Annotated in this window: 100 protein-coding genes and 1 pseudogene (2 of these 101 cut by a window edge); 67 read left to right on the forward strand and 34 right to left on the reverse strand. The window is 58.9% G+C overall.

Annotation, left to right across the window (positions count from 1 at the left end; all coding sequences use genetic code 11):
• The 13 genes from BJ928_RS16810 to BJ928_RS16875 form a co-directional block, all read left to right on the forward strand.
• On the forward strand, window positions 1-583 hold the end of the coding sequence (locus tag BJ928_RS16810) for an ABC transporter substrate-binding protein (protein WP_047631329.1). Its footprint begins 653 nt before the window's first position; 583 of the gene's 1,236 nt are visible here — the last part of the coding sequence; its start codon lies beyond the left edge, outside the window; it ends in the stop codon at window positions 581-583.
• Between the two features lie 67 nt (window positions 584-650).
• Window positions 651-1,595: a sugar ABC transporter permease gene (locus BJ928_RS16815; RefSeq protein WP_245432377.1), complete on the forward strand. Its 945-nt coding sequence runs from the start codon at window positions 651-653 to the stop codon at window positions 1,593-1,595.
• Window positions 1,592-2,464, forward strand: a complete 873-nt coding sequence (locus tag BJ928_RS16820; protein ID WP_052227659.1) for a carbohydrate ABC transporter permease — start codon at window positions 1,592-1,594, stop codon at window positions 2,462-2,464. The genes BJ928_RS16815 and BJ928_RS16820 overlap by 4 nt, the downstream gene beginning before the upstream one ends.
• 2 nt (window positions 2,465-2,466) lie before the next feature.
• Entirely contained in the window at window positions 2,467-3,537 is a 1,071-nt protein-coding gene (locus BJ928_RS16825; protein ID WP_047631327.1) for an ATP-binding cassette domain-containing protein, read from the forward strand.
• Between the two features lie 356 nt (window positions 3,538-3,893).
• On the forward strand, window positions 3,894-4,349 hold the full coding sequence (locus tag BJ928_RS16835; protein ID WP_047631322.1) for an ester cyclase: 456 nt from the start codon (window positions 3,894-3,896) through the stop codon (window positions 4,347-4,349).
• Window positions 4,350-4,541: 192 nt separating this feature from the next.
• A complete protein-coding gene (locus BJ928_RS16840) occupies window positions 4,542-4,991 on the forward strand; it encodes an adenylyltransferase/cytidyltransferase family protein (RefSeq protein ID WP_047631321.1) in 450 nt (149 codons plus the stop codon).
• A gap of 125 nt (window positions 4,992-5,116) precedes the next feature.
• On the forward strand, window positions 5,117-6,205 hold the full coding sequence (ada, locus tag BJ928_RS16845; protein ID WP_047631576.1) for a bifunctional DNA-binding transcriptional regulator/O6-methylguanine-DNA methyltransferase Ada: 1,089 nt from the start codon (window positions 5,117-5,119) through the stop codon (window positions 6,203-6,205).
• Window positions 6,206-6,328: 123 nt separating this feature from the next.
• Window positions 6,329-6,970 (forward strand): DNA-3-methyladenine glycosylase, encoded by a 642-nt coding sequence (locus BJ928_RS16850; protein ID WP_047631575.1) that lies wholly within the window; start codon window positions 6,329-6,331, stop codon window positions 6,968-6,970.
• Between the two features lie 120 nt (window positions 6,971-7,090).
• Window positions 7,091-7,717, forward strand: coding sequence for a hypothetical protein (locus BJ928_RS16855; protein ID WP_047631574.1), 627 nt, complete (start codon window positions 7,091-7,093; stop codon window positions 7,715-7,717).
• An 8-nt stretch (window positions 7,718-7,725) separates the two neighbouring features.
• Complete coding sequence (gene alkB / locus BJ928_RS16860) at window positions 7,726-8,376, forward strand: DNA oxidative demethylase AlkB (protein ID WP_047631319.1); 651 nt, start codon at window positions 7,726-7,728, stop codon at window positions 8,374-8,376.
• A 140-nt stretch (window positions 8,377-8,516) separates the two neighbouring features.
• The gene (locus BJ928_RS16865; RefSeq protein WP_047631317.1) at window positions 8,517-8,768 is read left to right on the forward strand and encodes a hypothetical protein; all 252 of its coding nucleotides are present in this window, start codon (window positions 8,517-8,519) and stop codon (window positions 8,766-8,768) included.
• 344 nt (window positions 8,769-9,112) lie between these two features.
• Window positions 9,113-9,679 (forward strand): methylated-DNA--[protein]-cysteine S-methyltransferase, encoded by a 567-nt coding sequence (locus BJ928_RS16870; protein ID WP_047631315.1) that lies wholly within the window; start codon window positions 9,113-9,115, stop codon window positions 9,677-9,679.
• Complete coding sequence (locus BJ928_RS16875; RefSeq protein ID WP_245432379.1) at window positions 9,676-10,428, forward strand: 2OG-Fe(II) oxygenase; 753 nt, start codon at window positions 9,676-9,678, stop codon at window positions 10,426-10,428. The genes BJ928_RS16870 and BJ928_RS16875 overlap by 4 nt, the downstream gene beginning before the upstream one ends.
• 926 nt (window positions 10,429-11,354) lie before the next feature.
• On the opposite strand, the gene BJ928_RS16885 is transcribed toward BJ928_RS16875, so the two are convergent.
• Together BJ928_RS16885 and BJ928_RS16890 are read right to left on the reverse strand one after the other, a co-directional pair.
• Window positions 11,355-11,939, reverse strand: coding sequence for a hypothetical protein (locus tag BJ928_RS16885; RefSeq protein ID WP_052227658.1), 585 nt, complete (start codon window positions 11,937-11,939; stop codon window positions 11,355-11,357).
• A 45-nt stretch (window positions 11,940-11,984) separates the two neighbouring features.
• Window positions 11,985-12,494 (reverse strand): methylated-DNA--[protein]-cysteine S-methyltransferase, encoded by a 510-nt coding sequence (locus BJ928_RS16890; protein WP_047631314.1) that lies wholly within the window; start codon window positions 12,492-12,494, stop codon window positions 11,985-11,987.
• 193 nt (window positions 12,495-12,687) lie between these two features.
• On the opposite strand from BJ928_RS16890, the gene BJ928_RS16895 reads away from it, so the two are divergent.
• A complete protein-coding gene (locus tag BJ928_RS16895) occupies window positions 12,688-13,074 on the forward strand; it encodes a hypothetical protein (RefSeq protein ID WP_047631311.1) in 387 nt (128 codons plus the stop codon).
• 36 nt (window positions 13,075-13,110) lie between these two features.
• Complete coding sequence (locus BJ928_RS16900) at window positions 13,111-13,353, forward strand: hypothetical protein (protein ID WP_047631310.1); 243 nt, start codon at window positions 13,111-13,113, stop codon at window positions 13,351-13,353.
• A 319-nt stretch (window positions 13,354-13,672) separates the two neighbouring features.
• Here the strand turns inward: BJ928_RS16900 and BJ928_RS16905 are convergent, their stop codons facing one another.
• The 5 genes from BJ928_RS16905 to BJ928_RS16925 all read right to left on the reverse strand — a co-directional run bounded on the left by BJ928_RS16905 (window position 13,673) and on the right by BJ928_RS16925 (window position 19,055).
• Entirely contained in the window at window positions 13,673-14,338 is a 666-nt protein-coding gene (locus tag BJ928_RS16905; protein ID WP_047631309.1) for a hypothetical protein, read from the reverse strand.
• Between the two features lie 102 nt (window positions 14,339-14,440).
• Window positions 14,441-15,106, reverse strand: coding sequence for a hypothetical protein (locus tag BJ928_RS16910; protein ID WP_047631308.1), 666 nt, complete (start codon window positions 15,104-15,106; stop codon window positions 14,441-14,443).
• A gap of 462 nt (window positions 15,107-15,568) precedes the next feature.
• Entirely contained in the window at window positions 15,569-16,528 is a 960-nt protein-coding gene (locus BJ928_RS16915; protein ID WP_052227657.1) for an ABC transporter substrate-binding protein, read from the reverse strand.
• Window positions 16,529-16,647: 119 nt separating this feature from the next.
• Window positions 16,648-17,985, reverse strand: a complete 1,338-nt coding sequence (gene dddP, locus BJ928_RS16920; protein WP_047631570.1) for a dimethylsulfonioproprionate lyase DddP — start codon at window positions 17,983-17,985, stop codon at window positions 16,648-16,650.
• A gap of 161 nt (window positions 17,986-18,146) precedes the next feature.
• Entirely contained in the window at window positions 18,147-19,055 is a 909-nt protein-coding gene (locus BJ928_RS16925) for a LysR family transcriptional regulator (RefSeq protein WP_082011847.1), read from the reverse strand.
• 590 nt (window positions 19,056-19,645) lie between these two features.
• On the opposite strand from BJ928_RS16925, the gene BJ928_RS16930 reads away from it, so the two are divergent.
• The 8 genes from BJ928_RS16930 (at window position 19,646) to BJ928_RS16965 (ending at window position 37,123) form a co-directional block, all read left to right on the forward strand.
• Entirely contained in the window at window positions 19,646-28,138 is an 8,493-nt protein-coding gene (locus tag BJ928_RS16930) for a glucoamylase family protein (RefSeq protein WP_047631305.1), read from the forward strand.
• Between the two features lie 506 nt (window positions 28,139-28,644).
• A complete protein-coding gene (locus tag BJ928_RS16935) occupies window positions 28,645-29,550 on the forward strand; it encodes a LysR family transcriptional regulator (RefSeq protein ID WP_047631303.1) in 906 nt (301 codons plus the stop codon).
• A 173-nt stretch (window positions 29,551-29,723) separates the two neighbouring features.
• Window positions 29,724-30,668 carry an ABC transporter permease gene (locus tag BJ928_RS16940; protein WP_047631301.1) on the forward strand — a complete coding sequence of 315 codons (945 nt, stop codon included), beginning with the start codon at window positions 29,724-29,726 and terminating at the stop codon, window positions 30,666-30,668.
• Window positions 30,665-31,483, forward strand: a complete 819-nt coding sequence (locus BJ928_RS16945; protein ID WP_047631299.1) for an ABC transporter permease — start codon at window positions 30,665-30,667, stop codon at window positions 31,481-31,483. The genes BJ928_RS16940 and BJ928_RS16945 overlap by 4 nt, the downstream gene beginning before the upstream one ends.
• Window positions 31,480-33,120 carry an ABC transporter ATP-binding protein gene (locus BJ928_RS16950; RefSeq protein WP_047631297.1) on the forward strand — a complete coding sequence of 547 codons (1,641 nt, stop codon included), beginning with the start codon at window positions 31,480-31,482 and terminating at the stop codon, window positions 33,118-33,120. The genes BJ928_RS16945 and BJ928_RS16950 overlap by 4 nt, the downstream gene beginning before the upstream one ends.
• A gap of 1 nt (window position 33,121) precedes the next feature.
• Entirely contained in the window at window positions 33,122-33,985 is an 864-nt protein-coding gene (locus tag BJ928_RS16955) for a serine hydrolase (RefSeq protein ID WP_047631296.1), read from the forward strand.
• 29 nt (window positions 33,986-34,014) lie between these two features.
• Window positions 34,015-35,556: an ABC transporter substrate-binding protein gene (locus BJ928_RS16960; protein WP_047631294.1), complete on the forward strand. Its 1,542-nt coding sequence runs from the start codon at window positions 34,015-34,017 to the stop codon at window positions 35,554-35,556.
• A gap of 124 nt (window positions 35,557-35,680) precedes the next feature.
• Window positions 35,681-37,123, forward strand: coding sequence for a M20 family metallopeptidase (locus tag BJ928_RS16965; protein WP_047631293.1), 1,443 nt, complete (start codon window positions 35,681-35,683; stop codon window positions 37,121-37,123).
• Window positions 37,124-37,160: 37 nt separating this feature from the next.
• Here the strand turns inward: BJ928_RS16965 and dxs are convergent, their stop codons facing one another.
• Window positions 37,161-39,095, reverse strand: a complete 1,935-nt coding sequence (gene dxs, locus BJ928_RS16970; protein WP_047631291.1) for a 1-deoxy-D-xylulose-5-phosphate synthase — start codon at window positions 39,093-39,095, stop codon at window positions 37,161-37,163.
• A 275-nt stretch (window positions 39,096-39,370) separates the two neighbouring features.
• On the opposite strand from dxs, the gene BJ928_RS16975 reads away from it, so the two are divergent.
• The gene (locus BJ928_RS16975; RefSeq protein ID WP_082011846.1) at window positions 39,371-39,973 is read left to right on the forward strand and encodes a TetR/AcrR family transcriptional regulator; all 603 of its coding nucleotides are present in this window, start codon (window positions 39,371-39,373) and stop codon (window positions 39,971-39,973) included.
• A gap of 103 nt (window positions 39,974-40,076) precedes the next feature.
• Entirely contained in the window at window positions 40,077-40,694 is a 618-nt protein-coding gene (gstA, locus tag BJ928_RS16980; protein WP_047631289.1) for a glutathione transferase GstA, read from the forward strand.
• A gap of 17 nt (window positions 40,695-40,711) precedes the next feature.
• On the opposite strand, the gene BJ928_RS16985 is transcribed toward gstA, so the two are convergent.
• On the reverse strand, window positions 40,712-41,629 hold the full coding sequence (locus BJ928_RS16985; RefSeq protein WP_047631287.1) for a LysR family transcriptional regulator: 918 nt from the start codon (window positions 41,627-41,629) through the stop codon (window positions 40,712-40,714).
• A gap of 416 nt (window positions 41,630-42,045) precedes the next feature.
• Between BJ928_RS16985 and BJ928_RS16990 the strand changes: the two genes are divergently transcribed.
• Both BJ928_RS16990 and pdhA read left to right on the forward strand, forming a co-directional pair.
• Window positions 42,046-42,363, forward strand: a complete 318-nt coding sequence (locus BJ928_RS16990; protein WP_047631285.1) for a multidrug efflux SMR transporter — start codon at window positions 42,046-42,048, stop codon at window positions 42,361-42,363.
• Window positions 42,364-42,403: 40 nt separating this feature from the next.
• Window positions 42,404-43,393: a pyruvate dehydrogenase (acetyl-transferring) E1 component subunit alpha gene (gene pdhA, locus BJ928_RS16995; RefSeq protein WP_047631284.1), complete on the forward strand. Its 990-nt coding sequence runs from the start codon at window positions 42,404-42,406 to the stop codon at window positions 43,391-43,393.
• Window positions 43,394-44,006: 613 nt separating this feature from the next.
• Here pdhA and BJ928_RS17000 read toward each other — a convergent pair.
• Window positions 44,007-44,900: a LysR family transcriptional regulator gene (locus BJ928_RS17000; RefSeq protein ID WP_047631282.1), complete on the reverse strand. Its 894-nt coding sequence runs from the start codon at window positions 44,898-44,900 to the stop codon at window positions 44,007-44,009.
• Window positions 44,901-45,056: 156 nt separating this feature from the next.
• Here BJ928_RS17000 and BJ928_RS17005 point away from each other — a divergent pair, with 156 nt between their 5' ends.
• On the forward strand, window positions 45,057-46,073 hold the full coding sequence (locus BJ928_RS17005; protein ID WP_047631280.1) for a zinc-dependent alcohol dehydrogenase family protein: 1,017 nt from the start codon (window positions 45,057-45,059) through the stop codon (window positions 46,071-46,073).
• Between the two features lie 165 nt (window positions 46,074-46,238).
• Window positions 46,239-47,414, forward strand: a complete 1,176-nt coding sequence (locus BJ928_RS17010; protein ID WP_047631278.1) for an MFS transporter — start codon at window positions 46,239-46,241, stop codon at window positions 47,412-47,414.
• Between the two features lie 150 nt (window positions 47,415-47,564).
• Here BJ928_RS17010 and BJ928_RS17015 read toward each other — a convergent pair whose 3' ends face one another.
• A complete protein-coding gene (locus BJ928_RS17015; RefSeq protein ID WP_047631277.1) occupies window positions 47,565-48,206 on the reverse strand; it encodes a GntR family transcriptional regulator in 642 nt (213 codons plus the stop codon).
• Between the two features lie 178 nt (window positions 48,207-48,384).
• On the opposite strand from BJ928_RS17015, the gene BJ928_RS17020 reads away from it, so the two are divergent.
• From BJ928_RS17020 to BJ928_RS17050, 7 genes are all read left to right on the forward strand, one after another.
• Complete coding sequence (locus tag BJ928_RS17020) at window positions 48,385-49,809, forward strand: M20 family metallopeptidase (protein ID WP_047631275.1); 1,425 nt, start codon at window positions 48,385-48,387, stop codon at window positions 49,807-49,809.
• Window positions 49,802-51,478, forward strand: a complete 1,677-nt coding sequence (locus tag BJ928_RS17025) for a M28 family peptidase (RefSeq protein WP_047631274.1) — start codon at window positions 49,802-49,804, stop codon at window positions 51,476-51,478. Before BJ928_RS17020 ends, BJ928_RS17025 begins: the two co-directional genes overlap by 8 nt.
• A 61-nt stretch (window positions 51,479-51,539) precedes the next feature.
• A complete protein-coding gene (locus BJ928_RS17030) occupies window positions 51,540-52,394 on the forward strand; it encodes a transporter substrate-binding domain-containing protein (RefSeq protein WP_047631272.1) in 855 nt (284 codons plus the stop codon).
• Between the two features lie 80 nt (window positions 52,395-52,474).
• Window positions 52,475-53,194, forward strand: a complete 720-nt coding sequence (locus BJ928_RS17035; RefSeq protein WP_047631270.1) for an ABC transporter permease subunit — start codon at window positions 52,475-52,477, stop codon at window positions 53,192-53,194.
• The gene (locus tag BJ928_RS17040) at window positions 53,194-53,934 is read left to right on the forward strand and encodes an ABC transporter permease (RefSeq protein WP_052227655.1); all 741 of its coding nucleotides are present in this window, start codon (window positions 53,194-53,196) and stop codon (window positions 53,932-53,934) included. Before BJ928_RS17035 ends, BJ928_RS17040 begins: the two co-directional genes overlap by 1 nt.
• Window positions 53,931-54,698 carry an ATP-binding cassette domain-containing protein gene (locus BJ928_RS17045; protein WP_047631268.1) on the forward strand — a complete coding sequence of 256 codons (768 nt, stop codon included), beginning with the start codon at window positions 53,931-53,933 and terminating at the stop codon, window positions 54,696-54,698. The genes BJ928_RS17040 and BJ928_RS17045 overlap by 4 nt, the downstream gene beginning before the upstream one ends.
• Window positions 54,699-54,730: 32 nt before the next feature.
• Window positions 54,731-55,588, forward strand: a complete 858-nt coding sequence (locus BJ928_RS17050) for a transporter substrate-binding domain-containing protein (protein WP_047631267.1) — start codon at window positions 54,731-54,733, stop codon at window positions 55,586-55,588.
• A 670-nt stretch (window positions 55,589-56,258) separates the two neighbouring features.
• On the opposite strand, the gene BJ928_RS17055 is transcribed toward BJ928_RS17050, so the two are convergent.
• The 5 genes from BJ928_RS17055 to bioB are packed head-to-tail and all read right to left on the reverse strand — an operon-like array spanning window position 56,259 to window position 61,231.
• Window positions 56,259-57,245, reverse strand: a complete 987-nt coding sequence (locus BJ928_RS17055) for a beta-ketoacyl-ACP synthase III (protein ID WP_120296583.1) — start codon at window positions 57,243-57,245, stop codon at window positions 56,259-56,261.
• A complete protein-coding gene (locus tag BJ928_RS17060) occupies window positions 57,242-58,513 on the reverse strand; it encodes an adenosylmethionine--8-amino-7-oxononanoate transaminase (protein ID WP_047631264.1) in 1,272 nt (423 codons plus the stop codon). The genes BJ928_RS17055 and BJ928_RS17060 overlap by 4 nt, the downstream gene beginning before the upstream one ends.
• The gene (gene bioD, locus BJ928_RS17065; protein ID WP_047631262.1) at window positions 58,510-59,148 is read right to left on the reverse strand and encodes a dethiobiotin synthase; all 639 of its coding nucleotides are present in this window, start codon (window positions 59,146-59,148) and stop codon (window positions 58,510-58,512) included. The genes BJ928_RS17060 and bioD overlap by 4 nt, the downstream gene beginning before the upstream one ends.
• Window positions 59,145-60,278 carry an 8-amino-7-oxononanoate synthase gene (locus BJ928_RS17070; RefSeq protein ID WP_047631567.1) on the reverse strand — a complete coding sequence of 378 codons (1,134 nt, stop codon included), beginning with the start codon at window positions 60,276-60,278 and terminating at the stop codon, window positions 59,145-59,147. Before BJ928_RS17070 ends, bioD begins: the two co-directional genes overlap by 4 nt.
• A 5-nt stretch (window positions 60,279-60,283) precedes the next feature.
• Window positions 60,284-61,231 (reverse strand): biotin synthase BioB, encoded by a 948-nt coding sequence (gene bioB / locus BJ928_RS17075; protein WP_052227654.1) that lies wholly within the window; start codon window positions 61,229-61,231, stop codon window positions 60,284-60,286.
• Window positions 61,232-62,670: 1,439 nt separating this feature from the next.
• On the opposite strand from bioB, the gene mgtA reads away from it, so the two are divergent.
• Both mgtA and BJ928_RS17085 read left to right on the forward strand, forming a co-directional pair.
• The gene (gene mgtA / locus BJ928_RS17080) at window positions 62,671-65,370 is read left to right on the forward strand and encodes a magnesium-translocating P-type ATPase (RefSeq protein ID WP_047631257.1); all 2,700 of its coding nucleotides are present in this window, start codon (window positions 62,671-62,673) and stop codon (window positions 65,368-65,370) included.
• 180 nt (window positions 65,371-65,550) lie between these two features.
• On the forward strand, window positions 65,551-66,180 hold the full coding sequence (locus BJ928_RS17085; protein WP_052227653.1) for an SLOG family protein: 630 nt from the start codon (window positions 65,551-65,553) through the stop codon (window positions 66,178-66,180).
• On the opposite strand, the gene BJ928_RS17090 is transcribed toward BJ928_RS17085, so the two are convergent.
• The 4 genes from BJ928_RS17090 to BJ928_RS17105 form a co-directional block, all read right to left on the reverse strand.
• Window positions 66,152-66,550, reverse strand: coding sequence for a DUF2493 domain-containing protein (locus BJ928_RS17090; protein ID WP_063769456.1), 399 nt, complete (start codon window positions 66,548-66,550; stop codon window positions 66,152-66,154). The genes BJ928_RS17085 and BJ928_RS17090 overlap by 29 nt on opposite strands.
• Before the next feature lie 5 nt (window positions 66,551-66,555).
• Window positions 66,556-66,696 (reverse strand): hypothetical protein, encoded by a 141-nt coding sequence (locus BJ928_RS38835; RefSeq protein ID WP_156151440.1) that lies wholly within the window; start codon window positions 66,694-66,696, stop codon window positions 66,556-66,558.
• 372 nt (window positions 66,697-67,068) lie between these two features.
• Entirely contained in the window at window positions 67,069-67,746 is a 678-nt protein-coding gene (locus BJ928_RS17100) for a phosphoribosylanthranilate isomerase (RefSeq protein WP_052227652.1), read from the reverse strand.
• 20 nt (window positions 67,747-67,766) lie between these two features.
• The gene (locus BJ928_RS17105) at window positions 67,767-68,621 is read right to left on the reverse strand and encodes a MurR/RpiR family transcriptional regulator (RefSeq protein WP_082011844.1); all 855 of its coding nucleotides are present in this window, start codon (window positions 68,619-68,621) and stop codon (window positions 67,767-67,769) included.
• Between the two features lie 147 nt (window positions 68,622-68,768).
• Between BJ928_RS17105 and BJ928_RS17110 the strand changes: the two genes are divergently transcribed.
• From BJ928_RS17110 to BJ928_RS17130, 5 genes are all read left to right on the forward strand, one after another.
• Complete coding sequence (locus BJ928_RS17110) at window positions 68,769-70,022, forward strand: extracellular solute-binding protein (RefSeq protein ID WP_245432382.1); 1,254 nt, start codon at window positions 68,769-68,771, stop codon at window positions 70,020-70,022.
• Window positions 70,023-70,098: 76 nt separating this feature from the next.
• Window positions 70,099-70,989 (forward strand): sugar ABC transporter permease, encoded by an 891-nt coding sequence (locus BJ928_RS17115; protein ID WP_047631254.1) that lies wholly within the window; start codon window positions 70,099-70,101, stop codon window positions 70,987-70,989.
• Complete coding sequence (locus BJ928_RS17120) at window positions 70,986-71,825, forward strand: carbohydrate ABC transporter permease (RefSeq protein WP_047631252.1); 840 nt, start codon at window positions 70,986-70,988, stop codon at window positions 71,823-71,825. The genes BJ928_RS17115 and BJ928_RS17120 overlap by 4 nt, the downstream gene beginning before the upstream one ends.
• A 32-nt stretch (window positions 71,826-71,857) precedes the next feature.
• Window positions 71,858-73,060 (forward strand): aminotransferase class I/II-fold pyridoxal phosphate-dependent enzyme, encoded by a 1,203-nt coding sequence (locus BJ928_RS17125; RefSeq protein WP_047631251.1) that lies wholly within the window; start codon window positions 71,858-71,860, stop codon window positions 73,058-73,060.
• Between the two features lie 10 nt (window positions 73,061-73,070).
• Complete coding sequence (locus BJ928_RS17130; RefSeq protein ID WP_047631250.1) at window positions 73,071-74,009, forward strand: carbohydrate kinase family protein; 939 nt, start codon at window positions 73,071-73,073, stop codon at window positions 74,007-74,009.
• Between the two features lie 232 nt (window positions 74,010-74,241).
• Here the strand turns inward: BJ928_RS17130 and BJ928_RS17135 are convergent, their stop codons facing one another.
• From BJ928_RS17135 to BJ928_RS17155, 5 genes are all read right to left on the reverse strand, one after another.
• The gene (locus tag BJ928_RS17135; RefSeq protein ID WP_047631248.1) at window positions 74,242-75,132 is read right to left on the reverse strand and encodes a MurR/RpiR family transcriptional regulator; all 891 of its coding nucleotides are present in this window, start codon (window positions 75,130-75,132) and stop codon (window positions 74,242-74,244) included.
• An 81-nt stretch (window positions 75,133-75,213) separates the two neighbouring features.
• Complete coding sequence (locus BJ928_RS17140) at window positions 75,214-76,182, reverse strand: ABC transporter substrate-binding protein (protein WP_047631562.1); 969 nt, start codon at window positions 76,180-76,182, stop codon at window positions 75,214-75,216.
• A gap of 8 nt (window positions 76,183-76,190) precedes the next feature.
• On the reverse strand, window positions 76,191-77,243 hold the full coding sequence (locus tag BJ928_RS17145; RefSeq protein WP_047631247.1) for an iron ABC transporter permease: 1,053 nt from the start codon (window positions 77,241-77,243) through the stop codon (window positions 76,191-76,193).
• Window positions 77,240-78,274, reverse strand: a complete 1,035-nt coding sequence (locus tag BJ928_RS17150) for an iron ABC transporter permease (RefSeq protein WP_047631245.1) — start codon at window positions 78,272-78,274, stop codon at window positions 77,240-77,242. Before BJ928_RS17150 ends, BJ928_RS17145 begins: the two co-directional genes overlap by 4 nt.
• On the reverse strand, window positions 78,271-79,116 hold the full coding sequence (locus BJ928_RS17155; RefSeq protein WP_047631244.1) for an ABC transporter ATP-binding protein: 846 nt from the start codon (window positions 79,114-79,116) through the stop codon (window positions 78,271-78,273). The genes BJ928_RS17150 and BJ928_RS17155 overlap by 4 nt, the downstream gene beginning before the upstream one ends.
• Before the next feature lie 381 nt (window positions 79,117-79,497).
• On the opposite strand from BJ928_RS17155, the gene BJ928_RS17160 reads away from it, so the two are divergent.
• Both BJ928_RS17160 and BJ928_RS17165 read left to right on the forward strand, forming a co-directional pair.
• On the forward strand, window positions 79,498-81,687 hold the full coding sequence (locus tag BJ928_RS17160; RefSeq protein ID WP_047631242.1) for a TonB-dependent siderophore receptor: 2,190 nt from the start codon (window positions 79,498-79,500) through the stop codon (window positions 81,685-81,687).
• Window positions 81,688-81,989: 302 nt separating this feature from the next.
• Window positions 81,990-82,394, forward strand: a pseudogene (locus BJ928_RS17165) (Lrp/AsnC ligand binding domain-containing protein); the annotation flags it as partial.
• 304 nt (window positions 82,395-82,698) lie between these two features.
• On the opposite strand, the gene BJ928_RS17170 reads toward BJ928_RS17165, so the two are convergent.
• A complete protein-coding gene (locus BJ928_RS17170; RefSeq protein WP_047631241.1) occupies window positions 82,699-83,607 on the reverse strand; it encodes a LysR family transcriptional regulator in 909 nt (302 codons plus the stop codon).
• 109 nt (window positions 83,608-83,716) lie between these two features.
• On the opposite strand from BJ928_RS17170, the gene BJ928_RS17175 reads away from it, so the two are divergent.
• The 5 genes from BJ928_RS17175 (at window position 83,717) to BJ928_RS38840 (ending at window position 88,518) form a co-directional block, all read left to right on the forward strand.
• Window positions 83,717-84,139: a DoxX family protein gene (locus BJ928_RS17175; protein ID WP_052227651.1), complete on the forward strand. Its 423-nt coding sequence runs from the start codon at window positions 83,717-83,719 to the stop codon at window positions 84,137-84,139.
• Window positions 84,140-84,209: 70 nt separating this feature from the next.
• The gene (locus BJ928_RS17180) at window positions 84,210-84,800 is read left to right on the forward strand and encodes an NAD(P)H-dependent oxidoreductase (protein ID WP_047631239.1); all 591 of its coding nucleotides are present in this window, start codon (window positions 84,210-84,212) and stop codon (window positions 84,798-84,800) included.
• Window positions 84,801-84,852: 52 nt separating this feature from the next.
• Window positions 84,853-85,701 carry a pirin family protein gene (locus BJ928_RS17185; protein ID WP_047631237.1) on the forward strand — a complete coding sequence of 283 codons (849 nt, stop codon included), beginning with the start codon at window positions 84,853-84,855 and terminating at the stop codon, window positions 85,699-85,701.
• Between the two features lie 1,143 nt (window positions 85,702-86,844).
• A complete protein-coding gene (locus tag BJ928_RS17195) occupies window positions 86,845-88,251 on the forward strand; it encodes a glycosyltransferase family 39 protein (RefSeq protein ID WP_047631235.1) in 1,407 nt (468 codons plus the stop codon).
• 96 nt (window positions 88,252-88,347) lie between these two features.
• Window positions 88,348-88,518 carry a hypothetical protein gene (locus tag BJ928_RS38840; RefSeq protein WP_156151439.1) on the forward strand — a complete coding sequence of 57 codons (171 nt, stop codon included), beginning with the start codon at window positions 88,348-88,350 and terminating at the stop codon, window positions 88,516-88,518.
• A 240-nt stretch (window positions 88,519-88,758) separates the two neighbouring features.
• On the opposite strand, the gene BJ928_RS17200 is transcribed toward BJ928_RS38840, so the two are convergent.
• Window positions 88,759-89,556 carry an aldolase/citrate lyase family protein gene (locus tag BJ928_RS17200; RefSeq protein WP_047631233.1) on the reverse strand — a complete coding sequence of 266 codons (798 nt, stop codon included), beginning with the start codon at window positions 89,554-89,556 and terminating at the stop codon, window positions 88,759-88,761.
• A 250-nt stretch (window positions 89,557-89,806) separates the two neighbouring features.
• Between BJ928_RS17200 and BJ928_RS17205 the strand changes: the two genes are divergently transcribed.
• The 3 genes from BJ928_RS17205 to BJ928_RS17215 all read left to right on the forward strand — a co-directional run bounded on the left by BJ928_RS17205 (window position 89,807) and on the right by BJ928_RS17215 (window position 92,236).
• Window positions 89,807-90,457, forward strand: a complete 651-nt coding sequence (locus BJ928_RS17205) for a flavin reductase family protein (protein WP_052227650.1) — start codon at window positions 89,807-89,809, stop codon at window positions 90,455-90,457.
• Between the two features lie 10 nt (window positions 90,458-90,467).
• Window positions 90,468-91,277, forward strand: a complete 810-nt coding sequence (locus BJ928_RS17210) for a hypothetical protein (protein WP_052227649.1) — start codon at window positions 90,468-90,470, stop codon at window positions 91,275-91,277.
• An 80-nt stretch (window positions 91,278-91,357) separates the two neighbouring features.
• Complete coding sequence (locus tag BJ928_RS17215) at window positions 91,358-92,236, forward strand: amidohydrolase family protein (RefSeq protein ID WP_052227648.1); 879 nt, start codon at window positions 91,358-91,360, stop codon at window positions 92,234-92,236.
• 12 nt (window positions 92,237-92,248) lie between these two features.
• On the opposite strand, the gene BJ928_RS17220 is transcribed toward BJ928_RS17215, so the two are convergent.
• Window positions 92,249-93,013, reverse strand: a complete 765-nt coding sequence (locus BJ928_RS17220; protein WP_047631231.1) for a DNA-binding transcriptional regulator — start codon at window positions 93,011-93,013, stop codon at window positions 92,249-92,251.
• 279 nt (window positions 93,014-93,292) lie between these two features.
• Between BJ928_RS17220 and BJ928_RS17225 the strand changes: the two genes are divergently transcribed.
• From BJ928_RS17225 to BJ928_RS17255, 6 genes are all read left to right on the forward strand, one after another.
• Complete coding sequence (locus BJ928_RS17225; protein WP_047631229.1) at window positions 93,293-94,762, forward strand: aromatic amino acid ammonia-lyase; 1,470 nt, start codon at window positions 93,293-93,295, stop codon at window positions 94,760-94,762.
• A 92-nt stretch (window positions 94,763-94,854) separates the two neighbouring features.
• A complete protein-coding gene (locus BJ928_RS17230) occupies window positions 94,855-95,895 on the forward strand; it encodes an ABC transporter substrate-binding protein (protein WP_047631227.1) in 1,041 nt (346 codons plus the stop codon).
• A 5-nt stretch (window positions 95,896-95,900) separates the two neighbouring features.
• Complete coding sequence (locus tag BJ928_RS17235) at window positions 95,901-96,785, forward strand: ABC transporter permease (RefSeq protein ID WP_197070128.1); 885 nt, start codon at window positions 95,901-95,903, stop codon at window positions 96,783-96,785.
• A 10-nt stretch (window positions 96,786-96,795) separates the two neighbouring features.
• Window positions 96,796-97,596 carry an ABC transporter permease gene (locus tag BJ928_RS17240; RefSeq protein WP_245432417.1) on the forward strand — a complete coding sequence of 267 codons (801 nt, stop codon included), beginning with the start codon at window positions 96,796-96,798 and terminating at the stop codon, window positions 97,594-97,596.
• Window positions 97,597-97,615: 19 nt separating this feature from the next.
• Window positions 97,616-98,653, forward strand: a complete 1,038-nt coding sequence (locus BJ928_RS17245) for an ABC transporter ATP-binding protein (protein WP_047631224.1) — start codon at window positions 97,616-97,618, stop codon at window positions 98,651-98,653.
• Between the two features lie 492 nt (window positions 98,654-99,145).
• Window positions 99,146-99,994: a sugar phosphate isomerase/epimerase family protein gene (locus tag BJ928_RS17255; RefSeq protein WP_245432386.1), complete on the forward strand. Its 849-nt coding sequence runs from the start codon at window positions 99,146-99,148 to the stop codon at window positions 99,992-99,994.
• A gap of 25 nt (window positions 99,995-100,019) precedes the next feature.
• On the opposite strand, the gene BJ928_RS17260 is transcribed toward BJ928_RS17255, so the two are convergent.
• A complete protein-coding gene (locus tag BJ928_RS17260) occupies window positions 100,020-100,907 on the reverse strand; it encodes a sugar phosphate isomerase/epimerase family protein (protein ID WP_082011843.1) in 888 nt (295 codons plus the stop codon).
• Between the two features lie 120 nt (window positions 100,908-101,027).
• Between BJ928_RS17260 and BJ928_RS17265 the strand changes: the two genes are divergently transcribed.
• Complete coding sequence (locus tag BJ928_RS17265; RefSeq protein ID WP_047631220.1) at window positions 101,028-102,515, forward strand: GMC oxidoreductase; 1,488 nt, start codon at window positions 101,028-101,030, stop codon at window positions 102,513-102,515.
• A 280-nt stretch (window positions 102,516-102,795) separates the two neighbouring features.
• Here BJ928_RS17265 and BJ928_RS17270 read toward each other — a convergent pair whose 3' ends face one another.
• From BJ928_RS17270 to BJ928_RS17285, 4 genes are all read right to left on the reverse strand, one after another.
• Complete coding sequence (locus BJ928_RS17270) at window positions 102,796-103,695, reverse strand: BadF/BadG/BcrA/BcrD ATPase family protein (RefSeq protein WP_052227688.1); 900 nt, start codon at window positions 103,693-103,695, stop codon at window positions 102,796-102,798.
• A gap of 14 nt (window positions 103,696-103,709) precedes the next feature.
• On the reverse strand, window positions 103,710-104,714 hold the full coding sequence (locus BJ928_RS17275) for a hypothetical protein (RefSeq protein WP_047631216.1): 1,005 nt from the start codon (window positions 104,712-104,714) through the stop codon (window positions 103,710-103,712).
• A gap of 126 nt (window positions 104,715-104,840) precedes the next feature.
• Window positions 104,841-105,608 (reverse strand): GntR family transcriptional regulator, encoded by a 768-nt coding sequence (locus tag BJ928_RS17280; protein ID WP_047631214.1) that lies wholly within the window; start codon window positions 105,606-105,608, stop codon window positions 104,841-104,843.
• Window positions 105,608-106,645 carry a Gfo/Idh/MocA family oxidoreductase gene (locus BJ928_RS17285; RefSeq protein WP_047631212.1) on the reverse strand — a complete coding sequence of 346 codons (1,038 nt, stop codon included), beginning with the start codon at window positions 106,643-106,645 and terminating at the stop codon, window positions 105,608-105,610. The genes BJ928_RS17280 and BJ928_RS17285 overlap by 1 nt, the downstream gene beginning before the upstream one ends.
• Window positions 106,646-106,824: 179 nt before the next feature.
• Here BJ928_RS17285 and BJ928_RS17290 point away from each other — a divergent pair, with 179 nt between their 5' ends.
• From BJ928_RS17290 to BJ928_RS17305, 4 genes are all read left to right on the forward strand, one after another.
• Window positions 106,825-108,090, forward strand: a complete 1,266-nt coding sequence (locus BJ928_RS17290) for an ABC transporter substrate-binding protein (RefSeq protein WP_047631210.1) — start codon at window positions 106,825-106,827, stop codon at window positions 108,088-108,090.
• 90 nt (window positions 108,091-108,180) lie between these two features.
• A complete protein-coding gene (locus tag BJ928_RS17295) occupies window positions 108,181-109,068 on the forward strand; it encodes a sugar ABC transporter permease (RefSeq protein ID WP_052227687.1) in 888 nt (295 codons plus the stop codon).
• A 12-nt stretch (window positions 109,069-109,080) separates the two neighbouring features.
• On the forward strand, window positions 109,081-109,965 hold the full coding sequence (locus BJ928_RS17300) for a carbohydrate ABC transporter permease (RefSeq protein ID WP_047631207.1): 885 nt from the start codon (window positions 109,081-109,083) through the stop codon (window positions 109,963-109,965).
• 42 nt (window positions 109,966-110,007) lie between these two features.
• Window positions 110,008-111,015, forward strand: a complete 1,008-nt coding sequence (locus tag BJ928_RS17305; RefSeq protein ID WP_047631206.1) for an ABC transporter ATP-binding protein — start codon at window positions 110,008-110,010, stop codon at window positions 111,013-111,015.
• A gap of 129 nt (window positions 111,016-111,144) precedes the next feature.
• Here BJ928_RS17305 and BJ928_RS17310 read toward each other — a convergent pair whose 3' ends face one another.
• On the reverse strand, window positions 111,145-112,434 hold the full coding sequence (locus BJ928_RS17310) for an ROK family transcriptional regulator (RefSeq protein ID WP_052227646.1): 1,290 nt from the start codon (window positions 112,432-112,434) through the stop codon (window positions 111,145-111,147).
• Window positions 112,435-113,007: 573 nt separating this feature from the next.
• Between BJ928_RS17310 and BJ928_RS17315 the strand changes: the two genes are divergently transcribed.
• The 3 genes in view from BJ928_RS17315 to BJ928_RS17325 are tightly spaced (at most 13 nt apart) and all read left to right on the forward strand, a layout consistent with a single transcriptional unit that may run on beyond the window.
• Window positions 113,008-114,009 carry an ABC transporter ATP-binding protein gene (locus BJ928_RS17315; protein WP_047631204.1) on the forward strand — a complete coding sequence of 334 codons (1,002 nt, stop codon included), beginning with the start codon at window positions 113,008-113,010 and terminating at the stop codon, window positions 114,007-114,009.
• A gap of 13 nt (window positions 114,010-114,022) precedes the next feature.
• Window positions 114,023-114,895, forward strand: a complete 873-nt coding sequence (locus BJ928_RS17320) for an ABC transporter permease (protein ID WP_052227645.1) — start codon at window positions 114,023-114,025, stop codon at window positions 114,893-114,895.
• A protein-coding gene (locus tag BJ928_RS17325) for an ABC transporter permease (protein WP_047631200.1) crosses the window boundary here: on the forward strand, window positions 114,892-115,343 show its 5' portion. It continues 358 nt past the right edge of the window; the window shows 452 of its 810 coding nt (coding positions 1-452); it begins with the start codon at window positions 114,892-114,894; the stop codon falls past the right edge of the window. The genes BJ928_RS17320 and BJ928_RS17325 overlap by 4 nt, the downstream gene beginning before the upstream one ends.

Here is a 115,343-nt window from a genome sequence, read left to right on the forward strand (position 1 = left end):
GAAATCGCCGATCCTGCCGAAGGCTTTCGATCTGTTCCGAAAGGTGTCGACCTATGCCGATCCGGCAAGTCCCGGCCGTTCGTGGAACGATACCACGAACATGGTGATCACCGGCAAGGCCGGCATGCAGTTCATGGGCGATTGGGCAAGGGGCGAATTTCTTGCCGCGGGTCAGGTTGCGGAAAAGGATTTCGGTTGTTTCCTGGCACCCAGTGACAAGCCTGCCTATGCCGTGATCGTCGATATCTTCGCCTTCCCCGTCAACAAGGAGGAAGACCGCGTCAAGGGGCAGACGATCCTTGCCGACACTGTTATGGACCCTGCGGTCGAAGCGAAGATCGCCGCCGTCAAGGGCTCGGTACCATCGCGGTCCGACGTCGATATCAGCAAGCTCGATGCCTGCGCTGTAAAGGGTGCCAAGCTGCTTGCCAATCCATCGACAGCCGTGTCCGCAGCCTATGATGCTCTTACCGGCGACTTGAACGGCCAGATGACCGACCTTGCGACACAGTTCTGGACCGATCCGTCCATGACGAGCGACGCCGCCGTGGAAAGCCTGACCAGCATTCTGAAGAGCAAGTGAAATCGATGTGCCGGGGCCGGCGGACCACCTGCCTCCTCGGCACCTGTTTCATCGGAGGAGCGACAGGATGAATGTTCACGCACGGCGCGGCACGGGAGCTGCGGTTGTAGCTGGCAGCGACCATGAGGGATCTGCAATGATGACATGGCTTAACCGGCAAGCCTTTCGGCCGGATATCACGGTTGTGATCTTCTTCGCCGTCGTGGCGCTTTTCTTTTACGGCTCGATCGCCTGGACCTTCTATATGTCGTTGACGCGCTCGACGCTGCTTCCGTCCTATGAGATCGTCGGCTTCGGGCAATATGTGCAGCTTTTTACAAATCAGCGCTGGCTCGTTTCGTGCCTCAACATGGTGATTTTCGGTGTGCTCTATATTGTGGGCACGCTTATCTTCGGGATGCTGCTGGCCGTCTTTGCCGATCGGCAGATCAAGGCGGATTCGCTCTTTCGCACCATCTTCCTCTATCCGCTTGCGGTTTCGCTGATCGTCACCGGTCTTTCCTGGCGGTGGCTTCTCGACCCGGTCAACGGTTTGCAGGCCCTGATGCATAGTTTCGGCTGGGAGAGTTTCGTCTTCGACTGGCTGACAAGGCCGGATCGCGCCATCTATACGCTCGTCATCGCCAGTATCTGGCATTCGGCCGGGCTCGTCATGGTGATCGTGCTTGCCGGCCTGCGCGGGATCGATAACGACCTCTGGAAAGCCATCCGCATGGAGGGCATCCCGATCTGGCGCGCCTACCTCCAGGTGATCTTTCCCGGCATGCGCCCGGTCATTGCCTCCTGCGTCGTATTGCTGATGTCCGAAGTCATCCGCGGCTACGATCTGATCATCGCCATGACAAAAGGCGGCCCGGGAATTTCGACGGAAATGCCCGCCAAATTCGCCGTCGACTTCTACTTTGCCCGCGTCAATCTCGGCCTCGCCTCGGCCGCGTCGATCATGATGCTGGTGCTGTCTCTCGTCTTGCTGACGCCCTATTTCCTGAGCGAATTCCGGAGGCGCACATGATATCCGCCGCGCAAAAGCCACCCTTTGGTCCCGCACGCATCGGCCTCTATGCCTTCCTCGTCATGTCAGCGATTTTCTTCCTGTTGCCGCTGCTGGTGGTGATCATGAATTCGCTGAAGCCGATGGAGGAAATCCGGCAGGGCAATCTGCTTGCCTTTCCCGTCAATCCGAATTTCGATGCCTGGGTTGCGGCCTGGAAGACGGCCTGCACGGGTCTTGAATGTGCCGGCGTTCGCCCGGGTCTCTGGAATTCGATCAAGATCACCGTACCCGCCGTCGTCATTTCGACGCTTGCGGGCGCTCTCAATGGCTATGCCCTGGCGCAATGGAAGTCGCGCCACGCCAACATGACAATGTTCCTGATCACGGTCGGGCTGTTCATCCCATATCAGGCGATGCTTTATCCGACGGTCAAGATCCTCAGCAATGTCGGGCTTTTCCGTACCTATCTCGGTATCGTCTTCGTCCACGTCATCTACGGGCTGCCCTACACGACGCTTCTGTTCCGAAACTTTTACGTCGGCGTCCCCGACGAGATAAGTCGGGCAGCCCGCATGGAAGGCGCAAGCTTCCTGCGCACTTTCTGGTCGATCATCCTGCCGATTTCGACCAACATCCTCGTGGTCGTGGCGATCCTGCAGTTTACGGGCATATGGAACGACTACCTGCTCGGTCTGATCTTCGCCGGCAACGACAATCTGCCGATGACCGTGCAGCTCACCAACATCGTCAACAACACCCGCGGCGCTGCCAATCCGAACATCAACATGGCCGCAGCGCTGATCACCGCGATCCCGACACTCGTCGTCTATTTCCTCTCCGGCCGCTATTTCGTCCGCGGCATCGCCGCCGGCGCCGTCAAGGGTTGAACATGTCCAGTATCTCTCTTCGCCAGATCAAGAAATCCTTCGCTGCCCTCACCATCCTGCAGTCGGTCGACATGGAGATCGAGAAGGGCGAGTTCATCGTCATCCTCGGCCCGTCGGGCTGCGGCAAGTCCACCTTGCTCAACGTCATTGCCGGTCTCGACGATTGCGATGCCGGAAAAATCGTGATTGACGGCAAGGACGTAAGCGGGCTGGAGCCCAGCCAACGCGGGCTTGCAATGGTATTTCAATCCTACGCGCTGTTTCCGGCCATGACCGTGCGGCGCAACCTGTCCTTCGGCATGGAAATCGCCGGCACGCCGAAGCAGACGATTGCCGAGAAGGTTGCCTGGGTCGCAAAGCTCCTGCAGATCGAGGCGCTTCTCGACCGCAAGCCCAGCCAGTTGTCCGGTGGCCAGCGCCAACGTGTCGCGATCGGCCGTGCCCTCGTGCGCTCCTCCAGCATCTGCCTGTTCGACGAGCCGCTGTCGAACCTCGATGCGAAGCTGCGTGCCGAAACCCGGGTCGAGCTCAAGCAGCTTCATGAGACGCTTCAATCCACGATGATCTATGTCACGCACGATCAGATCGAGGCGATGACCATGGCCGATCGGGTTGCCGTCATGCACAAGGGCAAGGTCGAGCAATTTGCGCACCCACAGCTTGTCTATGAAAAGCCGGCAAGCCTGTTCGTGGCCGGATTCGTCGGGTCGCCGGCCATGAACTTCCTGGAGGGCAGGCTTGACGGGAACGGGCGTTTCGTGAGCGGCGATACCTCTATCGATGTGTCCGCCTACAAATTTGAGAAGCCACGACAGGAAGGCGAGGTTGTCCTGGGCATTCGCTGCGAAGATGTCTCGGTAACTTCGACCGGAGCTCCCAATTCCATAGCCGCCAGGCTTGCCTTCACGGAACTGCTGGGGGCAGACGCCTTGGGCTGGTTCGATTGCCTAGATAAGCGTTTCAGTGTCCGCCTTAGCATCGAAGGCGCTCGCTCTGCGAACAAGGATGTCGGGCTTAGCTTCAACATCGGCAAAGCGTCGATCTTCTCTAAGAGCAGTGGGCTGCGGCTTTGAGCTGAGTGTCAATCAGCGCCGAACATTTGCCCCTTTGTGGAGTGCGGCCCTGGTGTGGGACTGATAATCTGCCAGATGCGTTGATCCTCGAACATTTGGGGATCATCTGCCGCCGATCCTTTCGGGACGATCGATAGCCTTCGCCCCCGCGGCATTCTCGATGATGACATGGAACGGCTCGGTGAACTCGTTGAGGCCGCAACCATATGTGATACGATCATAGCATAGCGGTTGGCGGACATTCTCATTCGAGGACAAGAATCGGAGTTTGGCACCACGGACAAGCACCTATCCCTTTCGTCAGGTCATCGAGCGTTTTCGATGATCCTTCAAAGTCGATGAAAGGATCTACCGCCATGAGCAAAGAAGATGATAACAAGGCCGTCGTCGGCCGCTGGTTTACCGAGTTCTGGGGCAAGGATGTCAATCTTGCGGTCATCGATGAGATCGCAGCTCCCGACATGTTGCTGAAGTATTCCCTGCATGAACCTCGCCGCGGCCGCGACGATATCAAGGCCTTCATGACAGACTTCCGGGCAGCGTTTCCCGATCTCAATTTCTGGGGCACCGCTGATTTGATCGCCGAAGGCGACTATGTGGTTGGTCAATGGGAAGGCGGCGGCACTCATACCGGCACAGCTTGGGACGATGTTCTGCCCGACTATGAAGGCCTTCCCGCTGCAACCGGTCGCAAGATGCGCTTTACGGGCACGACTGTCCTCAAGGTCATCGATGGAAAGATCGTTGAAGAGATCGGTCTGGACGACGGGCTCACCGCGATGACGCAGCTCGGCCTCGTCAAGGCGGCGTGATCTGCCAAGGGTAGAAACGTCCCTCCAGGAATTGAGGCCCGCCCGCTTGCCGTGCGGGCCTCTTATTTGCGGCGTGCCGCCGAATTACGCCCCTTGAATCGCAGATTCAAGAATAGGAAACGGAGCGTCGAACCGCATAGAGCGCGGTAGCTTCTCCCATCAAATCAACTGGTGAGAACTGGATACACAGCCATGACATGCATCGGTTACGCTCCCGGCGCCTTCGACCTGTTTCATATCGGCCATCTCAATCTACTGCGCCGGGCGAGGGAGCATTGCGATTATCTGATTGCCGGCGTTGTCGCAGATGAGGTTCTCATGACCCATAAAGGCGTTGTCCCTGTCATTCCGCTCGTGGAGCGGTTGGAGATCGTACGCAATGTTCGCTTTGTCGATGCCGCATACGTTGCAACGACCAATAACAAAGTCGAGATTTGGAAGAGCCTCAAATTCAATATTCTGTTCAAGGGAAATGACTGGCAGGGAACCGAAAGGGGTACCCGACTCGAACAGGATTTCGCGGCATTGGGCGTTGACGTGATTTATTTCCCTTACACGCCGTCGACGTCGAGCAGCGCATTGCGCAAAGCCCTGCGAAGCATCGATCTCATCGCGACCCGTCGAGTGTTGCATGCCGGTTGAATTCACACCGGTCGCAAGAACCGGGTGGTCGGGGAACCGATTTGAGAGCAAGGATCGGAGTGTGATCGACTTGGATTGAGGCCATGGTCACGCTGCAACGATATGGGAATACGGTAGTGACGATCATGACTAAGACCAAGATTTCTTCCCGTTCCCCTATGCTCCCGGTGACGGATGATCCACGCTGGGCGCGCGTTTTGGCACGCGACAAGACGGCGGATGGCGAGCTTTGGTACTCAGTTTCGACAACGGGCGTTTATTGCCGTCCGTCATGCGCGTCCCGTACCGCCAATCCAAAGAATGTCGCGCTGCACGATACTCTGGAGAGCGCGCGTGCGACTGGCTTCCGGCCATGCAAGCGCTGCAATCCCGATGGTCTTTCGCTTGAATGCGAAAATGCGGCGCTCGTCGCCAGAGCCTGCCGTCTGATCGAGATGAGCGAAGAGGAACCTTCGCTCGAAGAGCTCGCCGGGGCCGTCGATCGCAGTCCCAGCTATTTTCATCGCCTGTTCAAATCGACAACGGGTCTCACACCAAAGGACTATGCTGCGGCTGACCGGGCCAAGAAGGTACGCGAGGGTCTCGAAACCGGCAATAGCGTCACTGAGGCGATTTATGACGCGGGCTTCAATTCGAGCGGGCGCTTCTACGAGAAGTCGACAGGTATCCTTGGCATGACGCCGACCCAATATCGAAGCGGTGGCGCCAATGAGGAGATCAAGTTCGCAGTGGGACAAACCTCGCTCGGCGCGATCCTCGTCGCCTCGAGCACCAAGGGTGTTGCGTCGATCCTGCTCGGAGATGATCCGGACAAGCTTGTCCGGGATTTGCAGGACCGTTTCCCGAAGGCATATCTCATAGGTGCCGATCGGGAATATGAAGCGCTGATCGCGCGGGTCGTGGGATTTGTCGAAAACCCGCATGTCGGCCTGGATCTTCCCCTCGATGTCAGAGGAACGGTCTTTCAGAGGCGAGTTTGGCAGGCATTGCAGGAAATCCCATCCGGTCAAAGGGTATCCTACGCCGAAATCGCGCGCCGAATAGGCTCGCCGAGCTCGGTACGGGCTGTTGCTGGCGCCTGTGCTGCGAATAATCTTGCGGTGGCGATACCTTGCCATCGAGTGGTGCGAAATGATGGCGCCCTTTCGGGGTATGCCTGGGGCGTCGATCGGAAACGCGCACTCCTTGAGAGGGAGGCGTCTGCAAGTGTGTGAAGTCGTTCTCGGCGTCGTGACAGAAAGCATGCGCTTGTCGCCGGCAGTGCTCGGCGAATACCTCGTTCCTACTATCGGCAACCGGCTGCACTTTGCAATTGCCGACGAATGCAAGGCATCTATATGAACCTGTCTTCTCGTTATGACGAATCCGTCTCCTTCCTTTCGAGCATCGATGACGATTGGGCCAGGCTCATTGAGCTGGTGGGGTCGTGCCGACACGATCCGAAGGCTGCTCGTGAACCCTACGAAGCGCTCGTCCGTGCAATTGCCTATCTGCAACTGACGGCCAAGGCGGGCGATGCGATCCTTGGACGCCTCAAAGCTCTGTTCGAAGGTCGCGATTTCCCTCATCCGGAACAGTTGATCACCGCCGACTTCGACGCAATGCGAGCCTGCGGCTTTTCCGCCAGCAAGATTGCGACGATCAAGGCGATTGCCGAGGGCGCGCTGACGGGAGTTGTTCCCAGTCGCGAAAATGCGGTCATAATGGACGACGAGACGCTGATTGCCCGGATGGTCACCATCAAGGGAGTGGGGCGTTGGACTGTCGAGATGCTTCTGATGTACTCGCTGGAGCGGATGGATGTGCTACCTGTCGACGATTTCGGTGTGCGCGAGGGGTATCGCGCCCTAAAGTCGCTGGCGGAACAACCGAAACCCAGGGAGCTGCGCCAGCTTTCCCAAGCCTGGTCGCCACATCGCACGGTTGCGGCATGGTATTTATGGCGCATGCCCCGTGAGCGCGGAAACGTACTGACATAAGTGATGCGTCCAATTGCGGGTTTGATCGCAAGACTTGGAGTGTAGCCGCCTTCTGTTTGGTGCAAGATGGTGGCAAACCTCAATTGCACCAACTTGTATGCCGGGCAGAGGATGAAAGCCATGCATCTGCAAAACCGCGTCACTCCGTTTGGCAATATCGTTGCGATTTCGCAGCGCGGCATGTTCACAGGTAATCGCGGCATTATCCACAACCCGTCGACCAAAACACTGCTTAGGAAGCGCTGGACGTCGAAGGCGTGGCTGATCTGCAATTGCAGCTACAAGGGACAGCGTCGCAACGTCATGGCGACGCGGAGCTGGACAGAACTGTTCTTCCTCGACGAGGCGATTGCACTGGCGGCCGGCCATAGGCCTTGTTTTCTTTGCAGGCGCACGGCTGCCGAGCACTACCGGAACTGTTGGGGCGGCGGTCATGGCGAAGCACTTCCATCTGCCGTCACCATAGATGCCGTGCTGCACGCCGAGCGGCTCGAGCGCGGTCGCAAGCGGCTGCATCCTCTGGCACAGGGACTGGGTGATTTGCCTGACGGCGCCATGGTAGCGCGAGGTGATGATGCATTCACGCTGCGAGGAGGCTTGGCATACCGCTGGACGAATGACGGTTATGCCCCACCGCAAATGCTCGACAATGCCGACTGGCTATTGACGCCGCCTTCCAGCGTTATGGCGCTTAGAGCAGGCTATGCGCCGATCTTTCATCCGACGATCAACATCAATGTCCATTAGGCGGCGCCATGTCCGATTTGTTTGATAATATTATCCCCCTTGATCCACCCTTCGAGCCTATGGCGCAAGGCGCTGTGCTACTGCGCGGGGCGGCTCTCCCTTTTGAGAAGGATGTTCTTGCGGCACTTAATAGGATTGTCGCACAGTCGCCGTTTCGGCATATGGTGACGCCTGGTGGCTTCACGATGTCGGTGGCTATGACGAACTGCGGTGCGGCAGGCTGGGTGACCGATCGCAGCGGTTATCGCTACGACCGCGACGACCCGGAGACTGGACGTCCATGGCCGGCGATGCCGGAATCTTTTCATGAGCTCGCACTGAGCGCCGCATCTCTTGCTGGTTACCCCGGGTTTCGCCCTGACGCCTGCCTTATCAATCGCTACGAGCCGGGCGCGCGTCTTTCGCTTCACCAGGACAAGAATGAACGGGACTTGACCAATCCGATTGTTTCGGTGTCGCTGGGCTTGCCGGCAATCTTCCAGTTCGGTGGCCTCAAGCGCAATGATCCGATCAGAAAGTTTGCGCTCCGCCATGGTGATGTCGCCGTCTGGGGCGGTCCTTCTAGGCTGTTTTATCACGGAGTGCCCGAATTGAAGGAGGGCATGCACGAGACGGTCGGACGCATGCGCATCAATCTGACGTTCCGCGGCGCACTCTAGCGGCCCGAATTATTTCGGTTTGATAACAATAGTCGGAGTGACGACGGGCAGGCCCTTCGACCAATATTGACAAGATTGACATCGCTGCCGGGCGAGTTTCAAGGCCTCCAGACGACCGTGGCGACAAGGACGCCCACATCATGCTCTTTCGTGGCGACATCGACGCAGAGAATGGCCGGCACGCGCGAGCGGAAACGGAAGAGGCCTTTGACGCCATCGCGGCGTTCGCAGCCAGCGACCCTGATAAAGCACTCGTACTATGTTATGTTGCGCGGCTCGTCGCCGATGGGTTCGCAGTCTGGGATATCTTTGAAAATGGAGAAATCGAGGTCCGTTTCAACTCGGGTGAAATGTTCATATTCGCCGAAACAACGGTCTTGCGTCTCGCCTGATCAGCTGAACAGCGGCCCCAATCGCTAACCGGATGCCGGCCGACTTCAAAGGCAGGATTCGGAGTGTCAGCAGATGCGAGCCGGATTAAGCGATCCGGGTCGCGCCGTCTCCGATATGCCGAGCAAGGGCGAACAGCAAGATGCCGACCACGGCCCGATCCTTCACGACCCCACCTGATGTCATGCGCGGGCGCTGTTTCAGCTGATCTGCCATGGGCCGGGGAGGGGTGTCCCGGCTCTCCATTGCCCGGACCGATTTCTCGATTTGATAGCAAGGATCGGAGTTTGGGGTTGCCGGCGGAAAGGTAGGTTTGACCATGCAAATTTAGCAAGGAGTTACAGCCATGGATCTCATGATCGACAACAATGTCAGGCGGCCTGTGCCGCGGGCGACACATCTCTCAGTGCCTACTGATGTCTTGTCCTATGCGATTGCGCAATGTGAACTGGGTATGGTGCTCGTGGCACGCAGCGGCAAGGGCGTCTGCTCGATTCTGCTTGGTGACAGCATGGATGAGTTGAAAGCCGATCTCGCGAGCCGCTTTCCTCAATCGACAATCAGGGAAGATGAAAGCTCAGTCCACGCCGATATGGCGAAGGTGCTTCGTTACATCAAAAAGCCCACCGTCGGACTGCATCTGACGCTCGATATGCGTGGCACGCCCTTCCAGCGTCGTGTGTGGGAGAAGCTGAAAGCGATCTCGGCTGGCAGGACAGTGAGCTATACGGAACTCGGTCACTGGATCAGCCCGCTCGCCCATCCGCGTGCAATCGCACGGGCTTGCGCGGCGAATCCAATTGCGCTTGCGGTGCCCTGTCATCGCGTCGTGCGCAGTAATGGCGATATGGCCGGCTATCGTTGGGATGTCGAGCGCAAACGTGAATTGCTGCGCAAGGAGGCAATGGCATGAAGCAGATCCGCGCGGACACCATGGAACTTGCGTCTGAGGCATTATCCGCTGGGGGCAAGGTCGGCGCCTATGACTGGGATGCGCTTGCAACAGACCTCAACAGTTTCGGCTGCGCGGTGCTGCCGAAGCTGCTCACTGCCGAGGAATGCAAGGCTCTGGCTGGCCTCTACACGGACGAAACCCATTTCCGCAGCCATATCATTATGGCGCGCCATGGGTTCGGCAAGGGTGAGTATCGTTACTTCAAATATCCACTGCCTGATCCGCTAACCGGGCTTCGCACGGCCCTTTATCCGTGGCTGGCGGCGGTTGCCAATGGTTGGAACGAGCGCATGGGGCTCGACGAGCGGTTCCCGCATGATCACGCCACCTTCCTGCAGCGTTGTCATGACGCAGGTCAGACCAGACCCACGCCATTGCTGCTGCAATATGTTCCCGGGGATTTCAATTGCCTCCACCAGGATCTCTACGGTGACATCGCTTTTCCGATTCAGGTTGCGATCCTGCTTTCCGAACCAGGACGAGATTTCACGGGCGGCGAATTCGCGTTGACCGAACAGCGGCCACGCATGCAAAGCCGTGTTGAGGTAGTGCCTCTTCGCCAGGGAGATGCGGTGGCCTTTGCGGTACACAATCGCCCCGTTCATGGCGCGAAGGGGAACTATCGCGTCAACCTTCGTCACGGTGTCAGCCGTGTTCGGTCTGGCATGCGTCATACGGTCGGAATCATCTTCCACGATGCGCGCTGATGGTCCTGGATTGGCGTCGGGACATGCAGCGCTCGCTCCAGGGGCAATATCAAGACAAACGACAAGAGGCTCCGGCGGATCATCCGCCGGAGCCTCTTCCTCTTTCGTGCCCCTCACGACACAGTTCGCGCTTGCCGCTTAAGGCTGCGCTAAGTCGTCAATTCGGTAGGGTTGCCCGCGACGGTGCTGCTGGGTGACGAATTCTCGGTGGCACGCGGCAATTCATCCTGCATATTGTGCCTGTCGGGATCATGCGCCCAACCGCTTCGTGCATCCCTTGCGAGGTTGCTCAAGGCGCAAAATCACTCAACGAATGGCAATTCACGACCGGGCATTTGCCACTGGCGGAAGGAATGGAGACGCGAACCCCATATAAGCCAGGGCCGCATTGCGCAGGATTGATCACATAGCGATCATACACCATTGCCCGGCCATCGCGCGATGGGTAGCGCAGAATGGCCTGCCTATCACGTGCGAGAAGAGTCTGAACCTCCTGGCAGCTCCGCGATTGTGTGTCATATCGTTCGATCGCCATTGCGGGCGCGGCAAGACCAATGCTCATCGTTACAGACAATATCGCTTTCCACATCCGTTCGGCGCTCCTCGACACTTCGTATGTTCGACGCCACCCTCGATCTGAGGTCGATCGGCGCCGGAGGCCAAACCACTGCGGAGGCCTCTCGTTTAGCTGGTATGCCCTTACCAAAGGGAGCAGCGTTGCGCCCGTCGGAGGACCTGCATCGCCAATGCCTGCCGACGAAAAACTGGCAGCCGGCAAATCATGTGATAGCTCCGCCCTCAGACTAATAAGGTCGCACGCATCGTTCAACGCTCCGTTTCTTGCCCTCTAATCCAACAAGCCATTGAATTCTCCCGTAGATGGGATGAACGGGGCGCTCAATCTGCCCTGTTGTCGATTGCCGCGCCTACCAGCCCGGATACAACGCGAAGAGACGGACCCAGTCTTCCAGGGTGGACGCGTGCTTCATACAGGCGAGCGCGTCGGCCGCGTGCCAGGTGCATGGCACACGACGCAGCCATACATTGTCCTTTCCCGCGCGATAGAACCAGATGATCGAAGCCGCCATCATCTGCCGGTCGTCCGGCATGCTTCGATAGTCTGCCCGCCACTGTTCCATACCGGTCGGAATGACCTGATCCCGATGGAAATCGTAGCCCGTGGGTCTTATGGCGTGGTGATAAGGTGCATGACCATCGTCGCGAAAAAGCGCCTCAAGCTCATAGTGATCGATGACGAATCGGAGGTGATGATCAAACGGTCTTGGTGTTGCCCGGACCGATTGCAGCAGCGAACCGCCGAACATGATTGCAAGCTGCGCAATGTCTGTGTCGTCGAGCTCAAGCCGCGCGCCTATCAATCGTGTAAGTCGGTAGTCTGGAAACTGTCGTTTGGCCCTGCCGGTAGACTGCAGGGCCAATGCGATGACGCGGAGCGGCTCGGGAAGCCGATCGTCCATTTCCGGCAATGGATTGGTAGTGTGTGGCGCCATGAGGCAACTCTCCGGTCAGTCTCGGTTGCGGGTACGAGCGATATTTCAGCATCCCATCAGACGCTGCTCGCGTTCGAGAAGCGCCCGCTTGCGCCGAACACCCCAACGATAACCGGAAATCGAACCGTCCTTCTTGATGACGCGATGGCACGGCACGATGACGGCGATCGGATTATTGGCAATTGCTGCCGTGACCTCTCTTGCGTCACGCGTACCGAATTTGGCGGCGAGGGCGCCATAACTTGTCGTCTGGCCGGCAGGGATGTCCCGTAGCAGGCTCCAGATCCTTATCTCGTCCGGTGTCCCGCGCAGGTCAAGCGGCAAGTTGCAACCGGCGGCGGGCTTCTCGATCGCGCCGCCGGTTGCCTCGACCACACTCTTGAGATCCTCTTGATGCCGCTCCAGATCCGCATCCGCAAAGCGGATACGCAGCGCATCTTCCATCGCGCCGCGCATCTCGCTGAATGCGAGGGCCACGATGCCCTTTTCTGAGGTTGCCACCACAAACTTGCCGAGGGAGCTGGCTCCCCACGCAAAGCGAATAAGTTCACGCATCGTCTTTACCTTTCATGTTCGCTGTTGTCTGAACATAGAAGGCGGCGTGCTGCGACTCTCCCCGGTCCTTGCTTTCAAATCGAATGTTTGTTCTGGACCAGCGACTTTCGATTTGAAGGCAAGATTCAGATCGCTCCTTGCGACCGGCCCTCATACATCTGTTCCAATATTGTAAATCAACAGGGGTGGCATCATGGATGCGGATGCATTCGAATCGACTGATCTCGAAAAGCGCGATCGCCCGTCCATTGCTCGCCGCAGGCGGGAAAGCGAACGTTTGTCCCTGCTCGCAAAACTCGTCGATGCAGAGCGACGGGTCGACGAATTGAGACGTTGGATCGGCGCCTGCGACAGGATGGCTGCCGAGGGCGAGCACCCGGAATTGCGGCGCATGCTCGCGTGGGCCGAGCTGCGGCTAGCTGAATTGGATTCGTCACGGGATACAGAGCAATTGTCCAAGATGCTGCGAGAGCGCGATCTTTTTCCGGTGTTCGACCCTCTTGGCGATCCGGACGGTGAGCTTATCGACTACCGGGCGCGGGCCGGCTGCTGGTCGCTCAGGCATGTGAACGTGGTCTAGCGCAACGCCTGGCTATTTTCGAAGGAGGCCGCCACCATGATGACAATGCTATACGGTTTACATTCGATCGCTGCTCAGCGCGGTGATGGGCTGCGCTCGGAGTTTCTCGAGGTGGCCTGGTTGGTGTCAGCAAGGCCTGTCGACCACCCAAAACTCGAGATGGCCTCTTCCAGTGGCGAGAACGCTAAACTGAGCCACGAGCAGAGCGACTTTTCAGCTGCAGCCGAAAGAGGGGGTGCCGCTTATTTGCGCCTGGTGCCCCCATTGTCAAAAGGCTGAAGATCCGAAGCATCAAATGCGTCACCGCAAAGAGGGATATTGCAACGGCCCAGTGAACCGGTCTGCACCGCTTGGTCGGTCCAGGCGTTCACGGAGTGCGATTCAATAATCGGACGCCCAAGGCTGCCTTGAGTTGTGGAAGATGGCTGTTGCCGGTTTTGCACATTTCGATGTCCTCGCGAGGGGCATCCGCTTCATCCGTGCCTAGCGGCATGCAGCACCGCAGGCAATTTTAGCGTGGCCTTGAATCTTGCTAATTGAGCGAAGCTGGGGCTGATCGGATAGGCTGATTGGCCCCTTCTAGCAGCATTTGAGGCCGTCAAATCATGAAGCTGCGGCTGTTGCTCTCAGACGTGTAATAGGTTGCGCCCTGGGGAGTATAGCCATCAGGATGGTTTTGCTTCCATTCCTCCGCCATTTGCCGAAGCAATTGGATAAAGCCGGGAAATCCCTCTTCGGACGTTGTCTCTTCTGAGTTTGCCTGACCCTTGGCAATCACTTGTTGAATGGCGAGCTTATGCTCGTCGGTTAGCCCGAGCGCTTGTCTGACTTCAGGCTCCAGCTGGTCATAGAGCGTCAAGACCTCTTTAAATGGCGCAAGAGTGTCCCCCAAACGTGAGGCAGCGAACGAAGGTGCCAAAGCCGCTTGCAATTGCCCACTCAGGTAGCCGCCAGCTTGCGCAACTTCCAGATCGGTGAACAGTTTGTTCTTGTTCAAGGCGATGGCCGCCACGGCTCGATCCGATAAAGAAGACAGATCCAGTGGGACTCCCGGCTTGGAGCTGTCGAAAGCGATGTTCTTGCCGTTCTTTTGGGCGTCCTGATATTGAGCGTCGAGAACGGCACGAGCGTCCTCCGCAACGAGAGAGAAATCACGGATACCCGCAGGTGTTGTCGAATCTGCCTGAGAAGCCGCTGTCCGTTTGCTGCCCGAAGCAATGGGAGAAGAGTAGATTGTCGATACAGCGCTGAAGCCAGTGATCACTTTCGCTCTCCTTCGGCGTAGGGATTGACGACTGGGCCGGCGGGATCGAAAGGAGCAAGGGTTAATCGAGCGGCACGATTGGCCCTTACCCTTTTGAAACCGTCAAATCGTGAAGCTGCGGCTATTACTCACGGAGGTATAATAGCTTGCACCCTGGGCATTGTAGCCATCGGGATGGCTTTGCTTCCATTCCTCTGCCATTTGCCGAAGCAATTGGATGAAGCCGGGGAACCCCTCTTCGGGACTAAGTTTCCCATATTGCTTTTCCTGGTCTCTCAAGATGCTCTCCGCCGCTAGCCGCTGCTCATCGGTCATTCCGAGCGCCTGCTTTACTTCCGGGTCAAGCTGGTCGAAGAGGTTGAGATACTCAGTAGCAACGGGCCGTAAGTCACCTCCATTGGAGGCCTTGAAAGAAGGTGCGAGCACCGCTTGCAATTGCCCGCTCAGGTAGCCGCCAGCTTGCGCAACTTCCAGATCGGTGAACAATCCGTCCTTGTTCAAGGCGATGGCCGCGACAGCTCGATCCGACAGTGAAGATAGATCGAGTGGAACTCCCGGCTTGGAGCTATCGAAGGTGATGTTCTTGCCGTTCTTTTGGGCGTCCTGATATTGAGCGTCGAGAACCGCACGGGCGTCCTCCGCAACGAGAGAAAAATCACGGGTACCCGCAGGCGTCGTCGAACTTGCCTGAGAAGCCGCTGTCCCTTTGCTGCTTGAAGCAATGAGAGAAGAGTAGATGGTCGATACGGCGCCGAAGCCAGTGATCATGTTCGTTCTCCTCAGGTGCCGGTGCTGATCATCCACGCCGCAGCACGGGAAGATTGTGGATTTCTATCGGATACTACCTATGGAGACTTGCGCGTAGGTTGCGCTTCATTTTACGGCAATCAAGAAGGGAGGTCGTGATGGCAGAGAGCAATGTATGCATCTCGTGCGTAGCCATCAAAATCGCGCTTGCTCTTTCAAAATGGCGGCCTTCGTCATTTTGAAAGAGCGAGGAAACGCAGGCGGTCTTGTTGAGGGGCGTATTGCTATCGGAGTTATCGAGAGTCTGCCGCAGCTACGCTGATCTCCACTGGCACCCGGAAGCAGTCGTCTATCCCGCGGTTGCATTCTGCACGTAGGGATAGGCCGCCGGGCGCCATTGGGGAGGTCCGCCTGAATGTATCGGCGTTGAATGATCGGGATGGAGACATGCAATTGTCTCGGCCCACCATCAAGGGCAGCCGCTTACAGTGCTGCTTTGACTTTCTGTGCGACGTCGGGTGAGACCCATTTCGTCCACATGTCGCTATAGTGCTGCAAAAAGAAGCGTGCGCCGTCTTCGTTATTGCCCTGGTTCGCATCCATCCATGCCAGGACCTTGCCAACAGTCTTATTGTCCCATTTTCTGGTCTTGAGGTAGTCGAGCGCAACGCCGGCCTTCTGGGCGAATTGCTTGGTCACGACCGTCAGGACGATCGATACCGGATATTCGTTGACCTTGGGATCGGGGCAGTCGGCAACTGCCGTGCAGCGATCCCATTCAGCCTTGTCGTTCGGGACGCCAAAACCCAGTTTGACCATATCGTATTTCCCCATGATGGCCGTTGGGGTCCAATAGTAGCCGAGCCAGCCGGTTTGCTTCTCGAAGGCATTCGCAATCGAGCCGTTGAGGGCCGCAGCCGATCCCGTCTCGACGAGGTCGAAGCCCTTTTCCTTTGCTCCCAGCGCCTTGTAGAGATTGTTGGTGACGATCTCGCAGTTCCATCCCGACGGACAGTTCATGATTGCGCCATGCGCCGGATTTTCAGGTGCGGGAAAGAGTTCAGGATGTTTCAGGGCCTCCTGCACCGTCGTGATATCGGGATGTGCGTCGGCGATGAATTTCGGAATCCACCATCCTTCGACGCCGCCGTCGCTGAGAAGCGGCGCAAGCTCAATTAGACGACCTTCCTTGACAGCGGCATCGAGCGGCGTCCGGACGGCATTGATCCACATTTCCGGAGCAACATCGGGTTCTGCCTTTTCATTCATCGAGGTGAAGGTCGGCATCGTGTCTCCGGTGACGAGTGTCACGTGGCAGCCGTAGCCGTTCTCTAGAATGATCTTGTCGACATGGGCTGCGACGCCTGCCGATCCCCAGTTCATCTCCGCGATCGATACATCGCCGCAATCGGCTGCGTGGCTGGACCAGGCCGTCATCAACATGCCGGCCGCCGTCAAAATGAAAATAAAAAATCTTCTCACGGTCTGGGACCTCCTGTTTCTGTTTTTGGGGAATGAATGCGCACAGAGCGATAGCCGAGGGCGGCGTCGCGCGCGGCGATCTAGGACAGCAGGCGGCTATCAAACGGATAGCGCGTCAAATTCTCGTAACCCGTTTCGGTAATCAGCACCTGATCTTCGAGCTTGATGGAGAAATCGCCATTTTCCGGGCTGACCAAGGCCTCGACGCAGAGCGTCATCCCGGGTTCGAGTGCGACATCGAAAGCGCCTTCGACCCAAGCGTCGGAATAGGGCACGAACGGCCATTCGTCGCAGAGGCCGACACCGTGCATCTTGCAGGAATATTTCTGCTTCCAGTACCGGTCCTCAAGCTTATGGCCGCCATGGGTCAATTCCTTGACGGTTACGCCCGGCTTCAGCATCTCCATGTTCACCCGAATATGTTCCATGGCATGTTGCATCGCCGAGATCATGCTGGTGTCAGGTCGCGTATCTCCGACCCACCATGTTCGCGAGATATCGACGCACATTCCGTAACAGCCGACCAGATCGGTATCGAAAGCGACGATCTCGTTGTTGCTGACGATACGCGGTCCGCATTCCTGGAACCAGGGATTGGTGCGTGGTCCCGAAGACAGAAGCCGCGTTTCGATCCACTCGCCACCACGACGGATGTTGCCCTTGTGCAGCTCCGCCCAGATATCATCCTCGCTGACGTTGCCGACAGGAACGTTTTCCCGTGCAAACGCCTCCATCTCGGAGAGCGCGTTTTCGCAGGCGAGATGGGCGCAGCGCATGGCGAGCACCTCATCCGGTCCCTTGATGGAGCGCGCCCGTTCTGTCAGCACTTCCCCCTCGAGGACGTCGAAGCTTCGGCGTTCCAGTGCACGCAAGCCATGAACCATGATCTTGTCGACGGCGATGCGTCGGTTGGAGCCGGCGTGAAGCCGCATGACGTCGTCGACCTGTGCTGCGAATGACCGGGCGTCAAACTCCGTCGCATCGCCACTAACATTGTAGAAGAACGATGCGCCATGCCTCAGCTCCTTGACGAGTGGATTGAACGTGACAAGGAAGGGAGCCTGCTTATATTCCCACACGACCATGTGGCCGTCGGCGCATATGAGACAGGCGCGGAACGGATTGTGGCTGTTCCATAGCTGCATGTTCGTCGTATCGGTGGCATAGCGGATGTTCAGGGGATCGAACATCAGCAGGCCGCCCACGTCTCTCGTGACAAGCTGGTCTACCAGACGCCGCCAGCGGAATTCGCGCATCTGCTGCAGATTGGGTGGCCTCAGACCGGCGGCTTCCCATTCCCTGAACGCAAGCTGCGTAGGTCCGATCTCAATGCGATCATTGTCGTTCGGGCTGCCATCTGCCAGCCGCTCGTCGCGCCATGGATCGATCTTGCGACGATCGCGAAAGTAAGTGTCCATCTGCATTCCCCTCTTGCGGAGCCGCGTCATGGCGACATCTCGTTGCTGGGGATGATTACGCAGAGGAGACTGGGCGACAAACGGTGATTTCTCGGCCTATGCATGCGTTTTATGAATGCATGATCGTGACAAGGGCAGCGGCAAATATCGGCCCCGCCTTTCTATCCCTCGTTGAACTGCGCCGTCTTCCGGATCATGAAGTCGACGAAGGCGGATCGAACCTCCGAGCCCTGCTCGTCGTCACGCGCCTTGATGAAGTAGCCTCGGTCGTAGCTGACGGTGATGGGGAACGGCGAGATCAGAAGGCCGGCCAGCAGATCTTCGCGGATATAGGCGTGGTCTCCGATACCGATACCCGCGCCCTGTTTTGCTGCGTTCAGGACCAGGTCGGCGGTTTCGAACACCAGCCCGCGCTCGAAGGGTACGCCCGGATAGCCTGCAGCCGCTAGCCAGTTCTTCCAATCGCCATACCGATCGGCCCATTGCTGGACATGCAGGAGGGTGGCGGATCGAAGCATTTGCTCGGGCCCGCCATCAGCAATTTCGGCGGCATAGGCGGGGGAGCAGATCGGCATGAGCCGTTCTGCAAACAGAAGTCTGGCCCCGCGACGGCGCCGTTTCGAATAGGTAAACTCTATCGCGACATCGACCTGTCCGCCGTCGAGCGCTACTCCGTCGCTGTCGACTCGCAGCCTGATTTCCGTCGAGGGATGTAATCTCTGGAATTCTATGATGCATGTCGTTCCCCACCGGACCGAGAAGGTCGGCGGCATCGCAACAGTCATGATCGGGTGTTCCGCAAACGATGAGGCTTCTCTCACGCCTTTCTCGATCTCCAGGAATGCCGTCCTCCAATGCGAAAGGAGAATGCGCCCCTGTGGGGTGAGTTCTAGTCGTCGCGTAAAGCGCTCAAACAGTGGGAAGCCGAGCTGGTCTTCGAGTGCTTGAACCTGGCGGCTTACCGCGCTCTGGGTAACATGCAGATCTTTCGCCGCCTTGGTGAAGCTCAGATATTCGCCGGCGACCACGAAGCATCGAGCGGCATTTAAAGAAGGAATTCGCCAACCCATGGCACGCCCTTCACGTTAACATTCCTGACGATCATTCATAGGAGATGAATATCCGAGCTGTCCATTGGGGCAGATTCGGTGAAAAGCCGAATGGCTGTTGCGCCGAACATGTCCTCCCCGCCGGAACAGCCGGCACTTGAAGGAAGAGCTGGTTTCCAAGCCGTCGATGGAAATGTTGCTTGCTCGATAAGATCACCGAAGGCCGATGTGGTGCCTTCGTTTGTGCGAGCAGCGATGGGGCCAGCTGCGAATTCGTCGATATGGTATTGTGCGGCCGGCCGCTGTTTCTGCTATGTTCGATATCGCGTTTGAGTCAACAGTAAGATGAAGAAAGTGATTGTGCGCCAACGCTAGTCGTCCTTGCCGGAAGATTTGGCCGCTAGCCGCCCGCAAGGGGGATGGAAAAGGGTGCGGTGGAGTTGCCGAACGCGGAAATGATTAATCGTGCGTTCAGGGTGTTACAGCTAGTTAAGCGGAAACGATCGCCCCGGTTGCTGTCAAGTGGGGTGCTGCAACAAAGATTTCAGGCTCCTGGTTCTCGTTTCTCGAACCTCGCATGAGAGAAACGAAGCGACAAAAGCGAAAGACACATGTCGTCTAAAGATACTGTCAACGATTCTGCTTCAATTTCCCAGATGGTTCATTCGGATCGCGAATTTGGAATCCGTGCCGCTCTTCTATCAAACGAGCAGTTGAGGGTGCGGGCTGCAAAATTTGCCGAGAGCCATACGCTGGATCTCGTTCAGTTCAGAGATTTCGATTTTTATCTGCGGCATAAAGAGAACGAGACCGAGATTCTCAGGGTCTATCGCGCCGCTGCCATGGATGTCGACGCCGGCGAGAGCATCACGCCGGCCGCCGAGTGGCTGCTCGACAATCATTACATCGTCGAAGAAGCGATCCAGGAAGTTCGTCGCGATTTTCCGAAAAAGTTCTATCGCGAACTGCGCAAGATCAAGCTTGACGGCACGGAGGTGCCACGCACTCTCGCACTCGCCTGGCTTTACATGGCGCATGCGCACAGCAATATCAGCAATGCCGGTATGACGGCCGTCACGGAAGGGTTCCAGGATCGCGAGACCTTGCGGATCGGCGAACTCTGGGCGTTGCCCTCGCTCGTGCGCTACGTACTGATCGACAATCTTCGCCGGGTGGCATCGCAAATCGACAAGAGCCGTGAAATGCGCGCGGCCGCGAATGCGGCGGCCACAGAGGTGATTTCGCTCGGCGATGCTGGCGCAGCGCAATATCTGGAGACGTTGGCCGCCAACGTCGACGACACGACCTTCGTCACGCAGTTGCATTATCGTCTTCGCAATGCGCTCGAGCCAACGGAAGCTGCGTTGAACTGGCTTGAAGGCAAGCTCTCCGCCAAGGGAACGGATGCGGAAGCCGTCATGACGGCCGAGCAGACCCGTCTTGGCGCAGCCAATGCGCTGATGGGCAGCATCATCAAGAGCCTGCGCGAAATCAACGACACCGACTGGTCCGAATGGGTCGAGGAGGTCAGCACCATCGACAAGCTGCTCTGGCAGCAGACGGATTATGCCGAGCTCGATTCCGGATCTCGCAACAGCTACCGCCGCCAGATCGAAAAGCTCGCAAAGCGCTCCGATAAGACGGAAATGGATATCGCCGAGGCTGCCGTCCGGCTGACCGACCGTGCAAAAAGTGAGAGCAGGGGCGGATCTGCGAGCAATGTCGGCTACTATTTCGTCGGCAGTGGGCGTCCGGCGCTGGAGGCGGAGATCGGTTTTAGGCCGACGCTCGGCCTGCGGTTCATGCGGATGGTGCGCAAGCTAAACTGGCTATCGATCGCCGTTCCCGTACTTCTCCTGACACTGCTGGCGCTGATTCTGGTCGAATGGGTGTTCGTCGACACAGGCATGCCGCTCTTTGCGACCATTGCTCTGCTGCTGATGTTCGCCCTTCCGGCATCAGAGGGCGCAACCGGCCTCTTCAATTTCTTTGCGACGTTCTTCATCACGCCGGATCGTCTCGTCGGCTATGAGTTCAAGAAGGGATTGCCTGCGGACGCGCGCACGCTTGTTACCATCCCCTCCTTGATCGGCAAGCGTGAGCATGTCGATGAACTCGTTCGCAATCTTGAGGTGCATTATCTCGCCAATGCCCGCGGTGAAATCTATTACGCGCTCCTGACCGACTGGCCGGATGCCGAAGAAGAACAGACCGCGCGCGATCTCGAAGTTCTCGATTACGCGCGCAGCAAGATCGCCGAACTGGAATCTCGCTATTCGGAAGAGGGCAAGCAGCGCTTCTATCTCCTCCATCGCCGCCGACAGCATAACCCGGCCGAAGGCGTCTGGATGGGTTGGGAGCGCAAGCGCGGCAAGCTGCATGAACTCAACATGCTGTTGCGCGGCAGCCCGGATACGAGCTTTATTGCGGGCTTCGATGTGGTTCCGGCCGACGTCAAGTATGTCATGACGCTGGACAGCGATACGCGCATTGTCCGCGATACCGTCACGAAGCTTGTCGGCAAGATGCACCATCCGATCAATCGCCCGGTTTTCGACGACAAGAAACAGCGCGTCGTGGATGGCTACGGCGTGCTGCAGCCGCGGGTGACGCCGTCGCTGACGACGGGCAAGGACGCATCCGCCTTCCAGCGCGTCTTCTCGGTCAATCGCGGTCTCGACCCTTACGTCTTCGCGGTCTCCGACGTTTATCAGGACATCACCGGCGAAGGTAGCTTCACCGGTAAGGGCCTTTATCACGTCGATGCCTTCGAAGCCTCGCTGAAGGGCCGGATCAGCGAAAACTCCATCTTGAGCCACGACCTGCTCGAAGGTTCGATGGCACGGTGCGGACTGGTGACCGACTGTGAGCTCGTCGAGGATTTCCCGATCCGCTACGAAGTCGAAGTCTCGCGTCAGCATCGCTGGGCACGCGGCGACTGGCAGCTTATTCCCTACATTTTCGACGACCGCCGCGGCATCACCGCGCTCGGCTGCTGGAAGATGCTCGACAATTTGCGCCGCTCGCTGACCCCGATCGCATGGCTCCTGGCGTCCGTGCTCGGCTGGTACTGGATGGATCCTCTCGGCGCGCTCGTCTGGCAGATTCTGCTGATCTTCAGCCTTTTCGTCGCTCCGACGCTGTCGCTGATCAACGGTATCATTCCGCGAACCAGCGACATCATCCTGCAGGCGCATCTCCATACTGTCTGGAAAGACATCGAGAATGCCAATGCCCAGGTGGCGCTGCGCATCATCTTCATTGCCGATATCGCATGTGTCATGGCCGATGCGATCGTCCGTTCGCTCTACCGCATGTTCGTCAGCCGCAAACTGATGCTGCAGTGGCGTACTGCGGCAAGCGCGCAGGCCATGGCCCAGACCACGATCCTCGGCCACTACAAGGTCATGTGGCGCGCGCCGCTTTTGGCCATTCTGGCGCTGATCTTCGCCGCCTCTTCCGGCGACATTGCCTGGCTGGTAGGGCTTCCTTTCGTCGTTCTCTGGGCGCTGTCGCCAGCCATCGCCTGGCTCGTCAGCCAGACGGCGGAAACGGAAGACCGTCTCGTCGTTCCCGATCAGGTTCGCAACGAGTTGCGCAAGATCGCAAGACGCACTTGGCGCTATTTCGACCACTTCGTCGTTCCCGATCAGCATTTCCTGCCACCCGACAACGTTCAGCAGACGCCGCATGCCGTCGTCGCCATGCGTACATCCCCGACCAATATCGGCGTCTATCTGCTGTCGGTCATTTCGGCGCGTCGCTTCGGCTGGATCTCGTTCGTGGAAGCGGTCGAGCGCATCGAGCAGACGATCGAGACGGTTGAAAAGCTCGAGAAATATCGCGGGCACCTGTTTAACTGGTATCATACCGACACGCTGAAGCCGCTCGGCCGCAGATATGTGTCGTCGGTCGACAGCGGCAATTTTGCCGGTCACCTGATTGCCGTTTCATCGGCGTGCCGCATCTGGGCCCAGTCTCCTCTTGCCCATATCCATACCGATCTGGACGGCATCGGCGATGTCGCAGCAATTCTGCGCGAAGTACTTTCCGAGCTCGATGACGATACCCGCTCGAACCGATCGCTTCACGACCGCCTTGACGGCCGTATCGCCGAGCTTGAAGCGGCGGTTGCGACCGGCAAGGGCGAGAAGGAGTTCTCCTCCGGTCTCATTGAACGCTTCGCCGGGCAGGCGCGGGAAATCCGCGAGCTTGCCGGAAGCCTCGATAGGGAAGTCAAGACCACGCGGAGCGACGAGGTCGTCCATTGGGCGGAAAAGCTGGTCGAAACCTGCGAACTTCACCAGGTCGACAAGGCTTTCGATCCCACGCAGGCGCCTGACATCAGCGAAAGGTTGACCCGGATTGGCAATCGCGCCCGCGAAATCGCCTTCGACATGGATTTCAGCTTCCTCTACCGTCCGGAGCGCCGGCTGCTGTCGATCGGCTTCCGCGTCGAGACGGAAGAAGTGGATGCTGCCTGCTACGATCTGCTCGCCTCGGAAGCGCGTCTGACGAGCCTGTTTTCGGTCGCAAAGGGTGATCTGCCGACCGAGCACTGGTACAAGCTCGGCCGCCATGTCGTGCCCGTCGGCACCCGCGGTGCGCTGGTCTCCTGGTCGGGCTCGATGTTCGAATATCTGATGCCGCCCCTCGTCATGCAGGAGCGCAGCGGCGGGATTCTCAACCAGACCAACAATCTGATCGTTCTCGAACAGATGAACTATGCGCGCAAGCTTGGCACGCCGTGGGGCATCTCGGAAGCGGCCTTCAACGCCCGCGATCACCAGATGAACTATCAGTACAGCAATTTCGGGGTGCCGACGCTCGGCCTGAAGCGGGGTCTCGGACAGAACGCCGTCATCGCTCCCTATGCCTCGCTGCTGGCTAGCCAGTACAATCCGGTCGCGGCCCTCGAAAACCTCAACCGGTTGCGGGCCGTCGGCGCGCTCGGCATGTATGGTTTCCATGATGCCGTCGACTTCACGGCAAGCCGCGTGCCCGAAGGCAAGCAATGCGCGGTGGTCTACAATTACTATGCGCACCATCATGGCATGTCGATTGCCGCCGTTGCCAACGTGGCTTTCGACGGCATGCTGCGAGAGCTGTTCCATGCCGATCCCGTGATCGAGGCTGCAGAACTGCTGCTGCAGGAAAAGGCGCCGCGCGACATTCCCGTCATGGCCGCCAAGCACGAAACCGATGCGCCCGCGACAATTCAGGGCGATCTGATGCGTCCCGAAGTGCGCCGCCTCGAAGACCCGGCATCGCGCGAGCGCGAGTTGCTGCTGTTGTCGAACGGCCGTTACTCGACCATGCTGACGGCGACCGGTTCGGGCTACAGCCGCTGGAAAAACCTCTCCGTCAATCGCTGGCGCGCCGATCCGACCGAGGATCGCTGGGGGTCGTTCGTCTTCATGCGCGATACGGCAGCGAACGAATGGTGGTCCGCCACGGCAGAGCCGCGTTCGATCGCCAACGAGCACGTTCGGGTAAGCTTCAGCGACGACAAGGCGGAGTTCATCAAGACCGTCGGCGAGCTGACGAGCGAAATGGAAGTCTTCGTTGCCAGCAATCACGATGCCGAAGGCCGCCGCCTGACGATCAGCAATACCGGCACGGAAGACCGGCTTATCGAAGTCACGTCCTACATGGAGCCCGTGGCAACGCTCGATGCCGTCGATACCGGTCACCCGGTCTTCGCCCGCATGTTCCTCAAGACCGAAATCGCCGCTTCCGGCGATGCGATCTTCGTAGAGCGCCAGAAGCGCGGTGTGACGGACCCCGAAATCGCGATTGCCCATCTGATCGTCGATACCTCGGGCGAAGATTTGCCGACTCATTATGAGACGGACCGCATGCGCTTCCTTGGACGCGGCCGCACGCTGACGGAAGCTGCGGCCTTCGACGCCGGCGCGGAACTTTCCAATTCCAGCGGCTTCACGATGGATACCTGCCTGTCGCTCCGCCGGACGCTTCGCGTGCCGGCCGGTGAGAAGGTCAGCGTAACCTTCTGGACCATTGCTGCGGCCGAACGCGCCGAACTTGAAGCGGCGGTTGAGCACTATCGCCAGCCGGAAAGCTTTGCTCAAGGGCTCGTTCAGGCGTGGACGAGAACGCAGAGCCAGCTGCGCCAGATCGGCGTCAATTCCAAGGAGGCGGCCGCCTACCAGCGCTTCGCCCGCTACATCATCTATCCGGATATGGCGTTGCGTGCCGACAACAAGGCGGTCCGCGAGGGGCTCAATTCGCAGTCCGTCCTCTGGGGCGCGACATTGTCCGGCGATGCGCCGCTGATGACCTTGCGCATTACCGACGAACTTGGCACGGATCTCGTCAAGGAATTGCTGCGTGCACAGGGCCTCTTGCAATCACGCGGGGTCGAGGTCGATCTCGTTATCTTCAACGAGCGCGCCGGTGAGGCGGCTGCCGAAATGCAGCGCACCATCGACCAGCTCTGTGACGCGGCACGTCACGCCAGCGAAGTCGCCGGCATCCAGCGCAACATCTATGTCCTGCGCAAGGATCTGACCACTCCGGAAGCCTATGACGCCATCATCGCCGCCTCGCGCGTCGTGATGCGTGGTCGTGACGGTAGCCTCATCGACCAGGTGCAAAAGGCCCGTTCCGTTTCCGGTTCGCCTGCGCTGCTTGGTCAGTGGGGCGATTCCACTCTGGTGCCGCGCATGGTGCGCGATGTTGCCGGAGCATTGCCCGTCGACGGCAGCGATCTGGCCTTCTGGAACGGCTATGGCGGCTTTGCGGCCGATGGTAGCGAATATGTCGTGCGCCTGTCCGGCGGCGAGCAGACGCCGCATCCGTGGGTCAACATCATCGCCAATGAGAGTTTCGGCTTCCATGTTTCGGCGGAGGGTGCCGCCTTCACCTGGAGCCAGAACTCCCGCGACCATCAGCTGACGCCCTGGACCAACGACATGGTGACCAACCGGCCGGGCGAGGCCTTCTATTTGAAGGATCTCGACCGTGGCTCCGTCATCGTGCCGTACGCCTCGCTGGCGCAGCGCGCAGATACGCGTTTCGAAGCCCGTCACGGGCTTGGTTACTCGGTCTTCTCGACGGTCCAGGACGAAATTTCCCTCGAGGTCACCCAGACGCTCGACATGGAAAAGCCCGTCAAGCTGACGCAGCTGCGCATCCGCAATGATGCGGGTGAAGCACGCAAGCTGCGTCTCTACGGCTATGCCGAATGGATTCTCGGCAATAACCCGACCAAGAGCAAGCCCTTCATCATATCGAGCTTCGACAGTGCGAGTGGAGCGGTCTTTGCGAAAAATCCGTTCAGCGTAAGCTTCGGGACGCGTGTTGCGGCATTTGCGGCAAGTGAAACACCGTCGAGCGTCTCCACCAGCCGCCGTGAATTCATCGGCCGGCACGGAACGATCCAGCAACCGCGCACGGTCTCGGCCGGCTCGCGGCTATCCAACGCCGTCGATCTCGATGGCGATCCGGCAGCCGCCATGGCGTTCGATCTGACGATCGAGCCGGGGGAAGAACGCGATATCTGCTTCTATATGGGTGACGCCGCCTCGCAGGAAGAAGCCGCCGCGCTGATCGCCAACATCCGCTCCGTCGGCTTCGGCGACGTTCTTGAGAAGACGCGCGAGTTCTGGAAGACCTTCACCGGCAAGACGCGTGTCTCGACTCCGGATCAGCGGCTCGACTTCATGGTCAACAGCTGGCTGCCCTACCAGACCTATAGCTGCCGCATCATGGCCCGCACCGCCTTCTACCAGTCGAGCGGTGCGTGGAACCTGCGCGACCAGCTGCAGGATTCGCTGGCCTTCCTGCTGCATTCGCCTGAAATCGCACGCAAGCAGATCCTCAATACCGGCCGTCGTCAGTTCGCGGAAGGCGACTTCCAGCACTGGTGGCTGGCAGATAGCGGTGCGGGCGTTCGCACGAACATCTCCGACGATCCGGTGTGGCTCGCCTACGCCGTCGACCAATATTGCACGGCGACCGGTGACAGCTCGATCATGGACGAGATGCTGCCTTTCGTAGAAGGTGCGCAACTCAGCCCCGGCCAGTACGATGCCTTCCTGCAGCCGCGTGTTTCCGATGAGACCGCATCGCTCTACGAGCATGCCGCCCTCGGCCTCGATCTTGCAATCAAGCGCACGGGCGTCAACGGCCTGCCGCTGATGATGAGCGGTGACTGGTGCGACAAGATGGATCGCGTCGGCATCGCTGGCCGCGGTGAGAGCGTCTGGCTCGCCTGGTTCCTCGCGGGCGCTCTGCGTCGCTTCATCGCCTATGCCGAAACGCGCGGCGACAAGCAACGCGCCGGCCGCTGGTCGGATCATCTGGCAAAGCTAAAGGCCGCGATCGAAACGGCCGGTTGGGATGGTGAATATTATCGCCGAGGCTATTACGACAACGGCGCGCCTCTTGGATCTAGCCAGTCGGCAGAAGACAAGATCGACTCGATTGCTCAATCCTGGAGCGTGCTCTCTGGCGAGGGCGATGCCGACCGCAGCAGCATGGCCATGAACGCTGTCCTCGACAAGCTGGTCGATGACGAGGGTAAGCTCATCCGCCTGCTGACGCCGCCCTTCGTCAAGCCGGTCAATGATCCCGGTGTGATCAAGGCCTACCCGCCGGGCGTGCGCGAAAACGGCGGCCAGTATACCCATGCCGCCATGTGGACGGCCCTTGCGCTTGCCCGGATGGGCCGAGGCGAAGACGCTTGGCGCGCTGTCGACATGTTGAACCCCATCAACCACGCGCTCGATAAATCCTCTGCGGAAACCTATCGCGTCGAGCCCTATGTGATCGCCGGCGATGTTTATGGCGAAGGCGACCTTAAAGGCCGTGGTGGCTGGAGCTGGTATACCGGCTCGGCTGGATGGTTCTATCGAACCGCGATCGAGGGCATCCTCGGCATCCGCACAGAGAACGGTCGGCTGCACGTCAAGCCTGTCCTGCCGGCGGGCTGGGACGGCTTCTCGGCCGGGCTGGAACTTCCCAGCGGTAGATACGAAATCTCGGTTTCGAAAGTGGATGCGACGGGCGGATATTCGGTCGCGATCAACGGGACCGTAATCGACGACCTGCAGGAGGGATATTCGCTCACGTCCTCGTGAGCGAAATCTCGGGTAATGTCGCGTTGCTCGCAGCTTAAGGGTTGCGAACAACGGGCTTGAAGTGACCAATCCGAGTGACAGCGACAAGGACCATCGCTTTCCAGCGCGGATCATTGGCGATGTCGTCTGGCTATATTCAGGTTCGCTTTGAGCTTGCGACCGATCTGGGAAATGCCGTGGTAACGCGGCATTGTCGTGTCTTATGAAACGTTCCGGCAATGAGGCCGCAAAATCGGCCTTGTTTACGCCAAGCAGCCACGCAGAAAACAACTGAGTTCGAGAAGAAGTATCTCGTCCTGCGCGCCGGTGAGACAACACGACATCGGCGCCGGCGTGATTGCGATCAACCGGAAGTCTCTCAGACCTCAATGATGACCCCGATTATGATGATCGCCGGAACCAGGGCGGCAATCACTGAGTAGATCCATGAATGGCCGCAGGATTTGTAGACACCTTCTTTCCTAATTATGAGGTAAGGAGGTCTTAATTGGCTGTTGGGGGGATCGATGAATATCAAGCAATTGGAGGTGCTGCGCACACTTCTTGCGACCGGTTCCACCATCGCGACGGCCAAGGCCATGGGGTTCAGTCAGTCCGGCGTAAGCCGCATGCTGCAGCAACTTGAAAGCGATCTGGCCATCACGCTCTTCGTCCGTGACAAGGGGAGATTGATCGCGACGCCGGAGGCGATGGTTCTCGCGCGCGATGCCGAAAACATCCTCCTCGCCGTCGAGCGCATGTCCGGTCATGCCGAGGATCTGCGCAACGGCGCCTCGGGGCCGGATATTGTTCGCATCGGGCTTCCGAGCAGCATGTGGGAAAATTTCGCGCCCGCGATGCTGATCGACTACGTGCGTGATTTTCCCGGCGTTCGCATCGAAACATTCTTCGATTCAACCATGGCCATCAGCAAGCTGGTCGAGGAGCGGGTGATCGATCTTGGTTTCCTGAGGATGGAAGGCGAGATCGGACCGGGCATCGAAATCGAAAAGGTCGCAAGCGGTGAAAGCGTCTGCGTCGTTCCGAAGGATCACCCACTCGCCGCGCTCGATGAAATCACCGTCAAGAACCTGCGCAACATACCCCTTGTCCTGATCGGGCGGCAGAGGCCGAACCGCATGGCGCTCGATCAGGCCTTCACACGCGCTGGGGTGAAGCCGATGATCAAGATAGAAACCCACACCAATAGCTCCGCTTGTTCCTACGTGGCGCATGGCCTGGGTGTGACCATCATCAGCAGCTTCTACGCCAATCTCTACCGCCACCTTCCCGTCGTTCATCGTCCCTTTGTGCCGCGCTCCACACAGGCGTTCGGGCTCGCCAAGGCTGCCGGCGTTCCGCTCTCCATTGCCGCCCAGGCGCTGAGCGACGCATTGAAGAGGCAGATCCAGCTTTCTCAAGAGAACGGATAGGAATTCCCTCGGCCCCATATGGCGTCGAAAATCGAATGGGAAAACGCGTCAGACTCTGCATAAGACTATGACAAAACTGCATAATATTGCGCCTGTTTCTGCAATCCGTCATAGTTCCTCGCAATGAAGTCGATGGCGGTCGAAGAAAAGCGGCATCCAATCGTGGGGAAAGAATGCTGAGATTTATCTTAAGCCGTCTGGTGATGGCGGTTCCGACGATCGTGCTCGTCTCCGTTACCGTATTTGCACTGATCCGTTTGATCCCGGGCGATCCGGCCGCGCTGATGCTCGGCGATATGGCGCAACCCGATCAGATCGCCGCGATGCGCACCGAACTCGGTCTCGACCAGTCGATGCCGCAGCAGTTCATCATCTGGGCCGGCAATGTGCTGCAGGGCGATTTCGGCAAATCGATCGTCAACGGCGAGGCCGTGTTGCCGCTTGTCGCATCGCGCTTTCTCGTCAGTGCCGAGATCGTGGTCATTGCCGTTTTGTTGGCGAGCCTGATCGCCGTGCCGGCGGGCGTGATCGCGGCATGGCGCCAGAACAGTCTGACGGATCTGGCCCTCATCGGAACCGCGACGGTGGTGCTTTCCATTCCGACGTTCTGGCTGGGATTGCTACTCCTCCTCTTCTTCGGTCTTAAGCTCGGCTGGTTGCCGGTTCTGGGTTATGTGTCGATCGGCGATAATGTCGTCGGCGGCCTGCTCTATCTCGTCCTGCCGATCATGACGCTTGTCATTCATGAGATGGGCGTATTGATCCGCATGGCCCGTGCCTCGACATTGGAAGTGCTGCGTCTCGATTACATCACCCACGCCCGGGCAAAGGGACTTTCCGAAAGCGCTGTCCTCTGGCGCCATGCCTTCAAGAATGCTTTCGGTCCCACCTGGACGATGATCGGCCTGATCCTCGGCAACCTGCTCGGCGGCATTGCCGTGATCGAGACGGTGTTCACCATACCCGGTCTCGGACGTCTGATGGTCGACAGCATTTTCGCGCGTGACTACCCGGTCATTCAGGGCTGCCTGCTGTTCGTCGCGTTGTCTTACGTTCTCGTCAATGTCGTCGTCGACCTTCTCTATCCCCTCTTTGATCCGCGTGTGGTTGCCGAATGAAGAAGCTTACTATCAACGGCCTGGTTGGCGGCATCCTCGTTGCCATCCTGCTGATTACCGCCGCGGTCGGGCTGTTCTGGACGCCCTTTGACCCGACAAAACTTTCGTTTACGGCGCGGCTTGCCGCACCGAGCGCCGCCCATCCTCTCGGAACCGACGAATTCGGCCGGGACGTGTTGAGCCGCCTGATGGTCGGCGCGCGCGCAAGCGTCTGGATCGGCGCGCTCACGGTCTTTCTGGCAACCGTCTGCGGCACCCTGATCGGACTTGTCAGCGGCTATGCCCGCGGCTGGGTGGACGGTGTGATTATGGCGATCAACAACGCGCTGCTCGCCTTCCCTGGCATTCTCCTGGCGCTCGGACTGCTCGCCGTCTTCGGAGCCAATCAATACGGCATTATCTTCGCGCTCGGCATTGCCTATACGCCGTCGATGGCGCGTGTCGTTCGCGGCGCGGTTCTTTCCCTGCGCGAGCGCGAGTTCATCGAAGCCTCGCGGGTGATGGGCAATGGCGAACTTTATACGATGTTCCGCCACGTCCTGCCGAATTGCCTGGCACCGATAACGGTGCTGGCGACGTCCATGTTCGGTTGGGCCATTCTGTCGGAAAGCGCGCTGTCGTTCCTGGGCCTCGGCGTGCCGCCGCCGGCTCCCACCTGGGGCAACATGCTGGCAGCCGGCCGCCCACTTATCCAGCAGGCCGTCTGGCTTGGTCTCTTCCCCGGCCTTTGCATCGCGTTGACGCTGCTCGGCGTCAATCTCCTGGGCGATGCCCTCCGTGACAAGCTCGATCCGCGCATGAGGGGGCTGAAATGACATCTGAAACGACAGGGGACACGCTTCTCAGTGTTCGCGGCCTTTCGCTCGAGGTCGCAAGATCAGGCCACAGGGTCGTCAAGGACGTCAGTTTCGATATCGCGGCTGGCGAGATCTTCGGCATTGTCGGCGAGAGCGGATCCGGCAAGACGCTCGCGACCCGTGCACTGATATCGCTCTTGCCGCAGGCGATCGGCGTCGTCGGCGGCTCCGTGATCTACAAAGGACGCGACGTACTGGCGATGAAGAACGGGGAGCTCCGCAATCTCCGCGGTGCGGAGATCGGGGTCGTTTTCCAGGAGCCGATGACATCGCTCAACCCATCCATGACGGTCGGGCGGCAGTTGGAGGAGGGGCTCGTTCTCCACACCAGGCTCTCGCCCGATGAGCGCCGCATACGCATTCTCGACATGTTGAAGCGTGTCGGAATCCGCGATCCGGAGGGCGCGCTCACCTCCTATCCGCATGAGTTTTCCGGCGGCATGCGTCAGCGCATCATGCTTGCTTCCGTCATGCTCCTGAAGCCGGCGCTTCTGATTGCGGACGAGCCGACCACGGCGCTCGACGCCGTCATCCAGCGCGACGTGATGGAACTGATGGTCGAATTGACGCGGGCCGAAGGGACGGCCGTTCTTTTGATCAGTCACGATTTGCCGATGGTGGCGCGCTATACGAACCGCATCGTTGTGATGGAGAAGGGCGCAGTTGTCGAGCAGGAGCGCACGGAGGATCTCCTCGATGCGCCAAAGCATGCCTATACCAGGAAGCTCCTGTCTTCTCTGCCGTTCCGCAGCGAAACGCGAGATATCGATGCTTCGCAGACGCCGATGGTTTCCGCGCGCAATGTCGTGGTCGATTATGCCGGCCGCAAATCGCTGCTCAAGACGGGCAAGCCGAAGCGCGCGCTGCATGGCGTCAGCGTCGATATCCATGAGGGCGAAGTCGTCGCGCTCGTCGGCGGATCAGGGTCCGGCAAGACAACGCTTGGCCGGACGATTGCCGGTCTGGTCAAGGAGAGTGACGGCGAGATCCTTTTCCAGGGGCGGTCGCGCGATAAGGATTGGCGCGACTATCGCCTGAACTGCCAGATGGTCTTCCAGGATCCCTATTCGTCGCTCGATCCGCGCATGACGATCCTGGCATTGGTCGAAGAGGCACTCAGGCTCGTGCCGGATCTCGACAGCAGCGCCAAGCGAAAGCGGGCACTGGAAACGCTGGAGGAGGTCGGACTTGGCGGCGACTATGCAAACCGCTATCCGCATGAACTGTCCGGCGGCCAGCGCCAACGCGTTGCAATTGCCCGCGCCATCGCCAGACGGCCGCGCTTCCTGATCGCCGACGAGCCGGTTTCCGCGCTCGATGTCACGGTCAGGGCTCAGGTGCTGGATCTCTTCTCCAATCTACAGAAGCGCTACGGCTTCTCGTGCCTGTTCATCAGCCACGACCTCGGCGTCGTCGAACAGGTCGCCGACCGGGTCGTCGTCATGCAGGACGGGCGGATCATCGAAGAAGGTGACCGCGATGCGATTTTCGATCACCCGAAGGAAGCCTATACGCGCCGGCTCCTTTCGGCCATTCCCGCTCTCGATCAGAATGACAAGGGCGGCGTGACACTCAAATGGCGCCTGGAGAATTGATGTGAGCACTCCCTCCAACTTCGCTTCGGTTGCCGAACGGCTCGCGGAAATCTGCGATGCGCAGCCCTTTGTTACCCGCTTTGCGATCTGCAATCTTCTGACCGGCGAGACGATCGAGCGTGGTGCGGACGATGAAACCCCTTCGGCAAGCACCCGCAAGACCTCGATCATGATGGCGGCGCTGAAGGCGGCGCAGGAAGGACGTCTCGATCTTGACGAGCCGATCACCTATGAAGCGCGCTTTGCCGAGGAAGTAGCCTCGGGAATGTTCCGCTACCTGACGCCCGGCATCGTCATCTCGCTGCGCGATGCCATCACCGGTATGATGGTGTTGAGCGACAATGTCTGCACCAAGATGGTGTTCGAACGGCTGATGCTCGAAGAAGTAGATGGCTATTGCAAGTCGATCGGCCTAGCCGGCACGCATCACCGTTTCCTGATCCCGCCGCTTGCGCTATCGCCGGATCATGCGCTGAAATCGGTAACGACAACAACCGCGCGCGACCAGGCCGTGCTCCTGCAGATGATCCTCGATGCGCAGACGTCATCGACTGTCCGGGAAAAGCTCGGCGTCTCTGCCGAACTTTGCGCCTATGCGCTGCAGACACTGAAGAACCAGATTCTCCGTTATGCCATTCCATCGCGCCTGCCGTTTGGCACTGTCGTTGCCCACAAGGGCGGCACCGGCAAGCGTGGCCGCATGAATGCGGGCATCGTCTATCGCGACGGTGCGCCGTCTTACATCATCTCCGCCTATACGGATGAGGTGCCGCTTGTCATGCCGGATGGCACACCGGGATATACGATGGCGCTGGAGACCATCGGCAGGCTGTCCCGCGCCTGTTGGGACGGGTTTGCACCATGACGAAGAACGACAGAAAAGAGGGTAGAACAATGAAAAAGCTTCTTCTCGCAGGCACGGCCGTGCTCGCATTGGCACATGTCGCAGCGGCGCGCGATATCACTGTTGCGCAGAGTTCCGACCTTCGCAGCAACAATCCGGGCGTGAACCGCGACGGCAATACCGACGGTGTCATTCTGCATATCGTCGAGGGGCTCGTCGGCTACAACAATGGCGGCGAAGTCAAGCCGCTGCTTGCCAAGAGCTTCGAGACCTCCGCCGACGGGCTTACCTATACGTTCAAGCTCAGGACCGATGTCAAATTTCACAATGGCAAGCTGCTGACGGCGGATGATGTGGTCTGGAACTGGACGCGCTACCTGAAGCCCGAGACGAAATGGACCTGCCTCTCGGATTTTGCCCAAGGCGGCGCCGCGCATGTGACAGGCGTCAAAGCAGTCGATGCATCAACCGTCGAAATCACGCTCGAAAAGCCGTCGGCCGTTTTCTTAGGCCTGATGTCACGTCCTGAGTGCGGCTATACCGGCATGATCTCGCCGGATTCCGTCGCTGCGGACGGCAGTTTCATCAAGCCGATCGGCACCGGCCCCTTCATGTGGGATGAATGGAAGAAGGGCGAGTATATTCACCTGAAGAAATTCGCCGATTACGTTTCGCCGCCAAACGACGGCAAGCCGGACGGCATGGTCGGCTCCAAGCGGCCGCTTGCCGACGGCATCAAGTTCATGGTCATCCCCGATCCTTCGACTGTAAAGGCCGGCCTGGAGTCGGGCGTGCTCGACACGGCCGAACTCTCGCCGGATCTCATTCCCGAATTCAAGACAAATCCGAAGATGCAGCTCATCGTGGCGCGCAACAACGGCAAGAACCTCTTCTACATCCAGACGCGGGACAAGGTGCTCGGCAAGCCGGGCGTGCGTCGCGCCATGGCCATGGCGCTCGATCTCGATGAGCTCGTCGCCGCCGCATCGAACGGGACCGGCGAGGCAAATGGCTCGATGGTGTCGCAAGATTCAGTCTATTTCGACGCGACGCAGAAGAAGCGTCTGCCCTATGACCTAGAGGCAGCAAAGAAAGAGCTCGATGCCGCGGGTTATAAGGGCGAACCGATTTCGATTATCGCCAACAAGCGCGGCAACGTGCCGAGCTTTCCGGTCGCTGTTATGGCGCAGGCCATGCTGCAGCAGATTGGTCTAAACGTGCAGATCGAGGTGCTCGACTACGCGACCCAGGTCGATCGCCGTCGTTCCGGCAACTATCAGATCATTTCGCAGTCGGTGGCGCCGCGTCTCGATCCGGCGCTGATGTACTCCTTCTACGTCGGCGACAAGGACAAGAATGCCTCGCTGATGTGGGATAACCCGAAGGCGATCGAGTTGATGAAGGCCGCCTACGTCGAGGCCGATCAGGCAAAGCGACAAAAGATCTTCGACGAATTCCACGAGCTGATGCTGAAGGATGTACCGGGCATCTTCCTCTACGACATGGTCGATGTATGGGGTGCTACCAAAAAGCTGAAGGGTCAGCCGGTCTGGCAGTCGAACGCGCGCCTTTGGGAAGTCTCGGTCGACTGACGGTCCGCCTGCCTCTTCCGCAGCCAGCGCGGAAAGCCATTCTCTAGAGCATTGTCCGGCGCCCGATCGCCGGGCGATGCGCCACGCCTTGCCGAAAGGGTGAATTGCAATGCGAGGACATGCCATGAATCATGAGGCCGTGATGGCGATCGCCGAAGCGATCGAGGTGATGAAGCCGGATTTCACGAAGCTCAGCGACAGCATCTGGGATTTTGCCGAACTGAAATTCGAGGAGACGCGTTCGTCGGAAGTTCTCGCAAGGGCGCTTGAAGACAATGGTTTCTCCGTGCGGCGCGGAGTTGCGGGCATGGATACGGCCTTCGTCGGCGATTTTGGTGCCGGTAAGCCCGTCATCGCCTTCCTGGGGGAATTCGACGCGCTGGCCGGCATGAGCCAGGTCGCAAATGTAGCTGCGCATGAAGCCATGATCGACGGTGCCACAGGACATGGCTGCGGCCACAACCTGCTTGGCGTCGGTTCGCTGATGGCGGCGATCGCCCTTGCCAAGTATATGAAGGCGAACAATCTTCCAGGAACCGTTCGCTATTATGGCTGCCCTGGCGAGGAGGGTGGCTCTGGCAAAACCTTCATGGTGCGTGCCGGCCTGTTCGACGATGTCGATACCGCGCTGACCTGGCACCCGGCGCCTTTCAACGGTGTCCGCTCAACCAATAACCTTGCCGTCCTCGAATATTACTATCGCTTCAAGGGTATTGCCGCTCATGCGTCGAACGCCGCCCATCTCGGGCGATCGGCGCTCGATGCGGTCGAGCTGATGAATGTCGGTGTCAACTTCCTGCGCGAGCACATGCCGCAGGATTGCCGTGTGCATTATGCGATCACCGATGCGGGTGGCAAGGCTGCAAACGTCGTTCAAGCCAGGGCCGAAGTTCTCTATCTGATCCGAGCTCCGGAAATGCCGCAGGCCCTCGATCTTGCCAGACGCGTGGAGAAGGTCGCGCGCGGTGCAGCCATGATGACGGAGACAGAGGTTGAGGTTGCCTTCGATACAGCCTCTACGAGTCTTCTGCCCAACATTACCCTCGAGACCGCCATGCACGAGCACATGGTCGCGCTTGGGCCGATTGCGTTCGACGAGGCGGATCTTGCTTTCGCAAGGTCCATCCAGAAGACGTTTACGGAAGAGGCAATCAGGAGCAGCATCCGGCTCTATCAGATCAAGGGTGATGTCTTCTCCAACACGAGGATCGACGGATCGACGCCCATGCATATGGGCTTGCGCGAATTCGAGGGGCAATCTCATTTCCGGGCGGGATCGACCGATGTCGGTGACGTCAGCTGGGTGGTGCCTACGGCGCAGTGCTGGGCGCCTGCTTGGGCGATCGGCACCAATCCCCATACCTGGCAGGTCGTGGCGCAGGGGAAAAGTGCGGCCGCCCACAAGGCGATGTCACATGCGGCAAAGACGCTTGCGACAACCGGGCTCTCCTTGATGATGTCACCGCTGCTCCTGGCTGAGGCGAGAGCGGAATGGAGAGAAAGAACCGAAGGCAAGCCTTATGTGTGCCCCATCCCGTTGGATATCATGCCAGGAGGTAGGGTCTGAATCGGCGGATTGTTGATCTCCACCCGGAACAGCCTAGTCAACTATGGCCGACTGATTGCTTGAGACACTGTTGAACGGTCTCAACGATATGCATTGTCTTCAGTTTGGCGTCGGCGAGCTGTCCTTCCTGACTATCATGGTCAATGAAGCGATCCGGTAGTGTCATCGCCCGGAAAACCAACCGCCGATCCAGCAAACCTTCCCATGTCAGATGGTGCATGACAGCAGCTCCGAATCCGCCGGCCGAGCCTTCTTCGATCGTCACCAGGACTGGATGGCTTCGAGCCAACTGAGAGATCAGCTCCAGATCCAGCGGTTTGGCGAACCGCGCGTCGGCCACGGTTACGGACAATCCGTCGGCCTCCAGCAGACGCGCAGCTTCCAGAGCATCCGCAAGGCGTGTTCCGAGCGACAAGATTGCCGCGGTGCTTCCTTCTCGCACTATCCGGCCGCGCCCTATGCTCAGCTCTTCAGCCTTCGCCGGCAGGAGGACGCCTGTGCCGGGGCCTCGCGGATATCGCAGCGCGCTGGGACGGTCATCGATCTTGCGGGCGGTCGCAACCATGTGGACGAGTTCGGCTTCATCGGCCGGCGCCATCAGCACGATGTCGGGCAGGCAGCCGAGATAGACAAGATCGAAGCTTCCCGCATGGGTCGCCCCGTCGGCTCCCACCGGTCCGGCGCGATCGATTGCAAAGCGAACCGGCAGCCGCTGGATGGCGACGTCATGCACGATCTGGTCATAGGCGCGCTGAAGGAAGGTCGAATAGATAGCGCAAAAGGGAGCCATGCCTTCGGCGGCCAGTCCGGCAGCAAACGTTACTGCATGTTGCTCCGCGATCCCGACGTCGAAGAACCGTGACGGAAAGCGTGCCGCAAATTTGTCGAGCCCGGTTCCGGATGGCATCGCCGCCGTGATTGCGACAATCCGAGGGTCCTGTTCAGCTTCGGTAATCAGCGCTTTTGCAAAGACATCCTGATATTTCGGTGGTCCGGGCTTGGTCTTCTCCTGCTCACCGGTTGCGACGTCAAACCGTGCGACCGCATGCAGCTTTTCCGGATTTCGCTCTGCCGGCGCGAAGCCCTTTCCCTTCCGCGTGACCGCGTGGATCAGAATTGGGCCATCGATGTCGGCCTCGCGCGCATTGCGTAGAACAGGGATGAGCTGGTGAAGGTCGTGCCCGTCGATAGGTCCGATATAATAGCAGCCGAGATCGTCGAACAGCGTCGATCCCGTCATCATGCTCCGCGCCATTGCGTCGACCCGGCGGGCCTTGCGTTCGAGCCTAGACGAGACCTGGCCGGCGAGTTTCAGGCCCAGATCGCGAAGGGTCAGGAATTTCCGGCTGCTGACAAGGCGCGAGAGATAACCGCTCATCGCCCCGGTCGGTGGTGCGATCGACATCTCGTTGTCGTTGAGGATGATGATCATCCGCGCCTTCATCGCCCCGGCATTGTTCATCGCCTCGTAGGCCATGCCGGCGCTCATCGCGCCGTCGCCGATCACGCAGACGATGGCTCGTTCGCCACCGGAACCTTCCGCCATGCGCAGATCCCGGGCGACGGCCATGCCAAGGCCGGCGGAGATCGATGTTGACGAATGGCCCGCACCGAACGGATCATATTCACTTTCGCTGCGTGCGGTGAACCCTGCAAGGCCGCCACGCTGGCGGATCGTCAAAATCCGATCCCTCCGCCCAGTTAGGATCTTATGCGGGTAGGTCTGGTGACCGACATCCCAAATGAGCCGGTCATGCGGCGTGTGAAAGACGGCATGCAGGGCAATGGTCAGCTCGATGACTGCGAGCGACGAGCCAAGATGGCCTCCCGTCTGTGATACGACATCGATCGTCTCGGTACGAAGTTCTGTCGCCAGTTGCCGAAGCTGTTCGATCGAGAGGTTCCAGAGATCCCGAGGGGTCTTGATCCGATCAAGCAACGGCGTTGCGGTGCGCCCTGATTCTTCACCCATTCCGTCTCTCGTCCATTCTGTGTTCGCAAGCCGTGTTCCCGCCGCGCTCTGCGACGTGATAGCTACGCTCGCTCTGTTTGTTGACTGGTTTAGCCGCACGGCTGAACGCGAACATATTCTGTCTAACGGATGATCTTATCCCGCGTCTCGCATCGCCTGGTTGTCGTGTGGCAAGCTCCGCTTGCCGGCTTCCAAGCGGCTCCGTCGGCTGGGTCGCGTATGCTCTTTGCGCAACTGAGAGATTGAAACAACGGTATCGGCACTGGCACAAGGAAATGCGACAAGGAGAAACTCGGACGAAAATCAGAAAACGCGCGCAGATTTTGGCTGCTGCCGAGCGCGTGTTTTTCACACACGGCTATGATCGTACCTCGGTCAACGAACTGAGGCGGGAAGCGGGCGTCTCCAAAGGAACAATCTATGCCTATTTCGACAGCAAGGAGGCGTTGTTTCGCGCCCTTTGCGATGAGATCCACGACCGCGTCTTCGTAGGGCTCATCAACACACATCCGACCGAAGAAAGCGACCGGGAATGGCTGCTTCGCTTTGGAATAGCCTTTGCCTGCCTGATGACTGGCGAGCCCGCCATTGCTGCCGGCAGAACCGTCATTGCGGTCGCGGATCGTATGTCTGAGCTGTGTGAGGCGTTCTTCGAAAGCGGGTTTCAAAGAGGCCTTGCTATCCTCACCCAATTTCTATCCGATCGCGAAACCATCCCCGGCCTCGATGTGCCGCATGCCGCCCGCTCGCTGCTCGAACTATTCTTGAGCGGCATCCATCGCGAACGCCTTCTCGGTCTGATGAGCGAACAGGATGCTCATGCGCAGGTGCCAGAGACCGTTGCACGCGCCATTGCGATCGCTTGCCGTCGTACCTAGCACTTTGCGAAGCGACAACACGCGCTTGCCAGTTTCCAATCAGGTTTTTGTTTCCAAAGCGCCTATCCTGTCGGCACGAAAAACATCCGCAGGAGACGTTGGAATGAAACTCTATTACGCGCCCGGAGTGTGCTCGATGGCTGCCCACATCGTTGCCGTGGAGGCGGGCATTCCTCTCCATCTCGCAAAGGTGGATATTGGCAGCGAACCGCACCGCCTCGAGGATGGCCGTGATCTGAAGGCTGTCAGTGCAAAGGGTGTAGTGCCTGTGCTGGAACTCGACAATGGTGAGGTGTTGACCGAAGGCGTTGCGATCCTGCTGTATCTGGCCGATCAGAAACCGGAAGCGATGCTGGCGCCTGCCAAGGACAGTTTCGAGCGCTATCGTCTGCAGGAATGGCTGACCTTCATCAGCTCCGAGCTGCACAAGACCTTCAGCCCCTGGCTTTTCCATCCCGAATATGGCGTTCAGGCTGCGGATGTTGCCAGGGAAAGATTGCGGGAGCGTTTTCAAGTCCTGGAAGCTCATCTTGCCAAGCAGGACTATCTTGTCGGCGGTCGCTTCAGTGTTGCGGATGCCTATTGCTTCACCATCATGAACTGGTCCAGGGGACGGGGCATCGATCTCAGCCCCTGGCCACATCTGGCTCCTTATCTGTCGCGGATCGGCGAGCGTCCCGGTGTACATGCGGCACTGGTTGCAGAGGGTTTGCGCAAATAACGAGGCTGCTCATTCTCCTAGTCGACCGTAACCGGAGATCTGACATGTTCTCCCTCCAGCAGCGCGCGGCGTGCAAGCAGGCCGCCGCCGACATGATCGAAGAAAGCCCGCACGCGTGCCGTGTTGCGTAGATCCTTGTGCGTAATCAGCCATAGTTCCCGGGTGAGTTCCTCCAATGGGTCCTGAACTCGCTCGATGTCAGGCTCGAGATCGCCGAGATAACAAGGCAGGAGCGCCAGTCCCAGGCCGGCCTTCACAGCCATGAGCTGATTGATGAGGCTGCTTGAGCGATATGCGAAGGCGCGGGATGAGATATTGTCCGTCAGCCACTTCGATGCCGCCGCGACGGCACCGCTGTCCCAGCCGATTACGGAATGGCTGGAAAGCGAGGCAATGTCGGTGGGGCGCCCCCGATCCGCGAGATAGAGGCTGCTGCCGTAGAAGGTCCAGGGCGTCGACGCGATCTTGCGTCCGAACAGCTCGCCCTCATGAGGGCGCGTCGCTCGAATAGCGATGTCGGCTTCGCGACGGAGGAGATCGAGCTGTCTGTTATCGACCAGTAGCTCAAGTTCGATGCCATCATGCTCGCGACGAAAGCCGGCGAGCACCTCGTTGAGAATGCGGTATGCCAAAGTCTCGGACGAGGTGATCCTGAGCTTACCCGACAGGCGTGTGTCCTGGCCGGTGATCGAACGGTCGAGTGCCAGGATCTCCGCTTCGAGCCGCTCGGCAGCCATGACCATCTGCAGGCCGGCTTCGGTCGGAACATACTGGCTTAACGTTCGATCGAACAACTGTACTCCTCTGCGCTTTTCCAGGGCGTTCAGCCAGCGGAAAATCGTCGAGTGATCGTGGCCCAGATCTTTTGCCGCGCCAACAAGCGATCCCGCTCTCCCGATCGCCAGCACAATCCTGAATTCGTTCCAGTCGCTCACTCTTGTTACCTCGCAAATCTGATTGGTAATCCGATATGCCATATTGCAAATCGGAAAGATCAATGTCGCTCGACGCCCCACGTCGTGCAGTTTCGCAATATAGTATAGGTTCTAAACTGCGGGGTTTGTATTGCAAACGCGCAAGGCTGCCTTTCCGGTTTGCAAGGCTGCAAGCGATGAGAGGGGTGTCACGTCTGGTGACAGCACGGCCGCACTGGATTGCCGTCGTGCAAAGGCATGTGGAAGCGCGATCATCACCATTGCCAGTCGGAAATATTGGCTTGCCAAACGACAACGGGTCTTTCGCCCACGGCACTCCTATCATTCAGTCCCGTGCCCAAGTCGACGCAATCCTGTTTTGCGGGGGCATTGCAAGATGAGACGATGAAGGAATGGGGACGCGTATGGGAACGAGTATGGCTTGGACGCTGCTGATCCTCTCCGGCCTGCTCGACGTGTGCTGGGCGATCAGCGTGAAGATGGCCGACGGCTATAGCCGATTGGCTTGGTCCATCCTGTCCTTCGGCCTGCTCGCCGCCTTTATCTACGCCCTCGGCAAAGCGCTCCAGGTGCTGCCGATAGGCACTGCCTATGCGGTCTGGACCGGTATCGGCGCGATAGGATCGATCGCCGTCGGTATCGTGATGTTCCGCGAACCCGCGACCTTCGCCCGGCTTTTCTGGATCGCGGTCACCCTAAGCGGGATCGTCGGTCTCAAGCTCTCAAGCGCTTGAGCTTTGGCGCCGCTGCTAATCTCAATATGAAGGAAATGCCATGGCCAAGCTGAATGCCGATCCGAATTTCGTTTTTTCGAAGGCTGAAGAATTAAAAGCCTTTCGCGACATGCTATTGATACGCCGCTTCGAGGAGCGCTGCGGCCAAATGTATGGGGAAGGCCTGATTGCCGGCTTCTGCCATCTCTATATCGGTCAGGAGGCCGTAGTTGTCGGCATGCAGATGACGATCGGCGAGGGCGACCAGGTTATCACCGCCTATCGTGATCACGGTCATGCCTTGATGGCGGGCATGGCTCCCAAAGCCGTGCTGGCTGAACTGACCGGCCGCATGGCGGGGGCTTCAAAGGGCAAGGGTGGCTCCATGCATATCTTTGCACCGGGGCAGGGCTTTTACGGTGGCCACGGCATTGTCGGCGCGCAGGCGTCTCTCGGTACGGGTCTTGCCTTCGCCAACAAATACCGCGGCAATGACCGCGTCTGCCTGACTTATTTCGGCGACGGGGCATCCAACCAGGGCCAGGTCTACGAGAGCTTCAACATGGCGAAGATCTGGGACCTGCCTGTCATCTACGTCATCGAAAACAATCACTACGGCATGGGGACAAGCATCGAGCGCGCTTCGGCAAATCTCAATCTTTCACAGCGCGGCCTGTCTTTCAACATTCCGGGCGAGCAGGTCGATGCCATGGATGTCCGCGCCGTGCGAGCCGCCGGCGCCAAGGCTGTAGAATATGCACGATCCGGCAAGGGACCGTTCATCCTCGAAATGCTGACCTACCGTTATCGCGGACATTCGATGTCCGATCCCGCGAAATACCGCCCGCGCGAGGAGGTGGAAAAGGTCAAGAACGAGCACGATCCGATCAATCGTTCCCGTGCCCGCATCCTTGAAGATGGACATGCGACAGAGGCTGACATCAAGCTGATCGAAATGGAGATCAAGGAGATTGTCGCGGAGGCAGTCGATTTTGCCAAGGCCAATCCAGTGCCAGACGCTTCGGAACTCCATACCGACGTCTACGCATAAGGGGGTAGGCGGATGACATCTGATGAAGATCTCAGGCAACTGTTCGATGGCTTCGGAGAAAACCCGACGTCGCCTTGGTCGGGGTTCGGCCATCTCATGAAGCGTTGATTCCGGCCGCTATAGACGTCTGCGGGTACTTGCGATTTGCAGGCGTCGAACCGCATCGATTGGTTGTTGCGTATGCGAAGAGCATATTCGAAGTTTTGCAGAAGCCGTACCCTTTGCCGGACAACAACAAGGGCACTGATCGCCTGGCCGCAGCTATGAGAGGAAGCCTATTGGCTGGCGACGGGCCACTATCTTTCAAGAGCGCAAGCCGGAGCAGGAAATAGCTTGGCGATATGAAGAGATCCCTGTCGAGAAAGCAAGAATGGCACCCGAACTGCCGACAGTCATTGGGTTCAATCGCTTTCACTGATCACGATACTCGGAACTGAGAGACGTGCCCTTGTTGGAACAGTAAGATTGCGTTTGGCCCGGCATCTGCCTGTGCAGTGCACGACTTGGTCGTCAGTGGGCTTGAGCCGTAACCACTGTATGGTGCGTTGCTGTCGTTATGCACGAGCGAGATCAGTGGCGGATCGTCCGCATTTTGATAACGGTGCACCTGGCCTCAGCTTCTTTCCCGAAGGGCATCTATGACGACTGAGAAGGCGCGAAGGTTCTGTCGGCGGCTGGGATAATAAAGGTAGTAGCCGGCAAATTTCGGACACCAGTCGTCGAGGACGAGTTGAAGCCGTCCCGCCTCCAGATGATCCTCGACATAGCTTTCCGGAACGTAGGCGATCCCATGTCCGTCAAGGGCAGCCGATATCATCTCACGGTCGGTATTCAAGGTGAGCTGACCCTCGACTCTGACCCGGATCTCCTCTCCGTCCTTCTCGAATTCCCAGGCGTAAAGACCGCCGATGCGGTCAAGGCGTCGACGAATACAGTTGTGACGCATCAACTCCTGAGGCGTCAGCGGTACGGGGCGGGCTTTGAAGTATGCTGGAGAGCCGACCGCCACCAGCCTCCAGTCGGGGCCAATGCGCACTGCTATCATGTCCTTCTCGAGGCTTTCGCCAAGTCTGACACCAGCATCGAACCCGTCTTCGACAATGTTGCGGAAGCTGCCATCGACGCTGAGTTCGAACTTGATGTCGGGATAATCGGAAAGGATGGACGACAATTTCGGCCAAACGACACTTTCCATTGCGTGGTTGGAAAGCGTGATCTTGACGGTTCCGGCCGGTCGCTCCCGATAGACGGTCAAGGCTTCGATGTCCGCTTCGATCTCGGCGATACGAGGCGACAGGGACTGTTGCAGGCGCTCGCCAGCCTCGGTCAGTCCGACGCTTCTCGTCGTGCGCGTAAGCAGGCGCATGCCCAGACGTTCTTCAAGCTTCTTCACCGTGTGGCTCAGCGTCGACTGGGATGTGCCCAGCTTCGCGGCGGCCTTTGTGAAGCTTCGTTCCTCGGCGACGGCCAGGAACACCAGCAGTTCGTTGAAGTTTTCCCGTGGCATAACCTCGTCCTACCCTAAAATCGCAGGGCATATTAATATCAATTTTCGATAGGTTCATGCAAATTACCCTATCTAATCCGATTTATCTGGTGATGCTATCTGATCTCCCGATCACGAAACAGACAGGCGCAACGCGCCCCGACGGGAGACCATGCCATGCTCGGAACAGTCCTTCATGCCCCCGGCGACATTCGTTGCGAAGAAGTCCCGGACCCGAAGATCCTCAAGCCGACCGATGCCATCATCAAGCTCTCTGCATCCTGTGTCTGCGGCTCCGACCTCTGGCCGTATCGTGGCATCCAGGCGGTGACTGAGCCGCAGCATATGGGGCACGAATATTGCGGCGTCGTCGTGGAAGTAGGCAGCGAGGTGAAGACGATCCGGCCGGGCCAGTTCGTCGTTGGCTCGTTTTGTCTTTCGGACAACACGTGCCCGCATTGCCAGTTTGGCTTTCAGTCGTCTTGCGAACATCGTGAGTTCATGTCCGCGGCCCAGGCTCCCTATGCACGGATCGCGCTGGCCGACGGAACTCTGGTCGCAACCGGCACCATGCCATCGGACGATTTGATCCCGAGCCTTCTTGCGGCCTCGGACGTTCTGGGCACGGGTTGGTATGCAGCGGACGCTGCACGCATTACTTCGGGATGCACGGCGGTCGTGGTCGGCGACGGCGCTGTCGGTCTCATGGGTGTGTTGTCCGCCAAGCAGATGGGTGCTGGACGCATCATCGCCATGAGTCGCCACAAGCAACGTCAGGAACTTGCCCTCGAATATGGCGCAACCGACATCGTCACCGAGCGCGGCGATGCAGGCGTGGCGAAGATCAAGGAACTGACTGGAGGGGTTGGTGCTGATTCCGTTCTTGAATGTGTCGGTACGCAGGAATCCATGCTGCAAGCGATCAATAGCGCCCGACCCGGCGGCTCGATCGGCTATGTCGGCGTCCCGCATGGCGTTGAACTCGACGGGCAGATGCTGTTCTTCCAACAGAAGAACCTGCTCGGCGGCCCGGCTCCCGTACGTCGCTTTCTCCCCCATCTCGTCGATCTCATCATGACCCGGCAAATCAATCCTGGAAGGGTCTTCGATCTCGAGGTTCCGCTTGCTGACGTCGCGCATGGCTACAAGGCCATGGATGAGCGAAGCGCCATCAAGACACTGCTGAGGATGTGAGGAGCAGGCTACAAGGAAGAGACCTTTATCCTTCCAGCCGCTGACGTCTTGATCGCCTGCGGCGACATTACGCGCGCGCTTCGCGCACAATCCGGGCGGCGCCTCCGTCCCATCGAGACTATCCCTTGAACAGCTCGTTTTGAGCAATTTTTTTGGACAATCGATATGGAAACCACCTATGACCGCGCCGTCGAGCGTGCGGCCAGCCCATGGGCTGCAATCATCTGTTTGACGCTGATGACCTTCACTCTCGTCGCTTCAGAATTCTTGCCCGTCAGCCTGCTGACCCCGATCGCCGAAGAGCTTGGCATTACCGCGGGTCAGGCGGGCCAGGCGATCTCCGTTTCCGGGTTTTTCGCAGTCGTCACCAGCCTGTTCAGCAACATGCTGCTGTGGCGGCTGGATCGCCGGACAGTGGTCTTGTCCTATACGATCGTCATGGTGGTCTCCGGCCTGGCGATCACCTTTGCGCCCAACTATCTCGTTTTCATGCTCGGCCGCGCGCTGATCGGCGTTGCGATCGGCGGTTTCTGGTCCTTGTCCACCTCCATCGTTGCGCGTATTGCTGCCGAACAAGACGTTCCGAAGGCGCTTGCGATGCTGCAGGGCGGAACGGCTCTGGCGACGGTCATCGCTCAGCCGCTGGGAAGTTTCCTCGGCGGATTGGTAGGCTGGCGCGGTGCCTTCTTCATCGTCGTTCCGGTAGGCATCATCGCCTTCGCCTGGCAACTCCTTTCCCTGCCGCGGATGCCCGGCGGTTCAAAGAGCGCCGGTAGCGGTCCCCTCGGACTGCTGCGGGACCGCATCTTTGCAATCAGCATGGCTGCCATGTCCTTCTTCTTCATGGGCCAGTTCGCGCTATCGACCTATCTTCGGCCGGTCCTTGGTGATGTGACAGGGCTCGATGTTAATGAACTCTCGGTCGTTCTACTCGGCATCGGCTTGTTCGGCCTGCTCGGTACCTCCTTGATCGGCTTCCTGTTGCGAGCGCATCTGGACGCCGTCCTCGTCGGGTTCCCGGCGGCACTTGCCGCGGTCGCCCTGCTGCTCATTCCTTTGGCGCCGTCAGGTGTTGCGGTTGGTGTACTTCTCTGCCTGTTCGGGCTCTTCGCCACGCCCATTCCTGTGGCCTGGAATACGTGGATGACGCGCACTATCCCTGACCAGCTTGAAGCAGGCGGTGGACTGCTGGTGGCGCTGATCCAGGCGGCAATCACCGCGGGAGCTTTCACAGGTGGGATGCTGTTCGACGGCGTCGGTTGGTGGAGTCCCTTCACCTATAGCGGTATTCTGTTTCTGGCCGCGGCCATCATTCCCGTCATCGCAAGACAAACCCGCTGAAGTGGAGCGGTTGTCCGGATCGGGGCAGGGAGCCACGCATTGGCAATTGGCCTTGTGGCGCGAGACTGGACCACGAGCCCTTGCTGGCGCTCGGCGATCGAAAAGCCCCGCCGGGCGCCTCTTCCAGTATGCAGCAGCGGTCGATCTCAGCTACGCCTGCAGGATATGCCTGCGGGTTAGCTCCTTGAGCATACCGACATCGCGCTTTTCTATCGCGTCTATCATCTGTTGGTGTTCGCGGCCGGACTGCTCGATGCGGGCTCGGGTGCGCCATTGCGATACCGGTGCCGACGAGGTGCGTTGCCGGATTTCGGTGATGAGATCGACAAGTTCCTGATTTCCTGCAAGCACCAGCAGATAACGATGAAAGGCGAGGTTGGCTTCATAGAGTTCGAGCATGGTGCCGTTGAGCACCAGATCGTCGAAGCGTAAGGCAAGGGTCCGCAAATTGGTGATATCCGCATCGCGGGCATTGTCCACGATGCGGTCGCTGACCGCCACTTCGAGGATCACGCGGATGTCACTCACTTCCTGCGCACGGCGACCGTCCTGTTCGTGCACATGGTAGCCGCGATTGGGAATATGTTCGGCAAGTCGCTTCTGCACGAGGCGGTCGAGCGCGCGACGCACCTGCGGCCGCGTACAGTTGTAGCGGCGTTCAAGATCGATCTGCTTCAGCCATGTCCCAGGCGGCAGCCTACCTGCAAGTATGTCCTGGAGAATGAGCTCGGTCACGTCGGGCGCTTCCCTCTCTTGTGTCCGCGCTGTCGCTTCGGCTTCCAGCGAGTTCATGCAGCTCTCCCAGACCTTCCTAAGTTGGCGATGACTATCATAGGTCCGCATTTTTCAACAACGAGGTGCGGTATCGCTGCCGAAAAAATATCCATGCTCATCTCTTGCGCATCCGTTTTTATTGGCACATAAATTGGTACCAATTTAGTATCCATTATATGAGGCGGTTGGCAAGTCCATGCAAAATTCCGATGCGGTCTGGAACATCGTCGAAAAGAAGAGTGCGGAGTTCTTCGCACTCAGCGATCGGATCTGGGACATTCCGGAAACGAATTACCAGGAATACCGATCCGCCGAAGAACATGCTCAGATGCTTGAGAGCCAGGGGTTTCGCGTCGAGCGCGGCATCGCCGGCCTGCCGACGGCCGTGATGGGCGAGGCGGGCGAGGATGGCCCTGTCATCGCGATCCTCGGCGAGTTCGATGCGCTGCCGGGATTGAGCCAGGAAGCAGGTGTTGCGCAAGAGCGGCCGCTGGTCGACGGCGGCAATGGCCATGGCTGCGGCCATAACATGCTGGGTGCCGGCTCGATGCTTGCCGCAGCCGCGGTCAAGGACTTCTTGGCGGAAAACGGCTTGAAGGGCAGGGTGCGCTACTATGGCTGTCCGGCCGAGGAAGGCGGTTCCTCCAAGGGCTTTATGGTCAGATCCGGCGTGTTCGACGATGTCGACATCGCGATATCCTGGCATCCGGCTGCTTTTGCCGGCGTCAACAATCCCATCTCGCTTGCCTGCAACGAGATCAACTTTCATTTTTCAGGCCGTGCCTCGCACGCCTCGGCCACACCTCATCTCGGCCGCAGCGCGCTTGATGCGGTCGAGCTCATGAATGTCGGCGTCAACTACATGCGCGAGCACATGCCGTCGACGGCGCGCATCCACTATGCTGTCACCGATTCCGGCGGCGCGGCCCCGAATGTGGTGCAGGCGCGCGCCACCGTGCGCTATCTCGTGCGGGCACGTACGCTGCCGGAGCTTCTCTTGCTGGTCGCCCGCGTCAAGAAGGTTGCCGATGGCGCAGCCCTGATGACGGAGACCACGGTTCGCAGCGAGATCATCAGCGGCGATGCCAATCTTGTCGGCAATACGCCGCTTGAGGAATGCATGTTTTCGCAGCTCGATCGGCTCGGACCGCCGGTGTTCGACGATGCAGATCGCGAGACCGCGCGGAAGTTCCAGCAGACGTTCAGTGCAGAGGACATAGCCGCTTCCTACGGCCGATTCGCATTGAAGCCGAAGAAGGGTCAGGCGCTCTGCGAAGAGATCTTTCCGTTGAATGCCGGCGACGGCACGCTGGTCGGCTCAACGGACGTCGGAACGGTCAGCTGGGTCGTTCCGACCGTGCAGATGCGTGGCGCCACCTATGCGATCGGCACGCCCGGCCACTCCTGGCAGCTCGTTGCGCAGGGCAAGCTGCCCGTTGCTCACAAGGGCACCGAGCATGCCGCCAAGGTGATGGCGAGCACGGCGGCCGAGTTGATTCGCAATCCCGCGCTCATCGCCTCTGCCAAGGAAGATCACAAGGCACGGCTTGAGGGTACGCCCTTCGTCAATCCGATCCCGGACGATGTCCAGCCGCCGCTGCCGGAGAAGGGCAATGGCTGAGGCCGCTCTGACGCCCGATCGCGCGCGCCTGATGGCGCATATCGACGAATTCGCGCGCCGTGTAAAGCTGTCGGGAACGGCCGAGGAGCTGGAAAGCTTCCGCTATCTCCAAGCTCAAATGGATGGCTTTGGCTATCGCACCCAGCTTCTGTCGCATGACGCCTTTATCAGCTTGCCGGGTGCCGCCAGGGTCGAAATCGATGGCGAGAACCTTCGTTGCATCACCCATTCCATGTCGGTCTCGACACCTTCCGAGGGAGTGACCGGCGACCTTATCCATGTTGGCGAGGGAACCGAAGCCGATTTCGCGGGCAAGGATGTCATCGGCAAGATCGTCCTGGTCGATGGTATCGCGACTGAGGAAGTGGCCGCTCTTGCGAGCGCTTCCGGCGCGCTCGGTGCGCTTCATATCAGCCCGAACGAACATCTTTACGAGATGTGCGTCTCGCCGGTTTGGGGCAGTCCGTCGCAGCACACGCGCCACAAATTGCCGACGACGGCCATCTGCTCGATTGCCAAGGATGACGGCGACCGGCTGCGAGAAAGGCTTGCACACGGGGAAACCGTGGCCGCAACACTTTGCGCGGAAGTCGATACGGGCTGGCGCAAGACGCCGCTGCTTGTTGCCGACCTTCAGCCGAAGGGTGACGATGTGCCGTTCGTGTTGTTCTCCGGCCATCACGATACCTGGCATTTCGGGGTCATGGACAATGGCGGCGCCAACGCCACGATGCTGGAGGCGGGACGCCTGCTTGCTCTTCGCAGCCAAGAGTGGCGGCGGGGCTTGCGCATATGCTTCTGGTCCGGTCATTCGCATGGCCGCTATTCCGGCTCGGCTTGGTATGCGGATGAGTATTTCGACGAACTCGAGCGCCGCTGCGCCGTCCATGTGAATGTCGACTCTACCGGTGGCGAGGGCGCGACCGTCCTCACCAATTCCGGCGTGATCGACGAACTCAGGCCCCTGGCTGCAGATGTGATCGAGCGCGTGACCGGACAGAAGCATGCGGGCAGGCGTCATGGCCGCGCTGCCGATCAATCCTTCTGGGGCGTCGGCATCCCCTCGATGTTCGGCAGCCTCAGCCATCAGCCGCCCGGCCCCGTCAAGATGCTGACGGCGCTTGGATGGTGGTGGCACACGCCGCACGATACTGCGGAGCACATCGATCCGGACAATCTGTGCCGCGACACGGAGATTGTTCTCGAGGTCCTCTGGCGGCTGTTGGCGTCGCCTGTCCTACCACTCGACTACACTGAATATGCCACCTCCCTCGGCGAGCAGATCGACCAATTGCAGGCGGCGCTTGCTGGCCGCCTCGATATCTCTGGCTTGTCCCAGGCCGTCAATGACTTGCGCGTCAACGCAACTTCGCTTTTGCAGTTAAGAGACCCTTCGCCGGAAAGAGCGGCGCGCATCGACGCCTCGCTCATGCGCACGGGGCGGCATCTCGTGCCGCTGAACTACACGAGCGGCGAACGCTTCCATCCCGATTCCGCGCTCCCCCACGTTGCCTGGCCATCCCTGGAAGGGCTGCGCGCTCTGGCAAGACTGGGCGAGGGCGCGCTGGATACGGCCTTTTATGTCGTACACGCGCGTCAGGTGAGAAACCGTGTCACGCACGCGTTGCGCGAAGCCAATGCGGCCTTGCGGGCGGCTCTGGAGGACTGACGCTCAGCAAATACCGAATATGACAAAAGGCCGTTCAAGCGGTCGTAAAAAGGGAACGAACATGAAAAATAGAACAATGCTTGCCGCCGTATTCGGCGCGATCGCCTTCCTTGTTCCGCTGACCGCCGGCGCCAAGGACTGGACCCATGTCAAGGTTGGCATCGAAGGCGCCTTCCCCCCGTGGAACATGATGGATTCGAGCGGTAAGCTTGCAGGGTTCGACGTCGATCTCATCAATGATCTCTGCAGGCGCACCAAGGTCGATTGCGAGCTGATAGCCGGCGAATGGAATGCGATGATCCCAAGCCTGAACGCCGGAAAATTCGATCTGGTAATGACGCTCGGCATCAATGAGAAGCGCAAGCAGGTGGTCGATTTCACCGTGCCTTATGCGAGCGGTGTCGCAAGCTTCCTGCTCGTGAAGGATGGATCGGTTTCGCCTTTGCCGATGACGGGCGAGCGCCTGAACCTGAACGACAAGGCGAAGGCGGATCCGGTGATGGCGGAGATCGGCAAGGCTTTGAAGAGCAAGACGGTCGGTGTCGTCCAGTCGACCAGCCAGGAGCAATTGATCAATTCCTATTTCGGATCCGATGTGACGGTGCGCGCCTACAAGAGCTCCGGAGAGCGTGATCTCGACCTGAAGGCGGGCCGCATCGATGCCGGCTTCGACAGCGGCGTCTACGAAACCTCCGTGCTCGGCAAACCCGGCAACGACGACCTGATGATGTCGGGTCCCATGGTGAAGGGTGCGATGCTGGCAACGGAAGTCGCGCTCGGCATGCGCAAGGGCGAAACCGATCTGAAGGCGAAATTCGACGGTGCCATCAAGCAGGCGGCCAAGGACGGCACGATCAAGCAGCTCTCCGAAAAATGGAGCAAGATCGACCTCACGCCGACCTTCGATGCCAATTGAGCGCTCCCGCAACCATCGTTCCCGGCCGAGGCTGAGACCATGACATCCGTTGCCAATACACATTCATTCAGGTCAAGCGCATGAATCAGCCAACTCTGTTCGAGCTTGCCGGCTTCGGCCCGGATGGCTGGGGCCATGCGCTCCTGGCCGGCGCCTGGATGACAATTCTCGTCGCGATCGCAGGCTATGCGGTCGGTGCCTGCATCGGAACGCTCGGCGCTTGGGGCAAGATTGCCGGCAATCGCTTTGCACGGGCGACGGCTGATGCCTATACGACGGTTCTTCGCGGCATTCCCGATCTGCTGGTCATCTATCTCTTCTATTTCGGCGGCAGCGCGGTCGTCACTGCTATCGGCAAGATGTTCGGGGCGGAAGGCTTCCTCGGCTTTCCAGGCTTCCTTGCCGGCTCCCTTGCCGTCGGCGTGACGTCCGGTGCGCAGTTCACTGAAGTGCTGCGCGGCGGGTTCAAGGCTGTGCATCCCGGCGAGATCGAAGCGGCCATTGCCTGTGGAATGCCGCGGTGGCTGCGCCTTCGCCGGATTATCGCGCCGCTGACCTTGCGGCATGCGCTGCCGGGGCTTGGCAACGTCTGGCAGGTCGTCCTGAAAGAGTCGGCGCTGGTCTCGATCACCGGCGTTGCCGAACTCTTGCGCCAGGCGCAGGTCGGTGCGGGCTCGACAGGACTGCCGTTCGATTTCTACCTGATCGCAGGGGTGATCTATCTGATGATCTCGACCCTTTCCAGCCTTATCATCCGGCAGGCCGAGTGGCATCTGTCGCGCGGTGTGAGGAAACGCTGATGGATTGGCAATTCCTTGAAGAGACCTTTGTCAGCCTTGTCGCGGCAATCCCGTTGACCATCGAACTTGCGGTAACGTCAATTTGTCTCGGCGCGATCCTCGCGTTGCTTCTGGCGCTCGCACGTCTGTCGGGTTTCACTATCCTCGACTGGTTCGCCAGGCTTTACGTCTTTATCTTTCGCGGCACGCCGCTGCTCGTGCAGATTTTCCTGATCTACTATGGCCTTGGGCAGTTTCCTACCATCCGCCACAGTATCTTCTGGCCGTTCCTGCGCGATCCCTATTGGTGCGCGGTTCTAGCGCTGACGTTGAACACTGCAGCCTATGCCAGCGAAATCATCCGCGGCGGCCTGCTGTCTGTTCCGCATGGGCAGGTGGAGGCTGCGCGCGCCTGTGGCATGCACCGCCTCATGATGTTCCGGCGCATCGTTTTGCCGCTCGCCATCCGCCAGGCACTGCCGGGCTATGGCAACGAGATGATCTCGATGGTGAAGGCGACATCGCTTGCCTCGATCATCACGCTGATGGAAGTCACGGGCGTTGCAGCGAAGATCATCTCGGAAACCTACCGCGCCATCGAGGTCTTCGTCGTTTCAGGCGCCATTTATCTCGCGATCAACTTCGTGCTGACGCGCCTCATCCAGTTTGCCGAATACCGGCTTAGCCCGCATCAGCGCCCGCCCGTGCCGGTGAGGCGCGATACCGCCGCTGCGGCGGCCCCCGTAGGAGATCCGCAATGACGGCTACACCAATCGCGCTCAGCGTGCGCGACATGCACAAAAGCTTTGGGCCGGTCGAGGTCCTCAAGGGGATCTCGCTCGATGCGTTGGAAGGCGACGTCGTCTCGATTCTCGGCTCGTCAGGTTCCGGAAAATCGACGTTCCTGCGCTGCATCAATTTGCTCGAGATGCCTGATTCCGGCGAAGTGACGGTGGCGGGCGAAACGATCCGCATGCAACGCACCGCGCGCGGGGGGCATCGTCCGGCGGATGGAAGGCAGGTCGATCGCATTCGCGCGCAGCTCGGCATGGTGTTCCAGAGCTTCAATCTTTGGTCTCACAAGACGGTGCTGGAGAACGTGATCGAGGCGCCTGTCTATGTACAAGGTCGTGGGCGTGCCGAATGCATCGAGGAAGCAGAGGCGCTGCTTGCCAAGGTCGGCATTGCCGACAAGCGCAATTTCTATCCGGCTCATCTTTCGGGAGGCCAGCAACAGCGCGCCGCCATCGCGCGTGCGCTCGCCATGCACCCGAAGGTCATGCTGTTCGACGAGCCGACATCGGCGCTCGATCCCGAACTCGTGGGCGAGGTCCTGAGGGTCATGCGCGCGCTCGCCGAGGAAGGGCGCACCATGCTCGTCGTGACGCACGAGATGGGCTTTGCGCGCGATGTCTCGAGCCGCGTCATCTTCCTGCACAAGGGCGTCGTAGAGGAAGACGGCAGGCCGCAGGATGTGTTTGCCGGTTCACGTTCTGAGCGCTTCCGGCAGTTCATCAGTCAATAATTTCAAACTCAATCACAATGGGGAACTCGATTATGAAATACCTGACCGGACTTCTGAGCGCGATCATGATGGTCGCCACGCTCGCAACGGCAAGCATCGCGCGCGCGGAAGACAAAAAGTGGACGCATGTGACGATCGCGACCGAGGGCGCATTTCGCCCCTGGAATTTCACCAAGGCGGACGGCAGTCTGGACGGATATGAGATCGAACTGATCAAGTATCTCTGCGATCACATGAAGGTCGAGTGCACGACCGTCATCCAGCCTTTCGACGGCATGATCCCTGCCTTGAATGCGGGCAAATTCGACGCCATCATCTCCGGCATGTCGGCAACCGCCAAGCGCGAGGAAGTCATCGCCTTCAGCGATTCCTACGGCACAACCGGCCAGACCTTCGCGACGCTGAAAGATTCCCCGCTTGTCGACCTGCCCATGAAGGGTGAGGTATTTTCGCTGGCAACCAACGAGGCGGGTGCCGCCGCTGCGTTGAAGCAACTCGAACCGATGCTCAAGGGCAAGACGATCGGCGTGCAGACGGCATCGATTGCGGCGACCTTCCTCGACAAGTACCTGAAGGGCGTGGCCGATATCCGTGAATACAAGACGACCGAGCAGCATGACCTTGACCTGAAGGCCGGCCGCGTCGATCTGATCATGGCGTCGATGGCCTATCTTTCGACAGCGGCAGCAAAGCCCGGCAACGAAGATATGACCGTGACCGGTCCGCGCTTTCAGGGTGGTCTTCTCGGCCGTGGCAGTTCCGTTGGGCTGCGCAAGGACGACACCCAGCTCAAAGCCATGTTCAACGACGCGATCGCCGCGGCAAAAGCTGACGGCACGATCGCAAGGCTGTCGCAGAAGTGGTTCGGCTTCGACGTGACCCCGAAGTAGGCCCGGGTCGAAACTCAATGCAATTGCGCTGTTGGCAATCCGATTGATACGTCGGTCGGGTTGCGTTCGATTGAGGATGCAAGTCTTGAAAGTCTCCGAGGACCGCGGGCTCGTACATCGCGCATCTTCGCGGCGAATTTATCCGAGCTTAGGGCAGTCCGTTCGAGGATAAGCGAGCTCCTTAACCGAGGTGCTGCGAGGCTTTTCGGCCTATCCCCAGCACGTGGTGCAAAGGAACATTGGCGGCGACTTCCAGGTTGCCATGATGCAACGCAGTGAGGCTTGCACAGTGATTGCGATCCGTCGGCGCTTCCCATTCGGACCGCCAGCCAGCAAATAGAAAGCACGGACTTACCGCGTGCAGGTTTTCAATTTTCTTCAATAGGCCTGGCATGTTGCAGGGGGATAGCATTATCCGATTGCATGCTTGGTTCGCCTCCTCCATGCCAACACTTCAATTGCATGATCCCCCGCAGACGTCGTTTCTTCGGCGCGATCCAGAATGGTCCTGGTGAGACAAGGTGCGGCTTTGCGAAGTACCAAAACATCGAGGGTGACTCATACACCCCTGCGGAGTTCGCCAGTCGCCTCTGGGACTCGAGACGGCGAATGGCCTCGGGCACCGTGGCTGGTGCCAAATTCCTCAGCAATATCGCCCCGCTGAGTTGGTTTATGCGTCAAAGATGACGGCGCCGCCCGCCAAGCCTGCGCCGGCCGCGGTCATCAGAAGGCGTTCTCCCGGTTTGAACGGTTTGAGACGGCTTTCGATCGAAAGAGATAGGGGAATGGTCGCGGCCGAAGAATTGCCGAATTCCGCAATCGTGCTGACAAGCTTCCTTTCCTCCAATTCCAGATTCTGGCGGACGGCATGACAAAGACGGAGGTTGGCCTGATGTGGAATGAAGCGACCAATGGCGGAGAGCGTTGAGCCAGTCTCGGTCACCGCCTGCCGTGCTGTCCGCGTCATCAGGTCAACGGCGCGAGAGAAAACCTCGCGTCCGTCCCGCATCGTCATCAATACTTGGTCTGCCGAAATCTCCGGAGAAAAGGGCTTGTTGCTGCCCCCGCACGGGATGGTGATCAGATCATAGCCGCTTCCATCCGCAGCAAGAACGGCCGCCCTAAGGCCGCTTTGATCATTACCGCATGGCGCAAGTACGACCGCGCCAGCGCCATCCGCAAAGAGAACGGCGCTGGCGCGATCGGTCAGATTGACGCGGCGACTGAGAATGTTGGCGGCGACGACGAGCACCGCTCGCCCATGCGCCCGCACGAAACCGTCCGCCAGCGTCAGCGCGTAAAGGAAGCCGGAGCAAGCTCCGGCGAGATCGATGGCTCCGGAATTTTGCAAGCCAAGCTTGTACGCCAGAAGCGGCGCCGAAGGCGGCAAGAGATGATCCGGCGTGGAGGTGGCCAGCAGGATCATGGCGATTTCGCTCGGCACAATCCCAGCATCATCGAGAGCCATTTTCCCGGCTTCGGCTGCAAGGTCACTCAATGTCTCTCCCTCGGTTGCCCAGTAGCGGGATCGGATGCCGGTCCGCCTTTCGATCCAGCCGTCCTCGAGCCCGAGCCGGCTTTCAATTTCCGCACTGTGGACGATGCGGGATGGGACGGCATGACCAAATCCGGCAAGACAGGAGGAGCGAGGCATCAAGATCCGGTCTCCTTCAGGACAAGCGAGGCGACTTCATCGATCGTGTCATAGGCGGTCGCGATGTCTTTGCTGTTCGTGCAATAGGGCGGCATCAGGTAGATGACGTTTCCGAGCGGACGTAAAAGCAGCCCGCGTTCGCGAAACAGCCTGCGCATGCGCGGCCCCACTTCGGCGAGGTAGCCGCCGGAAGGTACGGCAAGATCGAAGGCGGCGATCGTTCCGCATTGCCTGACGTTTACAAATCTCAGGTCGCCCTCGAAGCGCCGAAGATGTTGGGTGTGTAGCCCTGCAAGCTCTGCTATCCGGGTTTCGACCGGTTCGTCCTGCCAGACCTGCAGATTGGCGACAGCCGCCGCACAAGCGATTGCATTGGCAGTGTAAGAACTCGAATGGAAGAAGGTCTTGCGCCGGTCGCGAGACAGATGAGCCTCAAAAATCTCTTGTGTGCAAAGGGTTGCCGCCAGCGGCAGGGCACCTCCGGTCAGGCCCTTCGAGGTGCAAAGAATATCCGGAATTACATCCGCCTGTACGCAAGCAAAGCGCGTTCCGGTACGACCCCAGCCGGTCATCACCTCATCGGCAATGAATAGGCAGCCATATCGGCCAGCGATTCCCTTCAGAGAGGACAGCACGCTGCTTCCGTAGATTTTCATGCCACCTGCGCCAAGCACCAGCGGCTCGATCAGAATGGCGGCGGCCTTTCCTGAGCGGCAGATAGATTCGAACGCGTCGAGCGTCTCCTGCTCCCGACCCGGTTCGGGGAAGGGAAGGCGGTCGACCCCGAACAGCAGCGGCTCGAAGGGCGCATTGAACACGCCGCGCTCTCCCGCCGACATGGTGCCTATCGTGTCACCATGATAGCCGTGCTCCATCACGACGATGCGGTCACGCGCGATGCCGCGATTGTGGAACGTGCCGAGCGCCATCTTGATTGCCACCTCGACTGCCGTCGATCCGCTGTCCGAGTAGAAGACATGTTTCAGTCCGGGGGGCGCAAAGGCGAGCAGATGTGAAGCGAGGACCTCTGCAGGTTCGTGGGTAAATTCGGCGAAGATGATCTGGTCGTAGGTCTCTGTTGCCTTGCGGATTGCAGCCATGATGCCGGGATGGCGATGGCCGTGGGTGATCACCCACCATGACGAGATGGCGTCGAGGATTCGATTGCCGTCCTCGTCGAACAAATAGGCACCTTCCGTGGCGACGATGCGCTTCATCGGCGGTTCGAGTGCATGCTGCGTGAAGGGATGCCAAACGGGTGAGGGGGTCATGCGTGCGCCTCGATCAGAGACGCTATGTCGAAGTTCTCGCCAAAGTCACGGCGCAAGGTCTCACTGGTCAGCTCTTCCAGCAGGGGCAGCCGGCCCAACACCTTGACTTGCCCGATGGCCGCGATGGTCGCCTGGGTGTCGGCATTTTCCGCGCCGATGAAAGCTACGCCGCAAATGGGAATGTTGCGGCTGCGCAGCGCTTCGATGGACAGCAGTGTGTGATTGATGGTGCCAAGCGATGTTCGGGCGCAGAGAATGACGGGGATGCGCCAGCGGGCGAAGACGTCAGCAAAGACGGCGTCTTTGCCAAGCGGGACCAGCAGGCCGCCGGCTCCCTCGATGACCAGCGGACCGCGACCGGCCGGCGGCTCAAGCCGGACCGGGTCGATTTCCACGCCATCGAGACGCGCCGAAAGATGCGGCGAGACAGGGGTGGAAAGGCGGTAGGCTTCCGGGAGGATATATTCAGCAGGGAGCCCGCTCAATCGGGCGACCGTGTCGCTGTCCGTGTCGCCCTCCAGTCCGGATTGCACGGGCTTCCAGTATCGGGCATTGAGCGCACCGGTAAGCGCTGCGGCAAATACGGTTTTGCCGATACCGGTATCCGTACCGGTCACTACGAAGCGGGCGGTCATTTCCTGTGTTCCTCCATGACGGTGGCAAGGCAATCCAACATGTGCGCAATCTGCTCCATGTCGACGTTAAGTGTGATCGACAGGCGCAGGCGCGCGGTACCCTCCGATACGGTCGGCGGGCGGATCGCCCGGATGTCGAACCCTTGTGTCTGAAGAGTTTCGGCAATTCGTACCGTGCGCGCATTGTCGCCGATGATGACCGGCTGGATCTGCGATCCACTGGGCTTTATGCCGAAGCGGCCTTTCACTGCGTCACCGACAAAGGCGACCCGATGTTTCAGAGCCTCGCGGCGCTCGGGTTCGTCCTCCACCATTTGCAAGGCCTCGCGCACGGCCGCCGCCATAAGAGGCGAGGGTGCGGTGGAATAGATGAAGGCGCGGGCGCGGTTGACGAGATAATCCGCGAGCATGCGGGGGGCCGCAAGCAAGGCTCCCGCTACGCCCAGAGCCTTGCCGCAGGTATGGAGGACAAGGACGTTTTCACGGCCCTCCAACCCCGCCGCCAATCCTCTGCCGCCAGCACCGAAAACACCCGTGGCATGGGCTTCGTCAATCACCAGAAATCCGTCGTGGCGGTCAGCAATATCGGCGAGGGCGGCAAGCGGGGCTCTGTCGCCATCCATGGAATAGAGGCTCTCGACCGCAAGCCAAGGGCGGCCTCTGCCGCCGTTCTTGCGCCAGTTTCGGATCGCCTCATCGAATGCGTTCGCGTCGTTGTGGACGATGTTGATGGCCGCCGCCTTGCTGGCTGCAATACCCTCGTGGGCGCTGGCGTGAATGAGCGCATCATGAACGATCAAGTCCTCACGCCGCGGCAAGGTCGAGAAAAGCGCGGAATTGGCGGCATAGCCGCTACCGAAATAAAGCACGCGTTCCGCACCGAAAAAATCGGCGGCTTCCAGCTCAAGCGCTTCATGTTCCGGATGGTTGCCACGCAAGAGGCGCGAGCCGCCTGCGCCGGCTGGAACGCCGCGCTCCATCGCTGCCATGATCGCCGCCTTGAGACGTGGTGCGCCCGCAAGTGCGATAAAATCGTTGGACGTAAAGTCCACACCACGCAGTGGCGTCAGGCTGCGCAACCGCGCTTTGCGCCGCAAGTGCTCAAGCGCGGTGGCATGATCCGAAACCATCGCCGTCACACCGCCGGCTCCAATGGCATGGGAGAGAGGCCGAGGCGGCGGAAGAGCGCCGTGTCGTGATCGTCGTCCGGGTTGTCTGCCGTCAGCAGCGTGTCGCCGACAAAGATGGAGTTGGCACCGGCGAAGAAACAGAGCGCCTGCATTTCGTCGCTCATCTCGGTGCGCCCAGCCGAAAGCCGCAGATGCGAAGTCGGCATCAGGATGCGTGCCAGCGCGATCAGGCGGATGAAGTCGATCGGATCGACGGGCGCTGCATCCTCAAGCTTCGAACCGGGAATGGGAATGAGCTGGTTGATCGGCACGCTTTCCGGCGGCACTGGCAGGGTTGCCAGGGTCAAGAGCATCGAGATCCGGTCATCGACTGTCTCACCCATGCCGAGGATTCCGCCGGCACATACCTTGATGCCGGCCATGCGCACGGTTGCGAGCGTATCGAGCCGGTCTTCGAAGCTTCGGGTGGTGATGACCTCCGAATAGAAACGCTCGGACGTGTCGATATTGTGGTTGTAATAGTCGAGACCAGCCTCCGCAAGCTTACCTGCTTGGGCTTCGGTCAACATGCCGAGCGTCATGCAGCTTTCCATGCCGAGCGCCCTCACCCCCTCTACCATGGCGACCAGCGTGTCCATATCGCGGTCTTTTGGACTGCGCCACGCAGCGCCCATGCAGTAACGCGTCGCGCCCGCATCCTTGGCCTTGCGCGCTTCAGTGAGAACGCGTTCGACTTCCATCAGCTTCGATGCCTTCAAGCCGGTCGGATAGTGGGCGGACTGGCTGCAATAACCGCAATCTTCGGCGCACCCACCCGTTTTGATCGACAGAAGCCGGCTCATCTGCACCATATTTGGATCGAAATGTAAGCGATGGATCGTCTGAGCTCGGAAGAGCAGATCATTGAATGGTAAATTATAGATAATTTTTGCTTGTTGTATGGAAATTGGCATACCGGCGGATCCGGCTTGGATAGGAAATGGTGAAGTTGCACCCGATTCTTTCATGATAACGCGGCTCCGTTGTCAAATTATAGATAAAAATAGATATTATCGATAGTTTGGCAAGAGGGAATTGTGAGGACGCAATTTTATTGAGGTTTTTGAAGAGAAGGTCGTAGCGGGTTGATGCCCAGAGGGGTCATCTGTACGGCGTTGAAATGAGGAAACTATCCTTGCCGGAAGAGGTTGCCGACGATGTGGCCGTCCGCCAGCTTGCTGTCCTCCAAGGAAGCACGGATTGTTCAGAGCGCCGTAGGCGTCGTGTTTGCATTCGGCTCTGCTTTGCTGTTGCAAGCCGCGCGTGCTGATATGCATTGGCGTCATTTCAAGAGAGCCGTGTGACGGTGTAATGGCGCTAAGGAGTTGAGAATCGGATCTGTTAAAGGCGGCCAATTTCAAGATTAGCGGCTCTAGGGCTCAATTTTCGTCAGCAAGGGCACAAGTTGCCTTCGCATAAAGCTGACGGGAACGATGCCTTTTCCCTCGGTGTGCAATACGAAGGCGGCCAGGCAGTTTCTCAGCAAAGCCTCGAATGGAGCAAGGACTGGAAATAGCGATCCATCGTCAATACCGATTGCATCGCGACAACATGTGATGATCGAAGCACGGGACTATTGACAACACAGGTCAGCACCTATAACGCGTACCTGTCTAGGTTGGACTAGGCCATTTTCTCAAAATCGTAATATGCGATTCATCGAACGTCATCGTCTCCTTGATCAAGCCTGTGGGTTTGTCGGGAGGGGTGCGAATGAGAAGTATTGGTCTCGGTCTGCCGGTTTGCTTGATCCCTGAAATGCAGTGATCGAATAGCTCCCTTCAGGCCGCGACCGAACGGGAGATTAACCGTGACCTATGAATTTCAGAAGTTCCCTCGTTCGAACATCGTCAAGTTTCCGCTGAGTTCCGCTACAAGCCGGGCCAACGACTTGTCTCCGTCGAAGCTGCGAGCTACGGTCGTAGCTTCACCAGTTCCGCGACAGCACCTTTACGCACATTGGCACGTCAACTCTGGCACTGGTCGCCTCGAGATGCGATGGCAGCTGACGGACGATGAGATAGGATTGCGATGGGTGACCACCGCCTTTGATAGGCTGATGGTGATGCTGACGTCGCGGCGTCTTCGGATCATCGAAGCTGGTTGAACGGCCGGTCACCCACGTTACCACCTTTTCTGCATGATTATCTATAGCGGGATCTCAAGAGGATCTCGTGGACATGAGCATATTCTTGCGCGTCGCAACCGTTGATTTTCACCGACTGCGGCGAGCTCTCTCAATGAAAGTTGCAATATCGAACCCGACCGCGTCATGCGGGTTGGGCACGTCGTCGCGCGTCTTCGATCGAGCGTGATGCATCGTGCCCGCCTTGTAGCGGCAGGAGGCACAATCATGAAAATAATCGACAAGAAGACCGAGTTGAAAGACAGCAGGCGGCTGTCGATGAGAGCGATTATCGAGGCGCAAAACAGCCTCGATGCGACGCTCGCGAACGTGGCAAGTCGCGTGGACGGCATCACGCACAAGGAAGCCGGAGAGCGCCTGGTGCGTGATGGCGCCAATGAAGTGGCGCATGACAAACCGCCGCATGCCATCATTCAGTTGCTTCTGGCCTTCAAGAATCCCTTCATCGGCGTATTGCTGATGCTCGCGGCCATTTCCTTCTTTACGGACTACTGGCTGCCGCTTCAGTCGGGCGACGATCCCGACATCACAGGCGTTGCCATTATCGTTACGATGGTAACGATCAGCGCGCTGCTGCGTTTCTGGCAGGAATACAGGTCCGCGAAGGCGGCGGAAGCCTTGAAGGCCATGGTGCGCACCACCGCCACGGTCTTGCGACGCCATCGCTACGATATCAAGCCGGAACGCATTGAAATCCCGATGCGCAATCTGGTGGCTGGGGATGTCGTCCAGCTCTCGGCCGGGGACATGATCCCGGCCGATGTGCGGCTGATCGAATCCCGCGATCTCTTCGTCAGCCAGGCTGTGCTGACGGGGGAGGCGCTCCCGGTCGAGAAATACGATACGCTCGGCGCTGTCGCGGAGAAGTCGGCGATCGCGGTGGTTTCCGAGCGCGTCGATCTTCTGGATCTTCCCAATATCTGCTTCATGGGCACAAATGTGGTGAGCGGCACCGCCACGGCACTTGTCGTTGCCACCGGCCCCCGCACCTATTTCGGGTCTCTTGCCAAGTCGATCGTCGGTACGAGGGCGCAGACCTCGTTCGACCGCGGCGTGAACAGCGTCAGCCTGCTGCTGATCCGTTTCATGCTGGTCATGGTTCCCGTCGTCTTCCTCATCAACGGCTTCACCAAGGGCAACTGGATGGATGCTTTCCTGTTTGCCGTTGCGGTGGCCGTGGGGCTGACGCCGGAAATGCTGCCTATGATCGTCTCGTCGAACTTGGCGAAGGGCGCTGTTTCGATGGCCAAGCGCAAGGTCGTGGTGAAGCGGCTCAACGCTGTTCAGAATTTCGGCGCGATGGACATCCTGTGCACCGACAAGACCGGCACGCTCACGCAGGATCGCATCATCCTCGAACATCATGTCGATGTAAACGGACGCGCCGATGAGGATGTTCTGTCGCTGGCTTGGCTGAACAGCCATCATCAAAGCGGCATGCGCAACCTGATGGACCAGGCCGTTGTCCGTTTCGCAACGGAAAAATCCGACATCACTAAGATGGTGGATTACACGAAGGTCGACGAGTTGCCGTTCGACTTCGTGCGTCGGCGCCTGTCCATCATCGTCGAGGGGCGTGACCGGAAACATCTTCTCGTCTGCAAGGGCGCGGTCGAAGAGATGCTTGCGATCTCGACGCATTATCGCGACGGCTCGGACATCAAGCTCCTGGATGACGAGCGTCGCCGGCAGCTGGTGGATCTGTCCCGCGCCTATAATGAAGATGGCTTCCGCGTGCTGATCGTGGCGACAAAGGAGATCGGGCCGGAAGAGGAGGCAAAGCGCTACAATGGCAGCATCGAGAAGAGCCTGACCATCCGTGGCTTCCTGACCTTCCTTGATCCGCCGAAGGAGACGGCGGTTTCCGCCATCCGCGCCCTCAAGGAACATGGCGTTACCGTCAAGGTTCTGACCGGCGACAATGCCGTCGTGACAGCCAAGATATGCCGGGAGGTCGGGCTTGAGCCAGGCGTGCCGGTCCTCGGTCGCGATCTTGAGAAGATGAGCGAGGAGGAACTGGCGACGCTGGTGGAATCACGCACGGTGTTTGCCAAGCTGACGCCGCTGCAGAAGTCACGCGTGCTGAAGGCGCTTCAGCGGAATGGCCATACTGTCGGCTTTCTCGGCGATGGCATCAACGATGCGCCGGCATTGAGGGATGCGGATGTCGGCATCTCCGTCGACAGCGGTGCCGATATCGCCAAGGAATCCGCTGATATTATTCTGCTGGAAAAGAGCCTCATGGTGCTCGAAGAGGGCGTGATCCAGGGTCGCGAAACCTTCGGCAATATCATGAAGTACCTCAACATGACGGCAAGCTCCAACTTCGGGAATGTATTCTCGGTTCTGGTTGCAAGCGCCTTCATTCCGTTCCTGCCGATGCTTGCCACCCAGCTGCTGGTGCAGAACCTGATGTATGATATCTCCCAGCTCTCCTTGCCATGGGATCGGATGGATGAGGAATTCCTGCGCAAGCCACGCAAATGGGATGCCAGGAACATCAGCCGTTTCATGATCTGGATCGGGCCGACCTCGTCCATCTTCGACATGACGACATTTGCGCTGATGTGGTATGTCTTTGGCGCGAACTCTGCCGAACATCAAACGCTTTTCCAGTCTGGATGGTTCATCGAAGGTCTTCTGTCGCAGACCTTGGTCGTTCACATGCTGAGGACGCAGAAGATCCCCTTCGTCCAGAGTACCGCCGCACTGCCGGTTATGTTGATGATCACCTTGATCATGGCGATCGGCATCTATGTCCCGTTCTCTCCCTTTGGAACGATCATCGGGTTGCAGCCGCTTCCCTGGTCCTATTTTCCGTGGCTCGCCGGCACTTTGCTGAGCTACTGCATCGTCGCCCAGACGGCAAAGATGCTCTACATGCGGGCGTTCAAGCAGTGGTACTGAGCGCGAACATGCGCCGGCGGCTATTGCCGCCGGTGGCTGTCGAGCGGGTATTCTCGCTCGATATGAAGGCGGAAATTCGGGCTGCTCTTGCACCGCTTGAACAGTCTGTTCGACGTCGCGAATGCCGCGGGGTCACTTTTGCGAGCAAAACTGGAAACCAATCCGAGCTGGAGATTTGACATGCGCCTGTTGATACATGGCGGTCGCGACATCGTGCGCTTTGGCCCAATCCAAACCGCACTTGATCGCATTCATATGCGCCGCGGTATTTCTCTCATCATTCATGGCGAAGCGCCGACGATCAGGGCTGCGGTCGACAGCTGGGCACGGGCGCACGGGGTCGGCGTGCTTCGCTATCCCGCAAACTGGTCGATACAGGGACCCGATAGCGAGGCGAGATGGATATCGCTGATGCTGCGCGATTCCAGGCCTGACATTATTCTGCAATTGCGTTGCGAAGGGTCCGAAGCAGCTCTTCACCGTGCAGCAGATCAGTTCGCCATTCCTGTTATCGTCGTACACCTAAATCGCCAGGGGCGCCTGGCGGGGCATCGGGCCATTGCCGGGCTCGGCAGGAGAATAGACAAGGTAGACGCGGAGGCGCAGGAGGATCGAATGTGCCAGCGATTTTTGCTGCTTGATTTGAGAGCGGCGCTCCTGGGCAAGCGTTCAAAGAGGCCTGATGTTGTGCCGCCGGTTGTTCCCGCCCGGATAGATGATCCGTGCGGGAATCTTTGGATCTATCCTCACACAAGGGCATGGATAGATCTGGAGACCTTCGTCAGTGCTGCCACAAATGCTCGCCGCTGACCTGCGAAAGCGCATGCTCGCAGGGTTGCGTGACAACCGTCATCGGAATATGCAGCTCTCGGACGGTCCGTTCGAAATATGCGGTCTGGCGTCCCCCTGGGAACATCAGGATGATATCGGGACGGCTGTCTTCCAGCATGAATGCGTTTCGTTTGGCCTCGGCATGCTTGCCGAAGAGGGACCAATTGGCCGGATATCTGACCACGTGTATGTTGTTCTCGCGAGCCCAGCTTTCGGCTTCGACCCCGATTGTCGGGAGACCGCCATGGATGAGAACGGATACCGGCGATGCGCTCAGTATATCGTCGAGTTCCCTGCGAATGACTGCCGTTTCGGCGAAGTGTCTGCCGCCACTGATGAGAAGACGCATGGGGATTACTCCGATTCCGGTTCATGACGGCCATGTGCAACGCGCAGCGTTGCGCACAAGGTCGGATGCCTTGCATCGTCAGGAGTGTGGGCGCCTGGAATTGTAGAATCGCCTGCCATGGCGGCGAGTTTGAAGATGGTGGTCATGATGCTGACCTCCTCCTGGTTCGACGGTTGTTCGAAGCGGGGAGGCCAGTGCTGCGGATCAACGCCGGTGGCGAAGGGTCTCGCGGTCACATGGTCTGCCCGGGCGTTGGGTCAGCGCAGCGGCAAGGACGTTCGACAAGCGTCGACTGTCGCCTTCCGTGGGCTGGCTGCTAGATCGCGGGTTCATGTGGTCCTCTATGACGTTATCGATCCGGCGGAGGCCGGACATTCCGGGATTCGATAACCCCGGATTGCTATCCCCTATACTCCTCTCGATCGATCCTACAACCGATACCTTGGTATAGCGCGCAACTTTAACGGCCTGGTTGCCAATCGTCACATTGGATAGGTGGCGGGTGGTTTGAACGTCGATCAACCAGCCTTTGCGGCTCTCACGAAAGCGGCGATCTTGTCGATGTCCTTGCGGAAACCGCCTTCGGGCAATGGCTTGTTGGTATGTGTCAGGGAATCGACGGCCCATGGCTGGACGGCTGCGATGGCGGCCTGAACATTATCCGGTCCCAAGCCGCCGGCGAGGATGACAGGAAGCCGGCTGCGTTTGACGATTTCACGGCTCAGCGACCAGTCGTGGGTGACGCCGGCAGCGCCTATGCCGTCGATGTGGGCTGCGACGGAATCGAGAATGAAGGTGTCGCAATAGGGTTCGAAAGCAGCGGCATGATCGAGCGCCTCCGGACCGGTCATGGGAATGGCCTGCAGAATCTTGAGGTCGGGGTAGCGGGCAAGCAACGTCTCGCGCAACTGCCGCACACGCTGCGGTGTTACCAGTTTGATGTCGCCGCACAGATGCAACACGTCCGGACGCACGGCGGTCACCATGTCGGCGATCAGGTCGAGGTCGCTTTCGACGGAGAGTGCCACGCGCTCTGCCTTGCCCTTCAATGCGTCGACGATCCCACGCGCGGTCTCAAAGCTGATTTCGCCCGGCAGTCCTCGATTGGACGGTGTCACGCCAAGACAATCCACGCCCGCGGCGGCAGCGGCCAAGGCTTCGGAAGCGGTCTGCATCGTATAGATCTGAACTTTCACGGAACTACCTGTTTTGATGACTAGATTGACTTTGGAAGTATGGCGTTGACCATGCGCTCTTCGGTAAGGTGGGCCTGCTCGGTATTGCGGGCGACGAGAGCGGAATAGAGAGCATCGATCAGCGCCATCTGGGCAATCTGCGCCGCCATCGGTTCGCTGCCCTGCTCATGAGAGACGCTGACGAGAACGACATCGGCCAGTCGCGCGAGCGGCGAGGCACTGTTGCCGGTGATGCAGAGGGTCGCGGCACCCCTGGCCCTGGCTTCCTGCAGAACGAGAACCGGGTCGCTGGTAATGCCGGAATAAGAGATGACCACGACCAGGTCTTCCGGGCCGACGAGTGCCGAATGCATGATCTGTAGTTGCGAGTCGACCGGAGCGTCGCAGCGCAATCCAAGACGGATGCAGCGCTGGTAGAAAGCCTGAGCGACAATGCCGGAGCCGCCGACGCCGCCGACCAGAATGTGTCGTGCTCCGGCGATCAGGTCGAGTGCCTTTGCAAACGTCGCCTCGTTCAATACGCCCTGCGTGTCGCTGATGGCCTGAGCGACCGCGCGAAACAGGCGAACTGCGGCGTGGAGATCGGTGGCATCCGGCTCCTTGCCGGTCGCATCGCGCATATCGCGCGGTTCCTGCGCCAGCGCTAGCTTAAGGTCTGTAAAACCTTCGAAACCGGCCGTGCGACACATGCGCAACACGGTCGTATCGCTGACATCGGTTGCCTGGGCGATGGCCGACATCGAATGGCGGATGGTGGCGTTGATATTCTCCAGGACCCAAAGCGCAACGCGCCGCTCAGACTCCGACAATTTCGGCAGGACGCTTCGCAGCCGGCTGCTGGCTGGGTTCACTGGACCATGCAGGTCAAGGGTCATGACGGTTCTTTCGCTGGCAGACGCTGTCGGGTTGAGAGTTAGCATGGTGATGTTGTGGTGTCACTATAGACAATATAATTTTGTTGTGGCATCACTGCATAGCGTAGCGGAGGGGCTGCGCAAACTTCTCAAGGAGGATGAGAGGATATGGTGAAGCTAAGACGTCTTCTCATGGGCGCGGCCTTCGCGCTTGCTGCATTTCCGGCGATGGCCGGCGAGCTGACATTCTGGCATGCCTATGCTGGCCAGCAGGACAAGGTCGATTTCATCAATTTCGCGCTGGGTGAATTCGCCAAGAAGCATCCGGACATCAAGCTTGATGTCGTGGCCGCCGAGCAGTCCGCTTATAAGACCAAGCTCAACACGGCGATGGCGTCCGGCAATCCTCCCGACGTGTTCTACACCTTGCCTGGCGGCTTCTTGAACGCCTTCGTCAAGGGCGGACAGATGTATGCGCTTGATCAGGATCTCGCCAAGGACGGCTGGCGCCAGAGCTTCCTCGAAAGCGCCATTGCCCAGACGAGCAAGGATGGTCATACCTACGCCGTGCCTGTCGACGTCGACTCCGTCGTCTTCTGGTACAACAAGGCGCTGTTTGCCGAAAAGGGCTGGACGGTTCCCAAGACCTATGACGAGCTGATGGCTTTGGCCGAAAAGATCAAGGCCGACGGCGAAGTGCCCTTTGCGCTTGGCAACAAGGATTCCTGGCCGGCCACGTTCTGGTTTCAGTATCTGGAAATGCGCCTGAAGGGCTCGGGCGTGGTCGCATCCTTCGTCAATGGCGATGCCAAGGCGACATTCGGTCCCGAAGGCGAAAAGGCTTTCGAAAGGGTCGCAGAGATCGCCAAGAAGCAATATTTTCCGACCGGTTTCAACGGCATGAGCGACCAGGAAGCCAACATGCTGTTCCTGAACGGCCAGGCCGCAATGATGCTGAACGGCACGTGGCAGATCGGCGCCTCCGCCGATGCACCCGAAGGTTTCGAGCTTGCCTCCTTCGCTTTCCCCTCGGTTCAGGGTGGGGCGGGCGATCAATCTGATGTTCTTGCCGGCGTCGCCGCGTCCTTCGGAATATCGCAGAAAGCAGAAGACAAGGCGGATGCGGTGACGCTTTTGAAGTTCCTCACCTCCAAAGAGGTGATGACCAAATATGTCGAGCTGCGCAAGACGATGGTGACCGTCAAGGACGCCACTACGGAAGCCGCGGCCGGTCCGGTGCTCTACGCTATCAGCAACGGCCTGGTCAGCGCGGCCGGCCATCTCGACTCGTTCTACGACACGGCTATGCCGCCGGCTGCGACCAATACCTACTATACATCCTTGCAGGGTGTGCTCGATGGCTCTGTCGCGCCCGCCGATGCCGCCAAGCGCCTCGAAGACGCGCTGAAGACCAGCAAATAACACTCGCTGTCGTCAATCCAGAAGGCCGCCGATCTGTGCGGCGGCCTCAAGGCAAGCTAAGAAAACCGGCAAGATCATGAGCACTGATGGCTTAGCAAAGACACACAATCGCGCAGCGCTTCTATTCCTTTCGCCCGCTCTGTTGCTCATTTGCGCTTTCGTCGCTTATCCGGTCGCCTATGCCGGCTGGCTCTCGCTCTTCCAATGGGACGGTGCCTCGGCTCCGATCTTCGTGGGCGCCGGAAATATCCTGCGCCTCGCAGCCGACACCGTCTTCTGGGCGTCGCTCGGGCGCAATCTTCTCGTTGCCCTGTCGGCCATTATCTTCCAGGTGTTCCTGGCGCTGGCGATCGCCTATTGCCTGGTGCGCATCCTTCCCGCCTTCGGCCGCATCTTTCTGTTTTTCTATCTCGTGCCCGTCATGGTGAGCGAGATCTGCATCGGCCTCCTTTGGCGGTTCATGTATAATCCCTATTTCGGGCTGGTGAACGCCGCTCTGAAGCTTGCCGGCCTGGACAGCCTGAAACGCGGATGGCTTGGTGAATCCGATACGGCTTTCACCGCTGTCGTCGTCGTCATGAGCTTTACCTATCTTGGCCTCTACGTGCTGTTGTTCACCTCTGCGGTGCGCAGTGTGCCGGAAACCGTCTACGAGGCGGCCGAGATCGATGGCGCAGGTGATTTTCGCAAGTTTTTCTCCATCACCATTCCCATGGTCTGGGATGCCGTCCGCGCCAATTCGCTGCTGGCGATCATCGGTTCGCTCAAGACCTTTTCCCTGGTGTTTGTGCTCACCAATGGCGGCCCGAGCCATGCCAGCGAGGTGGTCTCCACCTACCTCTACAAGATGGGCTTCAGCAGCTTCCAGATGGGCTATGCGGCGACGATCGGCTTTGTGCAGATGGTGCTGACAGCGCTTGCTGCCTGGATCGTCTTCCGGTTCTTGAAGCGCAAGGGGGACGCATGAGCACTGCTGCCCGGCGCTGGACCCTAACGCATACCATCGTGCTGGTCATCCTGACACTACATGTGTTGCTGGTGATCTTTCCCTTCATCTGGATGATCTACAGCACGTTCAAGACCAACAGGGAGTTTATGCGCTCGGTCTGGTCGTTCCCGACCAGCTTGAATTTCGATGCTTATATCGGTGCCTGGAGTGGCGGCGCGCTTGGCGGCTACGCGGTCAATTCGCTGATCATCATGGTCGGCGCGACATTGATCACGGTATTCGCCTCGACGCTTGCCGGTTACGCGCTGGCGATCTACCGGCCGCGCTGGATGCCGGTGCTGGAGCTGTCGTTGACCGCAGCGATGGCGATCCCCGCTTATGTGGCGCTGGTGCCGCTCGTTGTCATGCTGCGCAGCGTCGGCCTGCTGGACACGCATCTAGGCGTCATCCTGCCAACCGCCGCTTTCAATATACCCGTCTCGATCTTCATCATGCAGGCGTTCTTCAATACGCTGCCCCGCGAGCTTTTCGATGCAAGCCGTGTGGATGGTGCATCCGAATGGCGCATTTTCTACAAGATTGCGCTGCCGATTGCCCGACCGGCCATGTTCACGGCCGGCATCGTCAACATGATCTGGGTCTGGAACGATTTTCTGTTCCCGATGGTTTTCATCAACAATCCCTCGCGCAAGACACTGCCCGTCGGCCTCACCGATTTTGTCGGCGAGCACATCACCAACTATCCGGTCATGCTTGCAGCGATCCTGATTGCCGCAGTCGCACCGCTCGTTCTCTTCATCTTCTTTGAACGCCAGATCACGGCCGCGCTCGTGGGAGGCGCCGTGAAAGAATGACCCACAGGTCCGATTTTCCCAGGAGAAATGTCATGTCTTCCAAAAATCTCGATTTCGCCAGTCAAGCCGTCTTTTACGAGCCGGAAGAACATTCGCAGTCGATCAGCTATCCAATCTACATGTCTGCGAATTTCCAGTATGGCGGCGATATCTACGACCAGATCGTGGCTGGCGCGCGCAAGGAAGTGAACATCTATTCCCGTTGCGGCAATCCGACCGAATACAAGCTCGAGGAGCATATCGCAAAGCTAACCGGCGGCACAGCCTGCCTTGCGACGGCATCCGGCATGGCGGCGATCTCGCATGCGCTGTTCGGCATCCTTCAGGCCGGCGATCATATTGTCGCGGATCTAACGACCTACTCCAGCACGCACGAATTCTTCGACCATCGCGCCCAGGATTTTGGCCTGAAGGTGACGCTGGTGGACTGCTCGGACGTGCGCGCGGTCGAAAACGCGCTGACCGACGAGACCAAGGTGCTCTATGTCGAGGCGATCGCCAACCCGACGATGAAGGTGCCGCCGTTGCGCAAGCTGGTTGAACTTGCCCATAGCCGCGGCATCGTGGTCATCTGCGACAATACCTTCGCCTCGCCGGCGGTTTGCCGCCCTCATGATTTCGGCGTCGATGTCGTGGTTGAAAGTGCCACCAAATTTATCGGCGGCCACAATGACGCCGTTGGCGGCGTCATTACCCTTAGATCCGATATTCTGCCGGTGGACTGGCTGGAGGATGTCCGATGGAACACGCTGAACAAGCTCGGAGCGCCGCTTTCGCCCTTTAATGCCTGGCTACTTCTGCGCGGCGCACAGACATTGGCGCTGCGGCTGGAAAAGCAGTGTGCCAATGCGCTGGCTCTTGCCAAGCATCTGGAAGCGCATCCGCGCGTCAAGCGCGTCTTCTATCCGGGCCTGCCGTCGCATCCGAATTACGCATCGGCAAGCGAACAACTGCGCGGCGGCGGCGCGATGCTGTCCTTCCAGGTCGATAATGAGGACGCCGGCGTTCGTTTGCTCAAGCGGCTGAAGCTCTGCTCCTTTGCGGCCAGCCTCGGCGGATTGCGCACGACAACGCAGGTTCCCGCCACCATGGCCTTCCTCGATATTCCAAGCCAGGAGCGTGAAGCGATGGGCGTGGTCGACGGATTGGTGCGATTCTCCGTCGGCATCGAGCATATCGATGATATCATTGCTGATGTCGACCAGGCTATCGAACAGATGCTTATCGATCTCTGAGGCGGATGGAATGGCAGTGATTGCCCTTTTGGGCGATATCAATATCGATCTCGTGCTCGATATCCCCGTCTATCCAGGCGAGGGCGGGGAGGCGATCGCGACCGGTCAAATGGTGGCGATCGGCGGTTCGGCGACGAACACGGCGATCGCATTGGCGCGGGCTGGGCACGAATGCCGATTGATCGGTCGTGTCGGTCAGGATGCATGGGGAAGGCAGGCGCTTTCCGAACTGAAGAATGCCGGCGTTTCGACCCGTTGGATCGGTGAGGACCCGGCCGAGCCGACGCAATTGAACATTGTCGCTGTCAGCACGATGGGCGAGCGTACCATGTTCGCTTATCGCGGCGCCAACGCGCAATTGTCGGCCGACATGATCGACCAGACAGCGCTCGCCGATGCGGCGCTTTTGCATCTGTCCGGTTATGCATTCTTGCAGCCGAAGCAGGCAGGTGCGGCGCTGCGCGCAATCGACATTGCCGAGCGCCGAGGGATTCCGATCACCCTCGATATTCCAGGCGGGGTTGTCGCTGCTTTAGCAGAAAAACTCCGGCCGCTGCTGCCGAAGCTCGACACGATCTTGCTGGCCGATAGCGATCTGCCGCAGCTTCTCGACCGGCCGGGAAATGCGACCCTGGATAGCTTGGTTGCCGATTTGCTGGAGCGGGGCGTCAAGCGGGTGGCGATCAAGGGACACGGGACGGATTCCCTGCTGCGCCAGGCGAATGCCAGCGACCGCGCCCCCTGGTTTTCCGTCGAGGTGGTCGATACGGTTGGCGCTGGCGACGCCTTTGCCGCCGGACACATTCACGGGCGTATCTCCGGGCTTTCCGGCGCCTATTGCTGCCGCCTCGCCAACGCCTTCGGCGCCGTTGCCGTGACCCGTAAGGGCGCGGGGCAGGCCATGCCCAGTCTGGATGAGGTCTTCAGCCTGATGACCGCCACCCGATAGTCTCTGGAGACGACGATCGGAAGATGGCGAAAACCGAAATGCTTTCGATCATGCGGTATCGAACGGCCGCGCCAATCCTTTGTTGTATCCGTTGTCTCACGCTTTCAGCCAGTTCCGCATTCCGCTCGGCAACTGGCTGGATTAACGTCGAATAGAAATGCGGGTCAGATTGTGTCGGAGTTCGACAAGCGGGCGGTTGATAGCATTCTTTGGTAACCGATATCGTCCCGGATCACCGTTTGCTCGGGCGGATAGCGCTTCGCAAGGCCAGGAGCCTGTCCAGTGATTGCAGCGTGGTTTCCCGTGCCGCTGTTGCCAGCGCGAGCATAAGAGATTCGAGGCAGACGAGCGTTGGACCGTGGAGTGCCACATGCTCGGCCTTTGCGCGCGGGATTATGATTGAGGCGCAGGCATGCTTGCGAAGGACCGTGTCCTCCTGCCCAAGCAACATGACGATCGGGATGCCGAGGCGTTGAGCCTCGCCGATCGTCGTCATCGCCTCGCGGTGGGCTCGGCCATGCGCCATCATGATCAATGCATCGCCTTCCTCCATCGCCAGCAACAATTCGGCAAGAGCGATGCCCGTCGCATTGAGAGCGTAGGAGGGATAGCCGTTGCGGGAAAACAGCCGCGCTGCGTAGGTTGCCAGTATGCCGGAGGCGCCGATGCCGAAAACTCCGATGCGTTTTGCCTGCAGAATGGCGGTGATCGCATCGGCCATCCCTTGGCGATTGGATGGCGACGATAGGGCTTCCATGGCATTGCGATGATCGTTTATGACGAAGTCTATGGCGGAATCGATATCGCTGTTCAGCTCCGTCGCGGTCGTTGCCATCTTCTCGGAGGGCGAATCCGTCTCGCCTATGTGAGCTTCCAGCGTATCCTTGAGATCGATCAATCCTTCGAAGCCAAGTGCCTGGATCGCACGTATCACCGTCGCATCGGAGGTTCCAGTCTCGTTGGCGATTTCGAGCGCGGATTTACCGAGGATCGCGTGGCGATGCTGATCGATATAATCGGCAACGCTGAGAAGGCTGGGAGAGAGGGACGTGCGGCGATTTTTCAGCCGCTCGCCGAAGCGATCGATACGGCGGGCCTTCTTCTGGATTCTGGGGTTGTCCATGACCGGAGAAATACTTTCATTATACACTCATGTTAAGAGGGTACATTGTCCTATTCCGGCGGATTTTGAAAGCCTCGACGTCTAGCGTTGCGATGGCTTGGTGCCGCGCCTTCCCGATACATGCGACTGGACCGTCGAAACCATCAGGTTGAGTGCCGCATAGGAGTTGGAGATGGCCTCCTCGCGCGGTAGCAGGATGTAGCGTCCTTCGCGGCAAGCGGCCAGGAACTGGCAATAGTCCGGAAAGACCTTGTTCATGGCTTCGATCTCCTCGGCCGGCGTCCCGCCCGTATCCGAGCGGTAAGTGTCGAAGATGAAGTCTGCGTCGAGCTCCTGCAGCCTTTCGGCGCTGACTTCGATACGCTCGCCCTCGGGGATGGCATCGATGATCGCCGGAAAATGGAAGCCGGCATCCCGCAGCACGCGACCGAGCGCGCGATAGGTATGATAGATGCTGATCTTGCCATTCTGCGCCTGCATGACGGAGACGCTGATCTTCGATGGATCCACGACCTGTTTCAACGCCTCGATCTGCGCCCTGTAGCGCCGGTCGAGAATGGCGAGCCGATCCTTTGTACCCGTGAGGTCGGCAAGGCGCTCGTAGATATGCGGCGCGCTCCCGACCGTATTGTCGATGACGATGGTCGGGGCGATCTTCTCCAACTGCTCGACAGAGGTTGTGCGCCCGGGTTCTGTGATGATGAGGTCGGGTTTTGCTGCTGCCACCGCCTCGATATCGACCGTAACGGAGCCAACATAGCTCATGCCGGAATTGTCGAAATCGAAACCGGTCAGGATCAAGCCCGAACGAAGATAGGGCTTGCCGTCCAGGCCCATGCGGCCGTGGCTTGCGACCGGCGGCGCGCCAAGCTCGATCAGCGGGATGGTGATGTCGAGATCATGCATCGATACGATGCGCTGCGGGTGAACCGGCACCTCGACCTTGCGGCCGAGATCGTCGGTGAATATGCGCTTTTCGACCTCCTGCGCCAGGAGTGGCGTCGCGAGCAAGCCGAAGGTAAGCAGAGCGGCGGCAAGATATCGAAACATGATGATCCTCATAAAAGGTCGCGGCGCTTCCAGAGCAGAAATAGCAGGACGGGAACGCCGATGATGGCAAGCACGATGCCAGCCGGGAGTTGAAGCGGCGCGAAGGCCAGACGGCCGATGGTATCGGCTGCTAACACCAAGGCTGCGCCGCAGAGAGCGCTTCCGGTGAGCAGTGCCGTTTGACCGGCTCCGCGCATGGCGAGCCTGGTCATATGTGGTGCGATGAGGCCGACGAAGCCGAGGCTGCCCACGCAGGAAACGCACACAGCCGTCAGCAGCACGGGGGCTACTAGGCGCAGGATCGCAAGTTTATGCAGCGAGATGCCGAGGCCGGCCGCGAGAGAATCTCCCAGAACGGCAACATTACTTGCTCGAGCGGTTGCAAAGAGGATAGCTGCGCCTGAAATGGCGCTGACGAGGGCGATCGGCACGATGTCCCAGGAGGCGGCATTCAGGCTGCCGGCAAGCCAGACCATGGCCGTCTGCACGTCGCGGATGTCTGACGTCGTCAGGATGATCGAGAGCATGGCCGACAACAGCCAGGAGAAACCGATGCCGATCAGCACGAAGCGTGTCCGCGTGAGATCGCGGGCTATGCCTGCGACAAGCAGCGCGCTGACAAGACCACCCGCCATGCCGACGAATGGTCTGACATAGAGGCTGACCGCCGGTGCATAGAGGATCAGCACAATCACGGAAAGACTGGCGCCCTCCTTGACGCCGAGAAGGCCAGGATCGGCGAGGCCGTTGCGTGTCAGGGATTGCATAGCGGCGCCCGAAAGTCCGAGCATCATGCCCGCCAGCACGGCCATGATGACACGTGGCAGGCGGAACTCGATGATGATTCGATGGCCCTCGCCGGTCGCGTTCACGGGATCGAGGAGCACGGTGAGCAGTTCCGGCAAGCTTGCATCATGGCTGCCCAGCGGCATTGCCGCCAAAGCTGCGGCGATGACAAAAAGCCCGAACACAGCGAGGATCAGGCAACGGCGTGTGTGGATGCGATGAGAGAATGGGCCGAACTCAAGGCGGCGATAGCCATTTTGTCGGGCAACACTCATCGAAAATACCTCGAAGCGGCGATGATGAATATGGGCGCACCGATGAGGGCCGTCATGATGCCGGTCGCGAGCTCATGCGGGCTTGACAGCATGCGTGCGGCGATATCGGCCGACAGCAGCAACGCCGAGCCGGTCAGGGCGGATAGGGGCAGGGCAACGCGCAAATCGCCGCCGGAGAGCCAGCGCGCGGCATGTGGAACGATCAGACCGATAAATCCGATCGGGCCTGCGACGGAGACGGAGGCGCCGCACAGCAAGGCCGTTGCAGCAAGCCCGATGAACCGGGTGCTCCCGACGGAGACCCCAAGGCCGGTCGCAGCAGCATCGCCGAGCGCCAGGGCGTTGAGCCGCGGAGCAATCAGGAAGGCAAGCAGCATCCCGGCGACAATAGGCGCAGATGCCGCCCCGATCATGTCGTAGCCGATGCCGGCGAGATCGCCGGCGAGCCAGAGCCGCATCTCCTGCAGCGTCTCCTCATCGAGGATGAGGAGGGCCGAGGTCAGCGACGAGGCGAGTGCCGAAAGTGCAATGCCGCAAAATGTGACCTTCAGCATGGTCATGCCCGAGCGACCGGCGGACGCGAGCGCCAGGACCAGCGCAAAGAGCAGCCCCGCCCCGAGGGCTGCGACCAACGGACGGGCAAGGCCGCCGGCTAGAAATGGCAAGCTGCTTGTCGTGACGGCTGCAAGGCTCGCGCCGGCATTCAGCCCGAGGATATGCGGCTCGCCGAGCGGATTGCGCAGGAGAGATTGCAGCAGAAGGCCCGCGACACCGAGTGCCGCTCCGACGAGGAGCGCGGCCGCCAGCCTGGCGAGCCGAAGCTTCCAGAGGATCTGATGTTCGAAATTACTGGCATCGTAGGCAAAGATCGCCTGGAGCAGCGTCGCCGGCCGTACTGGTCTTGCACCGATCCCGGCGTGGATCGAGGCGAGAACGACAATGACTACGATCAAGGCCGCAAAGGCGATGAGGCTGCGCGCGCGGCGCGCACGCAACGGCACGGTATTGCCCGTCACTTGCAGCACGCTCATCGCTCGGGCCTTCTACCCTTTGTCGAGGGCAGGAAAAAGGGCGTATCGCTTTCGGGATTTTCCAGCCGCAGCACCTCGACATTGAAGACGTCGCGGACGAGCTCTATCGTGCATTGGCTCGGATGCTCGGCGACGCCGGCAACGGCTCCGCTTTTCAGGAACACCAGCCGGTCAGCATATTGAAGGGCGAAATTGAGATCGTGCAGCACTGCGATGATCGTGCGTCCGTGATGACGAGCCAGACGGCGCAACAGTTCCAGCACTTCGACCTGATAGTGCAGGTCGAGAAAGGTTGTCGGCTCGTCGAGCAGGATGATGGGCGTTTCCTGCGCCAGCGCCATGGCGATCCAGCAGCGTTGCCGCTGGCCGCCCGAAAGATCGGCGACAGGGCGGTTTGCGAATTCAAGGGTATCGGTGACGGTCAAGGCATGTTCCACGGCGGCCTCGTCGGCGTCGGTCCATTGCCGGATAAGGCCTTGATGCGGGTAGCGCCCACGCGAGACCAGGTCGTAGACTGTCAGCCCCTCCGGCAGAAGTGGGCTTTGCGGCAGCAGGCCAAGCCGGCGGGCAACCTCCCGGGTCGGCATGGCATGCAGTGCCTTGCCGTCCAGCATGACACTGCCGCCCATCGGCTTCAGAAGGCGCGCCATGACGGATAGCAAGGTCGATTTGCCGGAGCCATTCGGCCCGACCAGCACGGTCATGGTGGCATCCGGAACAGACAATGTAATGTCATCGATGATCAGCTGCCGACCATAGCCTGCGGCAAGCTTCTCTGCACGCAAACCGACGGGCTCGATACCGTCTTGTGATCGTGAATTCTGTTCCTGTTCGATGCGCATGCAATCTTTCGCGTATGGTCTCCAAGGGAGCGAAACTATTCCTGACTGTAGTAGTCAATTTTTCCGTGCTGTAAATTGCCGCGTTTTTTCATTTCGGCGGTCGTCGGCTACTTTTGTGCGCCGGCGCGCTGCAAAGGCCAGACTCTGGGAAGATCTCCATATCCAGCTGATTTCATCGTATTTTTAGGGTTTCCTGCTGGGTCGCACTTGGCGACTCAGCCCGGAAGGCTTGGATTGAACCTGTCATAATTCGACAGAATTCGCCTCGCTAAAAGTTGACTACTACATTCATAAAAAGAATAAGCCGCCAACCCCGTCGATGGCGGGCCTTGGTTTTGATTTGGGAATTTGAAGACTATCCGTCAGGGATACGGGGGCAGAATGAAGTGGGGAAAGACGGTCTCGGCCGGCGTCAGGGGCAATCACATTCGTGCAGTTCTTTTGATGTTGAGCGCCTGCACGGCCTATCCGGCCTTAGCGCAAGAAGGGGATGCACAGGCGAAGAAATCGAAGCCGGTAGCAGCGGATGACGCCACCGTGTTGGCGCCGATCACCGTCAAAAGTGCCGGCCAAGACGGCGCGACCCGGGGCTACCAGCCGGTTTCGACGACGACAGCGACCCGGAGCGATACGCCGCTGATCGATATTCCGCAGGCCGTCAATATCGTTAGCCAGGACGTGCTGAAGGACCAGAAAGCCCAGTCGCTCGACGATGCGCTTTCCAACATCAGCGGCATCAATCAATCGAACACGCTCGGCGGCACGCAGGATTCCGTCATCCGTCGCGGCTTTGGCGACAATCGCGACGGCTCGATCCTCACCAATGGTTTCAAGACGGCGCTGCCGAGAAGCTTCAATGCCACGACGGAGCGCGTCGAGGTGCTCAAGGGACCGGCTTCGACGCTCTATGGCATCCTCGATCCAGGCGGCATGGTCAACGTGATCACCAAGAAGCCGCAACAGATGTTCGGCGGCGAGATCTATGGCAGCACCTCCAGTTTTGGTGGTGGCACGACCGGCCTGGACTTCACGGGACCGATCAAGGACACGGATTTCGCCTATCGTCTGATCGGCGAATACAAGAATGTCGATTACTGGCGCAATTTCGGCAAGACGAAGGACTGGATTATCTCTCCGTCGCTTTCGTGGTATGGCGAGGACACGGAAGTCACGCTGTCCTATATGCATGAGGATTACAGCGTCCCCTTTGATCGCGGCACGATCTTCGATTTGAATACTGGTCATGCCGTCAATGTTGATCCCAAGATCCGCTTTGACGAGCCCTACAATATTTCGAAGGGCAGCTCCGATCTGGCGTCGGTCAACATCAAGCACGAGTTCAACGAAAGCTGGTCGCTCAATCTCGGCTATAGCTACAGCTACAACGAATATTCCGACAATCAGGCCCGTGTCATGGCCTACAATGCCAGGAACGGCAATCTGACGCGCCGCGCCGATGCCACACAAGGCTCGGAAATTTACAATCATGCCATGCGCGCCGATCTCACCGGCGACGTCGAGATCGGCGGTTTGCGCAACGAATTGCTGTTTGGCACATCTTATGATTACGCCAACACGCTGCGCACGGATCTCATCCGCTGCCCGCAATCGGTCAACTTCAACATCTATAATCCGGTCTATGGCAGAATGCCGGCCTGCACGACGGTCTCCAAGCCCGACAGCGACCAGACGGAGATCATTTCCACCGCCTCGGCCTATATGCAGGATTCGCTGCATCTCACGGACCAATGGATTCTCGTCGGCGGCCTGCGCTATCAGTATTACGACCTGACGGCCGGCAAGGGGCGTCCCTTCGTCACCAATACGGATAGCAATGGCAGCAAGTGGATACCGAGTGGCGGCGTCGTCTATAAGCTGACACCGGACATTTCACTGTATGCCAATGTCGCCAAGACCTTCCGTCCACAATCATCGATCGCCAGCTATTACGGAAACCTGCCGCCGGAGGAGGGCGTGTCTTACGAGATCGGCAGCAAGTTCGAGATCGCCGACGGGTTGACGGCTAATGTCGCGCTTTACACCAGCGACAAGAAGAATGTTGCCTATTCCGAAGTCATCAACGGTGAGACTTATGTGCAGACCGCTGGCCTCGTGCGTGCTCGAGGCGTTGAAGTGGATGTCGCGGGCGAGCTGACGGATGAACTCAGCATGATTGCCAGCTATGGCTTCACCGATGCCAAGGTGCTCGAAGACCCAACTTACGCCGGCAAATGGCCGGTCAACGTGCCGCGCCATACCGGATCGTTATTCTTCACTTATGATTTCGGCGAGGTGGGCGGCAACGGCAATACGCTGAAGGTCGGCATGGGCGCACGCGGTGCCGGCAAGCGCGCCGGCATCAATACCAATGCCTATTTCCTGCCGGGTTACATCGTGGCCGACGCCTTTGCCGCCTATACCTTTCAGATGGAGCGTCCGCTGACGCTACAGCTCAATCTGAAAAACATCCTCAACAAGACTTATTACACGTCCTCGATCGGGTCGACCAATCTCGGTAATCAGATCGGCGAGCCATTCAGTGCAGTGCTGACGGCGAGCGTAAAATTCTGATGCAGCACGAGCGCCGCAACGTGACCGGCTTGTTCATCGACCAGTTCAGGGCCTCTTGGACAGACTGACTTCTGTCAGTGAAATGGCCCGTAGCAGAAACCGCTGTTGGGACGAAAGGGCGTCAATCTCTTCACTGCAGTCGATGATTTCGCACTGCTTTGCGCTGGTTGTCATTGAACGATCGATGTGCACCTGGGCCTTCGCGTCCGGTCGATGATCTCAACTCGGCGCTGGTGAATGGCTGGGAGGGTGCTATCACCGTATGTAGGGCTATAAGAGTGTGAGCCTGAACTGAACACCGTCGCCGGACCGTACTTGATCTCGCTCAACGCGTCGGGTTGTCGCCGACGGGCGCATCACAGCGCATCAAGCGTCTTTTCAGTGAAGGCTTTATTCGGGCCGTCCGCGCTGTACTCGAACCGTCGAAGATCGGGCGTGGAACCGTCGTGTTTATCGAGGTAAGGCTCGATCACACTGCGCCTCATGTGTTTGACCGCTTTGCGGAGGCTGTTGCGAAGGCGCCCGAAATTATCGAATGCCATATGGTGATCGGTGGCTTCGACTACTTGGTCAAAGCACGAATAGCTGACATGGCGACGTTTCAGGAGTTCCTGCAGCGGGTGATTCTGCCGCTTCCTGGAGTGAGGGAAACGCATAGTTTCGCGTCGATCGGCGATGTGAAGCCGGATGCGTTGCTGCCGCTTTGACACCTAGTGATCGTTCTTTCGATCATACAAGTGTCCACACGACCCATAACGGTTCAATTTTCACGGAATCTCCGAGCCGTTCTATCTCTTTGCTTTTGCGCAACTTTGGGCGGGAAACCGCTGCATTCTTCCTGAAATTGCTACAGACCTTTTGACGAAGTTCGGCGTGAGCAGGACGATTGAAAGGGTTGCGTGTCCGCAACTTCACCGCTCGAGGTTTGATTTGCCAGCCGGTTTGGGAGGGGCAGTTCTTCCAGCTATCGATCTGATTTCACTACCTGGAGCCAACGAGGGACTGAGAAGTTCATCCGTCGGGCAAAACCGTCTCGTCCTCAAATCTCTTGATGACCGAGGCGACGAAGGCTTTCACGGCAGGCGATACCTGACGATGGCTGGGGTAGACGACGCACATGCTCTGACCGCCGCGTTCGTATTGCGGCAAAACCGGCGCTAGTCGACCGGCCGCGACGTCGGCAGCCGCGATTGCCCCCGGGAGCAATCCAATGCCGAGGCCCGCAAGGGCTGCCGCATGGATGGCACCCATGGTGCTGGCTGCGAAGCTTCCGGTAACCTCGACATGTTCCTCGGAGCGATCTGCGCCTTGCAGCCGCCAGACGGTATGGCCGGATTGGCGCGGTGCGGTCAGGCATTGATGGCTGGCGAGTTCGGAGAGCCTTCGTGGGGACCCACGCTGCTCTAAGTAACGAGGGCTGGCGTAGAGCCCTATGGGAGCGACTGTGATGCGATGAGCGACGTAGCCGGGACCGTCGCCGCTGCCACCGCGGAATGCGACGTCGATCCTGTCCGTAATCAGATCAACAACTGCATCGTCGAGCAGGAATTCCAGGCGAACCTGCGGGTATCGCTCCAGGAAGGAAGCGACCAGCCGTGGTGAATAGAAATCCAGAAAGTTTACGGTTGCCGCCACCCGCACGACGCCACTCGGGATTTTGCTGTCAGCCGTGAGATCCTGGCTTGCTTGTTGCAGATCGTCGATCGCAGCGACGCACCGCCGATAGAATTCCTGGCCCGCATCCGTGAGCGTCAGCTTGCGGGTGGAGCGCTGCATCAGGCGCGCGCCAAGCTGATCCTCAAGTCCCTGGACCCGTCTGCTTACCGTGTTGGGCGGCATGACGAGCCTTCGGCCTGCCTCCGAGAAGCTGCCGGAGCGAACGACCTGGACGAAAAGGGCAATGTCGTTGAAATCGATCATCTTGGGCTAATTACTTTAAATTTTGGACAAGTACAATCCAATCTTTCCGTCTAATCAACTAATTGTCACGCGCTATGTTTGGCGGGTAAACAAGCAATGGAGCTGTGCCATGAACAACAATTTTCTCCTTCTTAGCGGGCGTGTCCTGCTCTCGATCCTGTTTCTTGCCTCGGGCGCCTTGAAGTTCGGCGCGATGGGGCCGGTCCTTGCCGGAATGCTTGGGCAGATGGGCCTGCCGGCCCCCCTTGTGTTGACTTATCTGATGGGTCTTTCCGAAATCATCGGCGGCATTGCCCTCGTCCTCGGTATCCAGACCCGTCTCGTCGGCATTCTTCTTGCGGCTTGGTGCGTGCTCACCGGTCTCGTCGTTCATCTCGGTGCGCCGATCGACTTCATGAAAAATCTTGCTCTGGCGGGCGGTCTCATTGTCCTAGCAGCCGCGTCCCCCGGATCATTGGCTCTGCGCACGACCTGGCGGAAGCGCGGTCATTCGGTGGTGATGGCGCCTTCGAGCGCGTCGCCCAACGGCTAATCCACGGTCCCGAATGACGGCCTGACACGCCGCCTGTCTTTCTCACCTCTCTTTCTAGGATTGAAAACCCATGATTACGCAATCCACGCCCCGCATCGGCATCATCCTCGGCTCCACCCGCGAAGGACGCTTTGGCGAGACGCCCGCAAAATGGATCAGAGATCTGGCCAGCAAGCGCACGGATCTGAATTTCGAAGCGATTGATCTTCGGGATTATCCGCTGCCGTTCTTCGAAGAACAGATGTCGCCGCTCTTTGCGCCTCCACAAAACGCGGTTGCGCAACGGTGGGCGGCCAAGCTTGCCACTCTCGACGGATTCATCGTGGTGACGCCGGAATACAATCATAGCATGAGTGCTGTACTCAAGAACGCGCTTGATTACGCTTACGCGCAGTTCAATCGCAAGCCGATCGGCTTCGTCGGCTATGGCGGCGTCGGCGCTGCTCGCTCAATAGAACATCTGCGCATGGTCGCGGTTGAATTGCAGATGGCGCCGGTGCGCTTCGCTGTTCACGTCGGTATGGTCGAGTTTCTTGGGATCTGGCAGCAGGGAAAGAGTTTCGACGATTTTCCGCATCTCGAACAATCTGCCACGGCCATGCTCGACGACATTTCATGGTGGGCTCGAGCGCTGAAGTCGGCACGCGGCGCGCAGAGCTGATTTACGACCGCACGCCAGACGCCGCCATTCATCTTCCTGAGGAAACCAAACGATGTCACGCAATCTTTCGATAAGCAGTGTAGTGCCCAAGCTCGCCGAGCGGAAAGTCTTCAGTCAAACCCGCGGCTCCGGGCAGGGGGGCATCACCAGGCTGATGAGCCCCTCGGACCTCGGTCGATATCTCAAACCCTTCGTCTTCCTCGATATGGTGGATGCGCCATCGTCCATCACGAGCCGCGACAATCTCCATCCTCATTCGGGTATCGCCACGGTGACCGTGCTGACAGAGGGCAATCTTCGCTTCGACATGGGTAAATGGGGTACCGGGTTGCTCGACTATGGCGGCGTCGAATGGATGCGTGCCGGCAGTGGAATCTGGCATGGTGGCGAGTATCGGCCGGACAGCGCCGCGCGCTTCAAGAGCTTTCAGCTTTGGGTGGCTCTGCCTGCCACGCTGGAAGCCGCTGAGCCCGAGTGGCAATTCATCGAAGCATCGGGCATCCCAATTGTTGGCCCGGCGCGCGTTGTCGTCGGAACCTATCAGGGCATAAGGAGCCCGGTGCGAGCTTTCGATGGCCTCAACTATCTGCTCGTCACGCTTACGCCAGGTGAGACCTGGATCTACGATACGCCGGTCGGCCATAACGTCGGCTGGCTGAGCCTGTCTCACGGCAGTCTTTTGGGCGACAGGCGCTACAAGGCCGGCGATCTGGTTGCATTCGACCGAAGTGATGCTGCTATCCCTCTGCAGGCCGGTCCGGAAGGCGCGACCTTCATCCTCGGTTCGGCGGTGCCTCACCCTCACGAACTCGTACGTGGGCACTATTCGGTTCACACCTCGAAGGACGCGTTGGAGGTGGGAGAGGCGCGCATCGCGGAAGTCCGACACCTCTATGCTTGAAGCAATTTCGGCGGTGTGCCGCCGCCAGTGGATGATCTCCGAGGTCGCCGATCGTGTGCGGCTTCGGATTACGTGGTTCTTCGTTCATGCTGCTCGAAGCTGGCCGCGTCGGCGCCAGTATCCGCGTGGTGTCGAACGAAATCCGTTCAATGGGTTCGGACATGAGCCGAGCCGTTTGAAAATCTATCGCTCACCAGGTGAAACGAGGACCGAAGGAACCATAGGAACCCGGTGCCGACCCGCTTGGATCCAGCTGATTATCCCGTTGCACTCTGTCTTCCCATCGCCGACGTTCGGCCGCTTTGTCTTTGGCGGGATCTGTCGATTTGCTCGCGGCTACGGGACGGGATTGACCACCAGTTCCACCGGCCGTCGAGCAGGAAACACAGAAAACAGCGGGAAAAATAATCAGAATGGCCGAGGCAACTGCTCTCGTGAGCCTATAGTAGATCGGCTGCATAGGCATCTCTAACGTTCTCTTTGACCGTCTGTAACTATGAGAAAGGTTATTCGATTTTGCATCGAGTGGAAACCGGAGGCTATTCGAATATCCGTATGATGGACGGTAGCCGGTGCTCCGGCCTCACGTTGTCCATGCCGCCTAATCGAGGGTTGTCTTGATGAAGAGGGCCGGCAACCGCGCGAAGCCGCGCCGGAAGATTATGTCCGCCTGATTGCCCCTTTGTGTTCGATCGTTTGCCCACCCGCATTTGCGCGAAGAAGGCCGCTCTCTTACTCCAAGCGCCGGCATGATGTGCGAGGGCTAGGTTCTCCATCGCTCTCCGGTCAACTTTACACAAGTTATTGCGGGGCAGCGGTTCGGCACAATTCAATTCTCAGGAATTACGCTGCGTCGCAAACCTGATTCAAGATCCTTGCGGCCAGCGCCGCATTATCTTGCGGCAGCAAGCGTCCATAGCCACTTTCATGCTCCTTCTGTCCGCAATGATCTGCTTTTCCGCAAATCTCTGCTTCTTTAGCGTCCGCCCTTAGTGGTCGGACTCTGATCCATTCCGGAGAAAATGACCCGCGACAGGCCAGAGAAGTTACATTTCTGTGACAACGCCGATCGAATGCAATATGGCTGATATGCGCTTGGCGACCGAGGCATCGAAGCCAAGATCTTGATTGAAAGTACATAGAATGACTAAAAATCGTGCCGTGCTCTCGGGGCTGACGCTCCTGTTTATCGTGCGGCTTCTGGCGATGATCTGGGTGCCCCTTACGGACCCGACCGAGGCGCGTTATGCCGAAATCGCCCGCAAAATGGTTGAAACTGGCAATTGGATCACGCCGCAATTCGATTATGGCGTGCCATTCTGGGCCAAACCGCCATTGCACACATGGCTGTCTGCAGTAGGGGTAGCAGTCTTCGGCGCCACGCCCTTTGCCGCGCGGCTGGGCATTATGCTGGCGACCATAACGACACTCATAATCCTGTGGCGTTGGGCTCGGACGCTCACCGACCAGCGCACCGCGGCAGCCAGCATATTGGTCGCGGCCAGTTCAGGGTTGTTCTTCGTCTCTGCCGCGTTCGTGCAGACCGACATGGTGCTGACGCTCGGTGTCACCGCCAGCATGGCCGGATTTTACAACGGATTGCAAGGAAGCCGCCGCTGGGGTTGGCTCTTCTTCTTGGGTCTTGCGATCGGACTGCTGGCCAAAGGCCCCGTCGCCGTGGTTCTTTCCATGACCCCGATTACGGTCTGGATGCTTTGGCGCGGTCATTGGAGGGATCTTGTCCGGTTGCCGTGGGCGGGCGGCCTGGCTTTGTGCGCAGTGCTGGTGATCCCCTGGTATGCCGCGGCGGAAGCAGCCACTCCTGGCTTCCTTTATTATTTCCTCATTGGCGAGCATATTGAGCGGTTCTTGCAACCGGGCTGGTCAGGCGACCTCTATGGCGCGGGCCGCGAGCATGCGAAGGGGACAATCTGGCTATTCTGGATTGTGGCCACGCTGCCGTGGAGCCCTTTGCTGCCCGTTCTCGTTTGGCGGCTGCGGGGGAGGGCAATGCCCGAGGACAAGGGCCTGCTTCTGTATCTGCTCCTGTTTGCGCTGACGCCATTGGTATTCTTTACATTCGCGGCAAATATTCTCCTCGCCTATGTGCTGCCAGGCATACCGGCAGCAGCGCTGCTTGCTGTCATGTTGTGGACCCAGACCGGTCCCACCGGCGTGGGCTGGCTCAGGCTTGGTGTGGCCGAAGTCCTGTTGATTTTCGCCTCTATAACCGCTGGCTCTTTCCTCGGTCTGGATCGTCCGTTCATGCCTACGGAGGCAACACTGGTTGAAAGTCATCCCGGAGCAGGTCGTCTAGCCATTCTAGGAGCGCGCAGCTTTTCGGCCGAATTTTATACAAAAGGCAAAATTGTACGGCTACAGACGTTGACTGATCTGGTCGCCTGGCTCGCGCCGGGTGATCGGGTCTTGATACCCAAATATGAATACACGGCATTCATCAGGCAGTTCGGGAACGCAATAAAACCGATATCCGAGGATCGACAATATATGCTTTTTATCCCCATACCGGCTGCAACTGCGGCAAATTAAGAGTGCAATTCGAAGCATAAATATGCGTCAAATTCCGACTCTACTCCTCAAAAACCTTTCTCTGTTCCGAGTTATTTCTCCTGCTCGCTTTGTCGCTTGCTGGTGTCTTTTCTGGCAAGCTTCACCGCGCAGCGATCCTCCTCCTACCAGACGGCGCAACTGCCGCCGGTTCAAGATGGTGACACGCTGGACGACTCTCGCTTCGACGGCATTGTCGTCTGCTTCATCGACGGTGCCGGCTGTTCACCAGAGCAGAAGGAGCCGTGAGCGACGGCATACTGGTTCATCGGCAGCAAAGCCGAGCATCTTCTGCTCGGCTAAGATGCTCCAGCAATGGGGCAATACTCTCACAGGTTCCGCACACCGTGGCGGGGCGACCGAATTCGGTCTCTCAGACGAGTTGGGGGGTGGTCGCTCTGCCCAATTCTTGCAAGCCTGTTCCGATGAGCACAATCCGGCGCGAAGATCTTCGTTCGGGTCCGCAGGCCTCGGAGCGGGCTTTGATGCTCAAATCGACGTCTCTATGCCTTTGGCAAGACGCTGGGCATCGTGCATGATTTGACGCGCCGCATCGCGAAGCATTCCTTGATCCGAAGATACGATAAAGGAGGAGGCGCCCTTTGCCGCCAGCGGTTCTATCTGCTCCACCCGGTCAACCATCATCCACACGGATATGCCGGCTCTGCTGGCAGCATTGATGATCCGTTCGACGGCGAGCACGACTGTCGGATCGTCTCTCGTCGCCGCGCCATATGCCACGGTCAGATCTCCTCGCCCGATGAATACTGCATCCAGCCCTTCAACGGCGGCGATATCGTCTATATTTTCGACGCCGATCGGGTCTTCGATCATGGCAATCGCCGCTACGCCGGCATCCGCCTCGTCAACATGTTTCCACATGGGACTTGCACCATAGCCGCCGGCGCGTGTCACGGCCGAGAAGCCGCGGCGGCCGCCCCTGTAGCGGCATGCAGCGACAAGCTCTCGGGCCCGATCGACACTGTCGATATGCGGCGCGAGAACGCCGGCAGCGCCGCAGTCGAGGACGGAGAGTATCCCATCGGCGGTTAACGTCGGGACTCTGACAATTCCCGATATCGAGGATGCTTTGCAGGCAAGCAGGGCCATATCGGTCGTCGTGCGATCGAACACCCCGTGTTCCTGATCGATAACGACAAAATCGAAGCCGGTTCCCGCCAATATCTCGATCGCGGAGGGGGCGGGAATCTTGACGAAAGTGCCCATCAGTCTCTGATGTTCCGCAACGCGTGCCCTGAACGGATGACGAGGATTAGGTTCGCCCATTTTCGAACTCCTGGATAGTGCCGAGCTTTCGATCTGTTGGATTAGGAATACACCTCGCGATCATCGGCGTTTTCGATTTCTGACTTCATTTCAGCAGTTGAAACGCCGGGATTCTGACCTTGTCCTGAAATATCGTCTTGCATAGCGTCCGACAAAACGGCGCCGCACCTCATTGATCGATCGCGGCATGATCTCGGACCCCATGAGATCGCAGCGCAAGCAGGGCGCCGTCTCAGCTGGAGAGTGTCTTATGCCCAATACCGAGCCCGTCTTTGTCGATATCGCGCTGAAAGCCTACAAGCGAGGCATTCTGAACGCGATCATTGCCCCGAGGCCGATAGGCTGGATGAGTACGGTGGACAGCGAGGGGAATGCCAATCTGGCCCCTTATTCCTATTTCAACATCATGTCCAACGAGCCGCCGATCCTGGCATTTTCCTGCAACACGCCGGAAGATCGCACCGCCAAGGATACGTTGAAAAACGTGCGCGAGACCGGCGAGTTCGTGTTCAATCTCGTCAGCTATGACCTCGTCAAGGAAATGAACATGACATCTGCGCCGATCCCTGCCGGGATGGACGAATTCGAATATGCCGGGTTGGAAAAGGCGGATTGCATTTATGTGAAGGCACCGCGTGTGGCGCGATCGCCGGCTGCGCTGGAATGCAAGGTCGTGGAGATCGTCAGATTGACCGACGAGACGGGTAGCGCAAATGTCAACGTTACTTTCGGCAAAGTGGTCGGAATGCACATTCAGCCTGGCTTCCTCGAGGACGGCGGATACTTCAATACCGCCCTCGCACAGCCTGTCACGCGTTTGGGCGGCGCCGAATATGCCATTTCCCAGCCAACCTTCGAGTTGCAGCGACAATTCACCCGCGCCGATGAAAGCACCTATTGAGGTCTGAACGATGATTTTACGCCCGGTTTCGCTTTCCTATTTTTCCAAAGAACCCGCCACGAGTTCGATCATTCGAGGCCAGAATTTCACGGTCGAGTGCGTTCGAGGCGTGAATGGTGCGGAGCATGCCCTCCATAGCGATCATGAAACGATCCTCATTCTTCCTGAAAGCAGCGCGACGCTGGCAACCGGCTTTGAGACGGTCGACGTCGCGGCCCGCTCCATTGCTATTGTCCCGGGCGGTCCGGCCAGACTTGTCCTGCCTGATGGGGCAAGGGCGTTTGCGCTGACGACAGCGCGCACCGATACCGATTGCGCCGGCGTCGTCAATGCATCCGACTATCAGGTGCCCGACGGGCGCGTGCTTCCGGTTGCAATGCCGATGGAGCTGCGGGCGAAGGATGCAGAGCGAGTCCGGGTCTATCAGGTGGACGAGGTTCCATTTCCTGACGGAAATCCGCGGCTGAAATTTTTCCAGAGTTCGACGATGAGCATCAATTGGGTCGAATATGACGGACAGCGGGACCGGACGAAACTCTCGCCGCATGCGCATGAGGATTTTGAACAAGGGTCCCTCGCGATATCAGGCGACTTCGTGCACCATATCCGTACCCCATGGACGTCGAACGCCGAACATTGGCGCGACGATCAGCATATCGAGGCATCGGCGGCCAGTATGGCGATCATCCCGCCCGAGCTCATTCACACCACAGAGGGCGTCGGTGCGGGACAGCATATCCTGATCGACGTATTTGCGCCGCCGAGGACGGACTTCATCGCCAAGGGTTGGGTGTTCAATGCCGGTGACTACCGGATCTGATCAGACCGTGGTTTCCCGCTCGCCGGGAGGTCCTTGGCCCCAATTCAATCGACGACCTTCGTTCGGACGGAGATGCCGCAATGCAAGATCAAACGGGCACCGATCCGCTTCGCTTCAAGCATGGCGTTTGCGATTGCCACGTTCATGTGTTTGACGATCCAGACGTATTTCCGTTTGAAAATGCCCCGGCCTACGCACCGCCGTTCTCGCCGGCTAGCCGTCTTATGGCGGACACCGCTCAGGCCGGCGTATCGCATGTGGTCCTCGTCCAGCCGACACCTTATGGTCGAAATCTTGATTTGTTGATAGCAACGCTGAAGAGGTTGGGCACGCGAGCCAGAGGCGTTGGCGTGGCCGATGCGTCGATCGGCGCCGACGGCCTTGCCGCTTTGAACGGAGCAGGCATTGCCGGGTTACGGTTTGTGGAAAACTTGCTGCCGGATGGTCGCCGCATGCCCGGAACCGTGTCACTCGACACGCTCTTTCAGACGCTCGCGCCCAATCTTCTTGAGGTTGGTATGCATGCGGAGATTTGGGCGCCGCTATCGGTGACGCTCGAACGGTGGTCGGCACTGGAAAGGGCGCGAGTTCCCGTCGTGCTCGATCACATGGGCAGCTTCGACCCGCAGCTCGGTCTCGATCACCCGCATTTTCAAAGGCTTCTCGCGTTGCTGAGGGATGGCGCCGTCTGGGTAAAGCTTGCTATATGCCGCCGGGCGACTGGCGTCGGCTATGACGCTATCAGGCCGTTCCACGATGCCATGGTGGAGGCCAATAGCGACCGCCTATTGTGGGCCACCGACTTCCCGTTCGTTCGGTTCGCGGGAGAGCCGCCGACGATCGATCAACTGCTTGCTCTCTTTGAAATCTGGGTTCCGGATAGCGAGTTGAGGCGGCGTATTCTGTCGCGCAATCCCACCGAGCGATACGGTTTTAAAGCTGATTTGGCCGGATGCTGATCCCTCGCCCTATCAAGTCGCTTCCAGCTGTGCTTCGATGGCAGCGACAGTCTCGCGCAAAGCTTCGATGATGGTTTTCCGATTTTGATTTCCGCGCAAGGCGGACCTGAAATAGGTGACGCCGAACGTCGCGAGAACCCGTTCTCCCGACCGGATCGGAAAAGCGATCGTGCCCGAACTCTTGGGCTCAAGTTCGGGGTTGCGTTCGGCAAAACCTTTCGCCCTCGTGCGAGAAACCATTCTTTCGAAGGTGCTGTCGCTCATCTGGCTATTTTCCGGGTCCTTTGAGGCCCGCATGACATCCCGCAGAATTCGCTGTTCCTCTGGCGGGCAGAAACAGACATAGGCCCGGCCGAGCGCGCGGCCGCCCAAACTCAGTCGCCGCCCGAGCGACGCATGAAAGGGGGAAATCGGACTATCGGGAATCGTGCTGTAGTTGATGACGACCGCATCGATATCCAGCGTGCAGATCGCGCAGGGCCACAAGATTTCCTTGGTCAGCTTGTCGGCGAAGGATCGCGCCACTTCGATCACCTTGGGAGCGCCATGAAATCCCGAACTCAGGTTGGCGATCGCCGAAGTGACATGATATCCGCGCGTTTTCTCATCTTGATTGACATATCCTGCGGCGATCAACGTCTGTAGAAGCCGGACGACCGTCGGCTTCGGAATTCCCGTGCGGGAATGTATCTCTCTGACACTCACGAGACCTCCCTGGTTTACGGTTGCAAGCACCGCCAGAGCTTTCGTCACCGCTTGAACAGGCGCGAACGTCATTCAAAACCTCCCATAGCCGAAAACGCCGCAAGACTTTGAAAGCAGCCCGGCACGATCGGCTTTTGTTCTCGATTAGATCGTTACCTTGGGACAGCGCAAGAGCAGTGTTGAGAGATCCTCAGTTCGTTTCATTGTTTGAAACGGATCGATTATGCTGTTGTTCGTCGGCGTTGAATGGCCTACCCATCGACCACGATAGCGCATGAGGTGAATCTCGGCTGCGCGAGGGGTGAAAGCCCCGTACGAGTCATTCCACGGTAAGGCAGGCGGCCGCTCCACATGCAACCATTGCGCCAAGATATCGTCGAGATCAGCGGCCAGAACCTGACCATCGAGCAGGTCGTTTGCGTATCCCGAAACGGGGCCAAAGTCGGCTTGAGTTCCGACGCCATCGAGCGTATGGCGCGCGGCCGCGCTATATTGGAAGCGGCGATTGCGCGCGGCGAGCGGATCTATGGTGCGACCACGAGTGTGGGGCCAAAGACCACGGCTACCATCAACCAGGCAAACACCGCCGAGTTCAGTCGGCGCTTGCTTCGAACGCACAATGCAGGGCATGGGCCGGTCGCAGCCAGGGATGTCACTCGCGCCACGATGCTCAATCTTCTCAATTCTCTGGCAAGCGGCACTACCGGCGTGCGACCAGGTCTTGCCGAGCGGCTCCTGGATGCCCTGAACGCGGATCGGCCAGTTGTCATGCATCTGTGGGGATCCATGGGACAGAGCGACATGTCGTCGATGGCCGATGTCGCGCTTGCTCTTTTCGACGATATCGAACTGGAGGCCGGTGAAGCCCTTGCTCTCCTCAATTCCAGCGCCATGTCGACGGCCGTCGCCGCTCTTTCTTTCGTCGACCTTCATCATGTGTTGCAGCTTTCGACCCTGGTTGGAGCGCTCAGCATGGAAGGCTACGCCGCTAACCCGTCGATTGTTTCCGAGGTCGCGCTTCGGTCTCGGCCCTTCGATGGCCTCTATCGACATGGTTCGGCGATCAGGAAGTATATCGAGGGCAGCTACATCCTTTCGCAAGGCGGTCCGAGAAATCTACAGGACCCGTTATGCTTTCGTTCAATGGCGCTGATCCATGGGGCCGCGGAAGACAGTCTTTCCTTTTCAAGGCAGCAGATCGAGCGCGAATTGAATGCCAGCCAGGGCAATCCAGTGATATCGCTGGAGCACGGTGGTCTCGCCGCGGTCGCAAACTTCGATATGGTCACGCTTTGCATGGCGCTCGACGTGATGCGACTTGCCTTTGCGCCGCTTGTCACCAGCTCGACCGAACGAGTTGCAAAGCTCGTCGACACGACTTGGTCCGGCCTTGCGATCGGTCTCATCGAGGAAGATGGCATCGGTGCCCCCGGTTTCAACGGCGTTGCGTTGTTCCACAAGTCGATCACGTCGGAAGCAAGGTTGCTGACGGCCCCATTGGCCGGCGAGCTAGCAAGCTCAAGCCATTCCAACGGCGTGATGGATCGGGCGTCGCTCGCCGCGCTCGGTGGCCGGCGCGGCCTGGACTTGGCGCGGTTGGGGATATCCATCGTCGCCATGGAGTTGATGGTCGCGGCGCAGGCTGCCGAACTGCGCGGGCGGGCGCCGCTTGGCACGGTCACCGGGCAATTGTTTGCCTTTGCACGGCAGGCGGTACCTTTCGCCGGCGCGGGACACAGGCCGCCGAACGTCCAGCCTTTGCTGGAGCAACTCGAAAACAATCGCCATGTCGTCGATGGCATGATGGCGGCGAACAACTAGCCGGATACGACCCGCGCGGATGGTGGTGACGCAGAGCACCACGCACTGGCGTGGAGTGGTCCGGAGCGAATACAAAGAAGGAGGAGGAACTCATGTCGAAAATAAGAAGCGCGTTACTGGCTGCCCTCATCGGCGCCACGAGCATGATCATTGCACTCGACCAGGTGCGGGCGGAGGACAAGTCGCTGACTTTCGTTTCTTATCAGGGCACCCTGCAGGATTCGCAGATCAAGGCTTGGCAGCAGCCCTATACGGCGAGCCAGAATGTCCAGTTCGAAAACGATTCGCCACCTGACGGCGCGAAACTGAAGGCGATGGTCGAGGCCGGGGCGGTCTCCTGGGACGTCATGGATCAAGGCGCCGCCTTTGCAGAGCAGAACTGCGGCAAGCTTCTGGAAAAGCTGGATTTCTCCAAGATCGATACCTCCCAGTTTCCGGCTGGTTCTGTCAGCGATTGTGGCCTGCCCGTCTATTTCTTCGCGTTGACCTTCGTCTATAATACCGAAAAATATAAGGATCATCCGCCGACCAAGCTTGCGGATTTCTTCGATCTGAAGAATTTCCCTGGAACGCGCGTCCTGCCGCCGGATATCAGCCTGGGTACGTTGGAATACGCCCTCATGGCAGATGGTGTTGACGCCAAGAATCTCTACCCGATCGATGTCGATCGGGCGCTGAAAAAGCTCGACACGATCAAATCGTCGATCATCTTCACCAAGACGAATGGCGCGCTACAGCAGGCTCTTGTCGATGGTCAGGCTGACATGGGATTTGCCGTGACTGGCCGCGTTATCGCCTCGGCCAAGGCGGGCGCCCCCATCGCTCCGGTCTGGGACAAGACGATCCTTGGTTGGGACGCGCTCATCGTGCCGAAAGGTACGCCAAATCTGACGACTGCGATGGACTTCGTTCAATTCGTGTCGCGCCCGGAGCAGAACAAGCGTTTTGCAGAACTTGCGGGCGTTATTGCCGCGACAAGCAAGGCGACGCCTGATTATTCCGATCTCAACAAGACGTTCAATCCACGCCTGCATGACGAAACCGGCGACAGGGTCCTGCTTTCCAACGTGAAATGGTGGGCGGCGAACCTTAACTCGGTGATCGCCAAGGTCACTCCCTGGATGTCCCGATAGGTCCAATGATGGAAGCAGTTATCGACAATCGTGCCTCTGAAGGGCGCAAAACCACAACGGCGCCGATCAACATCGCGGTCTGGCTGCTGCTTCCATCGACCGTTCTATTGCTCGGGACCTTTCTCTACCCCTTGTTTTCCATCGCGATGCGGAGTTTTACCGACCCTGAATTCGGATTGCAGAACTACGCGTCTCTTTTGACTGACGACATCTCCATCGTCATTATTCTAAGAACTGTTCGCATCGCCGCGATCGTTGCGGTTGTGACGCTGTTCATCGGGTTCCCTTACGCCTACACGTTGACCTTGGTCACTCCACGAACGCGCGCCGTTCTCATGACGATAGCATTGCTGCCATTCTGGACATCGGCCATCGCCCGGAGTTTCGCATGGACATTGCTGATGCAACGCGGCGGCCTGATCGAGACGGCCTTTTCCTGGATCGGCTTGCCGGGCGTGGTGCTGATTCGCACGTCGACAGGCGTTACGATCGCCATGGCTCAAGTCCTGCTGCCTTACATGATCCTGCCGCTCTACAGCAATATGCGTGGGATTGATCGGCGGTTGTTGGATGCGGCGGCTTCCATGGGCTCTCCGAGATGGCGAGCATTTCTGGAAATCTACCTGCCGCTTTCCTTGCCCGGCATGCTGGCCGGCCTGTCTCTCGTATTTGTCATCTCTCTCGGTTTCTATGTCACCCCGGCGATCCTCGGATCACCGCAGGAGGCGCTCGTTTCGCAGTTGATCGCGACACGTGTCGACACTTTGCTTGATTTTGGCGGGGCAGGCGCACTTGCCGTCATCGTTCTGCTGGTTGCCGCGGCCCTGATGACCCTGATTGGCCGGCTGAACGCACGCCTCGATCTGCAACCCAATATGGCTGGAAAGTGAGGTGAGCGCGATGTCCTTGTTCTCGATGCGTCGCGAAAGCGGCCCTGGCCTTTTCCTGCGTTCCATGACCCTGCTGACCGCGATCCTGATCGTCCTCCCGACATTTGTCGTGATCCCGGCGAGTTTTACCGCCGGCGAGACCTTCCAATTCCCGCCACAGGAATGGTCGTTGCGGTGGTATGAGAATTTCTTCACCTCGCGCATGTGGCTTTCGTCGTTACTGCAATCGCTGCAGATCGCTTCATTCACTGCCGTTCTCGCGACGGTTCTCGGCGTCAGCGCGGCTATCGGGCTGACACGTATTCCGCGCCGGACAGGCGCCGTCCTCAAGCTTTTCTTCTCGCTTCCGTTGACTGTTCCGAGCGTTGTGATCGGGATCGCCATCTATGCGGTGTTCCTAAAATGGCATCTGGCAGGCACCTTGTCGGGTCTCGTGCTTGCGCATACGGCGCTTGCCATTCCTTTTGTGATTACGACGGTCGCCGCCAGCCTCACGGGCTATGACAATACGCTCGATCTTGCTTCGTCCAGCCTGGGTGCGGGGGGCATCACCACGCTTTTGAGGATCAAGATCCCGCTGCTTGCCCCCGGCGTCATCTCCGGTTTTCTCTTCGCGTTTGTCAGCTCCTTTGACGAGTTCGTCGTTGCGCTCTTTCTGCAGACGCCAAGGCTTAGAACGCTGCCGGTCCAGATGTACAATTCGATCGCCCTCGATATGGACCCCACCATATCCGCGGCCTCCAGCGTCATAGTCGTAGCAACGACGATCACCTTCCTGTTGGTCTCGCTCAGAGCCGGCAACAAGTTTTAGAAACAGCGGTTTCGTAAGAATGATGAAAAAGCACTCGATCAAGATCTCGAACGCAACCCGCTATTATCCGGGTGCCGCAAAACCCGCCATCGACGATGTCTCGCTCGACATTGCACCTGGCGAATTCATGACGTTTCTAGGCCCCAGTGGCTCCGGCAAGACAACCCTGCTGTCCATCATCGCCGGCTTCGTTACCCTTAGTGCCGGCTCGGTGGAGATCGATGGCCAGGACATCACGAATCTCAAGCCGCATAAGCGTGACCTCGGCGTCGTCTTCCAGCAGTATGCACTTTTCCCGCACATGACGGTATCTCAGAACGTCGCTTATCCGCTGCGGCAAAGGGGCGTTTCGAAGGCGGAAATCGAAAAGAAAGTGAGACACGTACTCGATCTCGTGCAGCTCGGCGATTTTGCGCATCGATTGCCGCGACAGCTTTCGGGCGGACAGCAGCAGCGCGTTGCGCTCGCCAGAGCCGTTGTCTACGAGCCCCGAGCGCTTCTGCTCGACGAGCCGCTCGGTGCCCTCGACAAGCGGTTGCGCGACCGCCTGCAGCTTGAGATTGCCCGCATGCACCGCGAGCTCGGAATGACGTTCGTCTTCGTCACGCATGACCAGGAGGAAGCACTCACGCTCTCCGACCGTATCGCGGTTTTCAATAATGGGAGAATCGTGCAGATCGGCACGCCGACCGAACTCTACCAGCGTCCGAACTCACTGTTCGTGGCGAGATTCCTTGGGGAATCCACCGTCATGGAAGGGCCGAACCAGGGAACGAGCATCATCGTTCGCCCCGAGCATATCAGTCTGAAGGGGCTCGCCAATAATTGCAGCGAGGGCGAGCTGTCCAAGCCTGCACGGATAACGGATATTGCCTTTGCCGGCGCTCATCTCAAGGTGGGATTGGCGTTTGCTGGCGGCGCGATCGGTTCGTCGTTGATCACAGCCGGCAACCCCTTGAGCTTCCAACGAGGAGAGGAAGTCCTGGCCGTTTGGAACAGGGAAAATCAGCATGCGGTTGCGAACGAAAACGTCGCCGCCGATTCCGCCGCGGGCTGATAATCCCCAGCGGTGCTCTCAGGCAAGATTTTGAAAGTCCGCCATCGCCGCGAATTTTATGGCTCAGGCTGTCGGATTGATGCCGAACCTCCATTTGCGATTGCTTAGGGCGATGTGGGTGGATGGTCGGTGGCGCGTGTCGTATGTGGCGGAACATAGAGATTTCGAACCACCGACATCTCTGTGCAAACAAAACGACATCACAGCCTGTTGGTTGTCGAGAGCGAGATCAGATACTTTTCAGTTGGATGGCGTCGACTGATCGAGTTCCGCGATGAGGGTTTATGTCACCATCAATCGTTTCCCGACGATTAGAAATCGGCGCTGGGAGTCGGGCTACAGGCATCTGACGGTTGGCGATGTTGGGGCGACCCCATAATAGCTGCGACGTGGCGCGCATGGCTTCTTGCCCTCCAATGACCAATTGATCAGCCTTGAATTGGCTGACATAGTTCCGCCGCGCATCCGCCCATACCAAGCAGAGATCCATCGATGACCGAATCCGCTGATCCTTCCGTGCTACCTGTTTCCGCTCGTCCCTTGGCGAAGATCAGCCTGAAATGGGGCATGATCGAGGAGCCGTCACTTTCCATTTTGGAGAAGTTCCAGCTTCTGCGCGATCTCGGCTATGACGGGGTCGAGCTCGACTCGCCCAGTGACCTGCCACTCGACGAGGTCCTGAACGCCCGTGACAGGACCGGACTGGAGATTCCCGGCCTGGTCAATGCCATGCACTGGAAGCATCCGCTGACGGACCCCGATCCATCGGTGCGCCAGGCCTGCGTCGATTCGATGGTCAAGGCTCTGCATGACGCGAAGCACTATGGCGCCACGACGGTGTTGCTTGTTCCCGGCGTCGTCAATGCAGGCACCAGTTACAAGACCGCTTATGCGAGAGCCGGCGAGGAAATCGCCAGAATCTTGCCCGCCGCGGAAGAGGCTGGCGTATCGATCGCCCTTGAAAACGTGTGGAACGACTTTCTGCTGAGCCCACTGGAGGCTGCGGGTTTCGTCGATCGCTTCAGGCATCCAAAGCTCGGCTGGTATTTCGATGTCGGCAATGTGCTCCGTTACGGCCGGCCGACGCATTGGATCGAGGCGCTCGGCAAGCGCATCCTGAAGATCGACATCAAGGAGTACAGTCTCGAAAAGATGAACAGCGAAGGCCCGTGGAAAGGCTTCGATGTCGAGTTGGGCGACGGCGACTGCGATTGGGCTGCGGTCAACAAGGCCCTATCCGATATCGGTTATTCGGGCTGGGCCTCGATCGAGGTGCCGGGCGGCAATCGACATCGCCTTGCCGATCTGAAGAAGCGCGTCGACCGGATCGCCGCGCTCTAATGTCTGGATTACAAAGGGGCGATGTTCAGCGGCCGGCAGCCGCAAACATCGCCTTCGCATTTTTAAGACCGGTTTCGCAGCCGTATTGCGTCGGCTCGTTGCCTTCATATTCCAGCGAGACGAAACCGTCATAGCCTGAGGCGACGATGTCCTCGACGATGGTCCTGACGGGCAGGTCGCCATAGCCGAAGACCGAGCCACGGATTGCCTGGCCGCCGACCGTCTGCAGCCAGTCCGCGCCGGGTGCGGTCTGGCGTACATAGAAATCCTTCAGGTGGACGAAGCTTGCATCGGGAAGGCACGCACGCGTTCCCGTCAGTGGGTTCTCGTCGACGCAGAGGAAATTGCCGATATCGACGGTCAGCTTGAAGCTCGGCAGACTGACGGCATGCAGAAGCCGTCTGATCCGCTCGCTCGAATTCATGAAGAAGCCGTGATCCTCGACGCTGGTCGTCACGCCATAGCGCCCTGCATGCGCGGCAAGCTCGTGGGTGGCTTCCGCGATTACCGGGAATGCCGCTTCGAACTGGCCTGGCTCCGTTGCGCGCAAGGACCACGGCACGACATCGTGGCGCAGGAAACGGATACCGAGCTTGTCGCAAAGCTCGACGTAGCGCTTCAATCGGCCAAGCTGGAATGCCCGTTCGCCGTCATCGATGAAATTGCCAGACATGCAAAGGCCGGAGATCGGCACGCCGTTTTTTCGGGACGCGTCCGTCAGCCGCTCCAGCATCTTGGCGTCGTTGGCGAGTTCGTATTGCAGATCCTGCCCTTCGGGCGCGACGGAAAGCGTGGCCAATTCGACATGATCGCCACCATGCTTGCCGACCCAGGCAAAGACATCCTCGATCTGCATGGCGCCGCTCTGCATCAACGGACGGAAACTGTATGAACTCAAACCTACCTTCATCATGGCACCTCCTCAAGCGCTGTCACCAAAACTTTGTTCGGTAACTTAACAATCCCGATTGACATCGGCTAGAATACATCTTTGTGTGATGTCAAATTGATTTAACATTGGGGAATAGCAGGAATGTCTGGTCAGTCTGCCGACGTCGTCATTATCGGAAGTGGTCCGACGGGCTCGGCCTATGCAAGGATCATCAGGAATAATTGGCCGGAAGCGCGCATTTTGATGGTCGAAGCCGGCCCGCAGATCCTGCCGCAAAAGGGCGCGCATCTCGACAATATCGCTGATCTCGACGAACGCGCGGCCTTCGAAGTGCGTGCCCAGGGTGGCGACCGCAGCCCGCGCATGCCGATCAACAAGGAAGAATGGGAGGCTCGCCGAGCCGGTGGTTTCGATCATTCGTTGCTGCGCCGCTCTGGCCTTTTTATCGCCAACGACGCCGATGCCCAGGATGAAAACCTGTTTGCCGGCTTCTCGGCGGCCAACGTCGGTGGCATGGGCACGAAATGGTCGACCGGCACGCCGGTCCCATCCGAGATCGAACTGGTGCCCTTCATCCCGGCCGAAGAGATGCATAAGGCTCTGGCCGTCTCGGCGAAATTGCTCGGTACGAACAAGGACCCGCGCGCCGGCGACGCTGCGGCTATCGCGATGCGCGAGCATCTGGGTGAGGTTTTCAACCCCGGCCGTACACCCGATCGTTTCGTCCAGCCAATGCCGCTCGCCGCAACACCTGGTCCCAATGGCCTGCGCTATCACGGCACAGATGTCGTCCTTGGCGACCTCGTCGACGAGCCGGAGGAGAGCTTTCATATTCTCTCCGAAACCGCCTGCCGCCGCGTGATCCATGAAAATGGCCGGGCCACGGGTGTGGAGCTTGTCCGCGCCGGCTCGCAAGAAACCTTCATCGTCAGCGCCGGCACGGTCGTCGTTGCTTGTGATTCTCTGCACTCGCCGCAGCTGCTCTACGCCTCCGGCATCCGCCCCGCAGCGCTCGGCCGCCATATCAACGACCACTATATCGTCTCGCAGATCACTGAGATGCAGACCGATGTGCCGATGACCGCGATGAGCTGGATTCCCTCCACCCGCGATTTCCCCTATTCGGTCACCATCGCCCCGGCCAGCCTGCATTCGATGCCGCATGCCAGCGACATGAGCGGGCAGCCGGTCGGCATGGGCGTTTTCGTGCCCTCTGATATCAGCGCCGACAACCGCGTCACCTTCGACGACAGCCGTCGTGACTGGCTTGGCCTGCCGGCCATCTCCATTCATTGGCGTCAGTCGGAAGGCGACAAGGCGCGCCTTGAAGAAGCCAAGGGCCATGCCCAACGCATTTCCGCCATTATCGGTCGCCCGGCGCCCGGTTTTGCTACCTTCGTGCAGCCCGTCGGCTCATCGCTGCATTATCAAGGCACGATCCGTATGGGCGAACGCGATGATGGCACAAGCGTCTGCGACAGGAATTCCAAGGTCTGGGGCTTCGACAACCTCTATGTCGCCGGCAATGGCGTCATCCCGACGATGACTGCAACCAACCCGACGCTGTTCAGCGTTGCTCTCGCCAGTATCGGCGCCAGCCGGATCGCTGCCGCTCGCCGCACCGCCTGACCGGGAGACTGGCTGAATTACCGGCGAGAATTTAGGGGTCTGGTGGTGGTCTCAGCGTGGAGCGCGCCGACATCAGGGTTTATGAGCGAACGTGACGTGGTCAACTATCAGTCCACAATTCGATCCTCATTGAACGCGAATGCATCTTGACCTGCCGCTGGACCCTTCATGCCGCAGCGATCCGAGCTTCGGCGTGCTTGAACGGCTCCGAGGTGAAGTTGCATATGTTCTTGCATGGGGTATGCGAGTCGAGCCGACCTGCCCAAGTCGCGCGGCATCGCTAGTCCGCAGCCGACAATGTCCTGCGCGCGAGGAAGACAGCACCTTCGACGGGCGGCACCGCCAGTCTGTGAATTCGCAGATGCGGATGTTTCGAGGATACGTGGTGCTTAAAGGCATCCAGGAGCGACGTTTGATTGACGATGACGCTTCCGGCGACAACGACGTCCGTTCCAACCGCACCGCGTGCCAGCAGTTGATCGACGAGGGCCGCCAGATATTGGGCGCCTTCATCGATCACCCGTGCGGCAAGCGCCGACCCCGCCGCTGCAGCGGCAAAGACTGCTGAACAGTGTGGCGCCCAATTAGCCGCGGTCGGCTCGTCGTTGACTTTGCGCGTCAGTCGCTCGGCGTCGGCAACGTCAAAATCGCGGATTAGGGCGCCGAGCAGCCCATCGTCAGACCTGCCTTCGTCGCGGGCGCGAAGTGCTGCGCGTGTCGCCTCGCGCACGAGAGCGGCGGCGCCGCCTTCGTCACCGATGACGGAACCCCATCCGCCTGTTGCCAGATGTGCGCCTGCCGCGTCGATGCCGACCCCGATCGCGCCGGTGCCAGCGATGATGCCGATGCCGTTTGGAAATCCAGCCGCCAAGGCGATCAAGCTGGCATCGTTGACGACGATGGCCTTGAGGTCATGGGTGGTCAGCGCTCTTTGCAGTTCATGTGCCGTCTCAGTTCGGTTGACACCCTGCGCCCCCAAGGCCATGGCGGCGACACGACCGTCAGTCGGAATATGCGGCCTGATGCGTTCCAGGATCCACAGCGCAGCCGGTTCTGCCGGCTCGGCGTCCCATTCACGACTGGTCAGGACCGTGTCCAGCAGGCGCTTTCCCCGTCTGTCCTCGATGACAAGGTGCGTCTTGGTGCCGCCTATATCCAGTGCGAGAAGGTAGTCCATCATATCCTTCATTCCCGTCAGGCGACTTTGGTATCGTTGTTTTGGAAGACGAAAGCATCGGGGTCGAGCTCGCGTGCGATTGCAGCCTCGACCGCTATGGTCTGCATGATCAGCGCTTCGACAATAGGACGCTGTGCTGGCGACAGGGAAGGGATTGCGACATGAACGAGATGGTTTTCCTCGTCAATGTCGAGCGGACTTGCCAGGATGACGTCGTAGCCGGCGCGCGCGAGCTTTTGGGCAAGCTGTACCTCGCGTTCCTCTCCGAAAATAATATGAGCGCCACGACCGGCAGATTCCATTGCGCCATGCAGATACTGGCGTGTAGACATGCCCGTCGATGGGATACGTGCGATTTCGCGCAGCAGGAGCGCACCGACTTCAGCGGAGCCTGAAGACGCGGCCGCGGCGACGCAGTCTACATATTGCGCATCGCGAAGCGGCGCAATCAGCGTGCCGATTCGGCTTCCAATCGCCCTTTCCGTCGTGCGGAAGACGTCGGAGAGCGACGGCCATGTACTGTCGATCGTGCCGCCGTCCCATGCCTCCGCGAGCATGCCAAGTGCTGCCACTGTCGCAGTATAGCCGATGGTCGAGGCATAGCTGTCTGGAATATTGCCGAGCGGCAAATGGGCGGCCGCGATGCTCTCGATCGGCGATTTTTCCGCATTGACGACGGAAAAGCGCAGGCGCGGGTCGATAGTCTCCAGCGCTGCCAGCGTTTCGGCGCTCTTTCCGCTCTGTGATACGCCGATCATCGGGTGGAGCGTTTCCGGAAACGGGATCGGATGTTCACCGGCGTTGAGACGCCAGCTGTGGATGCCGCGGCTCCGCAGCGTCCAGACCGCCGCCGCGCTTGCGGCAAAGCTCGCACCGATACCCAGGAAGATCGGGCCCGGGCCTTGAAGGAAGTGACGAGCCTGCAGGCTGCGGATGTCTTCTGCGAGCGACGCCAGCGCACGGGCGAGGGCATCGGCCTGTGTGGCTCGGGCATCTGCAAGAGGGATATATCCTTTGGGCAACTGGTTTCTCCTGGCTTATGGATAAACGGGGCTGGCGCGGGGGCACATCGGCACCAGCGGCAATCCTTCGTCGATTGTCGTAAGGGCAGGGTTTTCCCGCCATTTGATCTTTGCGTCCGGTAGCCTCTAGCTGCCGGCTTTGGCGATGCGATTGAAAGAGGTTCTCAGGCGATATCGATCACCGGCATAACGTATGGTCGATGATATCAGCGGCTTTCCCGTAGAATCTTCGATCAACTGATGCATGGTTAGGATCGGCATGCCCGGCTCGATTCCGAGATGTTTTGCCGTCACCGCATCGGCTCCCTGTGCCTCAATGGTCGATTCGGCTCGAGTAAGTTCAATCCCCGCATCGCTCATGATGCGGAAGAGGGATGCAGTGGTGAAATCAGCCATCGGTAACTTCAGTTCACCGAGGGCCGGAAAATAGGAAGCGTCTATCGCGACAGGCACGCCGTCGAGCTTGCGAATGCGCACGAGATGGAAGAGCTTTGAGCCCGGCGCAATCGAAAGCTCTTCCGCCTGGTCGAGCGTTGCGGAGGCTTCCTCGGCCCTCAAAACATCCGACGAGGCTTGCAAACCAAGTCGAGCCGCAGTTTCGCTGAAGGACTCCAGAGTTTGTGGAAATTCTTGGTGGGCCTCCATTGCCACATACCAGCCCCGGCCGTGGGACGAGACCAGCAGGCCGCTGCTGACTAGGCTCTGCAATGCGCGGCGCAGGGTGACGCGGCTGATCGCCAGGCGGTCGATCAGGTCGCGTTCAGGGGGCAAGCGACTTCCCGGCGCCAGCTTGCCGGCCGAAATCTCGCGCGCAACGGCCTTCGCGGCCTGCTGCCACAGCGGTTCAGGAGAATCCGATTGAAGCGGAGCGACCGCGCCGTCCATCTTGACCATCAGCCTATCGTTACCTTTTCCCACATTCTTGTCCGCATCGAACGGTAACAGGCATCCAGGATGCGGTTTACCACGACACCGTCCTCGAAAGTTTCCAGTGGCTGAGTTCCTGCAGCAAAGCAATCGACAAAATGGCGCATCTGCTGCGAAAACCCATAGGCACGCGTTTCCTCCGGCACGGGATAGACCCAGCCCGTGTCGGCGCTTGCCTTCTCCACAAGATAACCGACTGGCTTTTCAATGAAACCCCAGACGGGACCGACGGAGCTATCCGTAACGATGCGGCCGGCAGACCCGACCAATTCATGGCGCAGCTGCATGCCACCCTTCTCGATCCATGAGGATTCGATGGTTGCAAGCTGCCCGCCGGCGAATTTCAACAGAGCGATCGCCGTATCTTCGCCTGTCGTCTTGTCGGCGTGGGCAAGGGTTGCGCCCCACGCCATGACCTCGACCACGGGGTTGTCCTTGCCGAAGAAATGCCGAGCCGATTCGACCGTGTGGCATCCCATGTCGAGCAGCGCGCCGCCACCTGCCGTCTCCGCATCCCAAAAGTGCGCGGCGTGTGGGCCGGAATGTGCCTCGCGTGCCCGCATGGTCAGGAGATCGCCGATGCCGCCGGCCTGTATCATCTGATAGGCCTTGGCGATATTGGGCGAAAAGACCGAGCTTTCCGCATAGCCATGCCAGATGCCGGCATCAAGCACCACTTTCAGCATCTCCGCCGCTTCCTTCTCGGTGCGTGCGAGAGGCTTGGTGCAGACCACTCCCTTGCCGTAGCCTGCGGCAATTCGTGTCGCCTCGAGATGCATTTCGTTGGGAAGCGCGATCACGACGAGTTGCACGGCTGGATCGGCGCAAAGGGCGCCCATATCCTGATAGGCGGTAACGCCAGGTCCCCACTTTCTGGCGAATTCGCCGGCACGTGCGCCGTTGCGTGAATAGCATGCGACCAGTTGACCATTACGTACATCAAGCAGCGAGTCCGCGTAACAGTCGCCGATGAAGCCGGACCCCAATAAACCTACACCAATCATTCGCAGCCTCCCCCAGAAGTACATAGCCTCGATCTTGATTTATTGAATACCACATAAGACAAAAATGGGAAGAGAAAAAACATCTTGTCACATATTGTATTGAGATGTATCTTCTCGTCGTTCGTTGCGGACCGCGTGCGGTTACGCAATCCAAGCCAAAAGGGAGGGGAGAATTTCAGATGCGTTTGAAGCATGCATGTATCAAGGGCGCCCTGGTATCGCTGGGTGCCGTGCTCATGGCCGGCAGCGCGCTTGCCGCCGATGCTGTAACGATCAAGCTGGGAAGCTGGCGCACGGAGGATATTGCCGTCTGGCAGGACAAGTTGCTGCCGGCGTTCGAAAAGGAACATCCGGAAATCAAGGTCGAATTCGCCCCGATCAATACCAATGAATACAACGCCGCTATCCAGTCGCAGATCGAAGCGGGGGCCGGTCCGGACCTGTTAACCTGCCGTCCCTTCGATGTGAACCGGGAATGGATTCGGCGCGGCTATTTCGAGCCACTTAAGGACTTCTCACCGATCAAGGATTTCAGCGATACGTCGAAGGCGGCCTGGACCGACGGCAAGGGTGAGCCCTTCTGCCTGCCGGTCGCCGCAGTCCTCGCCGGCTTCTACTATAATGTCGATATCTTCAAGGAGCTTGGCTTGCAGCCGCCGAAGACGGCCGACGAATTCACAGCTGTGCTGCAGAAGATCAAGGACAGCGGCAAATATACGCCGCTCGCCTACGGCTCGGCCGACTCCTGGCAGCTTGCCTATAATGGCCTCTATAATATCGGTCCCGCCTACTGGAAGGGCGAGGAGGGAAGACAGGGTCTGCTCGACGGCAAGAAGAAGCTGACCGATCCGGACTTCGTCGCTGCTTTCAAAGCCTTCGCCGCCTGGAAGCCGTTCATGCCTGACGGCCAGGCAAGCCTCCAATATGCCGACATGACGCAGTTGTTCACCATCGGCCGCGCCGCCATCCTGCCCGACGGTTCCTGGGACATCAACCAGGTCACGGCGACGGGCCTTAATGTCGGCGTCTTCGGGCCGCCGTCGGCGACTGCGGATGGTAAGCGCTACCTGCAGGAAATGCCCGACATGGCGATCGGCATCAACGCGACCAGCAAGCATAAGGATGCCGCCAAGGTGTTTCTGACCTGGCTCGCAAGCCCCTCGTTCCAGGAGCTCTATGTCAATGAAGCACCGGGCTTCTTTTCCATGGGTTCGAAGCCGGTCGCATATAAGAATGAGCTGGCGCAGAAGTTTGCCGATCAAAAAAAGGGCGCCGAACTGACGCCGCGTCTGGCTTTGGATCGACTGAGCGCCGGCAATCCACCCCTCGACGACGAGACCTGGCGCGTGCTTCAGGTGATGATGACGAGTGACAAGCTCACACCGGATGCCGCTGCGGCCGAGCTGCAGAAGGGCCTCGATTCCTGGTACAAGCCGCAGAAGTAAAAGCCGTAAGGCCCGTATTTCCCCTTTGTCGGGAGATTGCGGGCCCTATTCATATTTGTGACGATCACACAGGAATGGGAGGCCTTTCGCGTGATACGCCCAACAACCGCGCGCATCAGTCTGGCGCTGTTCGTTTTGCCGGCATTGACGATTTACATCGCCTTTGCCGTATTGCCACTGGCTCTTTCCATCCTGATGAGCTTCTTCAGCACTAAGGATACTGCCGGGCGCGTGTTCGTCGGCTTGCAGAATTACTACTATCTGTTCACGCATCCCGTCACCAGCGCTCGGTTCTGGAATGCGCTTCTCAATAATATTGAGTATTTCGCTATCCATTTGATCGTTGAAGTGCCAATCGGCCTGTTGCTCGCCGGTCTTCTGACTTCCGGTCTGCTGCGTCGATCCGAAGGTATATATCGCACGCTTCTCTTCATTCCCGCGACGCTTTCTGTAGTCATCGTAGGCTTCATCTGGCGTCTGATCATCAATCCTTTGTGGGGTTTCGTGCATTTCCCGCTGTTGGGCAATGAGATGACGGCCCTGCCCGTGATATCTCTCATGTCTGTTTGGCAATATGTCGGCATTCCCATGATCTTTCTGTACAGTGCCTTGCTGGCGGTGCCTGAAGACATTGTCGAGGCTGCCCGTATCGACGGTGCCAGCAATTGGCGGATCTTCTGGGGCATCAAGTTTCCGCTGATAGCGCCGCAATTCGGATTGATCGTCATTCTGACCTATATCTGGACCTTCAACGGCTTTGATCTCATCTTTGCTCTGAATGGTTCCGCACCAGGTCCGAACTACAGTACGGATATCTTAGGCACTTTGTTTTATCGCACTTTTTTTGGCTCGAGCGGTCAGGTCGCCGATATAGATCTCGGCGCGACCGTCGCAACCGTGATCTTCACGATCATTCTCGTGGTAACGGCGGTCTATTTCTGGCTCGTCCAGCGGCGCCTCAAGACCTATCAGATCTAAGGGGAAATCAGCATGACCCTAGCATTGTCCAACGAGAGCGCGACGCGTTCCACACGCAAGAGCGGCGACGGCCGCGCCTGGTCGGCGGATCGTATCGTCGTTCACGCGCTTCTGATCTTTTTCGTCCTGCTTGCTATAGGCCCAATCCTGATCGTGGTCCTGAACTCTTTCAAGCTGACACCGGCGATCTTCGGCGGTCCGTTCGATCTGCCGACGGCGAAGACATTTAGCGTCGACGGCTATCTGCGCGTCTTCACACGCGGGAATTTCCTCCTGAACTATCAGAACAGCTTGATCGTCACCGTCGTCACCATCGCCCTGACGATCGTCACTGCAACGCTCGCCGCTTACGGCCTTGTGGAATACAAGCTTGGCATTGCGCCCGTGCTCGGCGGACTGTTTATCGTCGGTATCATGCTGCCGATCCGCCTGGGCACTGTTCCGATCCTGCAGATTATGATCTCATGGAACCTGGTGGATACCTTGTCTGCACTGATCCTAGTCTATACCGCCATGAGCATTCCGATCGCCGTCACGCTCATGGTCGCCTATTTCCGTACCGTGCCGACCGAGCTGAAGGAAGCAGCGCGCATCGACGGGGCGGGCGAATTCCGTACGTTTCTGATCGCGCTACCGGTGGTCAAGCCGGGGCTTGCCGCCGTGGCGACGTTGACGATGCTGCCCGTCTGGAACGATCTCTGGTTTCCGCTGGTGCTGGCGCCAAGCAAGAGCAATCAGACAGTCACGCTCGGCGTGCAACAATTCGTCGGACAATTTCTCAATGACTATCCCGCGCTCCTTGCCGCGCTGACGCTCGGCGTCGTGCCGCTGGTCGTGCTCTACATCATCTTCTCTCGTCAATTCATCAAGGGTCTCAGCCAGGGCGTTGGCAAATAGCGTCGCTGTCCTGTTACAATTCTCAAAGATCCGGAGCTTTCCATGGCTGATGTGAAAATCACCAATCTCTACAAGCGCTACGGCGCAGTCGAAGTCCTGAAGAACATCAATCTCGATATCAGATCGGGCGAATTCGTCGCCTTCGTCGGCCCTTCCGGCTGCGGCAAATCCACATTGCTGCGGTGCATCTCGGGTTTGGAGCAGATCTCGCAAGGTACGCTTGAGATCGGTGGCCGTGTGGTCAACGACATCGGCCCGTCGCAACGCGGCATCGCCATGGTCTTTCAGTCCTATGCGCTCTATCCGCACAAGACGGTCTATGACAACATGGCCTATTCCTTGCAGTTGCAGAAGCTGCCGAAGGATCAGATTGACAGGATGGTCATGGCGGCGGCGGAAAAGCTGCAACTCGTGCCCTATCTGAAGCGGCTGCCCAAGGCGCTCTCCGGCGGCCAGCGTCAGCGCGTCGCCATCGGCCGTGCCATCGTGCGCAACCCGAAGGTCTTCCTGTTCGATGAGCCGCTTTCGAACCTCGATGCGGCATTGCGCGTTCAGATGCGCATCGAGATTGCCCAGCTGAACAAGAACCTCTCGGACACGGCGATGATCTACGTGACCCATGACCAGGTCGAGGCGATGACGATGGCTGATAAGATCGTCGTCTTGCGCGATGGTGTAGTTCAGCAGGTCGGCTCGCCGCTCGAGCTATACGAGAGCCCGCAGAACCTGTTCGTCGCCAAGTTCATCGGTTCGCCCGAGATGAACTTCATGACCGGTGATGATGCTAGGGGATACAAGGCGGAAACCGTTGGAGTTCGCCCTGAACACATGAGGATCGAGCCCTCTGGCGGCGTCTGGACCGGTACCGTGATGCATTCGGAAAATCTGGGCGCCGACTCCTACATCTATATCGACATGGGTGGTGCAAAGCCAATCATCATCCGTCAGGAAGGCAAATCGGACTACCGCTCAGGCCAGCACCTGTCCTTTTCGCCGAAGGATGATCGCTACCATCTCTTCGACGCTGGCGGTCGACCGATGGCGCATTGAGCGATGCGCCGGCAGGGCCCCAGTTTGTCGAGCGAGACACTGTGATCGTCGAATATCGATAAGCAAAGTCCGGAGCGCCTGTCGGGTAATATTGAAACAGCTTTTGATAATTATCACGAATCAACCCGCTCATTGCCAGACGGAATCGAATCCTAAAGCGGCCAAGGCGGGATTGGTCGCCATGGGCGTCTTGGTCGCCGTCGCGCGCCATGAGGCGCTCGAAGAGGCCGGGAGCATGGCAATGGCAATCGGCAGTGCTGCTGCGCCGAGTGCTGGCATTTCTGCAGCATGCTCGGCGGGCATCAGGCGTGGCCGGCTGCTGGAGTGCCGATGGGTCATCGACGGGAGTAGCGGAGTTGTGGCGGCGATGAGGCCATCCAGAAGCTCGGTCGGCAGACCGCCGCCGATGACGATGGTGTCGGGATCGAACATGGCTTCGACGTTGCGGATGGCGATGCGCAAATATTGACCCGCTTCCTGCTGCCAGGCCGACAGGCGTGCGTCGCCCGAACGACTGCAGGCGACCAGTTCCTCTGTCGGAACCTCGTCGGGCGTGCGTGTTGGTCCGCAGATCGTCTCCGCTGCTGCGTAAAGGGACACATATTGCTCCAGGCAGCCCCGGCTGCCGCAAGGGCAAAGCCGTCCGCCGGGCTTGACGATCATATGGCCGATTTCACCTGCGCCGCCGAACGCGCCGCGATAGGGATGCCCATCGATGATCAGGCCACCGCCGATGCCGAGATTGAAATGCAGGTAGAAGAAGCTACGAGCGACACGGCCGACGCCATAAAGGCCTTCACCGATGGCGGCGACGGTCGCATCGTTTTCGACAAAGGCTTTGATGCCTGTGAGCTCTTCGAGTTTTGCCACCAGCGGAAACTTGCTCCATTCATCGGCTTCCTGCACCTTGTCGTACCAGAAAGTGCCGTTTTCCACCGTGCCCGGCACGCTGCAGCCTATGCCCCAGATCTTCTCCCGTGCGATCCCGGAGGTCTTGAGCAGTCGGTTGGCCAATGAACCCAGCGCCTCGGCAATCAAGCGGGGTTCGCGCTCGACGAGGTCGCGGCTCTCGCTGGCGATGACGTTGCCGGCAAGATCGACAAGGACGCCGGAAACCCGACGATAGGCCAGCGACAGGCCGATCGTATAACCCCCTTCCGCATCCAGAGACAATTCGACGGCGGGCTGGCCGCGCTGTCCGACCCGCTTGCCTTGCTGGCGGATCAGTCCCGCCATCTCAAGCTCGGATGCTATGTTGGAAATTGCCTGCACGGTAAGGCCGATCATCTGCGCCAGTTCCATGCGGGTGATTGGTCCATTGCGGCGCACGGCGTCGAAAACCGCGCGACGATTGAGCGCCTTGGTCTGAGTCAAATTCGTGCCGGGCAGTGAGCTTTCGCGATCCATTGAATTGAGCATGCCACTTCTTTCGTCAAAGCTTTGATTGCAAGATATTCAAAAACTGTTTAATTAAAAAGTGTTGTGTTATTCTAAGCTGGGAAGTCGGCGAAGAGAACCGCCGGCGGCGCGAGGAGCGTGCGCGTAGACGTAGAATGCTCGTCGCCAAGCCTAAAAGCATGCAACAGCCCATCGTGGATGAGGAGGGTCTATTCCGTGGCTACTGTGACTTTGAGTTTTATGTAACTATTTAGTTATATAATTATCGATCTTTCCAACCTTGGCTCACGCCGAGGACGGTAGTGATTGCGCATGAAAAGCCAAGCATGGGAACTTCTCCGGTCGCAAAAGAGGGCCGCGTCTAAGGAGGGTTTTGCTGTGTGCGTAGAATATAATGTAATTATATCAACTTATTAACATAAATTCCGTCGCAAAACTCGGCTGCTGTAGAAATATGAGATATGTATTGGAGCATCCCACAGTGATTTTTGAATGCGAGAGGCTGCACGCCGCTTGACAGGTGAATTTTACCGCTGTTAGCTATTCACCAAATAGTTATTTATGAGAATGTGAGAGGCATGCAGCATGCGGTCTATGATCGACATTGTGGATGTATCGAAGTCCTTCACGACAAGGGCCGCTGGTCTCGTGACTGCGTTGCACGCGGTCAATCTCACAATCCGCGACAATGAGTTCTTTACATTGCTCGGCCCCTCCGGTTGCGGAAAGACCACGCTGCTGCGATTGATCGGTGGGTTTGAGGCGCCGACGACGGGAGAAATCCGCATAGCCGACATTGATGCCGCCCCATTGCCTCCGCAAAAGCGGCCAGTGAACACGGTGTTTCAGAGCTATGCCCTCTTTCCGCATATGACGATTGCCGAGAATGTTGCCTTCGGCCTCGAAATGCGGCGCGTGCCGAAGGCGGAGATCGACCATCGGGTGCGGGAAGCGCTGAGTATGGTCCGGTTGAACAACTACGCCTCGCGCAGCCCCCGCCAACTCTCTGGCGGCCAGCAGCAGCGCGTTGCGCTCGCAAGGGCACTCGCCCCACGCCCAAAGGTATTGCTCCTCGACGAGCCTCTCTCTGCGCTCGATCTCAAGCTCCGCAAGGAAATGCAATCGGAGCTGAAGCGCCTGCAGCAGGAAACGGGCATTACCTTCGTTTTGGTCACTCATGATCAGGAGGAAGCGCTGGCGATGTCCGATCGCATCGCCGTCATGTCGGCTGGCAACGTCTTGCAGGTCGGCGAGCCGAGGGGCATCTACGATAATCCGCAAAGTCGTTTCGTGGCTGATTTCATCGGAGAATCGAATGTCATCCCAGGCGCTGTTCTCGGCCGCGATCCCAGCATCATGATCGCCGTACGCCCAGAGCGCATCGCTGTTACCCCTGCTGTGAGTGCGGGGCAGGGGCGAGCCAGAGGAAAGATCGCTTCGGTCACTTTCCTCGGCCTAGATACGCTTTACGAGGTCGCGCTAGACGGCGGAAGCAAGGTGCGCAGCCGGTGTCGCGATATCGATCCCCCGTTGATCGCCGGCCAGTCCGTCGTCATCGACTGGCCGAGCGGTGTCGAACGTCATCTGATGGATTGAGGAGACGGGCCGCATGAACGAAAACCGTACTCTGGCTCTGATCGCCCCTGCCTTCCTGGTCATCGGCGTATTCATGGTGCTGCCACTCTGTATCGCCGTGGTTTATTCCTTCATGACCGCCAATCCCTATGGCGGCGTCAGCATGCCTTTGACCTTCGATGCCTATGTGCAGTTCCTCTTCCGGCGGGATTTCGACGATAGCTTGATGTTTTCTTGGAGCTACGTAATTATTATCATACGCTCGATCTATCTCGCGGCGGCGACGACCATCTTCTGTCTCATGCTTGGTCTGCCGGTTGCCTGGTACATTGTTTGCCAATCGCTCCAGCGGCGCCGCATCCTACTATTCTTCGTCACTTTACCATTCTGGATCAATACTTTAATCCGAACCTACTGCTGGGTGTTGATCCTGCGCGACGAGGGGCTTGCGAATAATTTCCTGAAATCGCTTGGCATTATTACCGATCCCTTGCCGCTGCTGTATAATGACGGCTCGATCCTGCTTGGCCTTGTCTACACTTTTCTGCCTTTCATGATCCTGCCTGTATACTCGACGCTCGAGCGCATCGATCCGCGACTGATCGAAGTCGCCTATGATCTCTACGCCAATCGCTATGCGGTGTTTCGTCGGGTGATCTGGCCACTGGCGAAACCCGGTGCGCTGGTTGGTGCCAGCATCGTTTTTGCTCCGGCCTTGGGTTCGTTCCTCGCACCTGATCTCCTCGGCGGTGGCAAGAGGCTTTTGATCGGCAGCCTCGTGCAGATGCAGTTCACCACGTCGCGCAACTGGCCGTTCGGCGCGGCCCTGTCGATCGTCGTGACGATAGGCGTGCTTTTGATATTCCTCGCCCGCTCACGCAAGGTAAAGGAAGAGGGTCGCCCATGAGAACCGTCCGCCCCTTCGATTGGCGCCAAACGCCCGGCCTTTCCGCCTTCACGGCGATCATCATGCTATTCTTCTACGCACCCCTGCTGATTTTGGTGATCTACTCCTTCAACGCCAACCAGCTGGTGACGGTGTGGAGCGGTTTCAGCGTCCATTGGTTCGTGGATGTCGCGGCCAATGCCGATATTCGCCGCGCCGCGATCAATAGCGTTGTCATCGCGATTGCAGCGACGATCGCATCGATGCTGATTGCAACGGCAGGTGCCTTGGCGCTGGAGCGGGGCAATCTGCGACGCGGTCGGGCAACGGTGACGGCCATGATCGCGCTGCCTCTGATCGTGCCTGAAATCATCGTGGCGATCATGACGTTGATCTTCTTCTCGATGATCGGCATGCATAACGGCCTCGTCAATCTCATCATCGCCCACACAGTCTTCTGCATTCCGTT

Source organism: Rhizobium sp. WW_1, assembly GCF_003610155.1.
Taxonomy (GTDB): domain Bacteria; phylum Pseudomonadota; class Alphaproteobacteria; order Rhizobiales; family Rhizobiaceae; genus Rhizobium; species Rhizobium tropici_A.

What these genes read in the sequence shown, in the direction of transcription:
- BJ928_RS16815 (WP_245432377.1), top strand. Translation starts at nt 651, where the DNA reads ATGAATGTTCACGCACGGCGCGGCACGGGAGCTGCGGTTGTAGCTGGC.
- BJ928_RS16820 (WP_052227659.1), top strand. Translation starts at nt 1,592, where the DNA reads ATGATATCCGCCGCGCAAAAGCCACCCTTTGGTCCCGCACGCATCGGC.
- BJ928_RS16825 (WP_047631327.1), top strand. Translation starts at nt 2,467, where the DNA reads ATGTCCAGTATCTCTCTTCGCCAGATCAAGAAATCCTTCGCTGCCCTC.
- BJ928_RS16835 (WP_047631322.1), top strand. Translation starts at nt 3,894, where the DNA reads ATGAGCAAAGAAGATGATAACAAGGCCGTCGTCGGCCGCTGGTTTACC.
- BJ928_RS16840 (WP_047631321.1), top strand. Translation starts at nt 4,542, where the DNA reads ATGACATGCATCGGTTACGCTCCCGGCGCCTTCGACCTGTTTCATATC.
- ada (WP_047631576.1), top strand. Translation starts at nt 5,117, where the DNA reads ATGACTAAGACCAAGATTTCTTCCCGTTCCCCTATGCTCCCGGTGACG.
- BJ928_RS16850 (WP_047631575.1), top strand. Translation starts at nt 6,329, where the DNA reads ATGAACCTGTCTTCTCGTTATGACGAATCCGTCTCCTTCCTTTCGAGC.
- BJ928_RS16855 (WP_047631574.1), top strand. Translation starts at nt 7,091, where the DNA reads ATGCATCTGCAAAACCGCGTCACTCCGTTTGGCAATATCGTTGCGATT.
- alkB (WP_047631319.1), top strand. Translation starts at nt 7,726, where the DNA reads ATGTCCGATTTGTTTGATAATATTATCCCCCTTGATCCACCCTTCGAG.
- BJ928_RS16865 (WP_047631317.1), top strand. Translation starts at nt 8,517, where the DNA reads ATGCTCTTTCGTGGCGACATCGACGCAGAGAATGGCCGGCACGCGCGA.
- BJ928_RS16870 (WP_047631315.1), top strand. Translation starts at nt 9,113, where the DNA reads ATGGATCTCATGATCGACAACAATGTCAGGCGGCCTGTGCCGCGGGCG.
- BJ928_RS16875 (WP_245432379.1), top strand. Translation starts at nt 9,676, where the DNA reads ATGAAGCAGATCCGCGCGGACACCATGGAACTTGCGTCTGAGGCATTA.
- BJ928_RS16885 (WP_052227658.1), bottom strand. Translation starts at nt 11,939, where the DNA reads ATGGCGCCACACACTACCAATCCATTGCCGGAAATGGACGATCGGCTT.
- BJ928_RS16890 (WP_047631314.1), bottom strand. Translation starts at nt 12,494, where the DNA reads ATGCGTGAACTTATTCGCTTTGCGTGGGGAGCCAGCTCCCTCGGCAAG.
- BJ928_RS16895 (WP_047631311.1), top strand. Translation starts at nt 12,688, where the DNA reads ATGGATGCGGATGCATTCGAATCGACTGATCTCGAAAAGCGCGATCGC.
- BJ928_RS16900 (WP_047631310.1), top strand. Translation starts at nt 13,111, where the DNA reads ATGATGACAATGCTATACGGTTTACATTCGATCGCTGCTCAGCGCGGT.
- BJ928_RS16910 (WP_047631308.1), bottom strand. Translation starts at nt 15,106, where the DNA reads ATGATCACTGGCTTCGGCGCCGTATCGACCATCTACTCTTCTCTCATT.
- BJ928_RS16915 (WP_052227657.1), bottom strand. Translation starts at nt 16,528, where the DNA reads ATGTTGATGACGGCCTGGTCCAGCCACGCAGCCGATTGCGGCGATGTA.
- dddP (WP_047631570.1), bottom strand. Translation starts at nt 17,985, where the DNA reads ATGGACACTTACTTTCGCGATCGTCGCAAGATCGATCCATGGCGCGAC.
- BJ928_RS16925 (WP_082011847.1), bottom strand. Translation starts at nt 19,055, where the DNA reads ATGGGTTGGCGAATTCCTTCTTTAAATGCCGCTCGATGCTTCGTGGTC.
- BJ928_RS16930 (WP_047631305.1), top strand. Translation starts at nt 19,646, where the DNA reads ATGTCGTCTAAAGATACTGTCAACGATTCTGCTTCAATTTCCCAGATG.
- BJ928_RS16935 (WP_047631303.1), top strand. Translation starts at nt 28,645, where the DNA reads ATGAATATCAAGCAATTGGAGGTGCTGCGCACACTTCTTGCGACCGGT.
- BJ928_RS16940 (WP_047631301.1), top strand. Translation starts at nt 29,724, where the DNA reads ATGCTGAGATTTATCTTAAGCCGTCTGGTGATGGCGGTTCCGACGATC.
- BJ928_RS16945 (WP_047631299.1), top strand. Translation starts at nt 30,665, where the DNA reads ATGAAGAAGCTTACTATCAACGGCCTGGTTGGCGGCATCCTCGTTGCC.
- BJ928_RS16950 (WP_047631297.1), top strand. Translation starts at nt 31,480, where the DNA reads ATGACATCTGAAACGACAGGGGACACGCTTCTCAGTGTTCGCGGCCTT.
- BJ928_RS16960 (WP_047631294.1), top strand. Translation starts at nt 34,015, where the DNA reads ATGAAAAAGCTTCTTCTCGCAGGCACGGCCGTGCTCGCATTGGCACAT.
- BJ928_RS16965 (WP_047631293.1), top strand. Translation starts at nt 35,681, where the DNA reads ATGAATCATGAGGCCGTGATGGCGATCGCCGAAGCGATCGAGGTGATG.
- dxs (WP_047631291.1), bottom strand. Translation starts at nt 39,095, where the DNA reads ATGGGTGAAGAATCAGGGCGCACCGCAACGCCGTTGCTTGATCGGATC.
- BJ928_RS16975 (WP_082011846.1), top strand. Translation starts at nt 39,371, where the DNA reads ATGCGACAAGGAGAAACTCGGACGAAAATCAGAAAACGCGCGCAGATT.
- gstA (WP_047631289.1), top strand. Translation starts at nt 40,077, where the DNA reads ATGAAACTCTATTACGCGCCCGGAGTGTGCTCGATGGCTGCCCACATC.
- BJ928_RS16990 (WP_047631285.1), top strand. Translation starts at nt 42,046, where the DNA reads ATGGCTTGGACGCTGCTGATCCTCTCCGGCCTGCTCGACGTGTGCTGG.
- pdhA (WP_047631284.1), top strand. Translation starts at nt 42,404, where the DNA reads ATGGCCAAGCTGAATGCCGATCCGAATTTCGTTTTTTCGAAGGCTGAA.
- BJ928_RS17000 (WP_047631282.1), bottom strand. Translation starts at nt 44,900, where the DNA reads ATGCCACGGGAAAACTTCAACGAACTGCTGGTGTTCCTGGCCGTCGCC.
- BJ928_RS17005 (WP_047631280.1), top strand. Translation starts at nt 45,057, where the DNA reads ATGCTCGGAACAGTCCTTCATGCCCCCGGCGACATTCGTTGCGAAGAA.
- BJ928_RS17010 (WP_047631278.1), top strand. Translation starts at nt 46,239, where the DNA reads ATGGAAACCACCTATGACCGCGCCGTCGAGCGTGCGGCCAGCCCATGG.
- BJ928_RS17015 (WP_047631277.1), bottom strand. Translation starts at nt 48,206, where the DNA reads ATGAACTCGCTGGAAGCCGAAGCGACAGCGCGGACACAAGAGAGGGAA.
- BJ928_RS17020 (WP_047631275.1), top strand. Translation starts at nt 48,385, where the DNA reads ATGCAAAATTCCGATGCGGTCTGGAACATCGTCGAAAAGAAGAGTGCG.
- BJ928_RS17025 (WP_047631274.1), top strand. Translation starts at nt 49,802, where the DNA reads ATGGCTGAGGCCGCTCTGACGCCCGATCGCGCGCGCCTGATGGCGCAT.
- BJ928_RS17030 (WP_047631272.1), top strand. Translation starts at nt 51,540, where the DNA reads ATGAAAAATAGAACAATGCTTGCCGCCGTATTCGGCGCGATCGCCTTC.
- BJ928_RS17035 (WP_047631270.1), top strand. Translation starts at nt 52,475, where the DNA reads ATGAATCAGCCAACTCTGTTCGAGCTTGCCGGCTTCGGCCCGGATGGC.
- BJ928_RS17040 (WP_052227655.1), top strand. Translation starts at nt 53,194, where the DNA reads ATGGATTGGCAATTCCTTGAAGAGACCTTTGTCAGCCTTGTCGCGGCA.
- BJ928_RS17045 (WP_047631268.1), top strand. Translation starts at nt 53,931, where the DNA reads ATGACGGCTACACCAATCGCGCTCAGCGTGCGCGACATGCACAAAAGC.
- BJ928_RS17050 (WP_047631267.1), top strand. Translation starts at nt 54,731, where the DNA reads ATGAAATACCTGACCGGACTTCTGAGCGCGATCATGATGGTCGCCACG.
- BJ928_RS17060 (WP_047631264.1), bottom strand. Translation starts at nt 58,513, where the DNA reads ATGACCCCCTCACCCGTTTGGCATCCCTTCACGCAGCATGCACTCGAA.
- bioD (WP_047631262.1), bottom strand. Translation starts at nt 59,148, where the DNA reads ATGACCGCCCGCTTCGTAGTGACCGGTACGGATACCGGTATCGGCAAA.
- BJ928_RS17070 (WP_047631567.1), bottom strand. Translation starts at nt 60,278, where the DNA reads ATGGTTTCGGATCATGCCACCGCGCTTGAGCACTTGCGGCGCAAAGCG.
- bioB (WP_052227654.1), bottom strand. Translation starts at nt 61,231, where the DNA reads ATGCCAATTTCCATACAACAAGCAAAAATTATCTATAATTTACCATTC.
- mgtA (WP_047631257.1), top strand. Translation starts at nt 62,671, where the DNA reads ATGAAAATAATCGACAAGAAGACCGAGTTGAAAGACAGCAGGCGGCTG.
- BJ928_RS17085 (WP_052227653.1), top strand. Translation starts at nt 65,551, where the DNA reads ATGCGCCTGTTGATACATGGCGGTCGCGACATCGTGCGCTTTGGCCCA.
- BJ928_RS17090 (WP_063769456.1), bottom strand. Translation starts at nt 66,550, where the DNA reads ATGCGTCTTCTCATCAGTGGCGGCAGACACTTCGCCGAAACGGCAGTC.
- BJ928_RS38835 (WP_156151440.1), bottom strand. Translation starts at nt 66,696, where the DNA reads ATGACCACCATCTTCAAACTCGCCGCCATGGCAGGCGATTCTACAATT.
- BJ928_RS17105 (WP_082011844.1), bottom strand. Translation starts at nt 68,621, where the DNA reads ATGACCCTTGACCTGCATGGTCCAGTGAACCCAGCCAGCAGCCGGCTG.
- BJ928_RS17110 (WP_245432382.1), top strand. Translation starts at nt 68,769, where the DNA reads ATGGTGAAGCTAAGACGTCTTCTCATGGGCGCGGCCTTCGCGCTTGCT.
- BJ928_RS17115 (WP_047631254.1), top strand. Translation starts at nt 70,099, where the DNA reads ATGAGCACTGATGGCTTAGCAAAGACACACAATCGCGCAGCGCTTCTA.
- BJ928_RS17120 (WP_047631252.1), top strand. Translation starts at nt 70,986, where the DNA reads ATGAGCACTGCTGCCCGGCGCTGGACCCTAACGCATACCATCGTGCTG.
- BJ928_RS17125 (WP_047631251.1), top strand. Translation starts at nt 71,858, where the DNA reads ATGTCTTCCAAAAATCTCGATTTCGCCAGTCAAGCCGTCTTTTACGAG.
- BJ928_RS17130 (WP_047631250.1), top strand. Translation starts at nt 73,071, where the DNA reads ATGGCAGTGATTGCCCTTTTGGGCGATATCAATATCGATCTCGTGCTC.
- BJ928_RS17135 (WP_047631248.1), bottom strand. Translation starts at nt 75,132, where the DNA reads ATGGACAACCCCAGAATCCAGAAGAAGGCCCGCCGTATCGATCGCTTC.
- BJ928_RS17140 (WP_047631562.1), bottom strand. Translation starts at nt 76,182, where the DNA reads ATGTTTCGATATCTTGCCGCCGCTCTGCTTACCTTCGGCTTGCTCGCG.
- BJ928_RS17145 (WP_047631247.1), bottom strand. Translation starts at nt 77,243, where the DNA reads ATGAGTGTTGCCCGACAAAATGGCTATCGCCGCCTTGAGTTCGGCCCA.
- BJ928_RS17150 (WP_047631245.1), bottom strand. Translation starts at nt 78,274, where the DNA reads ATGAGCGTGCTGCAAGTGACGGGCAATACCGTGCCGTTGCGTGCGCGC.
- BJ928_RS17155 (WP_047631244.1), bottom strand. Translation starts at nt 79,116, where the DNA reads ATGCGCATCGAACAGGAACAGAATTCACGATCACAAGACGGTATCGAG.
- BJ928_RS17160 (WP_047631242.1), top strand. Translation starts at nt 79,498, where the DNA reads ATGAAGTGGGGAAAGACGGTCTCGGCCGGCGTCAGGGGCAATCACATT.
- BJ928_RS17170 (WP_047631241.1), bottom strand. Translation starts at nt 83,607, where the DNA reads ATGATCGATTTCAACGACATTGCCCTTTTCGTCCAGGTCGTTCGCTCC.
- BJ928_RS17175 (WP_052227651.1), top strand. Translation starts at nt 83,717, where the DNA reads ATGAACAACAATTTTCTCCTTCTTAGCGGGCGTGTCCTGCTCTCGATC.
- BJ928_RS17180 (WP_047631239.1), top strand. Translation starts at nt 84,210, where the DNA reads ATGATTACGCAATCCACGCCCCGCATCGGCATCATCCTCGGCTCCACC.
- BJ928_RS17185 (WP_047631237.1), top strand. Translation starts at nt 84,853, where the DNA reads ATGTCACGCAATCTTTCGATAAGCAGTGTAGTGCCCAAGCTCGCCGAG.
- BJ928_RS17195 (WP_047631235.1), top strand. Translation starts at nt 86,845, where the DNA reads ATGACTAAAAATCGTGCCGTGCTCTCGGGGCTGACGCTCCTGTTTATC.
- BJ928_RS17200 (WP_047631233.1), bottom strand. Translation starts at nt 89,556, where the DNA reads ATGGGCGAACCTAATCCTCGTCATCCGTTCAGGGCACGCGTTGCGGAA.
- BJ928_RS17205 (WP_052227650.1), top strand. Translation starts at nt 89,807, where the DNA reads ATGCCCAATACCGAGCCCGTCTTTGTCGATATCGCGCTGAAAGCCTAC.
- BJ928_RS17210 (WP_052227649.1), top strand. Translation starts at nt 90,468, where the DNA reads ATGATTTTACGCCCGGTTTCGCTTTCCTATTTTTCCAAAGAACCCGCC.
- BJ928_RS17215 (WP_052227648.1), top strand. Translation starts at nt 91,358, where the DNA reads ATGCAAGATCAAACGGGCACCGATCCGCTTCGCTTCAAGCATGGCGTT.
- BJ928_RS17220 (WP_047631231.1), bottom strand. Translation starts at nt 93,013, where the DNA reads ATGACGTTCGCGCCTGTTCAAGCGGTGACGAAAGCTCTGGCGGTGCTT.
- BJ928_RS17225 (WP_047631229.1), top strand. Translation starts at nt 93,293, where the DNA reads ATGCAACCATTGCGCCAAGATATCGTCGAGATCAGCGGCCAGAACCTG.
- BJ928_RS17230 (WP_047631227.1), top strand. Translation starts at nt 94,855, where the DNA reads ATGTCGAAAATAAGAAGCGCGTTACTGGCTGCCCTCATCGGCGCCACG.
- BJ928_RS17235 (WP_197070128.1), top strand. Translation starts at nt 95,901, where the DNA reads ATGATGGAAGCAGTTATCGACAATCGTGCCTCTGAAGGGCGCAAAACC.
- BJ928_RS17240 (WP_245432417.1), top strand. Translation starts at nt 96,796, where the DNA reads ATGTCCTTGTTCTCGATGCGTCGCGAAAGCGGCCCTGGCCTTTTCCTG.
- BJ928_RS17245 (WP_047631224.1), top strand. Translation starts at nt 97,616, where the DNA reads ATGATGAAAAAGCACTCGATCAAGATCTCGAACGCAACCCGCTATTAT.
- BJ928_RS17255 (WP_245432386.1), top strand. Translation starts at nt 99,146, where the DNA reads ATGACCGAATCCGCTGATCCTTCCGTGCTACCTGTTTCCGCTCGTCCC.
- BJ928_RS17260 (WP_082011843.1), bottom strand. Translation starts at nt 100,907, where the DNA reads ATGATGAAGGTAGGTTTGAGTTCATACAGTTTCCGTCCGTTGATGCAG.
- BJ928_RS17265 (WP_047631220.1), top strand. Translation starts at nt 101,028, where the DNA reads ATGTCTGGTCAGTCTGCCGACGTCGTCATTATCGGAAGTGGTCCGACG.
- BJ928_RS17270 (WP_052227688.1), bottom strand. Translation starts at nt 103,695, where the DNA reads ATGATGGACTACCTTCTCGCACTGGATATAGGCGGCACCAAGACGCAC.
- BJ928_RS17280 (WP_047631214.1), bottom strand. Translation starts at nt 105,608, where the DNA reads ATGGTCAAGATGGACGGCGCGGTCGCTCCGCTTCAATCGGATTCTCCT.
- BJ928_RS17285 (WP_047631212.1), bottom strand. Translation starts at nt 106,645, where the DNA reads ATGATTGGTGTAGGTTTATTGGGGTCCGGCTTCATCGGCGACTGTTAC.
- BJ928_RS17290 (WP_047631210.1), top strand. Translation starts at nt 106,825, where the DNA reads ATGCGTTTGAAGCATGCATGTATCAAGGGCGCCCTGGTATCGCTGGGT.
- BJ928_RS17300 (WP_047631207.1), top strand. Translation starts at nt 109,081, where the DNA reads ATGACCCTAGCATTGTCCAACGAGAGCGCGACGCGTTCCACACGCAAG.
- BJ928_RS17305 (WP_047631206.1), top strand. Translation starts at nt 110,008, where the DNA reads ATGGCTGATGTGAAAATCACCAATCTCTACAAGCGCTACGGCGCAGTC.
- BJ928_RS17310 (WP_052227646.1), bottom strand. Translation starts at nt 112,434, where the DNA reads ATGCTCAATTCAATGGATCGCGAAAGCTCACTGCCCGGCACGAATTTG.
- BJ928_RS17315 (WP_047631204.1), top strand. Translation starts at nt 113,008, where the DNA reads ATGATCGACATTGTGGATGTATCGAAGTCCTTCACGACAAGGGCCGCT.
- BJ928_RS17320 (WP_052227645.1), top strand. Translation starts at nt 114,023, where the DNA reads ATGAACGAAAACCGTACTCTGGCTCTGATCGCCCCTGCCTTCCTGGTC.